We start from the raw sequence: 115343 nt of genomic DNA, 5'->3' as shown, positions 1-115343 counted from the left end.
CCGTCGGGGACGGCACTGGCCGGGTGTTTGGACCACGGGGTCACCGGGCGGTCGTGATGGCCGTCGAACGGGCCGTTGTACAGGCGTTTGGGCTCAAGGAAGATCACCGGGTCATCGTTTTCGATGGCGGCAATCAGCAGGCCCTTGGCATCGTAAGGGTTGGACGGCATGACGGTACGCAGGCCGCAGACCTGAGTAAACATGGCCTCCGGGCTCTGGCTGTGGGTCTGGCCGCCGTAGATCCCGCCGCCGCAAGGCATGCGTATGGTCATCGGGGCGATGAACTCACCGGCCGAACGATAACGCAGGCGCGCCGCCTCGGAGACGATCTGGTCGGAAGCCGGGTAGAAGTAGTCGGCAAACTGGATTTCGGCCACCGGGCGCAGGCCGTAAGCCCCCATGCCCACGGCAGCGCCGACGATTCCGCTTTCCGAGATCGGCGCGTCGAACACCCGCGAGCTGCCGTATTTGGCCTGCAGGCCTTCGGTGCAGCGGAACACGCCGCCGAAGTAGCCGACGTCCTGGCCAAATACCACCACGTTGTCGTCGCGCTCAAGCATTACATCCATGGCCGAGCGCAGGGCCTGGATCATCGTCATGGTGGTGGTGCTCACGGCGTTCTCCATCTGAATTTTATTATTGTCGTTCATCTGGTTATAACCCCAATTCCTGACGTTGCCGACGCAAATGCTCGGGCATTTCCTTGTACACGTCTTCAAACATCGACGCGGCGCTGGGTATCTGTCCGCCGGCCAGGGTGCCGAAACGCTCGGCTTCCTTTTGAGCGCCAATGATTTCGGCTTCGAGTTCGGCGCTGACGGCGGCGTGCTCTTCTTCCGACCAGTTGCCTGTGGCAATCAGGTGCTGCTTGAGACGAATAATCGGATCGCCAAGCGGGAAGTGGCTCCAGTCATCAGCAGGACGGTACTTGGACGGATCGTCGGAGGTGGAGTGCGGGCCTGCGCGATAGGTGACCCATTCAATCAGGGTCGGGCCCAGGTTGCGGCGGGCGCGCTCTGCGGCCCAGGCTGAGGCGGCGTACACCGCGATAAAGTCGTTACCGTCAACCCGCAGCGAAGCAATGCCGCAGCCTACGCCGCGCCCGGCGAAGGTGGTGGACTCACCGCCGGCAATGGCCTGGAACGTCGAAATCGCCCATTGGTTGTTCACCACATTGAGGATCACCGGGGCGCGGTAAACGTGGGCGAAGGTCAGGGCGGTGTGGAAGTCGGATTCGGCGGTGGCACCGTCGCCAATCCAGGCCGAGGCGATTTTGGTATCGCCCTTGATCGCCGAGGCCATGCCCCAGCCAACCGCTTGCATGAATTGGGTGGCGAGGTTGCCGGAAATACTGAAAAAGCCGTAATCGCGGACCGAATACATGATCGGTAATTGCCGACCCTTGAGCGGGTCACGTTCGTTGGACAGCAATTGGCAGATCAGGTCGACCAAAGGCACGTCCCGGGCCATCAGAATGCTCTGCTGGCGATAGGTCGGGAAGCACATGTCGTCGATGTTCAAGGCCAGGGCCTGGGCGCTGCCGATGGCTTCTTCGCCAAGGCTCTGCATATAGAACGACATTTTTTTCTGACGCTGGGCGACCACCATGCGGGTGTCGAAAATGCGGGTCTTGAGCATGGCGCGCATGCCGGTTCGCAGTACCTCGACCGATACGCCTTCGGCCCACGGCCCAAGGGCCTGGCCTTGGTCATCGAGCACGCGGATCAGGCCTTTGGCCAGGTCGGCCGTGTCGGCAGGTTCCACGTCGATGGGAGGTTTGCGCACCAGACCTGCATCGGTCAGGCGAAGGTAACTGAAGTCGGTCTTGCAGCCTGGGCGGCCAGAAGGTTCGGGAACGTGCAGGCGCAGCGGTGCATATTCATTCATGGCTTTCTCTACGCTCGATCTTGTCGTGTTTATTAGGCGCGGGAGCTAGGTATTACGTCGAAGATCGGTCTGATAAAAGATCGCGATCTTGTCCTACAACAATCATATTCCTGACAGTGAAGAATATTTATCTGTAGTTCGTTGTGCTTTGTGGCATTTAAGGATAAGAATTCTGCATAAACATAAAAAACAGGTGTTTTTATCTCATGCGCAAGCTAGATCGAACCGATATAGGGATTCTCAACAGCCTCCAGCAGAATGCGCGCATCACCAATGCGGACCTTGCGCGCTCGGTAAACCTGTCGCCGACGCCGTGTTTCAACCGGGTCAAGGCCATGGAAGAGCGTGGCCTGATCCGGGAGCAGGTAACCTTGCTCGACGCCGACATGTTGGGGCTGCACGTCAATGTTTTCATCCATGTCAGCCTGGAAAAACAGGTCGAGGAAGCCCTGCAGCATTTTGAAGCGGCGATTTCCGATCGCCATGAGGTCATGGAGTGCTACTTGATGGCAGGCGACCCGGATTACCTGATCCGGGTGCTGGTGCCGAGCATTCAGGCACTGGAGCGCTTCATGATGGACTTTTTGACCAAGGTGCCCGGCGTGGCCAACATCCGCTCCAGCTTCGCGCTCAAACAGGTGCGTTACAAAACTGCGCTGCCGCTGCCGCCTGGCGGGCTCACCCTGGAAGAGTGAGTCAAACCCGCAGCCGCCAGCGCTCATTGAAGCGCAGGTCAACCACCGACAGCGGCTCAACGTCAATCAGGTTGAACGAGGCCGTGCCCGCTGCCAGCGCATGCAGAATGGCGGCGCGGATGACGAAGGGGTGGGTCACCACGGCAAAATGGCCTTCTTCACGGAACTCGTCGAGCCAGGCGCTGACCCGCAGGCAGAGGTCTTGCACGGATTCACCACCATGGGGCGCTGAAAACGGGTTGTTGATCCAGTTTGCAAGCACCTGCGGCATGCTTTGTTGCAGGTCTGACAGGCGCTGCCCCTGCCAGTCGCCGACGTCGTAATCCCCCAGCGCAGGCACGATTTCGATATCGCCGCCCAGTGCATGAGCGGTTTGCAAGGCCCGGGTTTCGGGCGCGCAAAGTATGCGGACCGGCTTTTTCAGCCGCGCACTCAGTTCGGCTGCCAACAGCAACCCCTTGGGCTCTACCGATTCGTCCACTGCAAAGCGCCCCAGACGTTGGGCTTCAGTGCGGGCGTGACAAATAAAACTGAGGCGGATGGGCATGCTGAGTTCCTGGCGGGGGAGACATCGTGTTTAGTTCCGGGTTACTGCGTGCGCTCGCCCTACAGTCAGTTTAGGCGAGTATTATGACCGCGTATTTCACTCTCAAGGTACTTTGCAATGGCTGCTACTCTCTTGAAAAAAGTCCTCAATACTGCTGCGTTGCTGACGCTGATGGCCGGTGCCAGTGCGGCGTTTGCCCACGCCCATCTGGAACAGTCGACGCCGGCGGCCGACAGCACCGTCAACACGGCTGACCAACTGCGCCTGGTCTTTACCGAAGGCGTAGAGCAGGCGTTCACTAAGGTCGTTGTTACCCATGACCAGGCGCCTGTAGCGTTGAGCAGCATCAAGACCGAGCCTGCGAACAAGAAAGTCCTGATCGTTACGCCGGCCAAGCCCTTGCCAGTGGGAACCTATCACGTGAAGTGGAATGCCGTGTCGGTCGATACCCACAAGAGTGCAGGCGATTACAGTTTCACGGTGAGCAACTGAGTTGATTTTCAGCGAAATGGTCATCTGCCGTTTTGTGCATTTTTGCGCCGTACTGCTGATCTTCGGGTGCTGTGCATTCAGGCCCTTGCTGTTGGGTGCCTGGCCATCCGGCGGGATTGACCGGCCATTGCGTACGGTCAACCGCGGGTTGGCCTGGGTGGCGCTGGGCAGTGGCCTGGCCTGGTTAGTGTTGACCACCCATTCGATGGCCGGTAGCTGGCCCGAAACCCTGGACCCCGCCACCTTGTGGCTGGTGTTGGGCAGTACCTTTTTCGGGCAGGTCTGGGCCTTTCATTTGGTGTTCTGCGCTCTGTTGCTGATCACCCTGTATGCCCGCTGCCGTTTTTACGTCACAGGGTTGCTGAGCCTGTTGCTGCTGGCCACGTTGGCGCCGGTTGGGCACGGCGCGATGCTGGATGGCTGGCGCGGTCAATTGTTGATGCTCAATCAACTGATTCACTTGCTCTGTGTCGCCACCTGGCTCGGTGGTTTGATGGGGTTGCTGCTGATCCTTGGGCGTCCAGCCGGGCAGGCCGTGAGCGCGGTTTTGCAGCGCTTCAGCAATCTGGGGTTTGTGCTGGTTGCCGGGATCATTCTGACCGGGCTGATCAATACCCGGGTGCTGACCGGAACGCTCTGGCCCACCCCATTGTTTGAAGGGTTCGCACTGATTCTGTTGATCAAAGTGACGCTGGTGGGGGTGATGCTACTGCTGGCGCTGTTCAATCTGGTCATGAGCCGTTCGGGCCACATCGCACTGTTGCGCAGGAGTGTTGCACTTGAATGGCTGTTTGGACTGGCAGCAGTGGCAGCGGTTTCGTTGCTGGGTACCTTGCCGCCGCTGGTGGTGGGCTAACTGTTTTAAATGCCTGCAGATGCTCTGTTACCGGTGATTGCCCCTGTGGGAGCGAGCCTGCTCGCGAATCATCGCTCCCACAGAGAGAAGTCTAGATCAGTAAAAACACGCCCAGCAAACTGCCGAAAACCAGCCATTTTTCCAGGTAGTAACGTGCACGGTTGCGCTTTTTCAGCGCCTTGCCGCGCAGGCGAATCTTGTACAACCGTGTAAATGCGCGGTTCAGAGCACCGGTTTTATCACTGCTACCGTTGGGTGAGCTGGCGGATGCCATGACTGTACGGCTGAACCACTGGTTGAATGCAGTTGCCCAGCGGTATTGCATCGGGCGTTCTACATCGCAGAACAGGATGATGCGGTTTTTATCGGTGGTGTTTTGGGCGTAATGAATAAAAGTTTCGTCGAACATCACGGCTTCACCGTCACGCCACGCGTAGTTCTGCCCGTCGACGTTGATATAGCAGCCTGGGTCATTGGGTGTATCCAGGCCCAAATGAAAGCGCAGCGAGCCCGCATACGGGTCGCGATGGCGCACCAGTTTCGAGCCGGGGGGCAGCTCGGCAAACATGGCAGCCTTGATGGTGCCGATGCCGTTGAGCAACTCAATGGTCCGCGGGCACAGCTCGACAGCCGAAGGGTGATTGTCGCCATACCACTTCAGGTAAAAGCGCTTCCAGCCGCTCTTGAAGAACGAATTGAACCCTACATCGTTGGGCTGCTCGGAACGTTTGATTTCACCCGCCTGCATCAGGTTCCGCGCTTCTTCGCGGATCTCCTGCCAATGATCCTGCAAGGGCTGCAACTCGGGGAAGTCTGCCGGCTTGAGGTACGGCTGGTTGGGCACTTTGGAGAACAGGTACAAGAAACAGTTGATCGGTGCCAGAAAGGTCGAATGGTCGCTCAGCTGGCGCCCCGGCTTATGGCGAACCTTGCCCCGCAGGTGGACATAGGCAATGGAAAAAACATAGACAGCAATAATGATGAATTTCAAGAGAATCGTCACAAGTCAGGAGAAACGCAGACCGCATACGCGCACGTGCCCCGACAGCTATCGGGAGCTATCGGGTGCTGGTGTCACTTGATGAAAACCACGGTGTAATTAAAACAGCACTTCTGGCATTTTCCAGCTTTTGGTCTCGTTTTTGAACATGTTTTGTTACAGCCTTTGGTCGTGTTGCGCGTAGGGTTTTAGCCGATTCGTTGAACCACACCACTATTCCTGCGTGCCGACACTGCCTGATTTCGCCAGTAATGCATCGACTTCGCGGGCGCCGGGGGCAGTGGCCGGGCCTCGACGGGTAACGGCTATAGCCGCTGCGGCATTGGCCCGTGTCGCGGCCTGTGCGGCGTTATACCCACCGGCCAATGCGGCAATCATTACCCCTGCGTGAGCATCGCCGGCCCCGTTGCTGTCTACGGCGTGCACCTTGAACCCGGCGATATGTTGTTGGCCATGGCAATCACTGATCCAGCAACCCTGCGGGCCATCGCGCACAACCGTGAGGCAGTCGTAGGGCAGGCGCGCCGTCAGTGCGGGCAGGGCCTGGGCCAGCGAGGTGAGGCCGGTAAAGCCCTGTGCTTCCGTGCTATTGCTGGTCCACAGGTTCAGGCGCGGCAGCAGGGCGTTGAGCAGTTGCGGGTCGATATCGGCCAGTAACGGGCCGGGGTCGAAGGACAGGTGCACGCCGGGCGTCAGGCCCAGTATCCAGTCCAGCAGTGACTGGGCCTTGTCGGCATGGAGCAGGCTGTAACCGCTGACATACACATAGTCATCAGGCAGGACGGTGACCTGCGCCAGGTCTTGGGCAGACAACCCGCCTTCGGCCCCGATACAGGAAATGAACGTGCGTTCGGCGCTGGCTTCCGTCAGGGCTACGCACAGCCCGGTGTCTTTGTGCGGGTCGATGGGCAAGGTCATCTGTATGCCTTCTGCGCGCATGGCCTCACGGGCCAGTTCACCGAACTGGCCCTGGCCATGGCGGCCCAGGTACAGGGTCGTCAACCCGTTGCGCCGGGCCGCCGCCATCACATTGAAACCGCCACCGGCGTGAAAGCTGGCGCTATGGGCCAGTGCGTCTGCGCCGGAGCGCGGAAGGGTGTCGAGGGCCATGGCCAGGTCGACGATGACCTGCCCGGTGTGCAGCAGCCTAGACATGGGCGGCATCTACCGCAGGCTGACGACGGTCTTTGGCGCCGCCCATCAGGGCATACAAACCGCCTGCCACGACGAATGTCACCACCCAGCCCAGGCCGTTATGACCCAGCCAGGAATCTGCCAGCGGCCCGGCAAACCAGTTGGCGCCGGTGCTGCCCACGCGGGTGAAGCAAAAGCCCAACGCCAGCGCCACGGCCCAGGCGCTCAACGCCCGCCATTCGATTCCGCCCTTGTACCAGTAAGCACTGCTGGCGCTGACATCCAGCAAGTCTTTGGCGCTGTAGTACTGGCGATGGATAAGGTCGACGACAAAGATGGCCACCCACGCGGTAATCGGAATGGCCGTCAGCGAGATAAAGGTGATGAAGGGGCCATAAAAGCTGTCGGCGTACAGCATGAAGTAAATCGAGCCACAGAAGATCGCGACGATATCCACGACAACGGCTTGCACCCGCTTGATCTTCACGCCCAGGGTCAAGGTGGTCAGGCCGGCGGAGTAGACGGACAGGTGATTGGACAGCAGCAGGCCGCCAAAGGCGCTGAGCAGGTAGGGGACAGCCATCCAGGAAGGCAGCATGTTGCGGATCGCGGCAATCGGGTCGGTGGTTGAGGCCAGGTCGTGATTGCCAACGGCCAGCAAGCCGCCGAGCGTAATCAGCAGCACCAGCGGTATCCCTGCGCCCCAGGCGGCGGAGGCCACCAGTTGTGATGCGCTGACATTGCGCTTTTGATAGCGCGACATGTCAGCCCCGGCGTTGGCCCAACCGATGCCGGTGCCGGCGGCCATGATGCCAATCCCGATAATCATTGCGCTCACGGGCGCCGGTTCGGCACTGAACACGCCTTGCCAGTCGATCGTGGCGCACAGAAAACCGCCGACCAACAGATTGAGCGCGCCAAAAACGTAAGTGGCCCATTTCTGAATGATCAGCAGCGTCGCGTGCCCCAGGCCGGAAACCGAAAGGGTCAGCAGGGTGAAAATACCTATAAACACCAGCGTCAGGATTGGCGCGTTCTTGGCTTCGGTCGGGGTGCTGAAGAGGATTGAGCACAGCGCCAGCAGCACAAAAGCCGCGGTGGTGGTGTTAACGGTTTCCCAGCCCACTCGCGAGATCAGCGAAACCAACGTGGGGCCAATGTTGCCGCGCACTCCGAAAATGGCCCGTGACAGTGTCAGGCTTGGCGCCCGGCCCCGACGTCCGGCAATGGAAATGACGCCGACCACGGCGAACGAGCCTGCCGCACCGATCAGGGCGACGATGATGACTTGCCAGATGGCCAGTTGATGAAAGGCCACCAGGGTTGCACCCAGGGGCAAGCCGAGGATGCTGATATTGGCCGCAAACCAGACCCAGAACAGCTGCAGGGGATTGCCATTGCATTCGTTTTCGGGGACCGGCTCTATGCCCCGGGTTTCCAGTTGCCCGGCACTGTGCCCGGCGTTAGGGGTGCTCATGGGGGGTGGCTCCTGATGCTGTTGTTATCGTTGCAAGCAGCGCATGTGTGGCGCTGGTCTCAGGGGTGAGACCAGTCGCTTTGCTGTTTGTGGCAGGGGCTTCTATGTGTGGCGAAGGGTTAGCAGATCGCGTACCAGGGGTTCCAGTTGCAGGGAATTGACCTCGATTATTTGCTCGATCAGCGCAGCCGGCCATAGCTCCAGCCCGCCACAGGCACCCAGCATGGCGCCGAGAATGGCGGCAATGGTATCGGTGTCACCGCCCAGGCTGGCGGCCATGCACAGCGCATCGAAACTGCTGAGCTCGGCGCTTGCTACCCGTTGCGCCAGGGCGAAGGCCGTAACCACGGACTCCTGGGACGCGACCGATGTACCGATCACGTCATACAGCAGGTCGCCAAGGTTGTCGGGGTTGCACTCGCTGCTTGCCTGTCGGGCCCAGCGGATACGCGGGCCCATGCGGCCACCGGCGACCCAGTGGCCATGGTGCTCTGCGATAAAGGCCATTTCGGTGCCCGCATTGAGGGCGTGTTCAAGTTTTTTGCCATTGATCCCGCTGGATACCACCGCCGCAACGGCGGCTGCGCTGGCGATTCCCAGGCTGGTGTTGTGCGTGACCTGGCAGGCCTGAACGACGGTATTGATAAACCGTTCCGGTTGCGCGATGTCGATGGCGATGCCCACCGGGGTGATGCGCATGGCGGCGCCGTTGGTGGTGCCATAGCGCCCTGACTGTTCCGGGCTGTGGCCTGCAAGGATCATGTCGATCGCGCGCTTGGTGGATGGCCCGAGCAGGTCTTGAGAGCCTTTGGCCTGCATGCCGGACTCCCAGGTTATAAGGCGCCGCGCAAGCTGGTTCGGGTCAATGCTGGCGTTGCCTTCAACCAGCAGATGCCCGACCAGGATGGCTTGTTCGGTGTCGTCGGTGATTGAGCCCGCAACCATACCCGGCGCAATGGGTTGATCGGCCGGTGCGTTTTCAAGGGTGGTGATGTGCCCGAAGCGGGTCAGGATCTCCCCGCGGCTAAATGATTGGGTCGGCATGCCCAGCGCATCGCCCAGTGCCAGTCCATAAAATGCGCCAAGGGCCCGATCAGTCGGTGTCATGACGGCGTTCCAAACGAGTGGTACATGCGAAAGTGCAGAGGATCAAGCCAGCTTTCCACCAGCTCCATGAAACGGCCGTTCCGGTCGTAAGTGGTGCGCAGTGCTCGAAGAAAAACGGTTCCGGCGGGGCGGCCGAGCAAAAGTGCATCTTCTTCGTTGAGAGGTTCTGCGCCGATCCACTGATCGCCGCGATCACCGACAAAGCCATAGGCGGCGAGTGTGATGGTGAGTGAGTCGTCTATCAGGCCGACCCGTGGCAGGCCTTCGAGGCCGCCGGTGGCGGGCATGAGCGAGCGCTCAAGGGAGATGGCGGTGCCATCGTCACGGCGGCGTCGACGCTCCAGGGTAATAAACTGGCTTAACCCGAATTGATGGGCCAGATCCGGGCGCTCTATGGCCTGGAGACGAAGCAGTTCTGTGTGTATTCGGGCGCCGGTACTGGCCAGGGCCTGGGTCCAGCCGTTGTGCTGGTCGAGCGTTATGCCGTCATACGTAACGATGGCACCGCCTTCGGTTCGCTTGGCAATATATTTTCGCCTTTCCAGTTCGGCCAGTGCGGCGCGCAGCGTACTGTGGCCGACACCCAGTTCTTGAGCCAATTGGTCTTCACCCGGCAGTAGATGACCGTCTGCCAGGAGCCCGCTTTCGATACGGTGGACAAGCTCGTCGACCACCCGTTGTTTTATGTTGAATCGAACCTGTTTAATCATCCAATGAGTAATAGCTCAGCAATGGGGGTTCGGCAATAAATGAGCATCTGGAGGCGTCACAAATTGTCAGGTGCAGCAGAGGCTTAACGATCAGCAGAGGCGCCTTGAACCACTGTTTTCATCAGGGCTCAAGGCGGGTAAAGGCAGGGGGGTGGTATCAGCCGCAGGCCTTGAGGTTGACCGGGCCGACGAAGTCGTTGCCGCGCCCCATGACGCACGCGACCGCTTGATTGCGTTGCAGCTCCCAGGCCTGAACGGGATAGGTTTTGTCCCACGCCTCATAGAGCTGGCGGTCTTGCTTTGACAGACGCAAGTTGTAGCGCTGGCTCATGTAAAAGTAAGTGCGGGCGATCATGCCGCGGATGGAAGGGCGGGGCATGACCTTTTTCGATTTGAAATCGACCTGTGTCAGGCATGAGCCATATTGGCCCTTTTGCACGGGTAGCCAGCCAAAGCTGAAGTTGCTCCTGTCCCCGTTGACTTCACCGATGCTGGGTACCAGGTTGTGCAGATCGGCTTCGGCAACCTTGTACACAGGGTCGTTACGGGTGCAGTTTTTGCGTCCCCCACTTTGCCAGCATTGGCGCTGATGGCCAATTTGCCAGGCGGGAACGATGTGCTCCCATTCGATGCGCGCTGCGCGGTTGGCATTTTTGCGCGGGACGTAACCACAGGCTTTCAGGTCGACGCGGTTACCGGTGTATTTGCAACCGCAGTAGAACTCGGTGGACTGCGGTGCATAGAGTTTCCAGGCGACTTTTTTTGCTTCACTGAAGGTTTGCGGAGCTGAAGCTTGTGCGCTTAAAACAGTGAAAAGACTGACCAGTGCCAGTAAACGAACCCTCATCGACTCAGTCTTCCTCAACTACGGTCCAGAAAACATTCACGCCGCCATCATCGCGATAGGCAATTGTGACGTTGTCGTTTTCGGAGATTTCTTCCAGCAGGCGCTCCCAGAATTCCGGGTTGTCACCTTCCAGCCGTTCAAGCACCGCCATTTTGTCTTTTTGAGCTTTTGGCGAACTGATGATTTTTTGTATGCGCGTGCCGAAAATTTCGTAAGGGCTTGGTGGGGTTGGCTCTTTCGCCGCTTTTTTAGCCATGATGCGATCCTTGGTGGGCTGTATGCGCATACAGTATTTAACTGCGCCAGATTTGGCAACTGTTTGGTGTACTGGCGAGTGAATGCGGCGTTAGGTCCGCGCGAAACAAAAAGGCCGTCTCCTGGTGGGGAGACGGCCTTTTCAAGTCAATTGGCGCGTATTTGAAACGGGCGACTTAGTATTCCCAGAACATCCGCTGCAGCTCTTTGCTGTCCTGGGTTTTGGTCAGAGCGACCATGGCCAGAATGCGTGCTTTCTGTGGATTCAAGTCGTGGGCTACAACCCAGTCATTTTTGTCGTCAGGCTGTTCTGCGTTACGCAGTACGAAGCCGCCGTTATTTACGTGGGAAGAACGAATGATTTGCACGCCATCTTTACGCAGGGCTTGCAAGGTCGGAACCACACTCGATGCCACTGAGCCGTTGCCTGTACCAGCGTGGATGATGGCTTTGGCGCCGGACTGTGCCAATGCTTTGTAGGCAGTGTCGTCGACGTTGCCATACGAGTAGGCGATGCCTACGTTTGGCAGGCTTTTGATGTCTTTAATGTCGAATTCTGAATCCATGGTGTGACGCTTGGCCGGCAAGCGGAACCAGTAGGATTTGCCTTCAACGACCATGCCCAGCGGGCCCCATGGGCTTTTGAATGCTTCGGTCTTGATGTTGATCATTTTGCTGACATCACGGCCGGACTGGATCTCGTCGTTCATGGTGACCAGCACGCCTTTACCGCGAGCCTCTTTGCTGCCGGCAACGGCAACTGCGTTGTAGAGGTTCAGCATGCCGTCAGCCGACATGGCTGTGCCCGGGCGCATGGAGCCGACCACGACGATTGGCTTGTCGGTTTTTTCAACCAGCGTGAGGAAGTAAGCGGTTTCTTCCAGGGTGTCAGTGCCGTGGGTGATCACGATGCCATCGACATCCTTGCTGTCAGCCAGTTCAGCAACGCGGCGGCCCAATTGCAGCAGGTTTTCGTTGGTGATGCTCTCCGATGCAATTTGCATCACTTGCTCGCCACGCACGTTTGCCAGTTGGCTCAGTTCGGGAACGCCGGCGATCAGCTTGTCGATACCGACTTTGGCTGCGGTGTAGGTAGCGCTGTTGGCAGCACTTGCGCCTGCACCGGCGATGGTGCCGCCCGTGGCCAGAATGATGACATTCGGCTTGGTGGCAGCCTCTTGTGCGTGAGCCGTTGGCAGTGCCAGGAGGAGGGCCAGCGCGCCCGGAACAATTGTTTTCAGCACAGCATTTTTCATTATTTTTCTTCTCTTATTAGTGAGAGTGCCGATGTCTGCACACCAGCACGACGCGTGCCATCCTTTGGCCGCGAGCGGTGATAGGAGGCATTATTTATGCCAGTGCGTGAGGCCTTCTGAAAATTAGGTAACTAATTGATTTATATATGATTTTACGAGGCTGTTTATTTCGTTTTTTTGCGGGAGCCGGTTTTCCGAACAAAGAGTGATTTTGTTGTTCGGAGATTCGACCGCGCATTGACTTTTTTCACGTTGACAAACAAGAACCAGCTTTCCATAGTGAGGTTCAAGCAAACGTTTGCGCGGCGCTTTTTTGAGCAAGCCACGGCGCGAGCAGGACGTTGCTCACAATAATCATAAGATCGGAGTTACTTCCATGAAGCTGCCCTTTGCTGGACGCCTCCTTGCTGTCGCCATTCTGGCTGCGGCATCCCTTTCCCTCCCTGTCGCTTATGCAGATACGGCCCAAAAACCCAAAGTCGGCCTGGTGATGAAGTCGTTGGCCAACGAGTTCTTTGTCACCATGCAGAAGGGCGGCGAGGACTACCAGAAAGCCCACCCACAGAGTTTCGATCTGGTCTCCAACGGGATCAAGAATGAAACCGACACCGCAGGCCAGATCGACATCATCAACCAGATGATCATCGCCAAGGTCGATGCGCTGGTGATTGCCCCGGCAGACTCCAAGGCCCTGGTTTCGGCCATCAAAAAAGCCACGGACCGCGGCATTGTGGTGGTCAATATCGATAACCAGCTGGACCCCGAAGTGCTGAAAAGCAAGGGCATCGAAGTGCCGTTCGTGGGGCCCAACAATAGAAAGGGCGCGCGTGAAGTCGGTGAGTACCTGGCGACCAGGCTTCAACCCGGCGATGAAGTAGGGATCATTGAGGGCGTGTCGACCACCACCAATGCACAGATGCGCACGGCAGGCTTCAAGGATGCGATGACCGCCGCCGGGATGAAGATTGTGCCGGTACAGTCGGGCAACTGGGAGATTGACGGTGGCAACAAGGTCGCAGCCGGTATGCTCAGCGAATACCCGAACCTGAAGGCCATCCTGGCAGGTAATGACAGCATGGCGCTGGGCGCTGTATCGGCCATCCGTGCCGCTGGCAAGGTCGGGAAGGTTCAAGTCGTGGGCTATGACAATATCGATGCGATCAAGCCGATGCTCAAAGATGGCAGGGTGCTTGCCACGGCCGATCAGGCTGCAGCCAAACAGGCCGTTTTCGGCATTGAAACGGCGCTCAAGCTGGTCAAGAAAGAGCCGGTCGAGAACCTCAAGGACGGCATCATCGACACGCCTGTCGAGCTGGTCATCAACAAGTAATTCAATTCGTTGTCGCAGGCACCTGCCCGGAGGGCGGGTGCCCGGAGAAATCCTATGTCTGCTCCTGATGCCAGCGTGGTCCTTTCGGTTAGCGGGATTGGCAAAACCTATACACAACCGGTGCTGGCGGGCATTGATCTGTCGCTGTACCGCGGCGAAGTACTGGCCCTGACGGGTGAAAATGGGGCGGGCAAAAGCACGCTCTCAAAGATCATTGGCGGCCTGGAAGCTCCGACTCTCGGGCAGATGCAATTCAACGGTCAGGCCTACACACCGGGCAGCCGCTCCCAGGCTGAGCGCCAGGGTGTGCGCATGGTCATGCAGGAGCTGAACCTGCTGCCCACACTGACGGTGGCTGAAAATCTGTTTCTGGATAATCTTCCCGGTCGTATGGGCTGGATCAACCGCAAGCAATTGCGCAAGGCGGCGATTGAGGCCATGGCCCAGGTCGGCCTGGAGGCGATAGACCCCGACACCCTGGTCGGGGCGCTGGGTATCGGCCATCAGCAGATGGTGGAGATAGCCCGCAACCTGATTGGTGATTGCCACGTACTGATCCTGGATGAGCCCACCGCGATGCTCACGGCCCGTGAAGTCGAAATGCTGTTTGTGCAAATCGAGCGGTTGCAGGCGCGCGGTGTGGCGATTGTTTATATCTCCCACCGGCTTGAAGAGCTGGCGCGTGTGGCGCAGCGGATTGCCGTGCTGCGTGACGGTTGCCTGGTGTGCGTTGAGCCCATTGCGGATTACAGCAGCGAGCAACTGGTCAACCTGATGGTGGGGCGTGAGTTGGGCGACCAGCTGGACTTGGGCGTGCGCAGCCTGGGCGATACGGCGCTCAAGGTCTCGGGGATCTGTCGAGCGGACAAAGTTAAAAATGTCTCGTTTGAAGTCCGTAAGGGCGAAATATTCGGTATCTCGGGGCTGATCGGGGCAGGGCGTACAGAGCTTTTGCGCTTGATCTACGGCGCTGATCTGGCTGATAGCGGCACCGTTGCAGTGGGTTCTGCCTTGCAGGTGGTCAGCATCCGTTCGCCGGCAGATGCGGTTAAGCAGGGGATTGCCCTGATTACCGAAGACAGGAAGGGCGAAGGCTTGCTCTTGACCCAGTCGATCAGTGCCAACATCGGCCTGGGCAATATGCACCGTGTCTCCAGCGCGGGGGTGGTCAATAGCCAGCAGGAGGCAGCACTGGCCCGGCGCCAGATAGATGCAATGGGGATCCGCAGCAGCGGCCCCGAGCAGGTGGTGTCACAACTCTCCGGTGGCAATCAGCAGAAGGTGGTCATTGGCCGCTGGCTGGAACGCGACTGTACCGTGCTGCTGTTTGATGAGCCGACTCGCGGTATCGACATCGGTGCCAAGTTCGATATTTACCGGCTGCTGGGCGAGCTGACACGCCAGGGCAAGGCGCTGGTCGTGGTGTCGAGCGACCTTCGCGAGTTGATGTTGATCTGTGATCGCATTGGCGTGCTGTCTGCGGGGCGACTGATTGAAACGTTTGAACGTGACAGCTGGAGTCAGGAGCAGCTGCTGGCAGCCGCTTTTGCCGGTTATCAAAAACGAGATGCGCTGCTCACTGAAGCTGCGCCAAAGGAAGCCTCATGAAATCCACCCCCTCCGTGCGAAAAACTTCGCATAACTACTATGGTACGGGCACCTACCTGGGCTTGGCAGGCGCCTTGCTGGCCATGATTGTTCTGTTTTCCAGCCTGAGTGATCATTTTTTCTCTTATGACACGTTGAGCACCCTGGCCAACCAGATCCCGGATCTGATGGTGCTGTCTGTCGGCATGACCTTCGTATTGATTATCGGCGGTATCGATCTGTCGGTAGGGTCCGTACTGGCCCTGGCAGCCTCCGCAGTCAGCGTTGCAATACTGGGGTGGGGCTGGAGCATTCTGCCCGCCGCCTTGCTGGGCATGGGGTGTGCAGCCCTGGCAGGTACGATCACGGGCTCGATCACCGTGGCCTGGAAGATCCCGTCTTTCATCGTCTCCCTGGGTGTTCTGGAGATGGCCCGGGGTGCGGCCTATCAAATGACAGGTTCGCGCACGGCCTATATCGGCGACGCTTATGCCTGGCTGTCGAACCCGATTGCCTTTGGTATTTCGCCTTCTTTCATCATCGCTTTGCTGATTATTCTGGTTGCTCAAGCGGTGCTGACACGAACAGTCTTTGGCCGTTACCTGATCGGCATCGGCACCAACGAGGAAGCCGTCCGCCTGGCAGGCATCAATCCCAAGCCCTACAAAATATTGGTCTTCAGCATGATGGGATTGCTGGCCGGGGTGGCGGCGCTGTTCCAGATGTCGCGACTTGAGGCGGCGGACCCCAATGCCGGTTCGGGTCTTGAGTTGCAGGTTATTGCAGCGGTTGTGATTGGCGGCACGAGCTTGATGGGTGGGCGGGGTTCGGTGATCAGCACTTTTTTTGGTGTGCTGATTATTTCGGTGTTGGCTGCGGGGCTGGCACAAATCGGCGCGACCGAGCCGACGAAGCGTATTATTACCGGTGCTGTCATAGTGATAGCAGTGGTATTGGACACATACCGAAGTCAACGTGCACAGCGACGGAATTGAGTAATGGCAACCATTAAAGATGTCGCGGCAATGGCGGGTATTTCGTACACGACGGTTTCGCATGTGCTGAACAAAACCCGTCCAGTGAGCGAGCCGGTTCGATTGAAGGTGGAAGAAGCCATTGCGCGCCTCGACTATGTGCCCAGCGCAGTAGCGCGCTCCCTGAAAGCCAAGACCACGGCGACGATCGGCCTGTTGGTGGCTAATAGCCTGAACCCTTACTTTGCCGAGCTGGCGCGGGGTATCGAGGACTGCTGCGAGCGCAATAATTATTGCGTCATCCTGTGTAACTGCGACGACAACCCCGAAAAGCAACGTAATTACCTGCGGGTGCTGCTAGAAAAACGGGTGGACGGGCTGGTGGTTGCATCGGCCGGCGAAGACCTGGGGCTGGCGAGCGGGCTGCTCGGGGTTCGAACGCCGATGGTCATCGTCGACCGCAGCCTCGAAGGTATCGAGGCGGATCTGGTGCGAATCGATCATGAGCTGGGCGCTTATCTGGCCACGCGCCATCTGATCGACCTGGGGCATCGCGCTATTGCCTGTATCGGCGGCCCGGCAATCACGCGCGTTGCACAGTTGCGCACGGCCGGGTATCTGCGGGCGTTGGCCGAGGCGGGTATTTCGGCGCCCGAGCACTCGATGGTCGAAAGTGATTTCAGCAGCGTGGGGGGGTATCAGGCCGCAGTCGGCTTGCTGGCGAGCAACCCGCCTTCGGCTATTTTTGCCTGCAACGACATGATGGGCATCGGCGTATTGCGGGCAGCCGCCGAACGCAATATTCGTGTGCCGGAGCAGTTGTCGGTCATCGGCTTTGATGATGTGCAGATGAGCCGTTATGTCTACCCGTCGCTGACGACGGTCGGGCAATCGATTTTGCAATTGGGCGAAATGGCTGCGCAGTTACTGTTGCGGCGTATTGCATCGCCCGAACGAGCGGTAGAACAACGGATCGTGAGCCCCGGCATTGTGCTGCGGGAGTCCACGAGGGCCTATGCCGGGGCATCGATCAAGTACCCCCAAACAATCAATGGATGAGTGCCGATACATGCAAGCAAGTGTAGTAGTGGTTGGCAGTCTGAATATGGACCTGGTCACGCGCACCGAGAGGTTGCCGTACCCCGGAGAGACACTCTTCGGGCAGTCCTTCGGCACGGTACACGGAGGCAAGGGCGCGAACCAGGCGGTGGCAGCATCGCGTCTGGGCGCCCGGGTGGCGATGGTCGGGTGTGTCGGTGATGATGCGTACGGCCTGCAGCTGCGCGAAGGGCTGCTGGCTGAACACATCGACTGTCAGGCAGTGCGTACCGTGTCCGGTAGTGCGAGCGGTGTGGCGTTGATCATGGTCGATGCCGGTAGCCAGAACACCATAGTGGTCGTGGCAGGCGCCAATGGCTGCCTGGAGCCTCAGGACATCAAGTCATTTGATGAGGTTCTGCAGGGTGCCGAAGTGCTTGTGTGCCAGCTCGAAGTGCCGGTGGAGACCGTGGGTTACGTCCTGGGCCGTGGGCGCGAGCTGGACAAAATCGTGATTCTCAATCCAGCGCCTGTCAGTGGTCCGTTGCCAGCACACTGGTATGCCAATCTGGACTATTTGATTCCGAATGAAACTGAGGCTTGGGCGCTTAGCGGTGTGACCGTCGACTCGCTTGAGTCAGCTGAGCTGGCTGCCCGCCGGCTTTTAGCGTTCGGGGCGCGCAAGGTCATTGTGACGCTGGGCGCCCTCGGGGCGCTGTTTGTCAGTGCCCGGCGTGTTGTGCACTTTGCTGCGCCCAAGGTCGAGGCCGTTGATGCCACGGCGGCAGGCGATACATTTGTGGGGGCTTTTTCTGCGGCGCTGGCGTCGGGCAAGGATGAAGACGAAGCGATTCGCTTTGCTCAGGTAGCCGCTGCGCTGTCAGTCACCCGTGCCGGTGCTCAGCCCTCCATTCCACTGTTGCGTGATGTTCAGGATTTTGCCGCGCCATGAAAAAAACGCCCTTGCTTAATATTGCGCTGTCGCGACTGGTTGCATCGTTGGGGCATGGCGATATCGTGGTTATTGCCGATGCCGGTTTGCCGGTGCCCAAGGGTGTTGAGCTGATTGATCTGGCTTTGACCCGGGGCATTCCTGACGTTGCCAGCACGCTGCGTACGCTGCTCAGTGAGATGCAGGTGCAAAGCCACGTGCTGGCCCATGAGTTGCTGCAAGCGCCTTGCCCGGCACTGTCCTGTATTGAGGAGCATGCGGGCAGGGGGGAGCTGGGGACCCGATGCCTGCTCACCCATGACGCTTTCAAAGAGCTCTGCCTGCAAGCAAAAGTAATTGTTCGTACGGGAGAGTGTCGTCCGTATTGCAATATTGCCTTGGTTTCAGGTGTGTTTTTTTAGATTAATAGTACAAGGAGTTGGTTATGTTTCGTTTTGCGCAGGTTTTTCGCCAGTTAATCAGGAGTGTTTCGCTTTTGTCCGTCATCACGATCTCGAGTGTTCAGGCCGCAGACAAGATCGATTTGATTATCGATACCGACCCCGGTGCGGATGATGTTGTGGCGCTGTTGATGGCCCTGGCTTCGCCCGAGCAGCTGAATGTGCGGGCGATTACCACCGTGGCGGGGAATGTGCGGCTGGACAAGACTTCGCGCAATGCCCGTCTCGCCCGGGAGTGGGCCGGTCGTGAAGACGTCCCGGTCTATGCCGGTGCGCCCAAGCCCTTGGTGCGCTCCCCTATCTATGCTGAAAACATCCATGGCAAGGAGGGCCTCACAGGTGTGCCTATTCATGAGCCTGCAAAAGGGCTTGAATCGATTAATGCGGTTAACTACCTGATCGATACGTTGCGTGCGGCGAAGCCGGGCAGCGTGACCATTGCGATGCTTGGTCCGCAGACCAACCTGGCGCTGGCCCTGACGCAAGCGCCGGACATTACCCGGGGGATCAAGGAGGTCGTGGTGATGGGGGGCGCCCACTTCAACGGGGGCAATATCACCCCGGTAGCTGAATTCAACATCTACGCGGACCCGCATGCCGCAGACGTGGTGTTGAAAAGTGGCGTGAAGCTGACCTATGTACCGCTTGATGTCACGCACAAGATCCTGACCAGCGAAGCGCGCATGAAACAGATCGCGGCACTGGGCAATACGGCCGGGAAATTGGTTGGCGGTATTCTGAATGAATACGTGAAGGGTGACATGGAGCACTACGGTCTGCCCGGTGGGCCTGTGCACGATGCCAGTGTTATTGCCTACCTGCTCAACCCGGAGCTATTTACCGGGCGTGATGTAAACATGGTTGTGGATACCCGTGAAGGACCCACCTTCGGCCAGACAATTGTGGATTGGTACAACACTCTGAATCAGCCAAAAAATGTTTTTTGGATCGAGGGCGGGGACGCGCAGGGCTTTTTTGACTTGCTGACGTCGCGGTTGGGTCGGTTGAAGTAATTCGAAATCGCGCTGATTTATGTCAGTTTTGAGAGTTCGGTTTCTTTGTATTTCTCGAAAACCTGACTGACAAAAGCTCGGGCAGCCTCTTTCCCGAGCTCTTTGACCAATAGATCAATGCCGATGATGGCCAGCTCTTCAGGGCTGCCCGGGCTGTAAGAACACTGTCCTTGGGGCCATTTGGCCTTGATATCTGCGTCGATGCTGACTGTTGTCATGGGGTAGCTCGTGATGGGCGTGGGCGTGGAGAAGCGATTTTAGCAAAAAGCCATTCTTAAGCTATCAAGCGACCTGTGTTATTTGCATCAAGGGTGTCTTTGGGCCTCAACTTTTCCATCAAGCCCATGGTGCGTGCCACACTTGCACTTTTGAAAGCGGGGCAGTCCATGCAAATTGATTTAAATGATCCCGAGCACCTCACACTTGCTGCGGTGCGCCAATTGCTGGTGTCGGCCAGCGACGATGAGCATACCCAGTTGCGCGTGACCAAGGCGGGTATTGCCTTTATCTCCAGCGGTGTTGTTGGGGGTGCGGATATCGATGGGCTGCTGTTCAGGCTGGAAACCTGGGCGGCAGGTTCCGGGTATGTCGGTAAAGTCGCGGCGAGTGATGAGGTCTGGGTGATGCAAATTTACAATGCCCTTAAAGACAACTGGCCTAATCCGCCATTTGACTACATCGATGTGTACTAATTCTTACACATATTTGGCAATGATTAGGCGCGTACGGTATTTGCCTGCTCGGGCAATATTGCTCGCGCGTTAGTCAATCCGCGGGTGCCATCTTGCGCCATGCAACCTATTTGCGAAAAAGCTGTCGCAAAGGTTCAGACTTTTTATCTTAAGGAGGCTTCATGTCTTGGAAGCTAGTGTCATTGGGTTCGTTGTTGGCGGTCGTAGCACTGTCTGGGTGCAGCACACAAGATTCGGTTAAAGAGCCCGTCTCTGATACGGGGCATAGCCGTTGCGATGCCAAGTCGGCATCTTTCGTGATCGGCAAAAAAGCCTCACCAGAGCTTTTGGAGCAGGCCCGTGTCAAGGCAGGAGCACAGAATGCGCGTCTTTTGTCGCCGCATGATGTCATGACGCTCGAGTACCGCTCAGACCGTTTGAATCTGAACATGGATGACAACGCAATCATTACCCGCGTGAACTGCGGCTAAGCAGGCCTGGCCATATTACAGGCATAAAAAACCCCGTCACATGGACGGGGTTTTTTTGTTCGAGGGAGATTTACTCCGGACGAACCTGTGCAGCTTGCATACCCTTTTGGCCTTTCTCAGCCACGAAGGAAACGGTCTGGCCTTCTTTCAGGCTTTTGAAACCGTCGCTTTCGATAGCTTTGAAGTGTACGAACAGGTCGTCACCGCCACCTTGAGGAGTGATGAAGCCGAAGCCTTTTTCATCGTTGAACCATTTTACGGTGCCGGTTTGGCGATTAGACATGGTGTATCTCCAAGAAACTTATATTTTCAGTAGTACTGTGCTGCTCAGGCCAACTGGGCACACCGAGCTATCATAGTCGAAATGTGCGCTTTGGGAGCCCCCCTGAACTGCAGATTACTGCAATGTTAGCTTTCGTCTGTCGCCTGAAGCCTCCGAAACCCCCGGTTTATGGGGGGTTTAGGGCTAAAGGCGGCTCAAAAAAAAGCAGCTGCGGATGCATATTTTTTAAAGAAAAGAGCTTTTCAGGCCGTTTTTACTCTAAAAAAGGCTCGGGTTGACCGTGGAGTCGGGCGTTATTTGGTTGCCCGGCAGGCTTGAATGGCATCCAGGGCTTTGGTTCTCAGCTCGGCGCTCGGCTGAGTTGTCTTGCTCATCAGCTGTTTAATCTCGGCAGTCGAAAACTTCTCGGAGAGTTTCTCCGCGCCGCATGCGCAATGCTGCTCGGCTGTTTTTGCGTCCACGCTTTGGCTTGCCGCCGCTACGCAGTCCTTCATGTAGTCTTTTTTTGCACCGGCGGGCCAGTTATCGGCCTGAGCGGTCAGGGGAAGCAGTAGTGCCAAAGGTGCTGCGAAGATGAGGGCGTGGATCATGCGCATAAGTTGCTCCTTGTAAGCATTGAAACCGAGTGTGTATCACTTAGTATCTGAGAGGTTAGTGCAGCTCAAGTTCACCCTTTTGTAAAAAAGTGCCCTTTATTTTGGCTGCGACACCGGGTGCGTAACAGAGAGGGTACATCTGTGCTAGCATGCCGCCCTTGGCTATTTTCTGTTTTGCGTGCTCCCTGAGTCGCAATGCTGTGCCATTAACCTTATTGATTTGAACTCCAGTCACTCTGGTTCGGTTTTTGGTTGGCCGCAAGGCTCCTGCCACTGTGAGGCAGGCATACCACCGAATCGCGTACTGGCTCATCCCAACCCACGTGACCTTTGGTAGGGGTCACCACTAGGAGAGGAGGCGCCATGCCAACTATTACTCTTCCCGACGGCAGTCAACGTTCTTTCGATCATCCGGTATCTGTTGCTGAAGTTGCCGCTTCTATTGGCGCGGGCCTGGCTAAAGCCACCGTGGCCGGCAAGGTCAACGGCAAGTTGGTTGATGCCTGTGACCTGATTGAAAGTGACTCCACGTTACAAATCATCACGCCCAAGGATGAAGAGGGGCTGGAGATCATTCGCCACTCTTGTGCTCACTTGGTCGGTCATGCTGTCAAGCAGCTGTTCCCTACGGCCAAAATGGTCATTGGTCCAGTTATCGACGAAGGTTTTTATTACGATATCGCCTATGAGCGTCCGTTCACTCCGGATGACATGGCCGCTATCGAAAAACGCATGCAGCAGCTGATCGAAAAAGATTACGACGTCATCAAGAAAGTGACGCCGCGTGCCGAAGTAATCGATCTGTTTGCCGCTCGTGGCGAAGACTACAAGCTGCGCCTGATCGAAGACATGCCGAACGAACAGGCCATGGGGTTGTACTTCCATGAAGAGTACGTCGACATGTGCCGCGGGCCTCACGTCCCGAACACGCGCTTCCTGAAGTCGTTCAAGCTGACCAAGCTGTCGGGCGCCTACTGGCGTGGCGATGCCAAAAACGAGCAGTTGCAGCGTATTTACGGTACTGCCTGGGCTGACAAGAAGCAGCTGGCAGCCTACGTCCTGCGTATCGAAGAAGCTGAAAAGCGCGATCACCGTAAAATCGGCAAGCGTCTTGGCCTGTTCCATACCCAGGAAGAAGCGCCGGGTATGGTGTTCTGGCACCCGAATGGCTGGACGCTTTACCAGGTACTTGAGCAGTACATGCGTAAAGTACAGCGCGAAAACGGCTACCTGGAGATCAAGACTCCTCAGGTGGTTGATCGCAGCTTGTGGGAAAAGTCCGGGCATTGGGCCAACTATGCCGACAACATGTTTACCACCCAGTCGGAAAGCCGCGACTACGCAATCAAGCCGATGAACTGCCCTTGCCACGTGCAAGTGTTCAATCAGGGCCTGAAAAGCTACCGTGAGCTGCCACTGCGTCTGGCAGAGTTCGGCGCTTGTCATCGTAATGAGCCGTCGGGTGCCTTGCACGGCATCATGCGTGTTCGAGGCTTTACGCAGGACGATGCGCATATTTTCTGTACTGAAGAGCAGATGCAGGCCGAATCTGCAGCCTTTATCAAGCTGACGCTGGATGTCTACGCTGACTTCGGGTTCAAGGACATTGAGCTCAAGCTGTCGACGCGTCCTGAAAAGCGCGTGGGCTCTGATGAACTGTGGGATCGCGCCGAAAGTGCATTGGCTTCAGCCCTTGATAGTGCTGGCCTGCCTTACGATTTGCAGCCGGGCGAAGGTGCCTTTTACGGGCCCAAGATTGAATTTTCTCTGAAAGATTGTCTGGGTCGTGTCTGGCAATGTGGTACCCTGCAGCTCGATTTCAACCTGCCGATCCGTCTTGGCGCAGAATATGTGTCCGAAGACAACAGCCGCAAGCACCCGGTTATGTTGCACCGTGCGATCCTCGGATCGTTCGAACGTTTCATCGGAATTCTGATTGAACATTACGAAGGTGCGTTCCCTGCGTGGCTAGCGCCGACTCAGGCAGTGATCATGAATATCACTGATAAACAGGCAGATTTTGCTGCTGAAGTTGAAAAAACTCTCAATCAGAGCGGATTTCGTGCCAAGTCTGACTTGAGAAATGAAAAGATCGGCTTTAAAATCCGCGAGCATACTTTGCTCAAGGTTCCTTATCTCTTGGTTATCGGAGATCGGGAAGTCGAGATGCAGACTGTCGCTGTGCGTACACGTGAAGGTGCTGACCTGGGCTCGATGCCCGTCGCGCAATTCGCTGAATTCCTCGCACAAGCGGTTTCCCGGCGTGGTCGCCATGATTCGGAGTAATTATTATTAAGCGTGAAATGAGACAAGATAAACGAGCTGCACCGAAAGCCCCGATCAACGAGAATATCTCTGCACGCGAGGTTCGGTTAATTGGGGCTGAAGGCGAGCAGCTTGGGATTGTGTCAATTGAAGACGCGCTTCTTAAAGCTGAAGAGGCCAAACTGGATTTGGTGGAAATTTCCGCTGATGCAGTACCCCCAGTTTGTAAGCTGATGGACTACGGCAAATCTATCTTCGAAAAGAAGAAACAGGTTGCCGCTGCAAAGAAAAACCAGAAACAGATTCAGGTTAAAGAAATCAAGTTTCGTCCAGGGACGGAGGAAGGGGATTACCAGGTAAAACTGCGCAACCTGGTACGTTTCCTGAGTGATGGGGACAGGGCCAAGGTATCGTTACGATTCCGCGGCCGTGAGATGGCCCACCAGGAGCTGGGTATGGAACTGTTGAAGCGGGTTGAAGGTGACCTGCTTGAATACGGTACCGTCGAACAGCATCCTAAGATGGAAGGACGCCAGCTGATTATGGTCATCGCCCCGAAAAAGAAGAAGTAATCACTAGGGCACGGCAGGCCTTTTGATTATGTTTATCAACTGAATGCGGAGTACCGAACATGCCAAAGATGAAAACTAAAAGTGGTGCTGCTAAGCGGTTTCTGAAAACTGCTAACGGCATCAAGCACAAGCACGCTTTCAAGAGCCACATCCTGACCAAAATGTCGACCAAGCGTAAGCGTCAATTGCGCGGTAGCAGCTTGCTGCATCCGTCTGACGTGGCAAAAGTGAAGCGCATGCTGCGCCTTTGCTAATTTCGGTCAAGAATAGAGGAAGTAACTCATGGCTCGTGTAAAGCGTGGCGTTGTCGCCCGTAAACGTCACAAAAAAATTCTGAAACTGGCTAAAGGCTACTACGGCGCACGCTCACGCGTATTCCGTGTTGCCAAGCAAGCGGTAATCAAGGCAGGCCAATACGCCTACCGTGACCGTCGTCAGAAAAAACGTCAGTTCCGCGCTCTGTGGATCGCTCGTATCAACGCTGGTGCACGTATTAACGGTCTGTCCTACAGCCGTTTCATCGCCGGCCTGAAAAAAGCTTCCATCGAGATCGACCGTAAGGTTCTGTCTGATCTGGCAGTGAACGAAAAAGCGGCGTTTGCTGCAATTGTCGAGAAAGCTAAAGCCACCTTGGCTTAAGTACCCCCGACAGTTACTCGGGCTTACCTGTGTAGGCCTGGGTGCTAAACGTCTTAAATAGGGGAAGAGCCTTCAAGCTCTTCCCCTATTTTGTATCTGGAGTCTGTACATGGAAAACCTGGATGCGCTCGTCTCTCAAGCACTAGAGGCTGTGCAAAGCGCTGAAGATATCAATGCCCTGGAGCAAATCCGGGTTCAATACCTTGGCAAAAAGGGCGAATTGACTCAGGTGATGAAGACCTTGGGGAATTTGCCGGCAGAGGAGCGTCCGCAAGTAGGTGCTCTGATCAACGTTGCCAAGGAGCGTGTCACAGAGGTTCTCAATGCGCGCAAGGCACTGTTTGAAGAGGCTGACCTGGCCGCCAAACTGTCTGCCGAGTCCATTGATGTGACCCTGCCTGGCCGTGGCCAGACCTCCGGCGGTCTGCATCCGGTTACCCGGACTCTGGAACGTATCGAGCAGTTCTTTACCCACATTGGCTACGGCATTGCCGAAGGCCCTGAGGTTGAAGACGACTATCACAACTTTGAAGCGCTCAACATCCCAGGCCATCACCCGGCCCGGTCGATGCATGACACCTTCTATTTCAATGCAAACATGTTGTTGCGCACCCATACCTCGCCGGTACAGGTCCGCACCATGGAATCGCAACAGCCGCCGATCCGCATCGTCTGCCCAGGCCGTGTGTACCGTAGCGACTCCGATATCACCCACTCGCCGATGTTCCATCAGGTTGAAGGCCTGCTGGTAGATCGCGATATCAACTTCGCAGACCTGAAAGGGACCATCGAAGAGTTCCTGCGAGTGTTCTTCGAGAAAGAACTGGCCGTGCGTTTCCGTCCTTCGTACTTCCCGTTCACCGAGCCATCCGCTGAAGTCGATATGGAATGCGTGATGTGCAGCGGCAAAGGCTGCCGTGTCTGCAAGCAGACAGGCTGGCTGGAAGTTATGGGCTGCGGCATGGTTCATCCGAATGTGTTGCGCATGTCCGGGATCGATCCGGAAGAGTTCTCAGGCTTTGCCTTCGGTATGGGTGTAGAGCGTTTGGCCATGCTGCGGTACGGCGTAAACGATTTGCGTCTGTTCTTCGACAACGACTTGCGGTTCCTCGCGCAATTTCGCTAGTCGTAACGAATTCTTAGGAGAGCAGGATGAAATTCAGTGAACAATGGCTGCGTGGTTGGGTAAACCCGCAGGTAGGTCGTGACGAGCTGGTTGCTCGTCTGTCCATGGCCGGTCTTGAGGTCGATAGCGTTACGCCGGCCGCCGGTGTATTCAGTGGCGTGGTAGTGGGCGAGGTGCTGAGCACCGAGCAACATCCCGACGCTGACAAGCTTCGCGTTTGCCAGGTCAGTAATGGTTCGGAGACTTTTCAGGTAGTGTGCGGTGCGCCAAATGTGCGCCCTGGCCTGAAAATTCCGTTTGCCATGATCGGTGCTGAACTGCCGGGCGACTTCAAAATCAAGAAAGCCAAGCTGCGCGGCGTTGAGTCCAACGGCATGCTTTGCTCGCAAGCAGAGCTGCAGGTTGGCGAAGGCAATGACGGCTTGATGGAGCTGCCGGGCGATGCGCCGGTTGGTGAAGATATTCGAGCTTATCTGGACCTCGATGATGCCAGCATTGAAGTAGACCTGACGCCGAACCGTGGTGACTGCCTGTCTCTGGCAGGTTTGGCCCGTGAAGTCGGTGCGCTTTACGCTGCCCCCGTGAGCCGTCCTGCTGTGGCTGTTGTTCCGGCTGTGCATGAGGACGTACGTCCTGTCGAAGTGCTTGCTCCCGCAGCCTGCCCGCGTTACCTGGGCCGAGTCATCCGCAATGTTGATCTGTCCCGGCCGACACCGCTGTGGATGGTTGAGCGCCTGCGTCGTGCAGACGTGCGCAGCATCGATGCCGCTGTCGATATCACCAACTATGTGATGTTGGAGCTGGGCCAGCCGTTGCACGCTTTTGATCTTGCCCAGATCAATGGTGGCATCCGTGTGCGCATGGCTGAAGAAGGCGAAAAACTGGTGCTGCTCGATGGCCAGGAAGTCACCCTGCGTAGCGATACGCTGGTGATCGCTGACCATACTCGCGCGCTGGCGATAGCCGGTGTGATGGGCGGTGAGCACAGTGGCGTAACAGCCACGACCCGTGATGTGTTCCTTGAAAGCGCCTTCTTTGATCAGATTGCTGTCGCTGGCAAGGCCCGCTCTTACGGCCTGCACACTGACGCCTCACACCGCTATGAGCGTGGCGTGGACTGGAAGCTGGCACGTGAAGCCATGGAGCGTGCCACAGGCCTGCTGCTGGACATCACCGGTGGCGAAGCTGGCCCGATTATTGAGACTGTTAACGAACAGTACCTGCCATCGATCGCGGCGATCACCTTGCGTGCAGCGCGTATCAGCCAGATGCTGGGCATGGAAATGGACTCGGCAGAAATTGAGCGTCTGCTCAGCGCCTTGGGCTTGACCATTACCGCTGACGGGGAAGGGCAGTGGCACGTAGAAGTGCCTAGCCATCGTTTCGATATCAGTCTGGAAGTTGACCTGATCGAAGAGCTGGCGCGTCTGTACGGCTACAACCGCTTGCCGGTTCGTTACCCGCAGGCCCGACTTGCGCCACAAGCCAAGGCTGAGGCGCGCAGTGACCTGCCTGAACTGCGTCGTCTGCTGGTTGCTCGTGGTTATCAGGAAGCAATCACTTACAGCTTCATCGACCCGAAACAGTTCGAACTGTTCAGTCCGGGCGTTGAGCCCTTGCTGCTGGCTAACCCGATTTCCAATGACATGGCCGCGATGCGTGCGTCCTTGTGGCCGGGCCTGGTCAAGGCATTGCAACACAACCTCAATCGTCAGCAAGATCGTGTTCGCTTGTTTGAAAGTGGTCTGCGTTTTGTCGGTCAGCTGGAAGGTCTTAAACAAGAGCCGATGCTGGCGGGTGTCGTTTGTGGCAGTCGTCTTCCTGAGGGCTGGGCTCAAGGGCGCGATGTTGTTGACTTCTTCGACGTCAAGGCAGATGTAGAAGCAGTGCTGGGCTTTGCTGGCGCTCTGGATGCGTTCACCTTCGTACCAGGTAAGCATCCAGCGCTTCACCCGGGTCAGACCGCGCGTATCGAACGTGATGGCCGAGAAGTCGGTTTTGTCGGCGCGATCCACCCTGAGTTGTCGAAAAACCTCGGTCTTGACCGTCCAGTGTTCGTCTTTGAGCTGGTTCTGGCTGAAGTGGCACTCGGTAAAATGCCTAAATTCCATGAGTTATCGCGCTTTCCTGAAGTGCGTCGTGACCTGGCGCTGCTGGCCGATCGTGACGTTGCAGCCAGTGCTGTTCTGGATGTAATCCGTGAAAATGCAGGCGAGTGGCTCACAGACCTAAGGCTATTTGACGTTTACCAGGGTAAAGGTATTGATCCGCATAGAAAAAGCCTTGCAGTTGGCTTGACCTGGCAGCATCCATCGCGCACTCTTAATGACGATGAGGTGAACACCACGACGCAAAATATCCTCACCTCGCTCGAAAAAAGGTTGAACGCCACGTTAAGGAAGTGACGTATGGGGGCTCTGACGAAAGCTGAAATGGCGGAACGTCTTTATGAAGAGCTGGGCCTGAATAAACGCGAAGCCAAAGAATTGGTGGAGTTGTTTTTTGAAGAAATCAGGCACGCTCTTGAAGACAACGAACAGGTAAAATTGTCAGGTTTTGGCAATTTTGATCTGCGTGACAAGCGACAGCGGCCTGGCCGCAATCCGAAAACGGGAGAAGAAATCCCGATCACGGCTCGCCGTGTGGTCACCTTTCGTCCAGGGCAGAAGTTGAAGGCCCGAGTAGAGGCTTATGCTGGAACCAAGTCATAACGACGAGCTCCCGCCGATCCCAGGCAAACGCTACTTCGCCATTGGCGAAGTTAGCGAGCTGTGTGGGGTCAAACCGCATGTCCTGCGCTACTGGGAGCAAGAGTTTCCTCAACTCAACCCTGTGAAACGTCGCGGAAATCGCCGGTATTATCAGCGCCAAGATGTGCTGATGATCCGGCAAATCCGAGCGTTGCTCTATGATCAAGGTTTCACCATTGGCGGGGCGCGTTTGCGACTTTCAGGTGATGAAGCCAAAGATGACACCACTCAATACAAGCAGTTGATCCGCCAAACCATCTCCGAACTGGAAGATGTTCTGCAGGTTCTTAAGAAATAAGTAAGGCATTTAAAATACTTTCGTATTTCAAAAGCTTAGAGTATATTTCTCGAAACCTTCAGAGGTTGTGTTGTAGATATAACGCCTAGTCGGGGCGTAGCGCAGTCCGGTAGCGCACTAGCATGGGGTGCTAGGCGGCTAGGCGGCTAGGCGGCTAGGCGTATTGCTCTTTTGTGTTTAAGCCACTGGCCATGCCATGACACACCGACATTCTGGAGCGAATCCGTGCTTGTACTCCTCACTCAATATCGCCGCTAGCCTCTGATCTAGGTCAGTGATGGCTTTCGCCTGGAACCCCATACGGGAGTAAAATGGTGCATTCCATGGCACGTTTGTGAATGTCGTAAGTGTTACGAAACTAAGTCTGCTTGAGCGTGCATAATCCTTCGCTGCCTCAATCAGACGCCGTCCGGTGCCTTGTCCTTGCATCGATTGCATCACTGATAATTCATAGATGTGTAAATCACTGCCGTGGCGCTCAGCGCTGAGAAAGCCTTGTGGCCGATGTTCGGTATCAAGTGCAATCCAACATGTCGATAGCGCAATGAGATGATTATGACGTTCGATCGATATCGGAGGCGACTCAGCCAGCCAACTCAACTCATCGATCATACGAAATACTTGAGCAGCGGAGGTCTCAATGGCGGGCAGGAGTTGTGCATCTCCCGATACAGCAAGGCGGATAGTCGCAGGCATGTGTCGCCTTTGGTGATGTGAGTGAGATGACGGTCAAACTAGAAAAGCTAGCTTCAATAGTTGAAGATCTCATACGAGCAGCCTTAGTGGTGTTGATGACAATTGAGCTAAATGCAATCAGTGTAGCGCTACTGGTTTTGGAGTGGCTGCAATCAAAAGCTGGATGTGTGTGGGTGCCGAAGCTGCGCAAAACCTAGGCTGCAGGCCATGGTTTACCGTTTGCATATGCACGAATAGCAGTGCATTTTGCCATCGCCAATAATAGCATTTCACTTTTGTTTACAACAACTTACGATATTTTACGAGCGAACATGGGGTGCTAGGGGTCGAGTGTTCGAATCACTCCGTCCCGACCATATTTTTCAATGACTTAGCCCAACCTAATACGTTGGGCTTTTTCATGTGCGTGACTTTTGCATGACTTCTCCACATTTCATGCCTGCCTTCTCTTCAGAATCGTCAGCACCGGCCCACGCGAGTCAGTTGCTGACACCTGATTTGCAGCTTCTATCAGCTGCCCCAGCTCAGCGTCGGAGCAGTGACTGGCATGTACCTGGCGATCAGCCATCAGGCAGATGCACTCACCCAAGGCTATAGTGAATCTCCACACCTTTGATAGGCGAGAGCGTTATGAAACGATCAGTTCTGTTTGCTTTAGTAGGTTTGGTAGCGACTCCACTTTTTGCTGCCGATGATCTGTGCACTATAAATCTGCAGAAGTTGTCCGACTATAAGGCCACCGCTAGCACTCTTGGACAGCCACTACTTGGACAGATCCATAACGCGAGAGTTGAGGCACAAAAAGCACAGGCTGCCGGTGATACACAGAAGTGCATTAGTCTCACTAACAAAGCGCTGCAGGATGTTGTGAACTCACAAAAAGGCAAGTAACCGAGGGGGACGGCCATGCGACTTAGGTCGCTAGCCGTCCATGCTTTTCGGAAGGTTGGCGGGTCAATGAAGGCGCAGATGATCAGTGATTTGGCCATTGATGCGTGATTGATGGCGGTTTGGGAGGCGTAGAGCTTGCAAGGTGTCTAGAGAATCCGAGGCGATTCAGTTAGCGTTCAATAGCCTTACTCCGTCGGCAACGTTCGGAGCAGTAGCGCACTTCCTCCCAGCAGCGAGCCCACTTCTTGCGCCATGTGAAGAGAAGGCCACAGCTCGCGCAAGTTTTGACGGGGAGCTCACTTTTTTTCACAACGACTCACCGTTGTCTAATTGGTTGAGCAACGATTGGCCGCGCTGCCAAAGCGCCTGTTGTTTGGATTCGGTCATACGGTCGAGGTTTTTATAAATCATGCTCATGCGCTGATTGCCGCGCAGGCGGTCGCCGTGACGCATCAAGAAGTGCCAATAAAGCGAGTTGAAAGGGCAGGCGTCGTCTGTGGTGCTTTCGCTCACTTTGTAGGCGCAGCCGCGACAATAGTCGGACATGCGCTTAATGTATTGGCCGCTCGCGCAATAGGGTTTAGAGCCTAGGTAGCCGCCATCGGCGTGCATGACCATGCCCAGTGTATTGGGTAGTTCCACCCAGTCGAAGGCGTCCATGTAGATAGCCAGATACCACTCACATATTTCACTCGGTGCGATACCGGCGAGCAGTGCGAAATTGCCGGTCACCATCAGCCGTTGGATGTGGTGAGCGTAGGCGTGCTTGAGGCTCTGGCTTATGGCCTGGCGCATGCAATTCATCTGCGTTTCACCTGTCCAGTAGAACTCTGGAAGCGACCTCGTATTACCGAAGGCATTGCCCTGAGCATAATCAGGCATCTTCAGCCAGTAGACGCCTCGGACATACTCACGCCAGCCGATCAGTTGTCGAATAAAGCCTTCGGCGGCGTTGAGTGCAATGCTGCCGGACCAATACGCAGACTCCACATCGCTGCAAAGCTGGCGAAGATCCAGTAAGCCAATATTGAGCGCCGCGCTTATACGGGCATGGAACAGAAAGGGCTCATCGCTAGCCATGGCGTCCTGGTAGTCGCCGAAGGCTGCCAAGCCCCAGTCGAGGAAGTAATCCCATAGTGCCTGAGCTTCGGCGTGGGTTACCGGATAGTCGAACGTGTCGAGGGCGCCATAGTGACCGGAGAAGTTTTTTGCTACTAACGCAAGCACATCCTGGGTGATTGCATCTGGCGAAAAACGGGCTGGCGAAGGAGGCCGTACGCCCTTGGGCAAGGTTTTGCGGTTTTCTGCATCAAAGTTCCAGGCGCCTCCGACCGGGCTGCCGTCACCATTGAGTAACAACCCGCTCCTGCGGCGCATCTCTCGATAAAAAAACTCCATGCGGAGCTGTTTCTTACCTTGCGCCCAGTTAGAGAAGTCGGCTCGTGTGCAAAGAAAGCGACTATCGGAATGCCACTGGATAGCCAGGCCACAGTCCCTGAGTGAATGCTCCAGACGCCAGTCACCGCACTCCGTCATGTGGAGTTCATCCGGCTGTAGGTGTGCCTGCCAGCGGTGCAACTCACTCGGCACTGATCCAGTATTTTCCGGATCATCGAGCGTCACGTACTGCACCCTGATTCCCCTCTGCTGCAGAGCTTCGGCGAAGTGACGCATCGCGCTGAAAATAAGGGTGATTTTTTGCGGATGATGGGGGACGTGGCTGGCTTCTTCCATCACCTCGACCAAGAGCACCGTATCGCTCTCTTTATCAAGCACCTGCAGAGAGGCGAGGTCGAAGGATAATTGGTCGCCCAAGACGAGGCATAATCGGCGAGTCGTATTCATCAAGCAGGCTCCAGTTGATGGTGAGCGCAAAGGCCCGATGACTTCGTAGATTTAATCCACACAGCGTTTTTTATGAGGGGAGGGCGCTAATTCTTGTACAAGAATAATTAAATGTACAATTTTATTGTAGGGTTTCGGCTGAAAAACGTCATTATTTTTTCTGATTGGGTGTGCACGCTGCCCGCAGAGTGACGGATCAGGAAGGTGCCGAAGCTCCTCTCAGTTCTTGAGGGCTCTTTAGCCGCCCAAAGCCTCGGCTCCTTGCGTTTTTACCCTCATGCCAGCAAGGACTACATCGATTCACTGTGCTAACTGCACGCCAGTCCGTTGCGGCTCATCGCGCAGTAAACAACCTTTGGCCATCCACGGGCATTCTCTAGCCCAGTGATAGCCAGCTTCCAGGTCACCTCGATCATCGTAATAAGCTAACCGTAGCCGGTGGGCATCCAGGTCGAGTTTGGCAAATCCGGCTCGCGACGTGGTGAACGTACTATCAAGCGCAGGCATATTGAGGGCATAAAGGGTCTGGCCTCCAGCACCGGAAATGACCCATGCAGGCTCCCCTGTGCGCAACAGCAATTGCTGATTGTGATCATGTCCTGATAGAAGCATATCAACGTTGTTACGTTCTAACGCAGGCAAAAGCCTGGCAACCAGATCCGGGTCTTCACCATGCTGGCCTTGATTGCGTATTGGGTGATGGGACGCAACGATTCGCCATACAGGGGGCTCTCCCTCCGCCTGAAACGCTTGATCAATCAAGTCAATTTGCTGTTGAAAGGTTTCGCGCGGCGCCGATGTATCAAGGAACACCATTCGCACCAATGGCCGCCCATTCACATCACCGAAATCCTTGACGTAAGAGCTCGCAGGCATCTGCCAGCGGCCTGAGCCCTTATGCTGTTGCCCGTACTCGATCTCATACTTTTGCGACACGGGGTAATCATGGTTACCCAACACTGCGTAGAACGGCACATGGCTGAGCCAGTGGCCCCAATAGACCCGCTCGAACTTGGTTTGCCAACTAAGGTCATGGGTACTGGTTAACGAGTTGCCGTAAAAGTTGTCCCCTAGAAACACCACCATGTTCAGCCGCCCCTCATTGGATGCAACTTTCTCCATGGCTTGGCCTACTCGCCATTGCTGCAGCTTGCCGCTGCCTTGATCGCCCACAGCGATCATGGACACCGACGCGGAGTCCAGAGTGCTCAGAGGCACATAAGGTGAGGGAGGTGTGCATATCCAGTAACCACCAGCAATCAGCAGAAGCGCGAAGGTGACACCTGAGCAAAGCGCGACCCTCTTAAACGTTAAACGTTTTGAAATAACCAAGGGGGAAACTGTGCGCTTCAATTTTTGCACTCACTGAGTGTTGCCAAGAAAGCAGAAAAGTTCAGCTCTACCTGGCGCTCAATAAATCACATCAGTTGTTCAATCCTTGTCAAAAGCCGAAATATCGCCCTTGTTTTTTCTGACCACGCCCACTGTTCTGACATCGTTGAGCATTTTCTGAAATTTCGAGCATTCGATATGACGCGGAGCCGGGCAGGCCGCAGCACGTCGCAGTTCGTCTCGTACGGCGCTGAGGCGTTCGATGGTGCGGTCCAGTTCGTCTGCCTTGTCTGTGAGACGCTGGTGATCGATGGCGGGCTGACCGTCCGCGTCCAGCATGGTGGCGATGTCGTCCAATGAAAACGCCGCAGCTTGCCCTAGGGCAATCAAGGACAGCTGCTGGAGTACGTCCGCCCGAAATACACGGGTGAGCCCGCGACGACCTATTGAGCGGATCAGACCTTTTTCTTCGTAGTAGCGCAGGGTTGAAGCCGGCAGGCCGGAACGTTTTGCGACTTCACCGATGTTCATCTCTTTCATGCTTGACCTCAAGTCGACTTGAACTTGCAGACTGCCGGGATCAAACCGCCAGATCAGGCTTAAGGCTATGGGAAATATCATGGAAGCAGGTGAGACGCTATTGCGCATTCTGTTTGTTGGAATGGCAGCCACACTGATCATGGACGTATCAGCGTTGATTCGAGCGCGAGTATTTGGCTCGGCGTCGATCGACTATGGGCTCGTCGGTCGCTGGTTGGGGCACATGCTGCATGGGCAGTTTCGACACGCCTCTATTGTGGCGGCGCCCCGTGTCAGGCATGAACGCCTGGTTGGCTGGGTGTTTCATTACATCACTGGCTGCGTCTTCGCGATGGCGCTTTTGGGGGGCCAAGGGCTGGGCTGGCTATGCAATCCGTCCCTGATGCCCGCGCTGTTGACTGGCTTGATCAGTGTCATTGCCCCCTTTTTTATCATGCAGCCCGCGTTCGGCCTCGGCATTGCAGCGTCGAGAACTGCGGTGCCAAGCGCAGCAAGGCGCAGAAGCCTTATTGCGCATCTGACGTTCGGACTTGGGCTCTATGCAGCCGGCTGGCTGCTGATGTTGCTCTTTCCTGCGCCGCAATGCCTGGGGTGAGCCTCTCCAGAGGAGGGCAGCACATCACAATATGTGCGACGGTTCAGCGTCGGATGCGGTTTTTTTGCCAGCTGATATCGCTGTGAAATATGCCCGTATCACCTCGCATCACGTACAGCGTCGCCCTGTAAGCCGCAGTCATTCGCGAGCATTGCAAGCCGCGAATCTTGCGGTAAGCCCAGACCCAGCCGTGGTTTGTTTTAGTACTCATCCTTCTTCCTGCTTATTCATCATTTGCATCCCGGGTTCCTGCGCATGAACGATATGAGCTTGATTGGACAGGCTCTAGCACGGTAGTTCCCTGCCGGCTGCCCAAGCCACCTGCGGCGCAAGCGCTATCGCACCACCATTCAAGGCGATGCTCCTTACGGATTGGCTGCGAAGCGCCGCGATTGACCTGTTTGAAAACCCTCGAATCAGCGCGGGCGCTGTACAAGAGTCCGTTACAAACAATAAGATGCGAAGAATTATCATTAACATCAAGCGAATTTCACATGTCTCACGACAGGATCGTCTCGCCCGTCGAACAGCTGTATGCGAATCATCATGGTTGGCTGCAGGGTTGGCTGCATCGGCGACTGGGGCACCGCGCCGATGCAGAGGACCTGGCTCACGACACGTTTATCCGCGTGTTGCGCTCAGAGCACGATGCAAGGGAGTTGCGCCAGCCCATGGCGTTTCTTGCGACGATTGCCAATGGCCTGCTGATCAACCGCTGGCGTCGCCAGGCGATCGAACGGGCTTATCTTGAAGCGCTGGCTGCGCGGCCAGTGGCCCAGGAGCCTTCGCCCGAAGACCGCTGCCTGACGATCGAAACCCTGTTGCAACTCGACTCGCTGCTGATTGGGCTATCAACCAAAGTGCGGCATATTTTCTTTTTGTCCCAGCTTGATGGCCTGACCTACCCGCAAATCGCCGCACAATTGAGTTTAAGCGTGGCCCAGGTGCAGCGGGCAATGGGCAAGGCGTTCAGTGTCTGCTACGCGAGCCGTTTCGAATGAGCCGCGTTTCAGTTAACCCCCGTGTCCGGGATATGGCCATCGACTGGATGGTGCGCATGCAGTCCGGGCTTATGAGTGCGGCTGACCACCTGGCCTTGCAGCAATGGCGCCAGGCAAGCACCGACCACGAATACGCCTGGCAGCGTGTCAGCAGCCTGCCGCTGTTGTTGCAGCCCGGAGCGAGTCTCTTGTCCGACCCTGCGGCGCGCAGGGCTCTGGAGTCTGCCGGTGTAGACCCGCAGCGCCGCAGGCAGGTACTCAAGTGCCTGTTGGCAATCAGTTTGCTGGGCGGGGTTTGCTGGCAGGGCGCGGAGTCCACGCTCGTGCGTTCAGCGCTGGCCAGCTATCGCACCGCCACCGGCGAGCGCCGTCAGTGGCGGCTGGCCGATGGCACTTTGTTATGGTTGAACACTGCCAGTGCGGCCAACGTGGATGGGCGCACAGACCATAGCCAAGTGCAGTTGATCGAAGGCGAACTGGCGCTGAATGCGGGGGCCGAATCAGGCTCATTGCAACTGGTCACGCCCGATGCCGTGTTGCACGCCCGTGGCGCCAATCTGCTGGTGCGCCATGATCGGCAGGGTACTCAGGTGACAGTATTGCGCGGTCTGGTGCAGGTCAGCTCGCGTCATAACCGGGGGCCATTGTTGCTGGAGGCCGGCTGGCGAACGCGGGTGGATGCTCAGGGTATCCACCCTGCAAGTCTCACCGACGGGTTTCTGGCTCAGGCCTGGCTGCGCAGTATTTTACCGGCTGAGCGCATGCGTCTGGATGCTCTGCTGGCCGAGCTTTCACGGTACCGCCCAGGTGTTTTGCGCTGCAGCCAGCAGGTCGCGGCCTTGCGCGTGACGGGCAGCTTTGAGCTGGATGACACCGATGCGGCGCTGGCGTTGGTCGCCCATGCGTTGCCCGTGCGCATCGAGCGACGGACCCGCTTTTGGGTCACCGTGGTGCCGGTCTGAAATTATTTTTTGTTCTGCACGACAGTTTTTTGAATCTGGCGGGGCCTTTAGGAATAACCCACCGAAACAGGTGGGTCTTCACCTCCAGGAGCCCTGCATGATTTCCCCCGCAAGTGTTTTATGCGCCCGCACCTTTGGCCTGCTTTTGCTTGGCCTGCAACCGCTTTGCAGCGCAGTCGTTTTTGCGGCTGATGAGCGTCAGCACTTCAACATCGATGCCGGCCCGCTGGATCAGGCGCTCTCGCGTTTCGGCGTGCAGGCGCGAATCAGCATGGCCGGCAGTTCGACGCTGACGGCGGGCAAGAGCAGCAAGGGTCTGCAGGGTGACTTCAGCACCGAGGCGGGGCTGACACGGCTGTTGGCGGGGACCGGTCTGAGCTATCAGCGCCGGGTGGACGGCAGCGTCGAGTTGTTTCAGGGGGGAGGGGGCGTGGTACTGCCCGCGCAGAAAGTCACGGGCGAAGACCCTGCCATCGAGCAGGTTTACTCGGCGCCCCGGTCGACTGTGTATATCTCCAGCGAAGACATGCAACGCTTTGGCGTGGTTTCGGTGGGCGATGTGCTTAAAGGCCAGCCGGGCGTGCAGGTGGGGGACAGCCGCAATGGCGGTGGCCTGGATGTGAACATCCGCGGCATTCAAGGGCAAAGCCGGGTGGCGGTGACGGTCGACGGTTCGCAGCAGGCGCTGGATGTCTATCGAGGTTATGCCGGTACTCAGCAGCGCAGCTACATCGACCCTGACCTGATCAGTGATATCACCATCGACAAGGGGCCGAGCCTCACATCGAGCGCTATCGGCGGCACAGTCAAAATGCGCACCCTCGGCGTGGACGACATTTTGCGCGATGGCAAAACGGTCGGCCTGCGCTTGAAGGGCGATGTGTGGAACAACGGTGTGGCTCCCGCCTCTCGCGACGGCCACTCCGCCACCGAAAGACTGTACTCGGAGCCACACAGGGACCGTGGTGGCCTGTTCGGTTCCGAAGCGCAGTCCGGCAGCGCCGCGTTCGCCTATACCCATGACTACTTCGATGTGGTGGCGGCGTATGCGCATCGCAATCAGGGCAACTATTTCGCCGGCAAAAAAGGCCAGGACCGCTACCGCACTTATGACCGCTATGGCCGTGAAGACATGACCGTCGCCACCACCTACAACCCCGGTGAAGAAGTGCTCAACTCATCGGCAGAGACCGACTCGTACCTGATCAAAACCACCATACGCCCGGCAGACGACCATACGCTGGATCTGGGCTACCGCCGATACGACGGCCATATTGGCGAAATCATGCCATCGGACATTTTCCGTTTCGGCACCGGGGGCATCTACCAGTACCCGCTGGGCCACACCAAAATCGATACCTACACGGCCCGCTACAACTACCTGCCAAGCGGCAACCCGTTAGTGGACCTGACAGCCAACCTGTGGATGACGGATGCCCAAACCAGCAATTTGACCTCGGTGCTGGCGCCGGTTTCGCAGGCCTATCGCTCGGACCGCAACTGGACCCGCCAGGCCGACCGGCGCATTGGCGGCGACCTGGCCAATACCTCACGGTTCGAGACGGACCACGGCGATCTGAAGCTGGATGTGGGCGGGTCGTTCCAGGTCGAGGAGTTGCGCCCGCAAAAAGGTGTGGTCACCAACCAGGATGACATCAACGCCAACCGCAGCCTGCGCGATGGTTCCAGGCAGGAATTCAGCCTGCACGGCAAGCTGGAGTTCCAGCCCCTCGACCGCCTCACGCTGTGGGGTGGCGGTCGTTATACCTACTACCGTACCAAGGATCACGTTGCTCACTCGACGGCGTTGAGAGAGGAGCGCGAGTTGAGGTACCTGAGGGTCTTCAGCCCGCAAACCTACGGCAACATGATGTGGTTCCCGGATCAGAACGGTCAGTACACCGATGCCACGGACCCTCGGCTGAATAACGGTATCGTCTTCAACAACACCAATTTCCCTTTCGAGGGCACGCGCTACAGCGACTTTGGTGCCACCGAGTCGACGGTGTATCCGTCTCAGACAGGCGAGGTGGTCAGCGGTTATGAGTATTCCGGCAAACAAAGCGACAGCGGTGGTGCATTTGCTCCTGCCATCGGTTTCAACGTTGAGCTGGCGCCGGACACGTTCTTTTATGCGTCTTACACCCAGGGCCTGCGCATGCCCTCACTGTTCGAAACCAGCCAGGGCGTCTTGCAGACCATGCCCGGCAAGGGTCTGAAACCGGAGCGCTCAAGCAACTGGGAGATCGGTGCCAGCACCCTGCAAAAAAGCCTGCTGGTGGACAACGACTCGGCGGCCATCAAGGTTGCCTACTTCAACAACACCATCAAGAACTACATCACCCGCTATTACGATCCCAGCCCGGGGCTGATGGGCCTGATGCAGTTCAGCAATACCGACAGCTTCAAAACCAGCGGTCTGGAGTTGCAGTCACGCTATGACGCGGGCCGCGTGTTCGCTGATTTCTCATCCACTTACTACCTCAAGACCGAGACCTGCGATGCGACCTTCGCCGCGCGTTTGCGTGCCAGCTCCAACCCCTATCAGGATTTGAGCAAAACACCGAACTGTACGCCGGGCAGTTTTATGGGCTCTTACTCCAACACGCAAAACCCGCCACGCTTCGCGGCGAACCTGACCACGGGCCTGCGCTTTTTTGATCAGACGCTGACAGTCGGAGGGCGAGCAACCTATACCTCGGGTCCAACCGTCAAGGCCGACAATGAATGGCAAACCGGCGCCACTACGCCGCAATTGGTCTATCACCAGGTAGCGCTTTTTGATCTGTTCCTCAACTACAAGTTGAAGGATCACACCACCCTGAACGTGTCCTTGCAGAACCTGACCGACCGTTATTACCTGGACCCGCTGGCACAGAGTTTTATGCCCGCTCCGGGGCGCACGCTGCGCATGGGGTTGCAGACCAAATTCTAGCCGGCGTGGTAGAGGCCCCTGGCGGTCATCATGTTCCCTCAGATGGCTCCGGCAGCAACTCGCTCATCAAGCTGAACACCGTACTTTTCACTGCGCTGTTCAAATCCGTCCACGCCAGGCCTGTGGTTGCGCGGTAGTCCCCCAGCTCCAGCGGCCTGGAGATGACGTTGGCGGGCAGCGCGCGCCCCGCATTGGCCGGTAGCAAGCCCACGCCTAAACCGGCCGAAACCAGTGCGAGCATGGTGGTGAACTCGCCCAGCTCGGAGGCAATTTCCAGCTGTACGCCCTGGCGCGTAAGTGCCTGCATCAGTTCATCGTAAAAGCCGGGTGCATAGCGCCTGGCCAGGATGAATACCGGCAGTTGGGCGAGTGCTGTCGGGTGCAGGGTGTCACATGCGCCCAGCGGGTGGTCGCCGGGCAGGGCAATGATGAAGGTTTCCCGCAGCACCTCGCGGGTCTGGATGCCCGGGATGGTGGCCGGCAAGCGCATCAGCCCGAAGTCGAGCTGGCCGCTCTTGAGGGCCGCGGCCTGGTCCGGGCCCGGCATGTCCTTGAGCTCCAGTTCTATGCGCGGGAATCGCTCATGCAGCGCGCGGATCAGCGTGGGCAGCAGGTGCGGCAGTACCGAGGACACAAAGCCCAGGCGCACACGGCCGATTTCCCCGCGCCCGCAAGCCTTGGCCACGTCCGCCGCATGGGCCGCCTGGTTCAGGGTTGCGCGTGCCTGTGGCAAGAAGACGGTGCCCACTTCGGTCAATGTGACCGAGTGCCGGTTACGCTCGAAAAGGCGCACCCCCAGCTCCTCTTCCAGCATCTTTATTTGCATGCTCAGGGCCGGTTGTACGATGGACAACCGTTGCGCCGCACGGCCGAAGTGCAGCTCCTCGGCCAGGGTCACAAATGATCGCAGGTGTTTTATTTCCATTGGGTGCTCCCGGTATGCACGGCGCCATTGCGCTGATCACGGTAAATGATCACAAGATCATGAATGACGATTGGACGCTATCCATCACCTGAGGTGAAGTGGCTGCAAGGCCTTCAAAATAATAAATGGCCGTTTGTGGAGAGCAGCATGTCATTCAATATCAACAGCTTCCAGCTTAATGGCCGCAGGGCCCTGATCACAGGTTCAGGCAAGGGCATCGGGCTTGAACTGGCCCGAGGTTTGGGAGCCGCTGGCGCCATCGTGGTGATCAATGATCGCAATAGGGAAAAAGCCCAGGCCGTTGCCGCGCAATTGCGTGAGGAGGGCATCAGCGCTGAAACCGCGGTCTTTGACGTCACCGACCGCGCACAGCTGTTTGCGGCGATCAATACCTTTGAGGCCAGCAGCGGGCCCATCGAGATCCTGGTCAATAACGCCGGCATCCAGCGTCGCGCACCCCTGGAGGATTACGAGGCCAACGACTGGCACGAGCTGATGCGGGTCAATCTGGACGGTGTGTTCCATGTGTCCCAGGCTGTGGCGCGGCACATGATTGCCCGTGGTCGCGGCAAAATCATCAATATCTGCTCGGTGCAGAGTGAGCTGGCCCGCCCCTCGATCGCCCCTTATGCGGCGTCCAAGGGCGCGGTAAAGATGCTCACCAAGGGCATGTGCGCCGAATGGGCGTGCCACGGGATCCAGGCCAACGGCCTGGCCCCGGGTTATTTTGCAACCGAGATGAATCGAGCCCTGGTAGACGATCAGGCGTTTTCCCAATGGCTGTGCAAGCGTACGCCCGCAGGGCGCTGGGGGAAGGTGGAAGAGCTGTGTGGCGCAGCGGTGTTCCTTGCTTCGCCCGCGTCGGACTTTATCAACGGGCAAACGATCTTTGTGGACGGGGGGCTGACCAGCGTGGTTTGACCCCTGCCACCGGCCAGGTCATCAGAACGTCTTGCTGGCGCTGGCCACCAGGGTTGCACCGCACAGGTCGTCGTAGCCGGTAAAGCTCGTGCACTCGTCCTTCGAGAGGTCGGTATCGATATAGCTCAGCGCCCACTTGATACCGATCAGCTCACGGCTGAGCTTGATCTCCCAGTCGTAGTAGTCGGCGCGGCCCTTGCCGCTCTCGGTGAAGAATACGTCGTCCTTGTAATCGACATATTCATAGCGCATTTCCAGCCCGATCTCGGCGGGCAGCACGGTGTGGTAACCCATAAAAATCGAGGACAAATCCTCGTCTTTTTTGCCTTCGTGGAACTCGCCGTTTTCATCCTCGTAGTCCGGGCCTTTCATGTTGCTGACATATTTGGCCCCAAGTAAAACGCCGTATGCATCAAGGGTGGTCTGGATGTCGCTTTGGTTGTACCCGCTTTCACGCGGAAATTCGTAGCGGGTGTAGAAGGTGTCCAGGCTGATGTTGTCGTTGATTTGCCAGAAGTAGCCGGCGAAGTACTCGATCTCCTGACGTGTTTTTGAGTCATGCCCAAAGTCGACATTCGAGGTCCAGAGGCCGGCATACAAACCGCTGGCGTGGTTGAGGGTAATTGCCAGCTGTGCGGCCGGGTCGCCCAGGGTTTGCGAGATGCCGCTGGCCCGGTAGTCACTGACCAGCGTGGGGGTAATCACCAGCTCGAATTCGTCGTTGAGCGGGAGTGCCTGGGCGCTGAGCAGGGGTGTCAGGGCAAGGCCGGTGAGCATGAAAACAGACAATGCGTTCATATCAAGTCTCTTGTTTTTATAAGGCGCTATGAGCAATGCGTTTTGACGGGCCCCCTGCGGGTGAGGGGGCCGGGTGGAATCAGGCGTCGGGGCCGTAGACCTGCTTGCCGGCGAAGAAGGTCTTCAGGACTTTGGTGTCCGACAAGGCCTCCTCATCCACGTTGAACACGTCCCGGTCGAGGATGATCAGGTCGGCCTGCTTGCCGGGTGCCAGAGAGCCGATCTGTGCGTCCAGCCCGATGGTTTTCGCGGCATTGCTGGTGTAGGCATAGAGCATGGTCTGGCGATCAACGCTTTCCTTGGCATTGAGCACGCCCAGCGGCCCTTTGCGGGTGGCTGCCTGGGCGATGGCATTCCACGGGTTGGGGCTCGACACCGGCCAGTCGCTGGCGCCTGCGATCATGGCGCCGGCGTCTTGCAGCGATTTGGCCGGGTACTGGTAGCCATAGGCAAATGCACTGATATAAGGCTTCACCAGATCGACGGTGTAGCTTTCTTCAGTGGCCCACAGCAGCTGCATGGAGGCGATGACCCCCAGTTGCGCAAAGCGCGGGAATTCCTTGGGGTTGACCAGTTGCAGGTGGCTGATGCTGTGGGTGACTGGCGCGGGGCTGAGCTTGCGTGCGTATTCAAAACCGTTGAGGGACTCGCGCACCGCGCGGTCGCCGACGGCGTGCATGTGCACGATCCAGCCGCGCTTTTCGGCCGCGACCACCAGCTCGCCAAAGTGCTCGGGGTCGATCAGCAATTCGCCGTTTTTATTGTTGTTCTTGTACGGCACGATGACCGCAGCCGTTTGCCCCGGGTATTCCAGAATGCCGTCGGCAAACACTTTGATTCCGGGGAAGGTCAGGTTGGGCACGCCCTCGAACTGCTTCATCACCTTGGCCAGGACTTCGAGGTCGGCAGGCTTGCTTTTGGAGTTGGTGAGCATCAGTGCCGCGACGTGGGCCGACAGTTCGCCATTTTCTGCCAGCTGGCGATACAGCGGCAGTACGCCAACGCTTTGCTCGGTGGCCGTGAAGTCAAACAGCGAATCGCCACCGCCCGCGTTCGAGGCTGCGTCCATCCATGCGGTCACGCCGTACTGGTTATTGACCCTGACGGCTTCACGCGCGGCCTTGAGCATCACCTGAGGGCTGGGCGCCGGAATCTGGCCGCGTACCTGGTCCCAGCGTGACTCAGCAAAAAAGCCGGTAGGGGTGAAGTCAGCCTCGTGGCCTACATAACTGAGCTCATTGGCCGGCAGGCTTTTAACCAGGGCGGCATCAATCTTTGCGCGCTTGAGCATCGCGTTGTTAGCCCAGCCGGTATGCCCGTCGATCCCGCTCAAAACCAGCGGCTGATCGGCCCAGCGGCCCTGATTGAAGATTTTGCCCAGCGCCTGTGCCTGCTCCCAGTAGGCCGAGCTGACGCCTGCAATATTGATCACGTCACCCGCCCGTGCCTTGCCCGCTTTGTCCTGTTCGATAATCCACTGCTCAAGTTCGGGTAACGGTTTTTCTTCATCCAGAAGATTCGCGCCAAGGCTGTCCAGCCCGGCGATCACGGGGTGGCTGTGGGTGTCAATCATGCCGGGCATGAGCACCTTGCCCTCCAGGTCAATACGCCGGGTTTTGGCATCGGCCAGTGCATTGACCTCGGCATCGCTGCCGACCTTGATGATCTTGCCGTTTTCGACTGCCACAGCGTTGACCAGCGCCTGCCCGGGTACGCCGGTAAACACCTTGCCATTGGTCAGTACCAGATCGGCAGCGGCCATGGCCTGCAACGAGGGCAGGGCAAACAATGCTGCCAAGACACACGGGGTAAAGCGCTTCATGTGAACGTCCTTTTTGAGTTTTTGTTGTTGGCACAATTCAAGGTGTGGGAGGGCTGATGTCAGTGACCGGCGATTTCCTTGAGTCGATACCAGAGCATGCCCAGCGCCAGTAAAGGCGAGCGCAGATGCTTGCCACCCGGGAATGTCAGGTGAGGCACACGGGAGAACAGGTCGAAGCCCTGGCTCTGCTCAAGGCTGATGGCTTGCGCAACCAGTCGTGCCGCCATATGGGTGGTGTTGATGCCATGCCCGGCGTAGGCCTGGGCATAAAACACGTTGGGGTGAGCCGGCAGGCGGCCTATCTGGGGCAGCCTGTTGGCGCCGATGCCGATCATGCCGCTCCACTGAAAGTCGATGCGCTTGCCCGCCAGCTGCGGGAATACATCGAGCATTTTGGGGCGCATATAGCCGGCGATATCCTTGGGCGTGCGCCCGGAGTAGTGACACGCGCCGCCAAACAGCAAGCGCCGGTCGGCCGACAAACGATAGTAATCAAGGCCGACACGTTGATCGCACAGCGCCCGGTTTCCGGGGATCAGGCTGTGTGCCAGGTCCTCGCTCAAGGGCTCGGTGGCAATCACGTAGCTACCCGCGGCCAGCACCTTGCCGCTGAGGGCCGGTTCCAGATCACCGAGGTGGGCGTTACCGGCGAGCACCAGGGTCTTGGCATGCACCACGCCATTGGCCGTGTGTACGCGAACCTGGCTGCCATAGTCGATCCGTAGCGCCGCGCTGTTCTCGTAGATCCGAACCCCCAGTTGCTGAGCGACTTTGGCTTCGCCCAGGGCCAGGTTGAGCGGGTGCAAATGCCCCGAACCTTCATCGATCAGCCCGCCGAGGTAGCGATCCGAAGCGACAACACGATGCATGTCAGCGCGCTCAACCAGTTCGACCTTGTGCCGATACCCCAGTTTTTGCAGAGACGCCTGCTCGGCAATCAGGTTTTCAACGTGGCGCGGGGTGTTGGCCAGTTCGCAGAAGCCCCAGCGCAAATCGCAGGCAATGCCGTGCTTTTCTACGCGCTGGCGCACCAGGTCCACCGCGTCCAGGCCCAATCGTTCGAGGACCTTGACGCCTTCGTGGCCGATGGTTTTTTCGTGGGCATCGAGGTCGTGACCAACCCCGCGAATCAGTTGTCCGCCGTTGCGGCCTGTAGCGCCCCAGGCGATTTGCTGCGCCTCCAGCACAACCACCGAATGCCCGCGTTCAGCCAGCTCGATGGCGGTGTTCAAACCGGTAAAGCCCGCGCCGACGATGCAGACGTCCGCCTGCACCTGGCCTTCAAGGGGCGGGCAGTGGAGCTGCTGATTGCGCGTAGCGCTGTAATAGGTGTGCGGTACAGACATCATGGACGTCATAAAAAACTGCCTACTGAGTTGCCGGGCACCCATTCATGCCCGGCACAGGATTAACGACCGGACTTGAACTTGTTCCACGAGCGAGTCATCCAGCGCATCAGGTCAGGCGGCAACTCCGATGACACATAGAGCTTGGCCTGTACCGACTCGGGCGGATAAATCGACGGGTTTTGGGTGATGTCATCCTTCATCAAGGCCGTGGCCTGGGTGTTGGCGTTGGCGTAACCCACGTACTCGCTGATGTCGGCGATCACGTCAGGCTTGAGCAGATAGTTGATAAAGGCATGGGCCTGTTCCGGGTTCTTGGCGTCGGCCGGAATGGTCAGCATGTCGAACCACAGGTTGCCGCCTTCCTTGGGCACCACGTAGGCCACGTTGACGCCGTTGCCGGCCTCTTGCGCACGGTGGATCGCCTGGTACACGTCGCCGGAGTAGCCGAAGGCGATGCAGATGTCGCCGTTGGCCAGGTCCGTCACGTACTTGGAGGAGTGGAAGTAGCTGATGTAAGGGCGCAGCGGTTCCAGTTTTTTCTCGGCGACCTTGTAGTCCTTGAGCTCCAGGCTGCGGGGGTTAAGCCCGAGGTAGTTGAGCATCGAGGGCATGATTTCGTCTGCCGAGTCCATGAAGGCCACGCCGCAGCTTTTCAGCTTCTTGAGGTTTTCAGGCTCGAACAGCACGCTCCAGGAGTCGATTTTGTCGATACCCAGCACCTGTTTGACCTTGTCGACGTTGTAGCCAATGCCATTGGTGCCCCACAGGTAGGGCACCGCGTACTCATTGCCCGGGTCGTTGGCTTGCAGGCGGGCCAACAGGGTCGGGTCCAGGTTCTTCCAGTTGGGGATCTGGGACTTGTCGAGCTTCTGAAACACCCCGGCCTTGATCTGCCGTCCCAGAAAGTGGTTGCTGGGCACCACCACGTCATACCCGGTACGCCCGGCGAGCAGCTTGCCCTCAAGGGTTTCGTTGGAGTCGAACACGTCATACACCGGCTTGATGCCGGTGTCGCGCTGGAAGTTCACCAAGGTGTCTTCAGCGATGTAGTCCGTCCAGTTATAGATATTGACGGTCTCTTGCGCCGAGGCTTGGCCAGCCAGGGCGAAGAGGGTCGTGAACATCATTTTTTGCGCAATACGCTTCATCCGCATGTCCCTTCTGTGAGTCCATTTTGGAGTGTGTTCAGCCCTAGACGCTGAACAGCAGGAATTCGCGCTCCCAGGAGCTGATGACTTGCTTGTAGTTTTCGTGTTCGACCCGCTTGACTGCCACAAACCCTTTGGTGAAGCGCTCACCCAGGTATTTTTTGGCCATGTCCGACTGTTCCATGCATTCCAGCGCAGCCTCCAGCGTCAGCGGCAAGCGCAGGTTGCGGCGCTCATAGCCACGGCCAACCACCGCCGCGCTCGGCTCAATGCCTTCGACCATGCCGGCGTAACCGCACAGCAGGCTGGCGGCGAGGGCCAGATACGGGTTGGCATCGGCCCCGGCCAGGCGGTTTTCGACGCGGCGGTTTTGTGGGTCCGAGTCCGGTACGCGCAGGCCAACGGTGCGGTTTTCTTCGCCCCACTCGACGTTTACCGGCGCGGAGGTGTCGGGCAGGAAGCGCCGGAACGAGTTCACGTTGGGGGCGAACAGCGGCAGGGTTTCGGGAATGTACTTTTGCAGGCCGCCGATGTGGTGCATGAACAGTTCGCTCATGCTGCCATCGGGGTTGGAAAACACCGACTCGCCGGTTTCCAGGTCCACCACGCTCTGGTGTACATGCATCGCGCTGCCCGGCTCGCCGGTCATGGGCTTGGCCATGAAGGTCGCGCTGACGTCATGCTTGAGCGCCGCTTCGCGCATCGTGCGCTTGAAAATAATGATCTGGTCGGCCAGGGACAGCGCCGCGCCGTGACGGAAGTTGATCTCCATCTGCGCCGTGCCTTCTTCGTGGATCAAGGTGTCCAGATCCAGCCCCTGGGCTTCGCTCCAGTCGTACATGTCTTCAAACAGCGGGTCGAATTCGTTGGTCGCTTCGATGGAGTAAGACTGGCGCCCGGTTTCCTGACGGCCGGAACGGCCCACCGGCGGTTTCAACGGGTAGTCAGGATCAGGGCTGCGCTGGGTCAGGTAGAACTCCATTTCCGGCGCGACGATCGGCTTCCAGCCGCGTGCGGTGTACAGGCTCAAGACCTTCTTGAGCAGGTTGCGTGGCGACAACTCAATGGCATTGCCCTGCTTGTCGTAGGTGTCGTGAATCACTTGCGCGGTTGGCTCCGTGGCCCATGGCACGATAAACACGGCGTCCTGATCCGGGCGGCAGTGCATGTCGATATCCGCCGCGTCCAGCAGCTCGTAGTAGATATCGTCTTCGACGTAGTCACCGGTGACGGTCTGCAACAAGACACTCTCGGGCAGGCGCATGCCTTGCTCGTTGAGGAATTTGTTGGTGGGAGAGATTTTGCCCCGGGCGATGCCGCTCAGATCAGAGATCAGGCACTCGACTTCAGTGATTTTGTTTTCTTTGAGCCAGTGGCTCAGTCGATCCAGATTGCCTTTCATAACGCCTCTTGCAGGGAAATGCCCGAGCGCCCCCTGGCTGCCCGGTTCCGTGTTGCAAGGTCATAGTGCAATCCTGAGGTGGCGGGCTTCTATCCGATTTGCGCTTTAATGCGCGCCCTGTTTTGGTGCGCTAGCGGGGGCGCAACAAGGTGCTGCTGGGCAGTTCGCCGAACAGTGCGCGGTAGGTTTCCGAGAACCTGCCCAGGTGCCAGAACGACCAGCGCATGGCGATTTCTGCCACGGTGGTTTCGGCGGCAGACATGCGCAACAAGTCGCGGCGGGCGAAGTTCAGACGGCGCAAACGTTGCCATTGGCTGGGCGAGACGCCGGTAAAGGACGTGAAGCTGTGTTGCAACTGGCGCACGGACACCCCGGCGGCATTGGCCAGTTGCAGTACGTTGAAGTGTTCTTGCGGGGCGGTCATGACCAGATCGAATACGCGCTGGATCAGGCGGCGGTCATGGGCCAGGTGTTTTTGCTGGCTGTGATCGAGGGTCTGGCGCGGGCAGTCGAGGATATACAGGCAGTCGTCGACCAGTTGCTGGGCCAGATTTTCGTCGGGCAGTGGCGAGTCATCGACGGCCAGTTGCTGCAGGGTGCTGCTGAGCCAGCGGCCAAAAATCCGGCTTTGCTGGGACACCAGCGGCGTGAGGAACAGACCGTCGAGGTTGCTCAGGTTTTCCAGTTGCTTGAGGTAGCGGGGGCCGATGACGACCGAGACTTCCTTGTAGTTTTCCGGGGTGATCCAGGTGTTCTGGGTTTCTTCGTTGAGCAGGTAGAGCGAACCGTTTTGCGTGTCAAAACTGAACACCAGCGAGGCAGCGGGCGCATGGAAATGCTGCTCGATGCGGGTGTTCATCTGCTCCTCAAACACCTCTAGGCCATTGAGTTGCAGGTGCACCACCTTGCCCTGGAAATACCCTGCCGACATTTGCTGGTAGTGTTCCTGCCAGCCTGCAATCACCAGTTGCTGATCCACGTCCGCAGTGTTGTGGGATTGAATCTGCATGGTTTGCTTCCTTTTGCAGGGTGTTTTTTATAATTATTGTTTCAGCGCACCCTAGCAGCGTGAAAAAAACCGCGCAAGGCACGCGCTGAGATTGGAGAATGTGTTTTTTACTTCAACCAAGAGACTCACATGAGCAATCACGACATAACGTTTGTTCCGGATCCTGATGCTGAATCCATCTCGTCGGATGTGGCTGGTTTCGGCGGCATATTGGTCTCCACGCAGATCCCGACCCGTGCTGACGGCAGCCTTGAGCTGGGCGGGATTGTCGAGCAGAGCGAATGCACCCTACAGGCGCTCAAGGTAGCGCTGGAGAAGGCGGGCAGCTCGATGGACCGGGTGTTGCATCTGACTATTTATCTGACTGACATGGCCGATCGTGCGGCGTTTAACGAGGTGTACAAGCGGTTTTTCGCCAAGCCGTGGCCGGTGCGTGCGGCGGTGGGTGTGGCCTCGTTGGCGGTTGAAGGGATGCGGGTAGAAGTGACCGCGATGGCTGCGAAGGGTTGATAACCGGCATATTGATTTCGCACTTGCAGCGATAAAGCGGTTTCGACTTTCGGGCGGCAATCACTGCCCGTAGCCGCTGACGAGCCATGCGCAGCAGTCGTAAAGTCAGCTTCCACAGTTAATCAGGCAAACCGCGTGTACTGGTTTTGCGACCGCTACGCGATCGAACGCAGCCTCGTTCTACTCGTCAGCGGCTACAGAGCGGATTACGACGCGAGACAGGCGACGAATCTGTAGCCGCTGACGAGCTCCGCGAGGCTGCGTCCGGCTGCGTAGCAGTCGTAAAGTCGGCTTCCACAGTTAATCAGGCGAACCGCGTGTACCGGTTTTGCGACCGCTACGCGATCGAACGCAGCCTCGTTCTACTCGTCAGCGGCTACAGAGCGGATTACGACGCGAGACAGGCGACGAATCTGTAGCCGCTGACGAGCTCCGCGAGGCTGCGTCCGGCTGCGCAGCAGTCGTAAAGTCGGCTTCCACAGTTAATCAGGCAAACCGCGAGTACCGGTTTTGCGACCGCTACGCGATCGAACGCAGCCTCGTTCTACTCGTCAGCGGCTACAGAGCGGATTACGACGCGAGACAGGCGACGAATTTGTAGCCGCTGACGAGCTCCGCGAGGCTGCGTCCGGCTGCGCAGCAGTCGTAAAGTCAGCTTCCACAGTTAATCAGGCAAACCGCGTGTACCGGTTTTGCGACCGCTACGCGATCGAACGCAGCCTCGTTCTACTCGTCAGCGGCTACAGAGCGGATTACGACGCGAGACAGGCGACGAATCTGTAGCCGCTGACGAGCTCCGCGAGGCTGCGATCGGCTGCGCAGCAGTCGTAAAGTCAGCTTCCACGGTTAATCAGGCAAACCGCGTGTACCGGTTTTGCGACCGCTTCGTCGCAGTGGCGCACCATCGCGATCGCAGCCTCGCTCTACTCGTCAGCGGCTACAGAGCGGAGTAGACGTCAACCCCGATTCAGTGCTGGGTTGGAAGGAGTCGCATGCAAGGTGTTCAGCAAAGTAAAGATAAGGCCGGGTTATCTGAAAACTATCCCCGATAACGCTGTCATCCCCCCTCAGAAAAACTCACGTCCAGCTCAATCTACACCCCTTACTTGAAGATATTGGACTCGAGACAATAGGTGATCAAATCCTGGTCGCTGACCACTCCTAATCCGTGCAGGTGAGTGAGAATCAATGGGCTGGAATCATGGTCAACACCAGAATGCGCGTAACGCCGCTGAGCTTCTTCATAACCCCACTCGCTTTTTTCAACCTGGTCTACGACCGATAATTTAAAGGCTAACGTGTAGTCGCGCTGACTGCGCCTTGTACCCGAATCCATTGAATCCTCCTGAGGAAAGGTCAGAAGGTGTAAACCTTATTCAGGGCGAGACAGTAGAGTTAAAAAAGCCCCGTAGAAACTGCAAGGTTCCAAGGAAATTACAGGTACACCAGTTCTATGGTTGTCAGACCGTCCAATGCCACCGGTTTACTCAGGTCCAACTCGGAAGTTTTGTTGATGTAGGCCTGCACTGCCAACTTACCCGACAAGGTTTCGAAAGCGATCGGCAGCGTGGTTCCCTTTTTACTCCATGAGTTCATCAGGTTATCCCAAAGGTTCTTCCCCAGAATCCCCGATGGGCTGGGTCCCCAACCTGCGCCGTTGGTGCTGCTGCGAATACTGTCGACATCCACACCATCAGCCTGCACAGTGCCTGGTTTGATGGCCACAGCATAACCGCCGATCTTGTGCGTACCGTCAAACCCCAAGCCTCCAGCCACCGCAGCGTCGTCATTGAGCAGCCGGACCCCAGGGGTACCAAAGCCGCCGGGACCTTCGGGTGCTCCAGCCAGAGACCCTGGGCGGCCATTGACCGCTTTCAGGGCAATTTTTGCCGGTGCATTACAGGTGATGGCGAAATCCAACTGTTTCTCGGTCAGTATTGTGTATGCATCAGTGCTCAGGGTATTTGGCTTTATCGCACCATAATCTACGGAGCCTCCACCTGACAGCATCGGAGTGCAAGCCACTGGAACTTGAGTACTGATAATGCGCACATTAATGCTTTCTGCCTGGATAGGCATAGAGCAGGTAGCCAGCACGGCCAGCAGACACAAGGTTTTTTGAACATCGCCCAACATTGGCATCTTTCCTTTTTCACGGCCTCAGGCGCTATTTCCGCCAGAGCGTTGTTATCTTTGTTTGGCTGGCGCTCACCACAAAACGGTATGCCCTGGCCGGGAAATTTAATCCATCAAATCCAGATCCAGGCTGGACTCAGTGATCTGACGGGCTGAAATCCGAGCGTCGCTTTCTGGCATAACCGGCTCAAGCTGAATGCGGGCGGTGAAGGTTTTTCCTTTGGCCGGTTGGCCGTTATGCATGGCGACAATGCCGTTGCCTGGCTGCAGCGACATGCTGGTTTCAGCAGCACCGCTCACCCTGCCATCCGCCGTGGTGGTCGCTACAGGAATGTTCTGGCCATCCAATTGCGCATCCAACAGCCGCATTGTCACGTTGCCCCGGTCGCCATAACGCAGATTGCCGTTGCTGGCCCTGTCGCCACGCAACATCACGCGCATCGTTTGGCTGTAGGGGCACACCACGCTCACCATCAGCATACGTTTGCCAGGGCTGACCTGTTGACCACCGCCGACATCCTGTAGCTGCCAGCGTGAGTGGCTGCCATAGTCAATTACTGCTGCGCTTGCCGACAGGTGGCAGCGCATGTCGGACGGTAATATCGTTCCGATATTTGGCCCCATGTCATTCCCAACAGCTATTGCCTGCGCCATTGGACTAAATGCCAGCATCATTGCCAGCGCGGTGAAGAAGGATTTCAAGGTGTTCTCCTGTCAGCGGCAGACTGCGCTGGCTGTTTCATAAAGGCCGCTCATGTCTGTTTTTACCGGCAGAGAGAGTGAGAATGAGCAAATCGTGGCGCCAGAGGTTTGTACTTCCAGCGTGTCGCTGGTGCTGGCGTCTGGAATAAATACGCTACCCTGATTACCAACTACGGTGACAAAGTTGCCAGCCGCATCGAATACGCTGGCACCGTGCGGTAACGGTTTATCCTGCGCATCTCTCACGTCAACCAACACTCGCCGCGTGCGTACCACGTCAAAATTGACGTAGCTCACTGAACCGCGTGCCGCCTCAGTCTCTTGCCAGGCATTACCGATATCGACGTTTTTGGCCAGACTGCGGGTATCAACCTGGATCGCCGAACGCCTGTAACCATTTAATGAAGGCAAGACGGCATAACCTTTCCCATCGGTCCAGGTGGGGCCTGCCGGGGTCTCCACGCGAACGCCCACTTCGTCACCGACTTTAGCCACCCCAAAGGTATCGCCGACGCGATAGGGTGAGAGGGTCACGCCGCCATCATGAGCCACGATGCCACCAGAGGCCCGCGCCGACCAGCTGGAGTTGCTGTCTGAGTCATGGCTCAGGCTGGCGTTAAGCTGGCTGAACGGCGTGGTCATATCCACCGTTCCCGTGTTGGCGGTACGGCGATTCTGGATGTCCCGGTCACTCGACAGACTCCAGCCGCGATCCTGGCTGGTGCGATCGCTGTAACGCACACCCCCACGGCTGCCTTTGCTTGCGCTGTTAAGGTAGCTGCTGACACTGCTGCCATTGCCGAAGGGAATATTGACCGTCAGGTAAAAGCGATTATCGGCCTCGCTATCGCGGGTGCCGGTGTCATGTTCCAGGCTGGCACCGACGTAGGCACGGCCAAACTGTTTGCTCCAGCCGCCACGCAGATAGTTGGTTGCGTCGCCTTCAAAAGTCATACTGCGCGCAGCGGACAACGAGAAGCTACCCAGGCTTTCGTCAGACCAACTGGCGCCGCCGCCGTACTGACTGCGAATGCGGCTAGTCTCGTCGATCTGCTCTTCTTGCAATGCATCGCTCAGCTCGCGGTAGCCAGAAGTTTGCTGTCTGGCATTAACGTTCAACCCAATACGCTCGGTGGCCTGATGGTTCAAGGTGGTGACGACCGAAACCCCGTTGTTGCCGTGTTTGTCGTCCTGGGCCGCCGTGGTCTGCAGTGATAGCAACGTGGAATCAAACAGCTGGCTATCCGCACCGACCGCTGCGGCGCGATAAGGTGTTGAACCCAGCAAACCGGCATTGAGCGTCGTGTATGGATTTAGTGCCCAGCCGTTGGCGATTGTGCCTAATACCGGGGATTCGCTACTCCCTTGCTGATCCAGCTTACCGACGCCGAAAGACAAGCCCGGAGCAACGGCGGAGCCATTGAGCAAGAATGCTGAAGCCGGAACGCGAAACTGACGACGCTCCCCATCACTACCGGTGAGCGTGACATCCAGATCGGAGCGGGTGTTGAGCAAGGATAACCCTTGCAAACGGAATGGCCCGGCAGGGACTGTGGTGCTGTAAACCAACACCCCAGACTGGCGAACTTCCACCACCGACTGACTGTCGGCAATGCCTTCAACCAATCCGGCACCGCCGCGGTTACCCGTCAGCGCCGCCTCAGGGAGTAGTTGCATACCTAGAACCTGGCCAGTGCCGAACATCGAGTTAGACAAGCTGATTTGCCCGGCCTGTAGCACCTTTTTAAGGGCGGTAAAGCTGCGCTGCGCATAGGCTGCTTGATGCTGCATCGACGTATCACCGTCAAACCGCGTATAGGTCTGGCGACTACGCACAATCCAGTCGCTAAGGTTGAACCCGGCTTCACTACCCAGTTGTGTAAAATTCAGACCTGTGCTGCCGTCCGAATCCATATATTGCGCATCGTAGTTGAGCATGCTGGCAAAGCCGCCATGGTTCCAGTTACCGCTTTCGGTACCGTATAAGGCGACCGCCTGCTGTGGTACCACCAGATCGATCCGTTCTTGGCCCGGATTGAGGTTCAGTTCGGCTTGCGGCCAGGCACTTTTCAGGTCAAAGCAGGCCGCATCTTCCCTAAAGCCGGGCGGTGACAACAACCCAGCCTGCCGTTGAAAGTCTTTGTCCGCGCACAGTTGACCATCATGATCAAAGCGAACTTTGGCCCTGCCTCGGGCACTACCGTTCACCGTTAATGCCACTGTCGACTCACCCGGCATAAAACGCGGTGCCTGGCGAAACCATTCCGCAACTTTTGTATCGACACCGCGCGCCTGCATGGCCTGGATATCGAACTCGACATCGCCAGCGGCTGCCAGAGCTGATAATGGTTGTGTGCTCAAGGCGGTCAATAGCGCCAAAGAAAGCACTGAGCGTGCTGGTCTAGTGTTGACGGCCGAGTGGGATTGATTTGGCACCGTCATCCTCACGTCAGTGGCTCAGTGGCGCGTCATAGGTGTTGACGGTGTAACCCCAGGTAGTCGCTGGAGAAATGCGTACCTGTTGGGCCTCCCCCGGATTTGTATTGTCATCCGGCTTGATGGTCAGCGTTTGGCCCGGTAATACGTAGGTATTCGGCAGAGTCCAGTTGGTGTTGTCTGGCAGCGTTTGTATACCCTGCCCAAGACGTACCACGTAAGGTGACGGATTGCTGACGGTGATGCTGCCGCCGATCTGCTTCCAGGCTAGGCGTTTCCAGGGTGACAAGTCTTTTTCCAATCCAGCAGGGCGGATAATCACCGGGAGGTTTTGGCGCATGGTGACGCGCACTTCATTTTTACCTTTTTGCTGCGGCGGCACGCCCTCAAAGGTGACACGTTTGAGACGTTCGGTTTTCAGCGGTTCTTTGTTAGTTATGATAAAGCGAACACGTTGAGAATTGCCGGGTTCGACGCGCGCAGTCGGTGGCGTAATAGTCAGCAGGTTTTCACCGTCGTCTTCGATATTTTCAAGAGTGGTTAATAACAATACCGGGAATGCATCGGTATTTTTGACATTGATAGCCCCTTCACCGTCCTCTTGCTCGACGATTACCACGGAGGTTTCCGGCACCATGCCGGTGGCCTCGGAATGGGTAGAGAACAGCAAGAGCGCGATCGCGCCTGTGTTAAATAAAGATGATAATTTCATACTGTTTTATACCAGTGCGGTGTAGGAGATACAGTGTCGTTGCTAATTATGACCAACAAGGAAAAGGGCCCCATAGGGATATGGGGCCACTATTAAATCTAGCGATCTGTTTCAGAGAGCGTTACAGATAAACCAACTCGATAGTTGTCAGGCCATCCAGTGCTACAGGCTTGGTCAGGTCCAACTCTGAAGTTTTGTTGATATAGGCTTGTACCGACAACTTGCCTGACAACGTTTCGAAAGCGACCGGCACGGTAGTGCCTGTCTTGCTCCAGGTGTTCCACAAGTTAGCCCAGGCGTTGCCGCCCAGAATACCCGCTGGGCTGGCTTCCCAGGTTGTGCCGTTGTTGCTGCTACGAATACTGTTAACATCTACGCCATCCGCCTGCACGGTGCCTGGTTTCATGGCAACGGCATAACCGCCAATTTTGTGCTGGCCGTCGAGTCCCAGACCGCCTGCTACCGCATTCGCGTCTGTTAACAGATTAACTTTGGGGACACCAAAGCCGCCTGGGCCTTCAACTGCGCCCGCCAAAGAGCCTGGACGGCCATTGATTGCTTTCAGCGCGATTTTAGCCGGTGCATCACAAACGATACCGAAGTCCAACTGCTTTTCAGCCAGTACGGTGAATGCATCTTCACTCAGGGCGTCAGGCTTGATTGCGCCGTAATCTACAGTGCCACCGCCGGTCAACATTGGTGTACAGGCTGCGGGAGAAATAGTCCCTACAACGCGCACGTCAATGCTTTCTGCCAGGACTGGCATTGATGTAGTCGCCAGAACGGCCAAGGCGCATAGGGATTTTTGAACAGTGAACATTTTAACTTTCCTATTTTACAAGTTGAATGCTATTTACTTAATAGCGTTTCAGATATGCCTGGCGATGCGTTCTTTTTATTCCCATTTTGGGTGAAAATAAAAATAGTATTCAACAGGCTGTGCAGATGAATGCAAGCACTCGGCTAGGAGTTTTGGTGTGCAGAAAAAACCGCAAATGTATCTTGAGTTAGCGGAGGCTAAAGTCGGTTGTTCCGGTAGTAGGGAATACATGTAAATATTGCTTTTGGCAATTGGCGCAACCTACCTCAATAACTATGGCGTCTTTCAATAACGGTCATCATATTTGGGCTGGCGGGAAAAGAATATAAGACGTTCCTTATTCTTATAAGGGCGACCGCAAAAGCTGGGTACAACACCTCATCCTTAGGTAAGGTGAAACCATGGCCTATACAGAAATCAGCATTGAACAACACGGGACTACTCAAGTCGGGCTACACATGGGCAGGGGCCGTTTGCGGCGGTTGTGCACGTACGTATCGCGGGGCAGGTAGCTGCCATCTCTACCGCGACCATTGAGACCCCTGCTAAATCCTATTTAAAGATATTGGTCTCCAGGCAATAGGTGATCAAATCCTGGTCGCTGGTCACTTCCAGTTTACGCATGGCAGAAATTTTCTGAGCACTGATGGTCTTAGAGCTTCTGTTTTGCCCTCTTGCGATGTCACTGACACTTTGCCCTGAGACAAAAAGACGAAGTATTTCGTGCTCTTTGGGTGACAGAGTGGCGAAGCGCTCATTCAAGGTCAGCAGGTTATCAGTCAACGATTTAGCCGTTGCGTCAGCATTCTGGTATTCCATGCCCTGGATAACAGCGTTGAGCGCGACTTCGATTTCGTTGTGCAAATGCCTTTTTTGAATGATCCCGGCCACTCCCAGTTCGTGCAGGCGAGTGAGAATCAAGGGGCTGGATATCATGGTCAACACCAGAATGCGCACACTGGGGTAGTGACGCTTCAAATACTCCACCAGTTTCAGGCCGTCACCATAAGGTGATTTTGCCGGCATGCTGAAATCCGTGACGATAAGGTCTACAGCCTGCTTCTCCAGCAGCTGCACCAGCCCTTCAGAGCCTACCGCCTGGCCGACAACATGGAAGCGTCCGTCGCGCTCAATCAATTCAAGCAAGCCCAACAGCACAATGGGGTGATCGTCGGCGATTACAACATTAAGTTTGCGCATGGCACGTTATCCGTGAAACGTCACGAGTAGATCGAATGGCTTCATAAGTCAGGAGCCTCCAGTTTTTTTAGCAATGCAGCAATTCGTTCCAGCCAGTCGCTGACATCCTGTGCCAGTTGAGGTGTAACGCCACGTTCTCTTAGCTGGAGTTCAAGTTCACTGCAGGTATCGGCCAGGGCGTAAGACTGTACTGAGCCCAAGGCTCCGCCCATGCTGTGCAACTGATGTGCCAGTGCCATGGCATCGTTACTGTCCAGCGCAACTTGAATCATGTGCACATCTTCGTACATCGTGCTGAAGAACAGCTCGCGCATTCGGGGCGAGAGCTGGACTTGATCGATGCCGCTTGTGGGGGCCGGGGGCTGGTCAGTCGTCATGCCAGGATCAATCAGTACGCCCTTGCAGTGCTTGAGCAGTTGGGCATGCAGGGTATGCATGCTCAAGGGCTTGACCATCCAGGCGTTCATGCCGGCAGCGGCGCAGCGTTTGCCTTCTTCGCGCATGGCATTGGCAGTAATGCCGATAATGGGCAGTTCCGAGTCTTGTGCCCGCAGGGCCCTGGCCAACTCATAACCGTTGAGCACCGGCATGTTGACGTCGGTCAGTACCAGGTCGAACACGCCGGGCATCCAGAATTCAAGTGCCTGTTCACCATTGATGGCCACCACTACGAAGCATCCCAGCGCCTCCAGTTGTTCCTTGATGATTTCTCGATTGATCGGGTTGTCTTCGGCAACCAGCACGCGCAGTTGCAGCTGTTGGTTTTGTCTGGGGAGTGAGTCACTGACGGGCGTGGCGATTCCTTGCTGTGCAAAGCTCACGGCCCAGGCAATCCCCCGAATGGAATTGGCATCTGCTTCCCAGCCATTGGCACTGAACTCAGGTGGGTTGCGCCCGTCTGGCCTGGCAATAATGCGCGGGCCCGGCCAGTCGTGATGAGTGTCCGATGCCAGGATGTCTACCAGCAGTGCTGAGCGGTCAACCGACTGCATATCGTTCAGCAGCCGAGCGTGTACCCCCATTCGACTTAGCCATGCACAGATATGTTGTGCCAGCTCAGGGGCCGGTGCCCGTACATAAACGGGTACTGTCTGAGGCCCGAACTCAGGGCAGTCGGCCAGCTCTCCAGGCTCGCGTTTGAGCCTCAGTTGCAAGGAAAAACTGCTGCCCAGACCGGGTTCGCTTATCACCTCAAGTGAACCACCCATCAACTCGCACAGCCGTCGGCAAATGGACAGCCCCAGGCCTGCGCCTCCTTCACTGAAGGTAGTGCGCACTTGATAAAAAGGCTCGAACAGTTGCACTTGTTGTGCAGGGGAAATACCGATGCCCGAGTCGCTGACTTGCCATTCCAGAGTGCTGTATTCCTCGTTTTGCTCCAGTGTGCGGACCCACAAAACTACCTGGCCGCTGTCGGTGAACTTGATGGCATTGCTGAGCAGATTATTGAGAATCTGACGGATGCGCACCGGGTCACCCCGTACCCTGGCGGGTATCTGGGCATCAATGCAGGCATAGAGTTGCAAGCCTTTGTTCAGGGCAAAGGCACTGTAGGTGCTCATCGTTTCTTCGGTTATATCCAGGGGGCAAAAGTCCTGGCTGTCGATGGTCATCTGTCCCGCTTCAATCTTGGAGACATCCAGAACATCGCTGATTAGCTGGAACAAGGTCGACGATGAGCGCTGGATGGTGTGCAGATACTCCTGCTGACGCGGTTGCAGAGCCGTGAGTTCCAGCAGTTCCAGCGTGCCCAATACGCCATAGAGGGGGGTGCGGATTTCATGACTCATGGTTGCCAGAAAACGACTTTTGGCTTTGTTGGCCGAGTCTGCAGCCTGGCGCGCGTGCTCAAGGATGGTCGCATCTTCAATATGGTTAGTCACATCGTGGAAGGCACAAAGCCAGGCGTCCTCACCGTGGTAGCGGGTAAAAACAACACCCACCTGTAAATGGCGACCGTCAATCTCCAGCTCGGTTTTACCGTGAGCAGACAGCTCATGGTGCTTCTCGAGAGCAGCAACAAGCTTTGCCGAGCTGCGCGATTGCTGGGCGAGCTGGTTTTCAAGCAATACCTTGTGATCGCTGCACCTCACCACACATAGACCGGTAGGTGCACTTTCAATAACTGTCTGACTGAAAGCCTCACGCTCGGCAATATCGTCGTGAGCTTGTCGCGCGGGCACGATGACCCGTTTTTTGTACCACCGGCTGAACGCCCAGCCGCAACCCAGTCCCGCCAGCAACAGCGCGAGCAGGCCCAGTAAAGCCCACAAGGCATAGTCCAGAAAGGTTGTAAAACTGATGATGTAAATGCCGGTCCAGGGCTTTGGCTCAGCACTGCTGATCTGAAATACGAGGCCCTCGCTATTAAGGTTCAGCCCGTCATGCAGCGCCAGTTCCGGCTTGGGCGCGCCAATCACTGTCTCGCCAGTGGGAGCGATCAGGATGAAATGGTCATAGATCGACCGCTGCGTGATTCGCTCGACATTGTTGACCTGAGCCAGATTCAGCAACGAAGCAACCACGACCCTTGGACTGGCACCGGAAATATGCAGTTGCGTGGAGGGCAGATCAATATCGACATAGCTCAGCATGTTTGGGGCGCTGCCACTACCGGGCCTGCCGATATAGGGCAGCCAATGCACAGAGTTGGCTTCTCCCTGCGCAGTGTTTGCGGTTCTGGACGCCAGAATCTGCTGTATGACAAAGGCTGACTCACCTACCTGCGTATGGGCCACACCGCGCAGCCGTCCGTGGGCCGGGACGCTGAGCTCAAAATTGTCCGGGACATTGAACACGTAAATTTGCGGTGACTGATAGTGCGAGGCGGACCAATACGCGCTGTAATAGTTGGCCAGATGGGCGCCCAATTCAGTGATTTTGCTGTTCTGCAGGGCAGGGATGGTGGTCGGGTTGATTCTTACACTGAACGGCAGAGAGAACGAATACTCTCGCCCCACATAGACGTTGTCACCCTGCGCAGGTGCCGGGTCGTGCAGGTTTATCGGTGCATGCAGTTTTTCCAGCAGCCTGCCCTTGGTGCTTTCCCTGGATACGGTGTTGAGAAAAGACTCGTGCTCACGAATGCTTTCCATCAGCCGGGCAAAGTGAAAACCCACATTCTCGCGTTGCTCGTCAAGCATGCGCTGCACGCCCCAATAGCTGACTCCAATCAACAGCAATGCGAGTGCGAGTAGAACGGTAAGCCCTTTGTTAAGGCGCAGTGAGCTCTTGGTCAACTTATCAAGGAGGGTGTTACGCGCAGTCATCTTGAAGCCCTGAACAAAGCGATTCGTACAAAAGAGTTAACCTTCAAAAAACCCTCAAGCGCCTAAAATGCGCTTGCCGGGCCATCATGAGTCAACAACTGCGCAAACAAGTCGCTAGAGACAGCGTGGGAGATCAAAAAGCCCTGGACCTGAGTGCAGTCGATCTTGTGCAAAAAGGCAAGTTCTTGCGCTGTTTCTACACCTTCCGCGACAACGGTCAGGCCCAGTTGCCGTCCAAGCCCGACGATGCTGGTCAAGGCTTGCGCCAGCTCTTCATTTTCACTGCAGCCGCGCACCAGCGCCCGGTCGATCTTGAGCTCGGTAAAAGGGGTCGAGACCAGGTTGATGTAGGAGCTGTAACCTTTGCCGAAGTCGTCTTGTGACAGCCCGAACCCCTTGATCCGTAACCGGCAAGCACCCGCATAAAAGCTACTCATTTGTTGAGGGGTTGAGCACTCCATCAACTCAAAGAACACTTTTTCCGGCACACCGTTGTGGCGCAGAACGAACGCGTGAATACGATCGGGAAGGTCATCGCTGTTAAGCAGGTGGGTAGGCAGGTTGATCGACACAGGTATGTCATAGCCTTGCCTGGCCCATTGCGCCTGGGCCTCGATACCTTGTTCAAGCATCAGCCATAACAGGCGTTCCTCCAGATTAAAGGTGCTCAGTGCGGGCAGAAACACCCCGGGTAACAGCACCCCGTGTTCGGGATGTATCCAGCGCACCAGTGCTTCGGCAGCCACGATGCGGCCATTGGCCAATGCTTTTTTGGGCTGAAACCAGGCCTCAAACTCTGCGTTGTCCAGTGCGTCAATCAGTGACTGGCGGTCAATATCGGCAAGGGGTGCCGGTGGCGTTTTATCTCGCAGCCTCATGAGCTGGTCGATCAGATCCCGCAGGGCGCTGGCCCGCACCGGCTTTGAAATCAGCCCGATGACGTTGACCTCCAGATTGCGGGCAACCAGGCTTGCGGCCATCAGCATGCGTCGTGAGGACGAGCTCATGATTGCCAGGGCAGGTCGTGAGCGCAGGGCTGCCAGCTTCTGGATGAACTGCACACCATCCATGCCAGGCATCAGCAGATCGGTGAGGACTAAATCGTAATTATGCCGTTGCAGGCAGGCCAGGGCGTGTGCGCCGTCTTGTGCACACTCCAGATAAAAGTCTCCCAACTCGCTGAACAGGTTCTGTAAATACATCCGCTGAAAAGGATGATCCTCAACAATCAAAATGCTAAAGGGTTTCATGGGCTGCTCCTTCGTAAGGCGCAAGGCAGTTAAACAAGGCCTGCAAGTTGAAAGGTTTGACCAGACAGTGGTTCATTCCGGCCCCAAGACAGAGTTCTTCTTCGCCAAGCATGGCGTTGGCGGTGGCGCCGATGATCGGTGACAGGCAACCTTGGCTGCGGAGCAGGCGGGTCAGTTCATAACCGTTGACTTTGGGCATATTGACGTCGGTGATCAGCAAATCGAACTTTCCTTTGTGCCAAATGGACAGTGCTTCTTCGCCATTGGAGGCCAGCTCGACGCAGCAGCCGAGTTTTTCCAGCTGTGCGCTCATAATCAATTGATTAATCACGTTGTCTTCGGCTACCAGGATCTTCAGGTTGAGCCTTTTCAATTCATTTATTTCATTGGGCTTGTTGGGTTTGAGCACCTGCACACCCTGTGCCTCGCCGACGGCTTGATGGATGGCTTTTAAATGATTGAGGTTGACCTTCCATGTGCCGTCAATGATCTGTGGTTCGTGGTTGCCGTCTCCAGTGGCCAGCACTACCGGGCCATCCCAGTCAGGTTCCAGCCGTTGCTCAAGGGAGCCTGGGTGTAACTCAAGCAAAACAGCGGCTGTATCACCCTGGTGGTGCGCAGGGTGGCCGATTTGTGGGCGCGCGCCCCACTTGCGCAGCCAACCGCTGACGGTCTCGGCCAGTTCACGCACAGGTGAAACCACATGGATGGTTTCCGGCAGCAGCTCGGGCAGGGCCGCTGACAAGCCGCTGGTGGCTGGCACCTCCAAAGGCAGGCTGAGGGAAAAACTGCTGCCCAGGCCCACTTCACTGACCATGCGGATGCTGCCATTCATTAACTGGATTAAACGCAGGCAGATCGGCAGGCCAAGGCCGGTGCCAGCCACCCCATGGGTGCTGCCTTCGCTCTGGTAGAACGGCTCGAAAATAAAAGGCTGCGCGGCCTGTGGAATGCCTCTGCCCGTGTCTGAAACTTGCCACAACAGACTGGCCCGTTCACCTTCACGACTCTGCAGGCTCAAGCGCAGAACCACTCGGCCGGAGTCGGTGAATTTCACGGCGTTACTCAACAGGTTGTTGAGCACCTGGCGAATGCGCGCCACATCACCTATAACCCGGTCCGGCAACTTGGGGTCATAGCAGGCGTAGAGTTTCAACCCCTTGCGCTGTGCAGCGGCGGCATAGGCTTGAACAACCTCCTGAGCCAGTTCCAGCACAGAGAACTCGCTCAGTTCCAGCGCCAGTTGCCCTGCTTCGATCTTTGATACATCCAGTACGTCACAAATCAGCTGTAACAACGTGGCGGAGGAGCTTTCGATAGCATGCAGATAATCCTTTTGCTGGGGGTCCAGTTGAGTGCGCCCCAGCAGTTCCAGCGTGCCCAGCACCCCATGTAACGGTGTGCGAATCTCATGGCTCATGGTGGCCAGGAACAGGGTTTTGGCTTCGTTGGCAGCTTCTGCTATTTGCCGTGCCTGTTGCAGCGTTGTTTCAATCTGGGTGCGAGTACTGATGTCGCTGAAGGCGCACAGCAGCACGTCCTCGCTTCTATAGCGGGTCGGTGCACAGCTTAAATACAAGTGGCGGCCGTCGGCCGTTTCAAAGTAGTCGGTAAGCTCTGGCTCGGCACTGCCGAAGGCGCGCTGTATCCAGGTGGCGCTCAACGCTTCGCGTTCACCGCCCTGGCCCATCCATTGTTGGGCCAGGGTGTTTTCCAGCACCACCTGGCCATCGCTGCGACGCAGCACACACAGCGCCACAGGTGCGGTCTGAATCACGTCGCGGCTGAACAGCTCGCTTTCGACCAGCGCCTGGATGCGATGAATCGTGGGGGCGATAAAGCGCTGCTCCAGGCGCCGCATCAACAGCCACACCAACGTCAGGCTGATCAGGCAAAACAGCAGTGCCCCCAGCAACTGCGGCCATAACGACAGCATGACTGAACGCAAGTCGATGAAGTACACCAACTGCCAGTCAGACGACTTGAGTTGTTTGCGGATAACCACATGATCCGGCCACCACCGGCTACCGACCAGGCCGAAGAAGTTCTGGTCTTGCAGCGGCAACAGCCTGTCACCCAATGCATGCACAAGGCTGTTGGTGAACAGCAAAGAGCCCTGCGAGTTGAGCATCATAAATTGCCCGGCGCTCTGATCACTCAGGGCCGTCGAGACTTCGCCGGAATCCATTTCCAGCCCCAGCCAGCCGGATTGAGGGTCGCGCTCATCCAGGCGGATAAAAATATACAGCCGGGCATGGGGGCTGTTCTGCTCGGATAACCACAGCTCATCGAGCAGTGCACTGTCATCGTGTTTCAGGGATTCAAGCTGGCGCAGGATGGTTTCGGAAAAACCGCTCACGGCATCGGTGGCGTTATAAAGGCGGGATACTTTGGCGTTGGCACCTGTGCTGACGTAAACCAGGTTGACCTGTTTCTCTTTCATATAATCACGCAAGCGCTCAGTCAGCCAGAGGCTCCATTGCTGTTGCGGTGAGGGCCCCAGGAGTAAATGAATTTCTTCAGCGGAGACCGATACAAACTCACCTTGCGGCTGACGCGTCGCCGAAAGGCTGATGCTTTCCAGCAGCGCCTGGCGGGTGGTGAAAAAGGTATGGGCTTCGGCAATGGCACTGCTCATATACCCGCGACGTTGGGATAACTCGGTATTGAACGTAAAGAGCAAAAAGTTATAGACCCCGGCCAGCAGCCCTGCCAACAGTATGGTAGCCACTGCCCATAATAAGCGTCTTGCCGAATGAGGCGATGAAAGAAGAGGGTTTATGGCGTGCAAGTACATTTTCAGTTTCATTCCGATACTGTATGTTTGGCACACGCTGTTGCATATAAGACAATCCTTAAAGTCAGGTAATAATTTGCATATTGGCCTGTCGTGAGCAGGGGGGCGTTTAATATTATGAAGGTCCTGTCATTTTGTTGAAGGTGGGGGCTCATTAAGATTCGTCTTATGGTTGAATGGGGGCGGTCATGTCATTATTTTGTCAGGCAGTAGGAACTGCCTTTAATGAACAACTGCCAACCATATCTAATGCTTGATGCATGATCTGTTTGGCGACATTTTCCCTACCTTGGATATATAAGATGAACTTTAAAGTTGCTTTGATTGCTCTTGGCCTGAGCGGCGCATTGGTTGGTATGGCGCAGGCTGCAGATAACACTGTGTCCAAGAAGATCACCCTGACTGCACAGATTAACGACACGCTGTTCGTTTCCAAGGCAGACGGTTCAACCTGGTACGGCACCGAAGAGTTGGCTGCAAACAACCACACTCAAACTTCGTTCTCGAAAACACTGCCTGTGCGTGTTTGGAGCTCTGCTGACGACTTTAACGTCACGTTGGCCCAGCCACTGAAAATGTCCAACGGCGCTTATGAGATGACCAACGCTGCTGTGAGCTTGAACGCAAAACCTCTGACTTACGGTAGTGCGCTGACCGTTGATCAAACCGTTGCCGGTGTTGGCGGCTATGACCAGATTCACCAACTGGCTGTCAGTGTAAACGCACCTACCAAGGTAGGCACCGTAAGCACCAATGGTAGCTACAGCGGTGACCTGGTCATGCTGTTCGAGCCAACTCCAGCTCCGTAACGCCGGCATTAGTTCCCATCAAATGCCCAGGGCCCCGTAAGGGGCTCTTCTTTTCCAGTGACGGAAGATCAGGATGTTCACCCATAAGATTCCCTTTCAGTTGCATATATTGGCGGCTTGTATTGTTACGGCTTTTTCTTCACATACCTTGGCTGAAGTAAAGATATCTTATGGGGTGCCTGAAGGTTTCAGTACGGTTGAGATGGATAATACGGCGAAGTATGTCGCTACTTACAATGGTAAGACATTGCCTGGTTTTATCAGTTATTCAGTGTCTGGAAATGCCCTTGTATTTGATGCGCGTCAGTATGCGGATAATGGTATTGACGCTGAAGATCGGCGCGTTATCGAAGAGGTGCTGTCAAAAATTGACTATAAGCAATGCAAGGAGGGTTGTGATCTGAAGGTGGCTGATCATTACGTCACCCTGGACAAGGCACGTCGCACGCTAAAGATTCTCTCCACGCGCGAAGATTTTCTTGCGCCTGATACTACGTGGGGGCTGATCAATAATCAGTCTCTGGATATGCGGGGTTCATCTGAAAGCTACAGTGCTTTCAACTTGAACGGCACCACCTGGCTTGGCTTGCCGGGTCGCAGTTTTGGCTATATGAACTGGTACGCTAACCGAAGCCAAAACCGTGGTCAAAGCAGCCGTGACCAGGGCGTTTCGTCCTATTACCTGCAGAAGAACTTTGCCGACACCTATGTGCGTGCCGGTAAGCAAAACAGTATCGACTATGGCTCGGGTTCAGTCAGTACGGTGCTGTCGCCCAGTTTCGACCAGTTTATTACCCTGGGCAGCCAGGATTATATGCGCAGCGACCGGGACGTGGGCTCGCTGGTGCTGTTTTCTACGGCCGAAGGTAACTACGAGTTTTACCGCAATGGTCGCCTGATTCTTAAACGCCCGGCCATTCTGGGGCGTAACGAAGTCAGCTTTATGGACTTGCCCGGGGGCTACTACCCTGTCGAGATTCGCCTGGTCGATCGCAACGGTAATTTGATCAGCGAGCAGACCCAGGACATCAACAACCTGAACTTCGGCGGTGCAAACTCTTGGCGCGTCACGGCGGGGCAGGATATGGACGAGGGCGGGCAACTGCTAGAAGCCGCCATCAGCCGCAATATGAGCCAGTTCTATTTAAACGCCGCGGCTGTTTCCGGTGAAGACTCTGATTGGGCCTCTGAAGTCAACGTCACCCGACCTTCCTCTTTTGGCACGCTGAGTGTTGACCCAACAGTGGGTGTGTTGAGCGGCGAGAATGGCACGGGCGGTTACTTCAACCTGAGCATGAACGACCCGGTACTGGGCAACTTGATGCTCAGCAGGTATCAGAACACCGACGTCTCGCGTTTTTATTACGGCACCCCCAGCTCCAGCCTTTCTTACAGCAGAAACATTGCCGGCGTCACGCTGGGCTACAACTACCGGGACTATGGTCGTGGGGAGACCCAGCAACTTGAAGCACGCTGGAACTACAAACCCAACGGTTTATGGTCGACCTTCGCCCTGGGCGTGCAAAAAGCCAACGCCATGCCCGGTGACAGCGACTACACCGTTTACTTGAACATGACCTGGATGCTCGATAAGTCGCAAGCCAGCGTGCGTGCGGCCCAGTACGGCGGTAAAACCCAGTTGAGTGGCGACTATCGCAAGGACTATGACGACAACTTTGGCACCACTTCGACCGGTGTCACGGTCAGCCGCGTAGACAGCACCAACAGCTTCAACGCTTATGGCAGCCGTGCAGGTACCCGTGGCGATGCGTCCCTTAACCTGGGGCACAGTGATTCGGCCAGTAACGTCGACTTCAACTACCGCGGCATGTTTGCTGCGAACGCAGATGGCATTGCCCTGGGGCGTTACAGCAACGGCAGCGCCATGCTTCTGCAAACACCTGCGCTGGGTGAAACGCCTTACGGCTTCAAAGTGGAAGGTCAGCCGGTTGCGGGCGACGGTACCTATGCCGTGCCAGTTAACCAGTACAGCGATGTGCCCTTTGCTCGTGTCAGCAGTGACAGCGAAAACATGGACATGAACATCGAAGTACCGGCGAACATTATCCGCGCTCATCCAGGCCAGGTTTACAACGCCAAGGCCAAGGTGGATATCAACATGGTTTACAGCGGCATATTGGTGGACGCGGCTGGCAAGCCGGTGGGCGGCACCATTCACGAGACCGGGGACACGGCCTATGCCAATGGCCTGTTCTCGATCAGCAGCAAAGCAGTGCTGGCGAATATTTCGGTCGAAGGGGCGGGGGGGCGTTACACCTGTGATCTGTCCAAGCCGGTGCAGCCTAGCCATTACTTGTGCAAGTAAGCGCACAACCTGACAGGAAACTTTTATGAAGTTACGTACGATAGTGCTGAGCCTGATGTGCCTTGGCTCAAGCCTGGCCCAGGCCGAAGGCGAGTTGATGGTCATGCCGGCCACCCTCAAGGTTTACAACAATCACGAGCACTCGGTGAACGTTAAAAACCTCGGTGACGAGCCGCTGTATTTGTCCATCAGCTTGCAAAAGGTGATGAACCCCGGAGTGTCGCCGGAAATAAAACAGCCGCTGAGTGCCCTGACGCATCCGGGCATGCTAGCCAGCCCTGACAAACTCACATTGGGGGCGGGGCAGAGCCGCGCTATCAGCCTCAAGTCGCTGGTCGAGCCCGAGGCCGAGACCTTGTACCGCCTGTATATCGTGCCGGTACGGGCCATGCAGGTAGAGCAGGCGCCTAAAGACAAAATCACCGCGCCCATGTCCGTTGCCATTGGCTACGGGGTATTGGTTCGGCATATGCCGCCCCCAGCCAAACAACAGGCGAGCTGGACCTATCACTGCAAAGACGGCGGTGTGACGCTGGAAAATACGGGCAATATAAGTGTGCAGGTATCGGGACTTGAGAGTGCAGGTATCAAACTACCCAAAGCCAAAATTGCCTTGTTTCCGGGGACGCCACAACACTTCGCCACAAAGAGTCTCAAGTTTATGGTTGATGAAAAATCGCAGGTGCTACAATGTCAATAAATAGAATTCTGTTGAATAGAATGGTTGTGTCTGGTAACTCTCCCCATATTAAATTATTGCGCAAGCGTTCGATAAATCCTTTAGGTTCTTTCCTTGCTTTTGTAGGGCTGATTTTTTCGGGAGAGGCATTAGCGCATATTGTTTCGTACAGTGATGTTGTTGCGAGTTATAGTGACTGTACTTTTCAGATTACTGGCTTTAATTACGTTTATGGAATTACTTTAAATTTTAATGCGGCGACACAGGCTCGCATCGATTACAGTACGTTTCAATCTCGCGGTTATTTGCTTATGGCTTATAATGCTAACGGTACTCCAATTAATAGTGAGGATATAGCAGATTCTGCATTAGATGGTAAGTCCAATGACCAACTTTATGGAGACGATAATTATGTTTTATATTTTTCTCAAGGTGGGCAGGGGGGGGTGAATTGGTCAAAAGCGAATGCATTTTCCGCGAGGCTTGTAATGAAAATACCAATTGCCAGGATTAGCACGTGGCCTGCGATTGGTGTGCGCGCAGCTAACGTGCTGACTACTCGCGGCGGCCTCTCTGTCGCAGATGAGAAAGGTTGGATTTATATAGGGCCCAGTACGAAGGGAGGCAATTGTCCACATTATAGCAACCCAACGGACCCTCCTCCTGCCGTATTTCCCAAAGTCACCATGACCGCACCGGACTGGAATCTGGGTGAGTTGCCAGCGGGTGAAGAAACTGTCTTGGCGTTACCAGCGACCAAAGACCAGTTGTGTTTCAACTATGAGGGGGTAACGGCGCTCACCAGTCAGAGATATTTAATTAATGCGACGAATAGCAATGGCTTGTCGGCGAACGGTCGTTATCTGCTAAAGAGCCTGGAAGACAGTTCGCAAACGGTTCCTTATACATTAACTCTCAAAAGTAGCACCGATGCCGTATTTTTGCCCAATACTCTAAATCGTTTGTTTTCGTTGGATGCAGGGGGGCGAACGTGCTTCACACCTACCTTCAATGCTCAACCTGACAAAACGGTAAAAGCGGGTGCTTACAGCGATATATTGACCTTCACTGTTGTCGCGAAACCTTAAGTGGGCAGGTATATAAAATTTCCCGTGGCCTTGCTGTTGGGCTGGTTATGTATCAGCCCGTTAAATGGCATGGCGGCGGGAGTATTGAAACTTTCGCCCCCTGAATTACGCTTTGTGCCCGAGCAACTTCAAGGCGCGCTCTACGCCCAGAACACCGGGGACTCCCCCCTGTATCTGGATGTAGAGCAAGCCCTGGTTCTCAACCCCGGTGAGAAACCGGAGCAGTTGCTGGCGATCAGTCAGGTGCCCAAACCCGGTTTGCTGGTGACGCCTACCCGATTGGTGCTGGCGCCGGGGCAAAAGTACCGGATGAACATCAAAACCCTGGGTACACCTGACAGCAATCAGGTGTGGCGCGTGACCTTCAGGCCCAGAGAGCACGTGACCGTACAAGTGCAAGGTCCAGACGGCGTGTTGGCGCCCCTGTCGGTCAGCGTCGGATACGGCATGGTGATTTACCAGAACTTGGCAACTTCAAGGATTAATCCTCAATCGGAGTAACACATGAACAACGTAGCATTGGCTAGCCTGCTGGCCGTCCTGGGCACTCTGCCGGCCGTGGCCTTTGCGGTGGATATCGATCTGCAAGGTAAAGTCACCAGCACAATTACCGCCACGGTCAGTAAACAAAACAACTTTTTCGTGACCAGCGATACGGGCGGATGGTTTGACCAGGGGTTGAAAATGTCACAGTCGGGTGGATTGGACTCCGCCTATGCGGTGCAAGCCCGATTGAAAGTTGTCTCCACCAACAGGGATTTTCAGGTGCGCCTGGATCAGCCCTTGGTGATACGCAACGCCAGTAATGCCTCGAAAGTCTTCCTGCAACCCATCGTGGAGCTGAACGCAGAAGGCCAGGCGCCAAAAACCCTGGCAGTCGCAACACCGACAGTCTTTAAAAATCCCGTGCAGGGCGTGGCGGGTGTGGATTCCATCGGCTATTACGGCCTCTCCATCTCGGCTTATCCACCGGCTGGTACGTTCAGGGAAACCGTCGGCACCTACACGGGTGTGTTATCCCTGACCTTCGAGCCGGTAATTTCTAACCTTTAAGGTTCGCCTGCTGTTAACAGGCATGCCCAGGCCACAAGGGTATGCTTCAGTTATTACGAGAAACCTATGAAACCATTTACTAACGGCCTTTTTTTTGTTCTGTGCGGGCTTGTTCTAGCATCGCCAGCGTCGGCCGTGATCAACGTCACGCCGGCGGTCACTGAGGTATCGGATAAGCCTGTAACGCTCGACATTTCCAACGACGGCGAGCGCCCCGAGTTTGTCTCCATCTCGCTGTCGCGCCTGTTCAATCCAGGGGTCGAGTTTGAGGATGAACGGCTGGAATCTATCGTCCAGGTGACGCAACCCAAGCTCTATGCCACACCTTTCAAGATGATGCTGGCCCCAGGACAGAGCAAGAAAATCACCATCAAGCCTCTGGTTTCTATCGAAGAGGAACAGGTTTACCGCCTGGAAGTAAAACCGGTGGTCAACCTCATCGACCCCAAGCAAACCAGCGTGGCGGGCAATGTGGTGGTCAACCTTGCCTTTAGCTCACTGATTCGGCATATGCCGCAGAAAGAAACGTCAACGTTAACGGTTAAATGTGAAGCGGATGGCGCGCGTTTTTACGCTTCGGGTACGACGCGTTTTGCGGTGAAAGACGTGACTGTTGATGGTAAAGCCAGTGAGTCATTCAACGTGTATCCCGGTGTGCCGTTATTGGTTAAAGGCACAAAGATTAAAGTTCCTCAGCAGGTGGGGTGTTAGGCCTCTATTGCCATGCTTACTGTTCAGAGCGGCTAACTGAGTAATTTCCGGTTTTGCGACCGCTTCGTCGCAGTTGCGCACCATCTCGATCGCAGCCTCGTTCTACTCGTCAGCGGCTACAGAGTTGATTACGACGCTAGACAGGCGACGAATCTGTAGCCGCTGACGAGCTCCGCGAGGCTGCGTCCGGCTGCGCAGCAGTCGTAAAGTCGGCTTCCACAGTTAATCAGGCATACCGCGTGTACCGGTTTTACGACCGCTACGCGCTCGATCGCAGCCTCGTTCTACTCGTCAGCGGCTACAGAGCGGATTACGACGTGAGACTGGCGACGAATCTGTAGCCGCTGACGAGCTCCGCGAGGCTGCGATCGGCTGCGCAGCAGTCGTAAAGTCGGCTTCCACAGTTAATCAGGTAAACCGCGTGTACCGGTTTTGCGACCGCTTCGCGATCGATCGCAGCCTCGTTCTACTCGTCAGCGGCTACAGAGCGGATTACGACGCGAGACAGGCGACGAATCTGTAGCCGCTGACGAGCTCCGCGAGGCTGCGATCGGTTTGGTGCGCCACTGCGACGCAGCAGTCGTAAAGTCGGCTTCCACAGTTAATCAGGTAAACGGCGTGTACCGGTTTTGCGACCGCTACGCGATCGAACGCAGCCTCGTTCTACTCGTCAGCGGCTACAGAGCGGATTACGACGCGAGCCAGGCGACGAATCTGTAGCCGCTGACTCGCTCCGCGAGGCTGCGATCGGCTGCGCAGCAGTCGTAAAGTCGGCTTCTACAGTTAATCAGGTAAACCGCGTGTACCGGTTTTGCGACCGCTTCGCGATCGATCGCAGCCTCGTTCTACTCGTCAGCGGCTACAGAGCGGTCAGGTGGTGACCGCTGACGAGATCTTTCTGTTAACCGCCCGACAACGGCGGCGTACGCGGCGGAATTACTCGCTTGGAGCCCGTAGCCTCAAACGCCGAAGCAAAGCGCAGCAACGTCGAATCATCATAGGCGCGCCCGGCAAAGGTCAGCCCCACCGGCATGCCGATGTCCGCCATCAGGCCCATCGGCACGGTGACCGTAGGCACACCCAAATGCCGAATGGCCAGGTTGCCGTTGGCCACCCACACACCATTGCTCCAGGCGATGTCCGCAGACACCGGATTGACATCCGCATCCGCCGGCCCTACATCGGCCACGGTCGGGAACAACACGGCATCGAGCCCCAGGCGGTCCATCCAGTCTTCAAGGTCGATCCGGCGCGTCTGTTCAAGCCCGCGCAAGCCGTCTTGCAGCGTAGGGATCTGGTCCCACGGGGTAATCCCGCGCTTGGCCATGCGCACATACTCGTCCATGCCGGCACCAAGATCATCTTCGCGGTTTGGCAGGGTGCCAGGGTCGTGCGGGAAGATCAGGTCGCCATTGACGTCGGCCAGGCGGTTGAGTTTGGGATCACCGTTGGCCTGCAGGAAGTCATCGAACGCCCAGGCTGAAAGGTCCCACAACTCGTGATGCATGAACTCCTTGGACACCAGGCCCCGGGTAAATACCGTCGGTGCCCCCGGGCGATCACCCTCGCAGTTGGACACCAGCGGGAAATCCACTTCGATCACCTGCGCGCCAGCCGCTTCAAGGGCCTTGCGCGCCTGTTCCCACAAGTCGATCACCGAGGCCCGGGTGATAATGCGTTGCCCTGTCGGCCCGCCAATACCCGGCGATTCAGAGGTGCCCGCATCCGGGTCTGCATTGATGTACATACGCGGTACACCCAGACGCTTGCCGACCAGGCTGTCGGCATTGGCAATCAGTGCCAGATAAGACTCGGGGCGAACCGCGCTGGCGTCGGGGATCGGCACCCAGGGTTGCAGCCGCCACAGGTCGCCGCGGGTGTCAGGGTCGTCCGCGACCACCACATCAAGCACTTCAAACAGGTCGGCCATGGTTCGGGCAAACGGCACCACCACGTCCATGGTCGGCGTCAGCGGCCAGTTGCCGCGCACCGAAATCACACCGCGTGAAGGCGTGTAGGCACACAAGCCATTGTTGGAGGCCGGGCCGCGTCCGCTCGACCAGGTTTCTTCCGCCAGGCCGAATGCCGAGAAGCTCGCCGCCGTGGCAGTGCCTGCGCCGTTGGACGAACCCGAAGCAAAGGGGGCCGTGAGGTAGTCGGCGTTGTACGGGCTTTCGGCACGGCCATAAACACCGCGCTGCATCCCGCCGTTGGCCATGGGTGGCATGTTGGTTTTGCCCAGGCAGATCGCACCGCCACCGCGCAGCCGTTCGATGGTGAACGCATCGCGGCAGGCAAGCAGGTCCTTGAAGGCCGGGCTGCCCGACGCTGCGGTCAGGCCCTTGACCAGGTAACTGTCCTTGGCCGTGTAGGGGATACCATCCAGCGGGCTCAGGGTTTGCCCTTTGGCCCGGCGGGCGTCGGATGCCTGAGCCTCGATCAGCACCTGCGAGTTGCGCACCACCACCGCATTGAGCGCGGTAGGGGTGTGCGGGGTGTCGTAGGCGTCGATCCGTGCGAGATAGGCCTGCACCAGCTCGACCGCCGTGGTTTGGCCGGATTCGAGCGCGGCGCGCAGTTGGGCTATGGAAACCTCGGTGACTTCAATCATGCGCTTACCGCTGGTTGCTGATGGGGGTGGCAGAGCTTATCTAAAGTCCTGCCTGCTCAGCCAGCCCATGTCGCAATTGTTGTCGTAAATCGTCACCACAGCTTCCAGGTGTAATCGATATTGACCCGCAGTTCGTTGTCATCCCGGTGGCTGGCCTGTGCCGTGAAATCGTTGCGGTACCAGGCGTTGCGCAACCGCAGCGAGAGGTCCTTGAGCGGTCCGCTCTGCAGCACGTACGAGACCTCGATGTCCTTTTCACTCTCGCTCAGGTTCGAGCCGCCGAATCGGGCCAGCTCGATATTGTCACCGCTCACGTAGCGCAGCATCCCGTTGAGGCCCGGCGCGCCCATCCCGGCAAAGCTGTAGTCATAGCGCACCTGCCAGCTGCGCTCCTTGGGGTTCAGGAACTCGGAACTCAGGGTGCCTTCGGTGATCACCAGCGGTTCGGTGCCAAACAGATACGGCATGCCGGTCTTGCCGGTCAGTTGCATGTAACCGGCGCCGAATTTATGGGCGCCCAGGCTGTAGGTCAGCATCAGCGCCGCATTGCGGTTGTCCACCGTTCCGGCTTTGGCTGCGCCGTCTTCGCCAGTGACAAAAAGGCGGAAATCGCTTTTCAGGCTGCCGGGGCCCATCGGTCGATTATCGACAAGGCCGTAAAAATCCTTGCGGTACAGTTGCGCCAGTTCAGCGTGGTAGTACTTGAGGGTCAGGTGCGGTGACCAGGCGTAGTCACCGCCGATAAACATGAAGCGGTTCGACTGGGCCGCCCCATTGAAGCGGCCATTGGGCGAGCCGACCGACATTTTCTGGTAGTCGGTAGAGTCGCGCAGGTTGATGCGGTCCAGCCAGCCGACGTGCAGCGTCAGTTGGTCAATGTCCTGAGACTTCAGATACGCGCCGCGAAACGTTTGCGGCAGCAGGCGGGTAGGGCTGGCGAATGCGATCGGCAAAAAGGTGCTGATGGTGCCCAGTTGCAGCTCGCTTTTCGAGGCGCGGGCCTTGGCTGTCAGCCCCAGCTCCGAGTACTCATCGGCAGGTTCGCGGGTGGTGGCGTTGTAGGGCAGCAGGCCGGTGCCGGTGCGTGCGCGCGAGGAGTCCAGGCGCACGCCGAGCAAACCCTGGGCGTCCAGGCCAAACCCGACCGGACCTTCGGTATAGCCCGAGCGCAGGTTGAGGATAAACCCCTGTGCCCATTCCCGGGCAGCAGCCTGGGGCGTTGCATTGACGTAGTTGCGATCGAAGTAATAGTTGCGCATCACCAGATCAGCGTGGCTGTCATCGATAAAACCACTGGCCAGGGCGGGGCCCATGGATAAAACGCAGGTGCAGGCGCTGAGCGCCCGAAGAACAGTCTTGAGCATGGCGGGTTCACTTTTATTGTTATTGGGGGTGGAGCACTGCGCGCCTTTCGACGCGCAGGTTGTCAGTCCGGCGCTGCTGCGTTGCGCCGCACCGACAGGTAAAACATGGCCACGGCCGCGATCACGATGCCCGGCGCCGCCGCCAGCATCACCCCGGCGGTGCCGGTGCCCAGCGCGAGCATCTTGCCGGCCACCAATGGGCCGCTCATGGCACCGAGGCGACCGATGGCCACCGCGCTGCCCACGCCCGTAGCGCGTATGGAGGGACGATAGAAATGGGGCGCCAGGGCGTAGAGCACGCATTGGCCACCGGTGGCAAAGAAACCGGCGATAAAGCCCGCTGCCAGCATGCCCGGCAAATGACTGGCCAACCCGAGGGCAGTCAGTGACACGAGGATGCCTATATAGATAAGCGCCGACAGGGCCCAGGCGGGCAGGCGGTCCATGATCCAGCCCAGAAACAGGGTGCCGGCCGCTGCGCCAATTTGCAGGGCGAGCATCACCCAGCTGGCCTGGCGCCCGGTGAAACCTTGGCCGATCACCAGGCTGGGCAGCCAGTTGATCAGGATGTAGACCACCATCAGGGTGAAGAAATAGCTGACCCAGATCAGCGCAGTCGGCAGTGCCGCGCCATCGCGAAACAGGCCCTGAACCACACCGATGGGCGCCTCGCCCTGAACGTTGCGAAACTGCTGCGACTCGGGAAGGTAGAGCCCCAGCAGCGGCACGATCAGCAGCGGCACCACACCGCCGACGTAGAACACCACCTGCCAGCCACCGGCCAGGTCGGCGATGCCGATCATGGCGGCCAGCGCGGCGCCCAAAGGTACGCCGCAATACATCAGGCTTACCGCCGTACCGCGCAAGCGCGGGCCAGCCACTTCGCTGGTGAGAGCGATCAGGTTGGGCAGGGCGGCGCCAAGGCCCACGCCGGTGAGGCAACGTGCGACCAGCAGGCTGTTAAAGTCCCAGGCCAATGCGGTGGCAAGGGAGAACACCCCGAACAGCCCCACCGAGGCCATCAGCACCCGTTTGCGGCCAATGCGGTCAGCCAGCCATCCACCCGCGAACGCACCGGGCAACAGGCCGAAAATGCCGGCGCTGAACACCCAGCTCATGTGTAATTTATCCAGTTCGAACGCGGCAGCCATGCCTTGAGCCGCGATCCCTGCGGCCTGTAGATCGAGGCCTTCCATGAGGGCGACGAGAAAACACAGGCCGATGGTGCGGGCCATTTGCAGATTGAGTGAAGTCATGGGCTGTACCCGTTTTATTGTTGTTATGAATAGGTGCGTCTGATGCGCACGACCTGTAGCCGCTGCCGCAGGCTGCGATAAGGTCCGAGGGACCTTCGCTCCAGGACAAGCGCGACCCTTTCGGGCTCGATCGCAGCCTGCGGCAGCGGCTACAGGAGGCTTTAGCGTTTGAGCAGGTCCAGCGCCACGTCGACGATCATGTCTTCCTGACCGCCCACCATCCGCCGTTTGCCCAGCTCGACCAGGATGTCCAGGGTCTTGAGCCCGTACTTGGCCGCAGCGATTTCGGCGTGGCGCAAGAAGCTCGAATACACGCCGGCATAACCCAGCGCCAAGGTCTCGCGGTCGACCCGCACCGGGCGATCCTGCAACGGTCGAACAATGTCATCCGCCGCATCCATCAGCGTGTAAAGGTCCGTACCGTGGTTCCAGCCCAGGCGCTCGGCGGCGGCGATAAACACTTCCAGCGGGGCATTACCGGCCCCGGCGCCCATGCCCGCGAGGCTGGCGTCGATCCGGTCGCAGCCTTCTTCAACCGCTGTAATCGAGTTGGCCACGCCCAGCGACAGGTTGTGATGAGCATGCATGCCGGTTTCGGTTTCAGGCTTGAGCACGGCCTTGAAAGCACGGAAGCGATCGCGAATGTCCTGCATATTCATCGCTCCGCCCGAGTCGGCCATGTACACGCAGGTCGCGCCGTAGCTCTCCATCAGCTTGGCCTGGGCCGCCAGCTGCTCGGCCGGGATCATGTGGCTCATCATCAGGAAGCCCACGGTGTCCATGCCCAGTTCGCGGGCATATTCGATGTGCTGCTTCGATACGTCGGCTTCGGTGCAATGGGTGGCGATGCGCACCACCCGGGCCCCGGCGTTGTATGCGGCCTTGAGGTCGTGAACCGTACCGATGCCGGGCAACAGCAGGGTGGTGATTTTTGCGTGGCTGATCACGTCCGCCGCCGCTTCGATCCACTCCAGATCGGTATGGGAGGCAAAACCGTAGTTAAAGCTCGAACCCTGAAGGCCGTCACCGTGGGCCACTTCGATGGCGTCGACGCGGGCCTTGTCCAGGGCGCGGGCGATGTCTTGCACGTTCTGCAACGAATACTGGTGGCGCACCGCGTGGCTGCCGTCGCGCAGGGTGACGTCGCTGATGTAGATCTTTTTACCGTTCATGGTTTTCCCCTCAGGCGTTGAGCATCGACAGCGCCATGCGCTCGGCGGTGGCCAAGGCTGCGGAGGTCATGATGTCGAGATTTCCGGCGTAGGCCGGCAAGTAGTGGGCGGCGCCTTCGACTTCAAGAAACACCGACGTCTTGAGGCCGGAAAACCTGCCCAGTCCGGGAATGTTGAGCGGTGCGTCTTCAGGGATCACATCGAATTGCACGCTCTGCTTGAGGCGATAGCCCGGCACATAGGCGTTCACAGCGGCGGCCATTTCGACGATGGAGGCTTCGACCAGCGCCTGGTCGGCCGCTTCGCTGAGCACAAAAACGGTGTCGCGCATCATCAGCGGCGGCTCGGCCGGGTTCATCACGATGATCGCCTTGCCCTTGGTTGCACCGCCAATCACTTCGATGGCCTTGGAGGTGGTTTCGGTGAACTCGTCAATATTGGCGCGGGTGCCCGGACCGGCAGATTTGCTGGCAATCGACGCGACGATTTCGGCGTAATGCACCTTGGCCACACGGGACACGGCGGCGACCATCGGAATGGTCGCCTGCCCGCCGCAGGTCACCATATTGACGTTGAGCTGGTCGAGGTTCTGCTCCAGATTGACCACCGGCACACAGTACGGGCCGATGGCAGCCGGGGTGAGGTCAATCAGGCGGATGCCGGGTTTAATGGCGCGCAGAAAGGCGTCGTTCTTGACATGGGCACCGGCGGAGGTGGCATCGAACACGAAGTCGATGTCCTTGAACACGTCCATGCGCGTCAGGCCTTCAACCCCTTCGTGGGTGATTGCAACACCCATGCGGGCAGCACGGGCCAGACCGTCGGAGGCGGGGTCGATACCGACCATGGCGCCCATTTCCAGGTGCCGGGCATTGCGCAGGATTTTGATCATCAGGTCGGTGCCGATATTGCCGGAGCCGATGATGGCGACCTTGAGTTTCTTGTTCATTATTGTTGCCTCATTTGCACGCAAGTCGCCGATTACTCGGCGCTGCTGTGTTGCGAGAAGTCCACACCGACACTGCCGATGCCTTCGATATGCGCGTCGAAACGATCACCGGCGGCCACGGCCACCATCGGCCCCAGTGCGCCTGTCAGGATGATGTCGCCCGCTTGCAGCGGATTGCCCAGGCGCGCCATGGTGCAAGCCAGCCACACGGCCGCATTGAGCGGATGGCCCAGGCATTGCGCGCCGCTGCCACTGGAAACCTCTTCACCATTGCGGGTCATGCGCATGCCCGCATTGCGCAAGTCCAGCCCCTCGATGCGGCGGGCCGGGCCGCCGAGTACGTAGCAGCCGCTGGAGGCGTTGTCGGCCACCGTGTCGACAAAGCGGATGTTCCACTGCTGCACACGGCTGCCGACGATTTCCAGGGCCGGGACCACCCAGCCGGTGGCGGCCATGACTTCGTCGAAGGTGGTGTCGGAGTGGGGCAGGTCATGTTTGAGGATCAAGGCGATTTCCGCCTCGATCTTGGGTTGCAACACGCGATCGATGGGCACGGTCTGGTTGTCGCCGTAGCACATGTCGGCGAACAGGGTGCCGAAGTCCGGTTGGTCCACGCCCAGCTGCGCCTGCACCTTGGGGTTGGTCAGGCCGATTTTTCGGCCCACTACCCGGCGCCCGTTGGCGACGCCGTGGGCGACATTGAGCTGCTGGATGGTGTAGGCGGCTGTCGCGTTGTCTTCACCGATCAGCTCGCGCAGCGGTGCGATGGCGTTGCCGTGAGTTTCGGCGTGACGCAGGTCGGCGGCCAGTTGGGCCAGTGTTTCGGGAGTCGGATTCATGGCGGTCTCGGTCATCAGTGGGTCAGGAAGTCCAGCACCATGCGGTTGAAGGTGTCGGCGTGTTCCCACTGCGCCCAGTGGCCGCAGCGGTTGAACACGTGCAACTGCGCTTTAGGCAGGCCAGCCAGCAAGCGCAGGCCGGTGTCCATCGGCACAAAGCGGTCTTCGCGCCCCCAGACCAGCAGGGTTTCGGCGCTGATTTCGTGCAGGCGATGGCTGAAGTCGGGGAACTGCTTGGGATTGAGGGTGCTGCTTTTGACGAAGTTTTCCAGATGGTCGCGGCGCGCCAGGAGGTTATCCAGACGGGTCTGGAACAGTTCTTCGGTCAGGCTGCTGGCGTCGAAAACGAAGACGCTCATCATTTTTTTCAGGTTCTCGATGGTCGGCTCGCGGTACAGCGCACCGATCAGCTTGATGCCTTCGGTGGGCTGGGGCACAAACGCGCTCGGGCCGCCGGTGCCGCCGCCCATGAGGATCAGTTTGCCGATGCGCTCGGGGTTTTCCAGAGCGAAGGCTACGGTGCTGTGGGCACCCATCGAGTTGCCGATGATGTGTACCCGGTCAAGGTCCAGCACATCGAGCAGGCCTTTGAGCGCCGAAGCATTGAGGTTCGAGCGTGAGCCTTCGCTCACCACCGGGTCACTTTTGCCCCAGCCCGGGCAATCGAGCAGGATCACCCGGTAACCGGCCGTCACCAACGGTTCGATGTTGCGGTTGAAGTTGGCCCAGCCGCTGGCGCCGGGCCCGGAGCCGTGGAGCATGACCACGGTCTCGGCACCCTGGCCGACGTCGTTGTAGTGCAATTGCAGGTCCAGGTCGCCTTCCTTGATACGGGCAAAGCGGCTGGTCGAGGCTTCAGTAAATACGCTGGCAGTGGCAGTCATGGCAGTGTTCCTTGAATTCAAAGGGGGGTGTTCAGCGGCTGTGCGCCAAGGGCGCCGAAGCCTGCGATCCATTCGGGAATCGGGCGGTAGTAGCGGCCTTCGGTTTGGTAAGGGCCAAAGGCGGACAGTGCTGCGAACGCGGCGACCCAGGTTTTCACCTCGTGGGTTGACTTGCCGGCCAGCGCCGACAGCGCGTCATTGCCCAGCGCATCGAGGTCGCTCAAGCGACCCTGCTCCAGCGTGTCGAGAAACTGTTGGTCCCAGACCGGATTGAGCGGATGCAGGGAGTTCTGGTCTTCGACGAAGTGCCGGGCGGCCTCGATGACCCGCTGCTGGCGTGCGGCGCGTTCATCGGCGGGCAACTGGCGGCCGCTGCCCATCAAGCGGTCGGCCATGCGCGCATCGACCTTGGCCAGTTCGGGCACTGGAGGCTGATGGGACAGGCCTCCGGACGCCAGAAACAGCACGCGCAGGTCCAGTGACTTGGCCCATTGGCCGATGGCCTCACCCAGCAAGCGCGCACGCTTGAAACCGGGCAGGGGCACAGCCACCGAATTGATGAAGACCGGAATCACCGGGCAGGTGCGCAACCCGCCCAGCAGCAGCTCCAGCGGTTGGGCAAAGGCGTGATCCACTTGCATTCGATAGGACACGGCGGTGTCTATCCCGGCATCCATGACCGCTTGTGCGCAGGCTTCGGCCAGCGCTTTGGGCACGTCGAGGGGGCCGGCTGCCGTGTCGAAATCACCGATGGCATCGGCAGCCATGCCAATGCAAAAAGGCGGCATGACGTCGTAGAAGAAGCCGTTGTAGTGATCGGGCCCCAGGAGCACGATCAGTTGCGGGTCGAAGCGGGCGATGCGTTCGCGGGCTTCGCGGATCATGCTGTCCACTTCGGCCAGCACTTCAGGTGCCGGGTCGACGTAGCCCACCAGCGGCGTGTGTGACAAACAGTGCAAGTAGGCGTTCATCTCAAGCCACCTTGCTGACGGCTGGCGCCACCGTGATGTGTGGTTGCGCGTTAAGCGCCAGGGCCAGTTCATTGCAGGCCTTGTCGAGGGTTTGTGGTGTGGCCAGCCCGGCGAGGAAGCGATCAGGGCGCAGCAGGGCAATGGACGATGAGCCGCGAGCGAACCACTCGCGCAGGCGGCCACTGCTGTCGCCGACGCGAATCACGTCGTTGCCGGCGTCGCTCGGGGCCCTGAGCTGGACATCCGGCAGCACTTGAATAAACCGCGTACCCAGGGTTTTCCATTGCGCAATCTGCGCCGCCGTAAGGCCCCAGGTCGGGTCGCAGCCCCAAGCGATAATCGCGAAATTCTCGCCGATCACTTCATCGAGGAGCACGGTTGCACCGGCGTCGGTCAGCACCTTGGGCTGAATGAACATCTTGCCCACCGGCGAGCCTTTTTCGCTCGGCACGATCAGGGCGCCACGGGTGTATTGCGGCATGGGCTTGAAGCGCATTTCGACGAAGTAGCGTTTGACCGGCGGCACATAGTTGAGCAACCACGACACGCCATCGCGCAGGGTGCCCTGCCAGCGCTTGGGTGGCGCCAGCACGTGGCCTGCCAGAACCGAGAGGTCGATCATGGCCTTGGCGTGATCCCGGCGCTCCAGCTCATAGCTGTCGAGCAGGCGGTCACTGGCCAGGCCCTTGATCACCAGTGACAGTTTCCAGGCCAGGTTGGAGGCATCGCGCATGCCGCTGTTGTAACCCTGGCCCTGCCAGACCGGCATGATATGCGCGGCATCCCCGGCCAGCAGTACCCGGCCCTGGCGGAAGCTGCCTGCGAGGCGGGCGTTGTGGGTATAGACGCGGCTGCGAATCAGCTCGATGCGGTCAGGGTCCGGCAGCACCTTGGCCAGCAGCTTGCGCATGTTTTCGGGCTTGCTCAGCTCGGCTTCGGTCTCGCCGGGCATCACCATAAACTCAAAGCGGCGCACGCCGTGGGGCAGGGCAGCAGACACGTACGGGCGCACCGGGTCGCAGCACAGGTACACATGGGGCGTGCTGAGCGGGTCGTTGGCGATATCCACCACGATCCACTGATTGGGCGCGGTTTTACCTTCAAAACTGATGTCCAGGCTGCGGCGCACCAGGCTGTTGCCGCCATCGCAGCCAATCAGGTATTTGGCCTGCAAGCGCTCGCTGCGGCCCTCGGCGTTTTTAAGTGTGAGTTGCACGCCGCTGTCGCTTTGCTCGAAGCCTTCGAGTTCGCGGCCGAACAGCACCTTGACGTTGTCAAAGCGTTGCAGGCCTTCGAACAGCACGCGGTCTGCCAAGGGCTGGATAAAGGCGTTGCGGCGGGACCAGCCGAACTCATCGGTCTTGGGCTGGATATCTGCAAAGCAGCGACCTTTGGGCGTCATGAAACGCATCGCATGCCAGGGCGTGGTGTGCGGCAGCACGTTATCGGCAAGGCCGACGGCCTGGAATGTGCGCAGGCTTTCGTCGTCCAGGCCAATGGCGCGCGGGTAGTCGATCAGGCTGTCGAGCTTTTCCACCAAGGTGACGTTTACACCACATTGGCCCAGGTAATTGGCGATCATCAGCCCTACAGGGCCAGCCCCGACAATGGCGATATCGGTGCTCAGGTCCAAGGGGGAAGCAGTGGGTGCAGAACTCATGGGTATCTCCGTACAGCGCTTTTTTTGGATTTCTTGTTGGGCGCAGTATGGAAATCGCGAAGCTGGTGAACAACGACAACCCTTGCTAGGGTGCACTCAGTGCACATCGTTGATTTACCGATAAAAATAATGGGAAACACATGAGCGAAACCGAATACAAGGCCGTGCGGGGCCTGATGCGCGGGCTGTTACTGATCAACGGTCTCAACCGTTTTGACGGGGGCGCCAGTACGGCTCAACTGGCTGAGCAGAGTGGCCTGCACCGCACGACCGTGCGTCGTTTGCTGGAGACATTGCAGGCCGAAGGCTACGTGCGCCGCAGTGAATCCGATGACAGTTACCGGTTGACCCTGAAGGTGCGTGAGCTGAGCGAAGGCTTTCGCGATGAGCAGTGGATTTCTTCGATTGCTGCGCCCTTGCTCGGCCAGTTGCTCCAGCAAGTGGCGTGGCCCACCGACCTGTGCACCCTGGATGGCGACGCCATGGTGATTCGCGAAACCACTCACCGTTTCAGTCGCCTGTCGTTTCACCGTTCGATGGTGGGGCGCCGTTTGCCCTTGCTGATGACCGCAACCGGGCGGGCATACTTCGCGTTTTGCCCGCCTGCCGAGCGAGAAGAATTGATCGAGTTGATGATCAGTCGGGACGACTCGCAATCGCCGCTGGCGGCGGATCGACGATTCGTCGAGCGACTGGTGGAGCACACCCGCAGCAAGGGGTATGGCGAAAACAACGCGCACTGGGGCGAGGAGCGCAAGATCGCGGCGATTGCGATCCCGGTGATGCACGAGGAGCGGGTCATGGGTTGCCTGAACCTGGTCTATATCGCCAAGGCCATGCCGGTGGAAGAAGCTGCCCGCCGTTTTCTGCCTGCGATGCAGGAGGTGGTGGAAAAAATTCAGGCAGGGTTGGGCGCAGACAAACTGTAGCCGCTGAGGAGCGCAGCGAGGCTGCGATGGGCAGCCCTCGGATTATCAGACAGACCGGGTGTGCAGGGTTTGCGAGCGCTGCGCGCCCGGACGCAGCCTCGTTCTACTCGTCAGGGGCTTGTATGTTGGCGCTAAAACGTTTTGCGCAAGGTTCTGTGGCGTCTGCGATGGATTTTGCTTTTGCTTTTGCTTTTGCTGGAACCACACGTATGTCCAGACGACGCGAATGCCCATGACAGTGCCGAAGTGAGGGAACCACCGAGCCTGGGCGAGGCGGCCGTATGGTAGGGCAAGCCTTTTTGGTTACTTTTTCGGCGTCTGGAAAAAGTGACCCGCCGTAAGGGCGGAACCCGTAGAAAGTCGTGACACATCGAATGGATATGTACTCGGCGTAGGTGCGGGCGCATCGCAAAACAACTGGCACACGGGGTACATATCCGGCATCCGCAGTTAACTGAAATTATGGTTTCGCTCTTACAGCGAGTCCCTTTTTGAAGGACCAAAAAGGAACCAAAAAGTCCTCGCCCCAGCGTACGGCCTTCGCTGCGCTCAGGTGTCCCTCGCGCAGGTACGCTCCGTGGGCCCGCCGTGACGGGCCATCCATGGCCCAACACGGCTCTCCCGGCATCGATGCCGGTCGACCCACTAAGCAGAACCTCCTCTCGGCCTCCCGAAGGGGCGGGCAGATCAAAAGCGCTGCACGCCGAGGCGGCCGACCGGCCGGCCTGATTGGTGGGGTGCATTCACGATCTGTAGTCGCTGACGAGCCGTGCGAGGCTGCGTTCGGCTTGGTGCGCCACTGCGACGTAGCAGTCGCAAAGTCAGCTTCCTCGGTTAATCAGGCATACCGCGTGTACCGGTTTTGCGACCGCTGCGCGCTCGAACGCAGCCTCGTACTCCTCGTCAGCGGCTACAGGAGGAGGGCGTGAGTCTTTGGAAAATGCTGTAGCCGCTGCGCAGCGGCCCCCGGGATTTTTACATGCCCTTTGTCTATAACCGCTGCCAGAGCGCATCGGCCTGCGGGTTACGGTTGTCCCGCCAGCGCACCAGAATCACTTCCAGATGGTCGGATTCCATGTCCGGATACAAGCGCACCAGTTCCCCGCGCTCGATCAGCGGCGCAACCATGCTGTGGGGCATGCACGCCACGCCCTGGCCGCTGGCGACCATCGGTTTGAGGGCTTCGGACACGGTGGCCTCAAACACCTGAAGCAGGCGATGAGGCTGGGGGTGGCGGTTGATCTGGGTGCGGGACAATTCGTGCAGTTGCGCACTGCGCGAATAACTGAGCAGCGGGATCGGTTCATCGGTCTGCGCGCAATGCATCGCCAGTGCCGGGGTGGCGACCCAGTACAGCTCGTCATGGCCCAGGGACTTGACCTCGAACTCACTTTGCCGGGAGTAGGGCGCGGTCTTGGTATCACGGTAGAACAGGATGAAGTCGCAGCGCCCGGACATCAGCGCCATGTAGTAGTCATCGGTGCTGCGATAGCCGGTATCGATACGGGTGAACAGGGGCGTTTGCGGGCTGTTCAACTGGCTGATCCAGTCCGGGAAGAAGTTGCACGCCAGCGTGTGCAATGAGGCAAAGGTCAGCGGCCGATTCAGCACTTTTACGCTCTGTTCGCAGTCGCGGGCCATGCGCACCAGTTCCACGGCATTGGGCAGCAAGGCTTCACCGGCGGCCGTCAGTCGCACAGGGTTGCGTTCGCGGTCGATCAGGGTTGCCCCCAGATGCGCTTCCAGCAATTGGATTCGCCGGCTCAGCGCCGATTGCGAAGAGCCGCGCATGCTGGCCGCTGCCGTGAACTTGCCGGTATCGGCCAGGGCGAGAAAGTCTTCATACCAGTCGATGTTCATAGAGTTATTCCAATATTCGATAGCCCGTCCAGATTAGTGGATCAATAGTCGCTATCCGGCCCATGCCTCTGTCTTTATTGTGCGACTGAACCGCCACCTGCCGTTGAACTGTGGTTGACAGGCATAACAAGAAGAATTTTGAAGGGGCAATGATATGCACAAATTGGATAGGGCGAAGCTTTTACTTGGGGCGCCACTGCTGGCGCTGCTGGTGACCAGTGCTCAAGTCGCCCAGGCAGGTGTGCTGGAAAAGGTCAAGGCACATGGCAGCGTGCGCTGCGGCGTGGCCGGTGACAAACCGGGGTTTTCCCTGATCGACGATAAAGGCCGCTGGACCGGCATGGACGTGGATTTGTGCCGTGCCGTTGCGGCCGCGGTGTTGGGCGATGCGGACAAGGTCGAGTACCTGACCACCACCGCCAAAAATCGCTTTACCGCCCTGGCTTCCGGGGAGATCGACATTCTTTCGCGGGCCGCATCCTGGACCGCCGAACGGGTGGCCAACCTGGGTGTGGACTTCACCACGGTCTGGTTCTACGACGGCCAGGGCTTTATGACCCACGCAGCGGATGGCATCAAAAAGCTGACGGATCTGGACGGTGCAACCTTTTGCCTGTCGCCGGGCACCACCTCCGAGCAGAACCTTGAAGACTATTTCGGTCGGCGCGGCCTGACTTACAAAACCGTGGTCATCGAAAAGAGCCCCGAACTCTACGCCGCCTTCCAGCGCGGGCGTTGCAATGCAATCTCCAACGATTCCTCGGGCCTGGCGGCCCGGCTGGCGCTGATGAACAACCCCCAGGACTACGTGCTGTTGCCGGAAGTGATCTCCAAGGAGCCACTGGGTGCTTTCGTCGCTCAGGGCGACACCACCTGGCGCAATATCGTGACCTGGACCGCCTACGCGCTGATGACGGGCGAAGAGCTGGGTGTGACTTCAGAGAACGTCGACCAACTGCGCGGCGATAAAACCGCGTCGACCGATATCGCCCGCTTGCTGGGCACTGAAGGCAAGATCGGTCCGTCCTTCGGCCTGGACAGTGACTGGGCGTATCGCGCCCTCAAACAAGTCGGCAACTACGCGCAAATCTACGACCGTAACCTCGGCCAGCAGACGGCACTGAATATCCCGCGCGGGCTGAACCGCAGCTGGAAAGACAGTGGCTTGATGTATGCACCGCCGATTCGTTAAGGGGATTACTGTCATGTCGACCCATCGTTCGCACAACCTGCGTCTTTCGAGTGTCTTGCAGCAAGGGCTGGTACTGGCCCTGGTTGCGGCAGTCTTCTACCTGCTTTCCAGTAACGCCGCGCTGAACCTGAAGCATCTGAATATCGCCTCTGGATTCGGATTTCTCTCTCAGCGTGCTGGCTACGACATCAGTTTCTCGCTGATTGATTACACCCCGGACGCGACCTATGCCCGGGCGTATCTGGTGGGTTTGCTCAACACCTTGCTGGTGTCGGTGCTGAGCATTGTGCTGGCGACTCTGCTGGGTGGCGCGCTGGGCATGGCCCGCGTCTCGGAGAACTGGCTGATCAAGCGCCTGAGCGGGACCTGCATCGAGTTTCTGCGCAACGTGCCGCTGGTGGTGCATCTGGTCTGGTGGTACGGCCTGGTACTGGCGTTGCCCGGGGTCAAGCACTCGGCCTCGTTGTTTGGCGTCGTGTTTTTGAACAACAACGGTCTGAACCTGCCCTGGCTTGCGCAAGGCGGTCAGGTTGGCTGGGGCCTGGCCCTGATGGTGTTGGGCACGTTGCTGGGCTATCTGATTTGTCGCTACAAGGAAGCCCGTACGCCGTGGCGCGGCTTTGCCTCCAGACGCTGGCCCGCGCTTCTGGCCGGGGCCGTGTTGCTGCCATTGCTGGTGTACGCCTTGAGCGGTGCCCATGTGCAATGGGAGGTGCCGGTGCCCCACGGTTTCGGGTTCAAGGGCGGGATTACCCTGGTCCCGGAAATGCTTGCACTGGTCCTGGCCCTGTCGTTTTACAGCGCCAGCTACATCGCAGAAATCGTGCGGGGTGCCATCGAGTCGGTGCATCGTGGTCAGTATGAAGCGGCCAAAGCGCTCGGCTTTAAATCCGGGTCAACCATGCGCCAACTGATCGTGCCGCAAGCGATCTACCCGATGATTCCGCAGATCACCAACACGTACCTGAACATCGTCAAGAACTCCTCGCTGGGTGTGGTCATCGGCTTTATGGAGCTGGTGTCGTCTACCGGCGGTACCACCCTTAACCAGACGGGTCAGGCCATTGAGTGCATCGCACTGGTCATGGGCACTTACTGTGCGATCAGCCTGGTGATCTCCCTGGGGATGAACTTCTACAACCACCGTATCGGCCAGAGGGGGCACTGAACATGACCGCCATGAATCAATCACTGGCTATCGCGCTGGCACCTCCAAAATTGCCCTGGGTACAGCGGGCCGTGGCCTGGAGCCGTAGCCAGCTGTTTCCCAGTGTGGGCCACAGCCTGCTGACGCTCAGCGTCATTGCACTGTTGTGCTGGTGCGTTCCTGCGGTACTCAACTGGCTGGTGTTCGACGCGACGTTCGTGGGCGACAGCGCCAAGGACTGCAACCCCAACGGCGCCTGCTGGCTGCCAATTACCCAACGCTGGAACCTGTTTGTGTATGGCTTCTACCCGCAAGCCGAGCAGTGGCGGGTAACCCTGTCGATGGTGCTGGCGGGTACGGCGTTTGCGCTGCTGTTTTTCAAGCGTCTGGACCGCCGCGTGCTGCTGGCCTATCTGGCCTTGCTGCCGATCGTGATGTGGTGGTTGCTCAAGGGCGGCGCCGGGTTGCCTGAAGTGTCTTCGACCAAGTTCGCGGGGATGCTGGTGACAGTGTTTCTGGGCACTGCGGGGATGATATTCGCCTTGCCGCTGGGGATTTTGCTGGCCCTGGGTCGACGTTCAAAGTTGCCGGTTATCCGCATGCTGTGCGTGCTCTATATCGAGCTGGTGCGCTCGGTGCCGGTGATCTCGCTGCTGTTTATGGCGTCGTTGATGATCCAGCTGTTCCTGCCGCCGGGCTCGGTGTTCGACATCCTGCTGCGGGTGCAACTGGTGCTGATCCTGTTCACGGCCGCCTATATGGCCGAGACCCTGCGCGGCGGTTTGCAGAACCTGCCCAAGGGCCAATACGAAGCCGCCATGGCATTGGGTTTTGGCTACTGGAAAACCATGGGCCAGATCATCCTGCCGCAAGTGCTCAAGCAATCCATTGCGCCCTTGCTCACGCAATTTATCGGCCTGTTCAAGGAAACCACCCTGGTGATGATTGTCGGCGTGCTGGACATCGTCGGTATCGCCATGAGCACTGCCGTAGCGCCAGAGTGGGTTGAGTACGGCCACGAAATTTACGTCTTCCTGGCGATCTATTTCTTTGTCATCTGTTTTGCACTGTCGCGCTATGCCCGACATCTTGAACTTCGTATGGAGCAAAGCCGCTCATGATCCTGAAACCCAAGGCAGATGCCGCCGCGATGGTGCGTATCGAACAATTGAACAAGTGGTTCGGCAATGCCCACGTGTTGAAAAACATCTCGCTGAATGTGCAAGCCGGAGAAAAAGTGGTGATCTGCGGGCCGTCCGGCTCGGGTAAATCGACCTTGATCCGCTGCATTAATCAGCTTGAGCAACACCAGCAGGGCCTGGTCGAAGTGCTGGGCGAGGAGCTCAATGGCAGCGTCAAGGGCCTGGAGCGTATTCGCCGGCAGGTGGGCATGTGCTTCCAGCACTTCAACCTGTTCCCGCACCTCACGGTACTGAAAAACTGCACGTTGCCGCAGACGTCCAATCTGGGCGTACCCGAGGCTGAAGCCATCGAGCGCGCGCTGGCCTTGCTGGACAAGGTCAAGATGCGCGACCACGCCAACAAGTTTCCTTCGCAGTTGTCCGGTGGTCAGCAGCAGCGTATCGCGATTGCCCGGGCTCTGTGCATGCAGCCAAAGGTCATGCTGTTCGACGAACCGACCTCGGCACTGGACCCGGAAATGATTGCCGAGGTGCTGGACGTGATGACCAGCCTGGCGCAGGAAGGCATGACCATGATCTGTGTGACCCATGAAATGGGTTTTGCTCGCAAGGTTGCTGACCGTATTGTGTTTATGGACCAGGGCGAAATCGTCGAGGAAGCGCGGCCCGAGCGGTTTTTCTCGGCCCCGGAATCACCTCGTACCCAACGCTTTTTGAGCCAGATAATTAATCACGGAGTGCATGCGCAATGACTCAATCCATAGCGATGGCCTTGCATGGCGGTGCCGGTGTACTGATGCCCGGCGTGCTGACGCCAGATGACGAACAGGCGATCCACGCAGCACTGTTGCAGGCGCTCAAGGCCGGTGTTGATGTACTGGAACAGGGCGGCAGCAGCCTGGACGCCGTGCAGGCAAGCGTGGTCGAACTCGAAGAGTGCCCATGGTTCAACGCAGGTAAAGGTGCGGTGTTTACCCACAAGGGAGACCACGAACTGGACGCGGCGATCATGAACGGCGCCAACCTCGAAGCCGGGGCGGTGGCTGGCGTACACCACGTGCGTAACCCGATTTGCGGTGCGCGGGCAGTACTGGAACACAGCGAGCATGTGCTGCTGGCAGGTGAGGGCGCGGATCTGTTCCTGTCCGAGCAACCCGACCTTGAGCACGTCAGCAACGACTGGTACGACACCCCCTTGCGTCGTCGCCAGTGGGCTGCGCAGCAACAACAACCGGAGACGGTCTTGCTGGAGCCGGGTGGCGTGGAGAAAAAATTCGGCACCGTGGGCGCCGTGGCGCTGGATCGGCAGGGGCATGTCGCGGCGGCCACCTCCACGGGCGGCATTACCAACAAACGCTATGGCCGCGTGGGCGACTCGCCGCTGATCGGTCTCGGCACCTGGGCCGATGACCGCAGTGCCGCGATTTCAGCGACCGGTCACGGCGAATTCTTCATGCGTACCGTGGTGGCACATAATATTGCATCGCGTATCCGGCTGGTGGGATCGAGCCTGGCAGACGCCTGCGAACAGGTGGTGCAGGGCGAACTCAAGGACCTGGGCGGAAACGGCGGCGTGGTCGCCGTGACACCGTCCGGCGAGACGGTACTGAGCTTCAACACCCCGGGCATGTACCGCGCCTGGCGGGATGCCGAGGGCGGCCTGCACACTGCGATCTACGCCGAGGATGATCGCCTGCACGCGGTGTGAGCGTGTTGACCCGTGAGGCGGCTGGAGACTAGTCTCGGTCTCTTTTCGCCTCATGGAATGAACCGATGATCACGTGCTACCTGCGTTATGTGATTGACCCGTATCAACTGGCCGAATTCGAAGCTTATGCGAAAGTGTGGATACCGCTGGTAGCGAAGTTCGGCGGCCAGCACCACGGCTACTTCCTGCCTTCAGAAGGCGCCAACAACATCGCCCTCGCAATGTTTACCTTCCCCAGCCTCGCGGTCTATGAAGACTACCGGGAGCGCTCCAGAACCGATGCCGAGTGCATTGCCGCCTTCAAGCTGGCAGAAGACAACCGCTGCATTCTGAGCTACGAGCGAAGCTTCTTCAGGCCACTGTTCGAGTAACCGGGCGCGGCGCAATGTTGTGTGGACGCCGGGTTGCCCTCCGGCGGCCCAGGGATCTGCAGTCGCTGTCGAGGTTGTGTTCGCAGCAGACAATCGGGCGCCTTTCGCGCAGCATGTTGTCGCCCTTCACACCGTACATCCGGACCGTCGAAAGCAGGGCGGTCAAACCCCATCTCTTCAAACAGGTACATTTCACATGGCAACTGCATCCGCGTTTATCGATATTCCCGCTTCGGCCGATCAGGTGTGGCAATTGATCGGCGGTTTCAACTCACTGCCGGACTGGCTGCCGTTTGTTGTTAAAAGCGAACCCGGCGAAGGCGGGCGCTTGCGCACGTTGCGTACCGAAGATGGCACGGTGATCGTCGAGCGGCTTGAAAAGTTCGACAACGCGAGCAAAACCTACAGTTACTCCATCACCAAGGCGCCGTTCCCGGTGACCGATTATCTGGCGACCTTGCGCGTCGAAGCCCACGGCGACGCCTCGCGGGTGACCTGGTCGGGGCGTTTCACGCCTCTGAGTGTCAGCGATGAAGAGGCACAAGAACTGTTTGCCGGGATCTATCAGGGCGGCTTGATGGCGCTGCGAGCTAACTACGCAGGCTGAAGAGCGGCCAGAGTGCTTGATTTGCAACGCAATTCAGGCACCGGCGCGGTGAGCGCAGACGGGTTTCAAGGTGGGTAATAAATACTCAAATCAAGCCCCGTAATGGCTTTTTATAATCACGTTGGATCCAAAAAAATAATAAAAAACGTGGCGATTTAATGACTTAGGTCAGTATTGATTTGAAATAAATTGTGCAGAATCACTTGTTACCGATTGTTACGATAGGGTAAGATCGCCCTGCGTTCACCTACCACGGTTTATGCATTTTTAAGCCCCAAGTTTCCATCAGCTACTTGGGCTTTTTTTTGCCTGCGATTCAGTATTGGATCCATTTTTCAGGCATGAAAAAGGCGCCCGTTGCAGGCGCCTTCAGTCAAATCTCACGCCATTGATCAATGGCGAACTCAGCGTACAAGGCAGGGCTTTTTGTTGTCATATTTCCAGCCGGGAATCATGTACTGCATCGCCACACTGTCGTCTCGCGCACCCAGGCCCATACCTTTGTACAGCTCATGCGCCTTGGCCACGGCGTCCATGTCGATGTCTACGCCCAGCCCCGGTCTGGCGGGCACCTTGATGTGGCCGTCGACAATTTTCAGCGGCTCGCGAGTGAGGCGCTGGCCGTCCTGCCAGATCCAGTGGGTATCAATGGCGGTGATTTCGCCAGGGGCCGCGGCTGCAACCTGAGTGAACATGGCCAGGGATATATCAAAGTGGTTGTTGGAGTGCGAACCCCAGGTCAGGCCCCACTCGTGGCACATCTGCGCGACCCGTACCGAACCCTGCAGGGTCCAAAAGTGCGGATCGGCCAAGGGGATGTCCACGGCCTGGGACTGAATGGCATGACCCATTTCGCGCCAGTCGGTGGCGATCATGTTGGTGGCGGTGGGCAGCCCGGTTGCACGGCGAAATTCTGCCATCACTTCGCGTCCCGAATAGCCGTTTTCCGCACCGCAGGGGTCTTCGGCATAGGCCAGCACTGTGTGCTGGTCGCGGCACAGTGCGATGGCCTCCTTGAGTGACCAGGCGCCATTGGGGTCCAGGGTGATGCGGGCAGCGGGGAAGCGTTCGGCCAGTGCGGTCACCGCTTCGATCTCTTCGGCGCCGCGCAGTACGCCACCCTTGAGCTTGAAATCGTTGAAGCCATATTTGGCTTGTGCCGCCTCGGCCAGGCGGACCACGGCCTGGGGGGTCAGTGCTTTCTCATGGCGCAAACGGAACCAGTCATCGGCATCGGCTTCACTGCGGTAGGCCAGGTCGGTCTGCTGGCGGTCGCCGATATAGAACAGGTAGCCGAGCATTTTCACGGCGTCGCGCTGCTGGCCTTCGCCGAGCAAGGCTGCCACCGGCACTTCAAGGAACTGACCGAGCAGGTCGAGCAGGGCGGCTTCCATGGCGGTGACGGCATGGATGGTGATGCGCAGGTCAAAGGTCTGCAGGCCACGGCCCGCCGAGTCGCGGGCGGCGAAGGTGGTGCGCATGGCGTTGAGGATGCTCTGGTAGTTGCCGATGGGTTGGCCCACCACCAGGCTGCGCGCGTCTTCAAGGGTTTCGCGGATACGCTCACCGCCCGGCACTTCGCCGACGCCGATATTGCCGCTGCTGTCCTTGAGGATGACGATGTTGCGGGTAAAGAAGGGGCCGTGGGCGCCGCTCAAATTGAGCAGCATGCTGTCATGGCCTGCCACCGGGATCACCTGCAAGCTGGTGACGATCGGGGCTTTTGTGCTGTGGTGCTGATGTTCGGCGTTCATGGTCTGTTCCTTGTCAGGCAGGTTGCAGGGCGGCGGGGGGCACAGCCGTTGGCGTGGGTTTGGTCTTGGCAAAGAACACGATGATGGCCGCAATGATCGACGTACCGGCTAGGCCATAGAGTCCGCCCTGAATCGAGCCTGTGGTTTGTTCCAGAAAGCCGAAGGTGGTGGGGGCGACGAATCCGCCGAGGTTGCCGATGGAGTTGATCAGCGCGATCACTGCCGCCGCGATGCGTGCATCCAGGTAACCCTGGGGGATGGGCCAGAACAGCGCAGACGCCGACTTGAAGCCGATCGCGGCAAAGCAGATGGCGATAAACGCAAAGATCGGGCCGCCGGTGGTGGAGAGGAACATGCCCAGCGCGGCAATCAGCAGGGCCGTGGCGATCCAGGCTTGTTGATACTTGAAACGGCTGGCCAGCGAAGCAAAGGCGTACATGGCGATGATTGAAATCAACCACGGGATCGAGTTGAAAAAACCCACCTGCATGTCGCTCAGGTCACCCATTTTCTTGATGATGCTCGGCAGCCAGAAGGTCGCCGCGTAAATGGTCAGCTGGATGCAGAAGTAGATCGCGCAAAACAGCATGATCTGGCGGTCCTTGAGTAGCGTAAGCATGCTGGGTTTGACGGTGTTTACCGCATCGCGCTCGCGCTGTTCGCGGTCAATTTCGTTGACCAGCGCATCTTGCTCTTCACGGCTGAGCCACTTCGCGTCATGGGGTTTGGAATCCAGCCAGTACCAGACAAAACCGCACAGAAACACTGAGGCCATGCCTTCGATGATGTACATCCACTGCCAGCCATGCAGGCCCATGCCGGTGATTTGCAGCAACAGACCGCTCAGTGGCCCCGAGATCAGGGAGGCCAGCGCCGACCCGCTGAGGAAGATGGCAATCGCCTTGCCGCGCTCGGCGCCGGGCAGCCAGCGGGTGAAGTAATAGATCACGCCCGGGAAGAATCCGGCTTCGGCCACGCCGAGTAAAAAACGCAGAATATAGAAGTGGGTTTCGTTCTGGATAAAGGCCATCAGGGTAGCGGTGATGCCCCAGGTGAACATGATCCGGGTCAGCCAGATGCGGGCGCCGACTTTTTGTAGCAGCATGTTGGACGGTACTTCGAACAGCGCGTAGCCGATGAAGAACAGCCCGGCACCGAAGCCATAAGCGGCGGCGCCAATGCCCAGGTCGTGCTCCATGTGGGTACGCACAAAGCCGATGTTTACGCGGTCAATGTAGTTGACGATGAACATGATGACGAAGAGCGGCAGTACATGCCTCTTCACCTTTTGGATCGCACGCGCCAGGACAGGGTCGTTGGCGTGCGCAGCAGACGGGTTACTGGAAGTGTTCACAATTCAAAGCCCCACTGATTATTTTTATGCGGGTGATGTGTGCTGCAAGTCGGGCTTGCAGTTGACGGACATCATACGAGTTGACTTTTGCCCTCGCAATGCCCTGAAACAAACCAATAAGTTATAAAAAATCCCTCTATGAATGCTTTTAGTCGATTTTATAGCGCTTTATGCCGATTTTCTCGGGGTTGATGGCGGTTTTTAAATGCTCGTCTGGCGGCTTGAAGTCTTTATACACGGTGGGCTGTCTGCATATTAACTTGGTTGTCATACATGTTGGGGGCGGTTGTAGTGCTAGTATCAGGAGGTCTTGTTCGAAAGGAATTGCCCCATGCACGACCCGCAGAACGCAATGGTTCGCAAGCGTTCCCCCGGCCTGGCCCACGATATCGTGGCCGAGCTGACACAACGGATCTTGTTGGGCCAGCTGGTTCCCGGCGAGAAGCTGCCCTCCGAGTCGGCCATCGTGCGTGAGCAGGGTGTGAGCCGCACGGTGGTGCGTGAGGCGATTTCAAAATTGCAGGCATCGGGGCTGGTCGAAACCCGGCACGGGATAGGTACCTTCGTGTTGGAGCGCGATCAGCGCCATGGCATTCAGTTGAGCCGCGATACCGCGGCCAGCGTGCGCGGCATCCTTGAGTTGCGCATGGGGCTGGAGACCCAGGCTGCGGCGCTGGCTGCCAAACGTCGCACGGCAGAACAACTGCTGCAGATGCGCCAGGCGCTGGATGACCATCAGGACTCACTGGCCAATAACGACAGCAGTGTCGAGCCGGACTTGCGTTTCCATCGGCTGATTGCCCAGGCCACGGGCAACACCTATTTCACCGATATCATTGCGCAGCTGGGGCGTTCGGCGATCCCGCGTACCCGGATCAATAGCGAGGAGCGCGGTGATGCCGACCTGAAGCAGTTGGGGCAAATGGCAGTGCTGGAACATGAGGCAATCTTGCGTGCCATTCGCCGGCAAGACCCCGACGCCGCCCGCGCGGCCATGCTGCTGCATCTAAGCAACAGCCTGGAGCGGATGGCGGGGGAGTGACCGTGGCCTCGCCGTAAGGGCGCCCCCCTCAAAACAGCCCCTGCGCTCGGTCTTCTGTGAGGGGCGCTAGTGTCGTTTGGACCATCGCGTGGCTATACAGCAAAAGCCAAGGCAATGATCAGACTTGAAACAGCCCCCTTTTTTGTGGGAGCGAGCCTGCTCGCGAAGCAGGCGACGCGCTCTGTCTGGCCAACCGCAGTGATGCCTTCGCGAGCAGGCTCGCTCCCACCGCGGATTGGAGGCGTCACAGATCCCGCCACCAAACAGGCCACCCCCATAACAGCCCCTGCGCTCGGCCTTCTGTGAGGGGCACTCGTGCCGTTTGGACAATCGCGTGGCTATACAGCAAAAGCCAAGGCAATAATCAGACTTGAAACAGCACCCTTTTTATGTGGGAGCGAGCCTGCTCGCGAAGCAGGCGACGCGCTCTATCTGGCCAACCGCAGTGATGCCTTCGCGAGCAGGCTCGCTCCCACAGCGGATTGGAGGCGTCACAGATCCTGCCACCAAACAGGCCACCCCCATAACAGCCCCTGCGCTCGGCCTTCTGTGAGGGGCACTCGTGCCGTTTGGACAATCGCGTGGCTATACAGCAAAAGCCAAGGCAATAATCAGACTTGAAACAGCACCCTTTTTTTGTGGGAGCGAGCCTGCTTGCGAAGCAGGCGACGCGCTCTGTCTGGCCAACCGCAGTGATGCCTTCGCGAGCAGGCTCGCTCCCACAGCGGATTGGAGGAGTCACAGATCCCGCCACCAAACAGGCCACCCCCATAACAGCCTCTGCGCTCGGCCTTCTTTGAGGGGCGCTCGTGTCGTTTGGACCATCGCGTGGCTATACAGCAAAAGCCAAGGCAATGATCAGACTTGAAACAGCACCCTTTTTATGTGGGAGCGAGCCTGCTCGCGAAGCAGGCGACGCGCTCTGTCTGGCCAACCGCAGTGATGCCTTCGCGAGCAGGCTCGCTCCCACAGCGGATTGGAGGCGTCCCAGATCCCGCCACCAAACAGGCCACCCCCATAACAGCCCCTGGGTTCGGTCTTCTTTGAGGGGCGCTCGTGTCGTTTGGACAATCGCGTGGCTATACAGCAAAAGCCAAGGCAATAATCAGCCTTGAAACAGCACCCTTTTTTTGTGGGAGCGAGCCTGCTCGCGAAGCAGGCGACGCGCTCTGTCTGGCCAACCGCAGTGATGCCTTCGCGAGCAGGCTCGCTCCCACAGCGGATTGGAGGCGTCACAGATCCCGCCACCAAACAGGCAACCCCCATAACAGCCCCTGGGTTCGGTCTTCTTTGAGGGGCGCTCGTGTCGTTTGGACAATCGCGTGGCTATACAGCAAAAGCCAAGGCAATGATCAGACCTGAAACAGCCCCCTTTTTATGTGGGAACGAGCCTGCTCGCGAAGCAGGCGACGCGCTCTGTCTGGCCAACCGCAGTGATGCCTTCGCGAGCAGGCTCGCTCCCACAGCGGGGTGAATAACTGCAATATTGAGTGGCAGCGGCTACACGTTTTACGTACCCCGCCGCTTAGCACCCATCACTTCAACGCCACATCGTGCGGGTTGATCTTTTTCCAGGCCTGCAGCACCGCCTGCGCCTTGGGTTCCTGGCCGCTGTCGAGGTAGAACTGGATCAACGACAGCCGCGCATCACGGTTTGAAGGCTGGCGTTTGAGCAGGTCTTCAAGTTGCGCGCAGGCTTTATCCACCTCACCACTTTCGTGCAGTGCCACCGCCAGCACATAGCGGTATTGCGCACTCTCGGGTTCCAGTTTCACCGCCTTTTGCAACGCGGCCATGGCCTGTGCCGGCTGGCCTGCGCGGATCAGCGCCAAGCCCTGGGTGTGTTGCAGCAGCGCCGCGTCAGGGTGTTCCTTGATCCCGTCGCCGAGCAGGGTTTTGGCCTCGACGCTGCGACCACTGGCCTCCAGCCATTGGGCCAGGGTCACCAGTGCCGGGAAGAAGTCCGGATCTCTGAGCAGGGCGGCCCGCAGCTTGGGCTCGACCTCGGCATTGCGGCCGCTGGCCTGATACAGCATGGCCAGGTTGAGATTGGATTCGGCCCGCTCGGCCAGGCTCAGTTGCACCGCCTCGTACTCGCCGATGGCCTTCTCCCAAGCGCCTTGCGCCGCACCCAGACCATTGCGTGACGCCCCCAGCAGGTTGCGCGCAGCGATGATGCGCACCGCACGCACGCTGTCATTGAGCAGCGGTGTCAGCAGCGGCTGACGCTCGGCCGGTGGCAGGAATGCACTCACGGCCCGCACGGCACTTTCACGGACTTGCGGCGCCGGGTCGTTGAGGTCTTTGCTGGCCAGCTTCAAGGCCGATTCACTGGGGTAGCCCGCCAGTTCGGCCAATAACGTCGCCCGTTGAATCGCCGGCAGATTGCTGCGTTGCAACTGCTCGTACAACGCCTGCGCTGCGCCGGGTTGGCCGCCGCGGATCAGCCACAGGCTTTCGTCGTAGCGGGCGGCCTGGGGCGCGTCATGGGCGGTCCAGAGTTTGAATTGCTCGGTCACCTTGTCTCCCGCCTTGCCCTGGTGGCAGGTCAGGCAGGCATCCGGGGTACCGAGGGTCTTGGCCCGTACCGGGTTGGGCAGGCTGAAACTGTGGTCATGGCGAAAGTCATTGCCCATGTACAGCTTGCCGGGCATATGGCAATCCACGCACTGGGAACCGGGCTTGCCCTCGGTGTGCCGATGGTGCTCCACCGAGTCGTAGTTTTTGGCCTGTAGTCCCTTGTCATCGATGCCGGGGATCGCGGCCTTGCCTGCGGGGTTGTGGCATTGCAGGCAGACGCCATTGCCCGGTGCCTTGAGCTCGTTGCTGTGGGGGTTGTGGCAGTTGCTGCAGCGCACGCCCTTGTCGAACATTTTGCTTTGGGCAAAGGAGCCATGTTCGAACACCTCATCCTTGATTTTGCCGTCCAGGGCATACAGTTCGCGGGTGAGTACGCTGGGCAGGTAGTCGTCCATCAAGCGCTTGCCAACGGTAAAACCATCGCCCAGGGGCGCGCGGCGGGCATGGCAGCGGGCGCAGGTTTCGATCTCTGCGGTGGCGTCCTTGCTGTTGAGGTCGACGTCGAAACCGGCATGGGGCAGATCGCTTTTACCGGCCACTGCCTGCAGGTGATTGGAGGCCGGGCCGTGGCACGCCTGGCAACCGACGCCAAGGCTGTTCCATTGGCTGTTGAAGCTGTTGGTCGCGGCATCGAAGTTGCGCTTGTAGCCGGTGGTGTGGCATTCGACGCACATAAAGTTGGCGTTCTGGCTGGGCTTGCTCCAGTGCAGCGGGTTCTTGAAGTTCACTCCCTGGCCCGGGTACAGGTGGAACCAGCCTTTTTTCTCGGTATCCCATGCGATGCCCAGCGCCTGCAATTTGCCGTCGCCGACGTCGATCAAGTACTGCTGCAACGGGGCGATGCCGAAGGTGTAGGCCACCTTAAAGTCAGCAGGCTTGCCGTCTGCGCCCGGGGTGTTGACCCAGAACTCGTTGTTCTGGCGATAGAAGCGGGTGCGTTCACCCTCGCTTTTGAACTGGACGTTATCGAAGTTGGCCAGCACGGTTTGCGGGTCGGCCTGCTGCATGGCGAGCTGGTGATGCGAGCCTTGCCAGTCCTTGACTTGAGCGCTGTGGCAACCCTGGCATTGCTGCTCATCGACCATGTTCGCGGGCGCCGCTTTGGGTATCACGGGGGCTGCCACTACGGCCACCGCCGGCTCATGGGCCAGCGGTGCCGCGGGTTGCGGGCGATTGAGGAAAAACCACAACCCCGCGACCACCACCAGCAACGCGGCGATGATCACGGGGAACAGGTAACGGCTCATCAGGGTAGGGCGCAAATCAGGTTGGTCAGGTGAGGCTTTATTTTTAGTATTGGGCATTACGACTTCCGTATCTGATTAACTATCTTTCGCCGACAAACCATCGGTAATACGGGTTGGCGCCATCACCGCGGATGACTTCACGGATGTCGCGGCCCCAGGCTTCGCGATCGCCATCATAGGCGTGCAGGCTGGAGCGGTAAAACTGCATCAGACGCTGTTGGTGAATATTCATCCGCTCGACAAAAGCCGGGTCGGCATTGATCAGCGGCAACGGTTGGCGCAGGTCAAGCAGCGCCGGGAGCACCCGGCTGATTTCCTTGGCGCGCACCCAGGGTGCGTACTCGATATGGGGTTGGTCGTCGGTCACGGCAGGGGCGTCGGCGGCAAAGCGTTCCAGGCCCTGGCGATCGGTCACCCAGGTGGCCAGCATCGCCGCCGCCGAGGCTACGCCGACATCCTGCAAGGCATCGCGCACGCCGGGTTGTTCGAAGCGGGCGCTGATGCGGGCAGCGTCCAGCTCAATCGGCTCCAGGGAGCCCACCAGCAGCATTTCGTGAAACTCGCTGGTCCACAGCGTGGCGTAGGGGAACACGTCGAGAAAACTGCGCACCAGCGAGCGCGAGTCGTCGATGTTTTGCGTCGGCAATGGCAGCCATTGCGCGACCAGGCCTTTGGGTTGCAGGCGTTCTGCGGCCAGTTGGTAGAAGTCCCGCGAGTACAGGTTGACCACGCCGGCAGCGGAGGGCGGTGGTGGTTCGAGAGTGATCAGGTCATAGCGTTGTTGGCTGCGCAGCAGTTCCTGACGGCCATCGCGCAAGCGCACCTGCAGGCCCGGGTCGTTTGCGGCGTTGAAGTTGCCCTTGAACAGCGAAGCGGCGCTGACCACCGAGGGCAACAGCTCCGCCACCACCCGCTGTTCCAGTTGCGGATAGCGCAGCAGTGCGCCCGCCGTGATGCCTGTGCCGAAACCGATCACCAGTGCCGAGCGGGGCTCGCCGTTGTGGATCAGCAGCGGCAGCAAGGCCTGGATGCGCATGTAGCGCAGCGAAGGCATGGCGTCGCCGGTGTTGGACACGCCCTGAATGTACAAACGGTGAAAGGCGCGTTCGCCCTTGCCCTGGGTCACGACGGCGACAGTGCCACCGCGGCCTTCTTCATAGAACGCCAGCTCGGCGTTGCGCGCCCCTGGCAGCAGGCTGGCAAGACGGTCAACGGGTGTCAGCCAGGCCACCAGCAGCGCCGCCAGACCGACCGCGATCACCGCCTGGCGGCGACCTTTTTTCACCCCGTGCCCCTGGCGCACCGCCACATAACCTACGGTGGCGGCGATGATCGCCAGCAGCCCCAGGGTGCGCACCAGTCCCAGCAGCGGAATCAACACAAAGCCGCACAGTGCAACCCCGACAATCCCGCCCAGGGTGTTGAACGCCACCACCGCACCGACATCGCGCCCCACCCGGTGCGGGCCCACGCACAGCCGCACGGCCAGCGGGAAGGCGGCGCCCAGCAGCACAGTAGGGACAAATACGATGCTCAGCGCGGCCACTGCGAAACGGCTGCTCATACCCAGCAGCACACTGCCGCCCATCGCCAGGGTGAGGGCTTCGGCCTGGGTTTGCAGAACGATTAGCCAGCGCCCGAGCAGGGCGATCTCCAGCAAGGCCACCAGGCCCGCGCCTGCGATTAGCAAGCCGAACAGGCCCCAGGGATCGCGGATGCGATCAACCCGGCGGGCCATCAGGCTGCTGCCGATAAACAACCCGGTCAGATAAGTCGCCAGCACCACGGCAAAGGCGTAGGTACGGGTACTCATGAATTGCACGATGGACTGCGACCACACCACTTCGTAACCCAGCGCCACGCCGCCGGCAATGGCATACAGCACCATGGCCAAACGTGCCGGGGTATGGGGTGTGGCCGGGGTTTTGGCCGGGGCGGCGGGGGTGGCACGATTGCGTTGCAGCAGGAGCGCACCCAGAGCGGCGACCAGGTTGAGCACGGCGGCGGCCATGGCGCTGCCACGCACGCCGAGGGTGGCGATCAGCACAAAGGCGGTGAGCAAGGTGCCGACAATGGCCCCGGCAGTGTTGGCGGCATACAGACGGCCACCGGCCCGGCCCAGGTGCTGCGGGTCAGCCGCCAGTGCGCGCATCAGTACCGGCAAGGTGCCGCCCATCAACAGCGCGGGCAGACCCACCAACAGCAAGGGTAAAAACCAGGCCAGCAGACCGATCTGCCGGTCGAGCCAGGCGAACGGCGCGGCGGCCATGCTCAGCCCCAGAGTGGCACCAACCCCCAGCAGTGCCACGCCGATCTCAAGACCTGCGTACAGCAGCAGGGGTTTGCCCAGACGGTCGGCAAAACGGCCAAACAGCAGCCCGCCCAGTGCCAGACCTGCAAAGAAAGCACTGATGCCGGTGGTGATGGCGTACACCTCGACGCCGATCACCAGGGACAGTTGCTTGATCCAGATAACTTGATAAATCAGCGCTGCGGCGCCGGAGATGAAGAGCAACAAGGCAGGCATTAATACCGTTGTGCGAGGGGCAGTCTGAGACGCGGAGAGGGCTAACGGCATTGCGCAGGGCCTTGTGCAGAAAGAATTCGGATGGAGCGCATAACGATAAGAAGTCCCTCACCCTAACCCTCTCCAGGGAGGAGAGGGAACCGAAGGCAGAAGCTGATGTGCGCAACATCACACATCAGCGCTCTTTCCCTGCGGGAGAGGGGTGAGGGTTGGTTTTACACGGCTTACTGCGCCGGCTGGTTCTTCATTTTTTCAGCGATCTTGGCGTCTACGGCAGCACGCACCTGGTCGACACTGAAGCTGGCCGGTTTTTGGCTCGGCGGGTAGTCGACGAAAGTTTCGAGGAACTTGGCCGCTTTCATTGTAGCCACGCCGGTCAGGTAAACGTTTTTGGTGGCCCAGTCGTAATACTGGTCAGACACGATGTCCGCACGTTCGAACGGGTCCATGCGCAGGTTGAAGATTTTCGGTACCCGCAGGCACACGAAAGGCTCGCTCCACACTTTGAAGCCGCCCGGTTCACGTTGTTCGCAGAACACGGCTTTCCAGTTGTCAAAGCGCATCGACACCAGCATGCCGTCATCGTTGAAGTAGTAGAACTCGTGACGCTCACCTTTAGGCTGTTGACCGGTCAGGTACGGCAGTTGGTTGTAACCGTCCAGATGCACCTTGAAGTTGGTGCCGCCGGCTACCGGGGCCCAGCCCTTGAGCAGCTTGCCTTTGACGTCTGTGTCGCCTGCCACGGCGAGCAGGGTCGGGAACCAGTCCATGCCCGAGAACATCTCGTTGCTGACTTCGCCCGGCTTGATCTTGCCCGGCCAGCGAACCATCGCCGGTACGCGGTAAGCGCCTTCCCAGTTGGAGTTTTTCTCGTTACGGAACGGCGTGGTGGCCGCGTCCGGCCAGGAGAACTGGTTCGGCCCGTTATCGGTGGTGTAGACCACGATGGTGTTGTCGGTCAGTTTCAGGTCGTCGAGGGTTTTGAGCAGCTTGCCGACATCGCCGTCATGCTCAAGCATGCCATCGGCGTAGTCGTTGCCGGGCATACCACTCTGGCCCTTCATGGAATCGCGCACGTGGGTAAACAAGTGCATGCGCGTAGTGTTCATCCAGACGAAAAAAGGCTTGTCGGCTTTGGCCTGCTTTTCGATGAACGCTTGTGCGGCTGCCGTCGTTTCGTCGTCGATGGTTTCCATGCGCTTGGCAGTCAGGGCGCCGGTGTCTTCAATCTTGCCGTCGGCAAAACTGTGGATCACGCCACGGGGCGAAGCTGTTTTGACGAAATCAGGGTCGTCTTTTGGCCAGTAAGGGCGCTCGGGTTCTTCCTCGGCATTGAGGTGGTACAGGTTGCCGAAGAACTCGTCAAAACCATGGTTGGTCGGCAGGTATTCGTCGCGGTCCCCCAGGTGGTTTTTACCGAATTGCGCGGTGGCATAGCCTTGGGACTTGAGCGCCTGGGCAATGGTGATATCACGTTTTTGCAGGCCCACCGGCGCGCCCGGTACGCCCACCTTGGACAAGCCGGTGCGCAGCGGTGTCTGCCCGGTGATGAACGAGGAGCGGCCAGCGGTGCAGCTGTTCTCCGCGTAGTAGTCGGTGAACATCATGCCTTCTTTGGCAATCCGGTCGATGTTGGGGGTTTTGTAGCCCACCACACCCATGGAATAGGCGCTGATATTGGACTGGCCAATGTCATCGCCAAAGATCACCAGGATGTTGGGTTTTTCGGCGGCAACAGCGGTGGCGGTTAAGGCCATCACCGAAGCCGCCACCAGGGCGATTTGGGGTAACCACGTGGGAATTCGAGCCATGCAACGTACTCCTTGTTAGCTTGAGTCGCTTAGCGCGACCAACGTTTAGTGCAATCCTGACTGCCGTTTTTTTTATTGCGGGTGCTGTGTGCCGGTGGACTCAAATGGGTAAATCTGCCGCCATTCGGTTGCCATATCGACAATAGTCCAGTCTTGCTTTTTTGCTTCATCGAGGGCCTTGTCCAGGCGCCCTATTTTGGAGTCCTTGTCATACGCCCACTCGCGCTTGGCGTCGGTGTGGTGCACCAGCCCCATAAAGTGCGGGCCAGCGCCTGCCGCGGTCCATTGCAACATTTGCAGGTCGCCGTCTGAGTTGCCGAAGGCCAGGATCGGCCGGCGGCCAATCACGCTGTCGATGCTCACCGGTTTGCCGGGACCGTCATCGTTGTGGGCGATTTTGGCGGTGCGCAGAATGGATGGCTTGCCGTCCTTGAGCTGGTACTCGGTGACAAACGTGGACCCGATCACGTGTTCCGGCGGGATGCCGTACACCTCTTCGGCAAACACGCGCATAAACCCGGTGTCGCCACCCGAAACCATGTACGGGGTGAAGCCCTGGCCGCGCAGGTAGTCGAGCACTTCCAGCATTGGCTTGTAGACCATCTCGGTGTAGGGCTTGCCGGTGGTGGGGTGGCGGGCCGTGCTCAGCCAGCGCTGGACGTTGTCGCGAAACTCATCAGTGGTGAGCCCGGCGTGGGTGGCCATGAAAATTTTCAGCAGGCCTTCCATGCCGCCTTCTGCCAGGGCTTTGTGGTCATTCTCGATCACCGCCTTGAATGGTTGCTGGTCTTTCCACTCCGGGTGCTGGGCGGCCATGCGCTTGATTTCGTCGAAGGCGAAAAGCTCTTCGAAGTAACCCGGTTGCTCGCTCCACAACGTGCCGTCGTTGTCGAATACGGCAATCCGCGCTTCGGGTTGTACAAAGCCTTTGTTGTTCGGAGCAGTGACCGTCTGCACAAACTCGATGATGCTTTTTTTCGCCGGGCCGTCGTTCCAGGACGGCAGCGGATCTGCCGCTTGCGCGAACAGGGGCAGGGCAAACAGCAAGGCCGTCAGCGCTTTTGTAAATGCTCTGTTGCCGGTCAAGGGCCTCTTGTAGCAGCCCCGTAGGGAGCGAGCCTGCTCGCCAAGGTCGTTCGCGAGCAGGCTCGCTCCCATGGCTACTGGTTTTGATGTATTCATTCTTGGAAGTCCTTTTCATGACCAGGATTAAGTGGGCGCAAACCATAGGTTTTGCGTGGAGGTCGCGTGCGTAGCCAGTGGTTGACCTCGCTCAAACCGTGCTGCAACCGGCGGCGGGTCATATAGCCGATGCCTGCCAGCAGCAGGATTGAGCCCAGGAACAACAGCGATCCGGGGATGTGCAGCCGGGTCGGTTGCCCCAGCTGTTCAAGGTCGCGGGTGATGGAAAACACCGGGCTGTCGCCGCTGTTGGCTGTGGCCTTGAAGCTGAACCCGGGTACCTGGCTGACCTGCACCTTGCGGTTCACGCTGTCCCACCATTTGACGCTGATCGCCGGCAGGGTGAAGTCGCCTTCGCGCTCGATGCGATAACTCACGCGGTCGATGCGTTGCCCGCCGATAAAGCTGCCACGGCCGTCGTCCAGATTGCGCACTTGCGGGGTTTTCGGGTAAGCACTGAGCCCTTGGAGGGTGCCCAGCGCAGGCGTTGGCAAGGACAGGCCGGGGGTGTTGTCCGCTTGTAGCGTCAGTGTGCGACTGAGGCTGTCACCGACCTTGAACGGGCCGGCATTGGGGCTGATGGTTTGGCTAAAGCGCAGTGCGCTGGCCACCAGCACCGGCTCGCCGGGGCTGAAGCCGCTCGGCAGGCTGGCGCGGAACTGCATCGCCGGTGTTTGCGCCGACAGCTCATGGCTGGCCTGGGCCGGGGTTGCCCGCACGGTGAAAGGGGGGATGGCAAAGCCCTGCGCCAGGTTCGCGGTGATGCGGTAGGTGTAGCGCAGACCGGTCAAGGTCTGGCCGTGCAGGGTTTGTGTGAGGTGCTGGGCTTCGGCATTGGGCGGCAAGATATCGGTGCCGCGGATCGACAGCTCCGGCAGCGTCGCGGCGCTGGTGAACCAGGTGTTGGTCAGCACATCGACTTGCAGCTGCAAGGGTTCGCCGACCACCACTGCGTCACCCGGCACGAGGCGGGTTTGCACCAGCAACTGCGGCTCATCAGCCCAGGCCAGGGCGCTGAACAGCAGCAAGGTCAAGCCCAGGCGCTTCATGGCGCCACCTTCGGTTGCTGTGCGGTCTGGTCCTGCAGGCTGAATTTCTGGCGCAGGAAGTTGGCCGGGGACGTGGTGAGGTTTTGCAGCCATTGCTCGTCGCTGGCCGCTTGCAGGGTTTGCAGCGGCTTGCTTTGGCCCTTGCCCGGTTGCTTGTCGAACTTGATCGCGTCGGGTTTGACCTCGGGGGTGTTTTGCTCGGCGCTGTCGGTGTCTTTCAACAGGGCCAGTGCCAGGGCCAGGTTGGCGCTGGCTTCGGGGAACTGCGGTTGCAAGGTCAGCGCCTGGCGGTAGGCGGCAATCGCTTGCTCGAACTTGAAGCGGCGCACGTAGATATTGCCCAGATAGAAGTACGCCTGGGGGGTGTCCAGTTGCGCAAAGCTGGCCAGTGCCAGGTCGAAATCGGCGGCGTTGTAGGCGGCGATGCCTTTCCAGTAAGGGTCGACGAACAGCTCGGCCGCTGCCGGGTAATGCTGATGTTCAAAGGCCCAGCGCCCTTGCTGGTCACGGGTGAAAAAGGCATCGGTCAGGGCATCGGTCAGGGCGTTGGCCTCAGCGGGTGCCGGCTGCAGGGCCAGGCCTGCGCCCAGCACCAGCACGGCGTTCCAGTTCAGGCTCCAGCCACGGCGCACCGAGAAAAACGCGATCAACAGCAGTGGCCCGCACAGCCAGTAGCCTGCGTCTTTCCATTGCAGTTCGCGCTGTTCATCGCTGGCAGCCTGAAAGTGCTGCCGGGCGTGGCCCTCGATCCAGTCCAGATCGTCATCATTGATGGTCAGGCTGCCCAGCGGCGCATCGGTGGCGGCGGCCAGTTGCTTGAGTGCGGCGCTGTCGAAGCTGCCCAGCTCCGGGCGGCCATTGCTGTCGGTGCGCGGCTGGCCGCTGGCATCGCGGATGATCCCGCCATTGGCGCTGCCCACGGCCAGTACCAGCACTTGCAGGGCGCTGCCTTGCAGCAGTGGTTTGAGGCTGTCCAGCTGAGCGGTGTCGGCGCCGTCGGTGATCAGCAGCAAAGTGCCGGGGGCTTTCTCGGCTTGCAGCAGACGCTTGGCCTGTTCGATCACTGCCGCCACATTTTTGCCGGGGAGGGCGATCAGGTCAGTGCCCAGGGCCTGGATGAAACTGTCCAGCAACGCCGGGTCGTCGGTGGCGGGCAATACCAGGTGCGCGCTGCCTGCATAGGCAATCAAGGCCGTGCGTGCGCCGCTGCGCCGGGCGATCAGGTCGTGGAGTTTGTGTTTGGCGGCTTCCAGGCGCGTCGGTTGCACATCGCTGGCGTCCATCGACGGTGACAAATCCAGGGCGATGATCAGCGGGGCACGGTTTTGCAGGAACGCCGGGCGATCCTGTTCCCAGGTGGGCCCGGCCGCCGCGATGGCGCCAAGGATCAGCAAGGCGGCCGTCAAGTGTACCGGGCGCAGGCGGTGAGGGTCTTGCGGGGTGATCAGCAAGTGGGGCAGCAGATGCGGGGCAATTATCGCCCGCAAGCGGCGCTGCTGGTCATGGCTGCGGCGCCACAGCAACGGCAGCAGGGCGCCGAACACAGCCAGCAGCAGCCAGTACGGGCGCAGAAAGTGGAAGTCGCTGAGGTTGATCTCCATTTCAGACCTCCTGCCGGGTCGGGCGTTGATGCAGCCGCGAGGCCAGCAGCGCGCCCAGGTGATACAGCGCCAACAGGCTGATGGCCGCCGCCAGCGGCAACCAGAACAGGTCCCGCTTGGGTTGATGGCTCAGGGTTTTGACCTGGTGCGGGGTGATGCGGTCGAGGGTGGCGTATACCTGGTTCAGGCTGTCACGGTCTTCGGCGCGAAAGTACTGGCCGCCGGTGCTTTTGGCGATGCTTTGCAGGGCGGAGAGGTTGACCTTGGCTTCGCCTTCGGCATTCGGGTCGCCAATGCCGATGGTGTGAATCACCACGCCTTTGGCCGCTGCCATTGCGGCGGCACGGGTCGGGGGGATGGCGCTGTGGGTATCGTTGCCATCGGTGAGCAGGATCAGCACCTTTTCCGGCTCGTGGGCCTGGTCGAGCAGTTTGAGGCTCAGGCCAATGGCATCGCCGATGGCGGTGTTGGGCCCGGCCATGCCGATCCCGGTGTCTTCGAGCAGCAACGACAGGCTGGCGTGGTCAAGGGTCAGCGGCGCCTGGGGGTAGGCGCCGCTGCCGAACACGATCAGGCCGATGCGGTCGTCCTTGCGGCGCTGGATAAAGTCCTGCACCACCTGTTTGACGGCGGCCAGGCGGTTGATCTTTTGCCCGTTGGCGTCCGTAAAATCCGTGGTTTCCATCGATTGCGAGATGTCGATGGCCAGCATCAGATCGCGCACCGGCTGCTGGCGTTCGATGGGCTTTTCGACCCACACCGGTCTGGCTGCGGCCACCACCAGCAACGCCCACACCAACAGATTGAGCAGCAGTTGCCAGAGGTTATGCCGCGTGCCGGCGGCCTGTGGCGCCTGGTCAATGGCGCGGCTCATGGCGTTGAAAAACGGCACTCGCACTGCGCTGCGGGCCTCGCGGTACGCAGGCAGCCAGCGGTAGCCGAACCACGGCAAAGGCAGCAAAAGCAGCAACCAGGGGTAATCAAACTGCAACATGGTGTTGCTCCACCCAGCGTGTGCAGGTCTCGAACAGGTACTGGCGCTGGGTGTCCGGCAATGCCAGCAACTGGTCATCCGGGGCATAGGCCAGGAACGCCAGTTGCTCGCTGAAATCGTCTGGCAGCGGTTGCGGGCTGTGGCTGCGCAAAAAGCCTTGCCAGGCTGCCCCCTGCAACGGGCCAACAGCCTGTGGGGCCGGCATGGACAGGGCCACGCGCTTGAGCAGCGTGGGCAGCTCGCGCAGGGTGGCGATCGGGTCGTTGGCCGCGCGCAGCTGGGCCAAACGCTGCAAGGCCTCGCGCCGGTAGCGGTTACGCCGCCAAAGCCAGTAAGTGCGTGCGGCCCAGACCGCCAGCCCGGCCAGCACAACCCCCAGCAACGCCCACCAGCCCCAGGTCTGCGGCATGTAACTGACGGGCGCAGGCAAGGCCAGGTTTTGCAGTTGATCGATGCTGGGGATGGGAGTGCTCATCGACGCGGCCCGCCCAGTTTGCCCAGTTCAGTGCGCAGTTGGCTGTGGGCATCCAGCGCGGTGCTGAACATCATCAACGGCACCTGGCTGCGGCGCAGCAGGCTGGCGATGTCCTTGAAACGGCCGCTGAGAAAGTCTCCCAGGGGTTGGCGGATGTGCGGGTGCTGCACCGCCAGCTCCACTTGCAGTTGGCCCTGGGTCACCAGCAAGCGGCCGTTTTTGGGCAGGTCCAGCGCCAAGGGATCGTAGACCTGCATCGCGATCACATCGTTGTGCACCGCCAGTTGGCGCATCAGCTGCAGGGTGCGCGGGCCTGCACCGGCGAAATCGCTGATCAGGCAAATCAGGTGGTCATGACCGGCTACGGCAAGGCAGTGTTGCAGCACCTTGTCCAGCTGGTCGGCGTCTTCGCAGTCGGGTTGCGTGGCATTGAGCTGCTGGTTTTGCTGCACGATTTTGCTGCACAGCGCTTCGACCCGTTTGCGGCTGCGCAACGGGGCGATGCTGTCGATGCGCTGGTCGTTGAACACCAGCCCGCCGACCCGGTCGCCGGCGTTGAAAACCATCCACGCGGCCAATGCGCCCAGCTCGGCGGCGGTGGCGGATTTGAAGCTGTGGCTGGAGCCAAAAAACATCGACATGCGCTGATCGACCAGGATCAGCGCCGGGCGGTCGCGCTCTTCGGTAAAGGTGCGCACCACCGGTTTACCGGTGCGCAACGAGGCCCGCCAGTCGAGGTGGCGCAGGTCGTCACCGGGCTGGTAGCGGCGCAGCTCGTCGAAATTCAATCCACGGCCGCGCAAGCGCGAAGCATGGTTGCCCGAAAGGATGCTGCCCTGGGGTTGGCGGGCGACAAAACTCAACGCACGCGCCTTGAATTCCAGCGCCATCAATTGCGCCAGAGACACATACACCAATCCATCGGCGGCTTGCTGTGGAGCGTACATCGGCAAGCTCCTCAGGCCGGTATTGCGACTTTTTCGAGCAGTCGGTCGAGTACTTGATCGGCGCTGACGCCATCGGCCACTGCGTCGTAACTCAGTTGCAGGCGATGACGCAGCACTGGATGCACCACCGCGCGCACGTTATCGGGCGAAACGAATGCCTGACCGCGCAGCCAGGCGTCGGCCCGGGCGCAACGGTCCAGACCGATGCCGCCCCGGGGGCTGGCGCCGATGGCGATCCAGCGCGCCAGGTCAGGGTCGTAGTCGGCGGGGTGGCGGGTGGCGTTGATCAGGTCGATCAGGTAGCGGTCGATGGCGGGCGAAACGGCCACCGCACTGACTTCACGGCGGGCGGCGAAAATGGCCTCCTGGCCCAGGGCGAACCCCGGGGCAGTATCGGCCGTGGCGCCTTGCGCCTGTTCCTCGGCCCGCAGCATGCGCAACACTTGCGACTCGTGCGCAGGGTTGGGGTAGTCGAGCAATACCTTCATCAGAAAGCGGTCCATCTGCGCCTCGGGCAGCGGGTAGGTGCCTTCTTGCTCGATAGGGTTTTGGGTGGCCAGCACAATAAACAGCTCGGGCAATTGATGGCTGTTGCCGGCCACGGTGATTTGGCGTTCTTCCATGGCTTCCAGCAAGGCGGCCTGCACCTTGGCCGGGGCGCGGTTGATTTCGTCCGCCAGGATCAGGTTGCCGAACAGTGGGCCGGGCTGGAACATGATCTGGTTCTGTCCGTCGACCTGATGCAGCACCTCGGCACCGGTGATGTCCGAAGGCAACAGGTCGGGGGTGAACTGGATGCGGCTCATCTTGGCGTCCAGGTGTTTGGCCAGCGCCTTGACGGTACGGGTCTTGGCCAGCCCCGGCAGGCTTTCCAGCAACAGATGCCCGTTGGCCAGCAGGCCGACAATGATCTGGCGGATAACCTCATCCTGCCCCAGCACCGCTTCGGCGATGCTGGCTTGCAGGGCGTTTAGATCGTTGAGCGCTGTCATAAAGCATTCCTTGCTTGAGCACGATTACCAGGGGGCGGGGACCACCACAAACTGCACATTGCCGCCCACGTAACGCGGTTGGTACCAGGTGGGGCCACAGTGCTGATACGCCACATTGCTGGCCACCACCGACACGCAACCCGGCGGCACACTGGCCACTTGCGTACCGATGGCCAGCACCGTCGCCGTGGTTGCACCGATCACTGCGGCTGCGGCCCATGGGTGATACCAGTTATCCGGTGGCGGCGGTGGAGGGGGCGGCGGCGGTGGCATGGGCGGTGGCGGGTGAGGCCCGGGACCAGGGTAGGGGTGTGGCCCCGGCTGTGGTTGCGGATAAGGATGCGGCCCTGGCTGTGGATAGGGATGCGGCCCGGGTTGCGGATGCGGTTGTGGCTGCGGCATGGGGTGCGGGGCCGGCGGTGGATGGCCGCCGTTGTGGGGCACGACAAAGGTACGTGCGCCGCCCCCATTGCGCATTTGCCAGGCCTGGGCGATGGAGGTATGCAGCAGGCTGGCACTGAGCACGCCACACAGCAGCCAATGCATGCGCTTCATGGCTGTGCCTCCAGGCTGTACTTGTTGGGCGCCCACTGCAGGGGCACTTCTTGAGCGCCTGCGGGCGGTACGAACTCAAAGCTGCCGGCGTTGATCGGTGCGTTGAGTTGCCAGGTGTAGTCCACGCTGTGGCGGGGCTTTTCGGGGATGTCACGGCGGCTGATGGTCAGGCGGCAGGGCAGAGGTTGCTCCCCCTGGCGCAGCCACAACTGCCAGTCGATATCGTCCTGGCGCAAGGCGTAATGGTCGCAGCGCTGGCCGTCCAGGGTGTCGCTGCCAATCAGCACGGCGGACTTGAGCCCCACCTGCCGGGCGGTGCCGGCATTCCAGCGGAACAGGTCCGCCAGCGGCAATTCAATGCCGTAGCGCACGTCGAGCACGTCGATCAGCGCGTCAATGCTGGCAGGCGCCGGGGTGCGGGCGTAGTAGGTGCTGGGGCTCTGGTAGAGGGTGAAGGTCTTGCCGTTGTAATAGAGGCTGCGCCGCATGCCCTGGTCGTCAACCGAAACCATCAGCTTGTCAGGCTGTTGGGCCAGCAGTCGGGTGGCATGGTGAAATTCGATGGTCTGACCGTTTTCCAGCACCTGATCGGTCTGGCTGCGGGCCTCGACGCCGAACTGCTTGAGGCTGCGCAAATAGCTGCCCATCCGCTCCAGTGCCTGCAAGGCCCCGGGTTCAATGGCAACTGCATCGCCAGCCTGCGCCTGACCGGTAATTGCCAGGAGCAGGCCCAGCAAGGCGTGACGGAAGGGGGGCATGGGGGCGGCCTCTACCAGACGTACTGCATGCGAACCGTCCAGGTGGCGACATCGGGTGAGCCCGTGCGCTCCGCCACTGTGTCGGTGTATGCCAGCATGCCGCCGAACTGGGGCGACAGCATGAACCCCATACTGGCGCCTACCAGGGTGTTTTCCTGTTTGTTGTCCTGCCAGTCACCGTCGATTTTGGTTTCGCCGCCGCGGCTGTAAGTGGCATCCAGCGACGCCCACAACGCACGGTTGATGGTGTAGCTGTAGTGGCCTTCGACGGCATACAGCGGTTTTTGTTCGAGCTTTCTGTCGCCCTGGTAATCGTCGTTGTCACCGAACAGTGAAACCCAGGTATTGACCTCCAGCCACGTCGGGCCAAACGGTGTGCCGAAGCCCAGCTCCGGTTTGAACACCCAGCGGTTGGCACCGATATTGATCACCCGATTCTTGTCGTAATCTCCGGTTGGCGTGGTGACCCACACCGCACCCGTCAGGAAGGTTTCGGGCGTTGCCTTGGCAAACTCTTCCTTGGACAGGGCCGGGCCGCCAAAGATGTTGTGCACCAGTACCACCTGGGTGTCGCCCATGCCGCCGTTGTGCTTGGTGCCGCTGAAGTACCGCGCGTTGTCGAACGACGCCGAAAGGTCTGCATAGGGTTGCAGGATCTGGATTGCGCTGTTGCGGCCATCGACTGCGAATGAACGGGCAAGTCGCAGGATGTAAACGTCAGCATTGAGTGACAGGCCGTCTATGGGCAGCGAGGTATCAATAGGGGTGTTGGTGTCGACCCGGCTGTAGTAGCCAAACAGCATGTTCAAATCGGTTGGCAGGTTTTGCCAGTCTCGAGCGTTATCAGCCCAACCCATCAGCGGCACCATGGCCAGCGTAAGTGCGGTGTAACTGGCCTTTCGGGCGGTGGTCAACCCCATTGCATTGCTCCTTCAATCGCGTTTTGGCGTTTTTTGTCAAGTGGGGCAAAGGTGCTGACCCTATGTATCGTGTGGGAACTGTCTGATAACGCTAGCAGCAAACCGATGCTTCGCCAGGCGTGTAGCGAAGTGCTAGTAGGTTCTGTGCAGCACGTCACTGTTTGGCGACCAGCGGTAACTTGTGTGCGAAGGGAGGGCGGTGAAAATGAAACCGCGCTATCAGCGTGCTATCGTGCTCAACTTTTTCAGGGGACATCCAATGCGAATGCTGATCGGCGCTGTGAGCCTGGCCTTGTTGGCCGGCTGTATTTCACCGGCGATGAATGAGGCGCGCAGCAAAAGCCCGACACGGGTGCTGAGCTCGGCCAAACCGATGCCGCTGGTTGCCGAGTGCGTCAAGTTCTCGTGGCAGGACGAAGGCGTGTTCGGGGTCGATGCCAGTGCCTATATCAATACCGACAAGCCGGGCCAGCAGACGGTTTACACCCGCAGCGCCGAGTCCTTTGCCGATCTGGTGTCGCAAGGCACGGGAACGGCGGTGAGCTATTACGCAAAACAGCCCGACGACAGCGCAGCGATGCGCCGCCTGGCCATGCTGGCGACATGCCTGTAACCCGTCAGGCCGATCTGTGAGGCTGCAGCGGTGGACTTGAAACAGGGTTTTGTCCTGACCCGGCACTGGCGCGACACGCCAGCGGGCATCGAGGTCGAGTTCTGGCTGGCCACCGATGAGGGCCCCCGGCACGTGCGCGTGCCTTATCAGGCATCAACCGCGTTTATCCCGGCAGCGCAGCGCGCCCAGGCGCAGACGCTGCTGCAGGATGAGCGCGGTATCGAGTTTCGTGAACTGGCGCTGTGTGACTTTCAATCGCGCCCGGTGATCGGCCTTTACTGCCGGCAACATGCCCAGTTGATGGACATTGCCCAGCGCCTGCG

At 58.4% G+C, this 115343-nt stretch carries 104 protein-coding genes and 1 pseudogene (2 of these 105 cut by a window edge); 44 read left to right on the top strand and 61 right to left on the bottom strand.

From position 1 onward, the window contains the following. Positions 1-650 carry the 5' portion of an alpha-ketoacid dehydrogenase subunit beta gene (locus tag BLW11_RS19105; protein ID WP_048360878.1) on the bottom strand. The gene continues 406 nt to the left of window position 1, outside the view, so the window shows 650 of its 1056 coding nt (coding positions 1-650); the start codon lies at positions 648-650; its stop codon lies off the left edge, out of view. 4 nt (positions 651-654) lie between these two features. Further along, a complete protein-coding gene (locus tag BLW11_RS19100; protein WP_048360879.1) occupies positions 655-1887 on the bottom strand; it encodes a 3-methyl-2-oxobutanoate dehydrogenase (2-methylpropanoyl-transferring) subunit alpha in 1233 nt (410 codons plus the stop codon). A gap of 206 nt (positions 1888-2093) precedes the next feature. Between BLW11_RS19100 and bkdR the strand changes: the two genes are divergently transcribed. After that, entirely contained in the window at positions 2094-2582 is a 489-nt protein-coding gene (gene bkdR, locus BLW11_RS19095) for a Bkd operon transcriptional regulator BkdR (protein ID WP_016781430.1), read from the top strand. A 1-nt stretch (position 2583) separates the two neighbouring features. Here bkdR and BLW11_RS19090 read toward each other — a convergent pair whose 3' ends face one another. After that, positions 2584-3129, bottom strand: coding sequence for a histidine phosphatase family protein (locus BLW11_RS19090; RefSeq protein ID WP_048360880.1), 546 nt, complete (start codon positions 3127-3129; stop codon positions 2584-2586). 117 nt (positions 3130-3246) lie between these two features. On the opposite strand from BLW11_RS19090, the gene copC reads away from it, so the two are divergent. Both copC and copD read left to right on the top strand, forming a co-directional pair. Then, positions 3247-3621, top strand: a complete 375-nt coding sequence (gene copC, locus BLW11_RS19085) for a copper homeostasis periplasmic binding protein CopC (RefSeq protein WP_048360881.1) — start codon at positions 3247-3249, stop codon at positions 3619-3621. A gap of 4 nt (positions 3622-3625) precedes the next feature. After that, complete coding sequence (copD, locus tag BLW11_RS19080; RefSeq protein WP_048361069.1) at positions 3626-4477, top strand: copper homeostasis membrane protein CopD; 852 nt, start codon at positions 3626-3628, stop codon at positions 4475-4477. A 91-nt stretch (positions 4478-4568) separates the two neighbouring features. Here copD and lpxO read toward each other — a convergent pair whose 3' ends face one another. The 8 genes from lpxO to BLW11_RS19040 all read right to left on the bottom strand — a co-directional run bounded on the left by lpxO (position 4569) and on the right by BLW11_RS19040 (position 12263). Further along, the gene (lpxO, locus tag BLW11_RS19075) at positions 4569-5468 is read right to left on the bottom strand and encodes a lipid A hydroxylase LpxO (RefSeq protein ID WP_048360882.1); all 900 of its coding nucleotides are present in this window, start codon (positions 5466-5468) and stop codon (positions 4569-4571) included. Between the two features lie 222 nt (positions 5469-5690). Further along, the gene (locus BLW11_RS19070; RefSeq protein WP_048360883.1) at positions 5691-6632 is read right to left on the bottom strand and encodes a PfkB family carbohydrate kinase; all 942 of its coding nucleotides are present in this window, start codon (positions 6630-6632) and stop codon (positions 5691-5693) included. Continuing rightward, on the bottom strand, positions 6625-8088 hold the full coding sequence (locus BLW11_RS19065; RefSeq protein WP_048360884.1) for a purine-cytosine permease family protein: 1464 nt from the start codon (positions 8086-8088) through the stop codon (positions 6625-6627). The genes BLW11_RS19070 and BLW11_RS19065 overlap by 8 nt, the downstream gene beginning before the upstream one ends. A 102-nt stretch (positions 8089-8190) precedes the next feature. Next, on the bottom strand, positions 8191-9195 hold the full coding sequence (locus BLW11_RS19060; protein WP_048360885.1) for an ADP-ribosylglycohydrolase family protein: 1005 nt from the start codon (positions 9193-9195) through the stop codon (positions 8191-8193). After that, entirely contained in the window at positions 9192-9905 is a 714-nt protein-coding gene (locus tag BLW11_RS19055; protein WP_048360886.1) for a GntR family transcriptional regulator, read from the bottom strand. Before BLW11_RS19055 ends, BLW11_RS19060 begins: the two co-directional genes overlap by 4 nt. Before the next feature lie 157 nt (positions 9906-10062). Further along, entirely contained in the window at positions 10063-10752 is a 690-nt protein-coding gene (locus BLW11_RS19050; RefSeq protein WP_048360887.1) for an endonuclease, read from the bottom strand. 4 nt (positions 10753-10756) lie between these two features. Beyond that, entirely contained in the window at positions 10757-11008 is a 252-nt protein-coding gene (locus BLW11_RS19045) for a DUF1654 domain-containing protein (protein ID WP_048360888.1), read from the bottom strand. Positions 11009-11183: 175 nt separating this feature from the next. Beyond that, positions 11184-12263, bottom strand: a complete 1080-nt coding sequence (locus BLW11_RS19040) for an asparaginase (protein ID WP_048360889.1) — start codon at positions 12261-12263, stop codon at positions 11184-11186. A gap of 376 nt (positions 12264-12639) precedes the next feature. Here BLW11_RS19040 and BLW11_RS19035 point away from each other — a divergent pair, with 376 nt between their 5' ends. The 7 genes from BLW11_RS19035 to BLW11_RS19005 are packed head-to-tail and all read left to right on the top strand — an operon-like array spanning position 12640 to position 19597. Continuing rightward, entirely contained in the window at positions 12640-13593 is a 954-nt protein-coding gene (locus BLW11_RS19035; protein ID WP_048360890.1) for a sugar ABC transporter substrate-binding protein, read from the top strand. A 54-nt stretch (positions 13594-13647) separates the two neighbouring features. After that, positions 13648-15201, top strand: a complete 1554-nt coding sequence (locus BLW11_RS19030) for a sugar ABC transporter ATP-binding protein (RefSeq protein ID WP_048360891.1) — start codon at positions 13648-13650, stop codon at positions 15199-15201. Further along, a complete protein-coding gene (locus BLW11_RS19025; protein WP_048360892.1) occupies positions 15198-16175 on the top strand; it encodes an ABC transporter permease in 978 nt (325 codons plus the stop codon). Before BLW11_RS19030 ends, BLW11_RS19025 begins: the two co-directional genes overlap by 4 nt. Positions 16176-16178: 3 nt before the next feature. Then, positions 16179-17213 (top strand): LacI family DNA-binding transcriptional regulator, encoded by a 1035-nt coding sequence (locus BLW11_RS19020; RefSeq protein WP_048360893.1) that lies wholly within the window; start codon positions 16179-16181, stop codon positions 17211-17213. A 10-nt stretch (positions 17214-17223) separates the two neighbouring features. Beyond that, positions 17224-18144 (top strand): ribokinase, encoded by a 921-nt coding sequence (rbsK, locus tag BLW11_RS19015; RefSeq protein WP_048360894.1) that lies wholly within the window; start codon positions 17224-17226, stop codon positions 18142-18144. After that, on the top strand, positions 18141-18545 hold the full coding sequence (gene rbsD, locus BLW11_RS19010) for a D-ribose pyranase (RefSeq protein ID WP_048360895.1): 405 nt from the start codon (positions 18141-18143) through the stop codon (positions 18543-18545). Before rbsK ends, rbsD begins: the two co-directional genes overlap by 4 nt. Before the next feature lie 23 nt (positions 18546-18568). Continuing rightward, the gene (locus BLW11_RS19005; protein WP_048360896.1) at positions 18569-19597 is read left to right on the top strand and encodes a nucleoside hydrolase; all 1029 of its coding nucleotides are present in this window, start codon (positions 18569-18571) and stop codon (positions 19595-19597) included. Positions 19598-19614: 17 nt separating this feature from the next. On the opposite strand, the gene BLW11_RS19000 is transcribed toward BLW11_RS19005, so the two are convergent. After that, a complete protein-coding gene (locus BLW11_RS19000) occupies positions 19615-19815 on the bottom strand; it encodes a hypothetical protein (protein ID WP_048360897.1) in 201 nt (66 codons plus the stop codon). Between the two features lie 168 nt (positions 19816-19983). Here BLW11_RS19000 and BLW11_RS18995 point away from each other — a divergent pair, with 168 nt between their 5' ends. Together BLW11_RS18995 and BLW11_RS18990 are read left to right on the top strand one after the other, a co-directional pair. Next, the gene (locus BLW11_RS18995; protein ID WP_048361070.1) at positions 19984-20289 is read left to right on the top strand and encodes a hypothetical protein; all 306 of its coding nucleotides are present in this window, start codon (positions 19984-19986) and stop codon (positions 20287-20289) included. Between the two features lie 161 nt (positions 20290-20450). Further along, the gene (locus BLW11_RS18990; protein ID WP_048360898.1) at positions 20451-20759 is read left to right on the top strand and encodes an I78 family peptidase inhibitor; all 309 of its coding nucleotides are present in this window, start codon (positions 20451-20453) and stop codon (positions 20757-20759) included. A 70-nt stretch (positions 20760-20829) separates the two neighbouring features. On the opposite strand, the gene BLW11_RS18985 is transcribed toward BLW11_RS18990, so the two are convergent. Next, positions 20830-21042 (bottom strand): cold-shock protein, encoded by a 213-nt coding sequence (locus tag BLW11_RS18985; RefSeq protein WP_003179963.1) that lies wholly within the window; start codon positions 21040-21042, stop codon positions 20830-20832. Between the two features lie 293 nt (positions 21043-21335). After that, complete coding sequence (locus tag BLW11_RS18980) at positions 21336-21638, bottom strand: hypothetical protein (protein WP_048360899.1); 303 nt, start codon at positions 21636-21638, stop codon at positions 21336-21338. A 363-nt stretch (positions 21639-22001) separates the two neighbouring features. Here BLW11_RS18980 and thrS point away from each other — a divergent pair, with 363 nt between their 5' ends. The 8 genes from thrS (at position 22002) to BLW11_RS18935 (ending at position 29288) form a co-directional block, all read left to right on the top strand. After that, positions 22002-23924 carry a threonine--tRNA ligase gene (gene thrS / locus BLW11_RS18970; RefSeq protein WP_048360901.1) on the top strand — a complete coding sequence of 641 codons (1923 nt, stop codon included), beginning with the start codon at positions 22002-22004 and terminating at the stop codon, positions 23922-23924. Continuing rightward, a complete protein-coding gene (infC, locus tag BLW11_RS18965; RefSeq protein WP_171970586.1) occupies positions 23924-24475 on the top strand; it encodes a translation initiation factor IF-3 in 552 nt (183 codons plus the stop codon). The genes thrS and infC overlap by 1 nt, the downstream gene beginning before the upstream one ends. A gap of 59 nt (positions 24476-24534) precedes the next feature. After that, complete coding sequence (gene rpmI, locus BLW11_RS18960; RefSeq protein ID WP_003442181.1) at positions 24535-24729, top strand: 50S ribosomal protein L35; 195 nt, start codon at positions 24535-24537, stop codon at positions 24727-24729. 28 nt (positions 24730-24757) lie between these two features. Further along, positions 24758-25114 (top strand): 50S ribosomal protein L20, encoded by a 357-nt coding sequence (rplT, locus tag BLW11_RS18955; protein WP_003442184.1) that lies wholly within the window; start codon positions 24758-24760, stop codon positions 25112-25114. 109 nt (positions 25115-25223) lie between these two features. Further along, positions 25224-26240, top strand: a complete 1017-nt coding sequence (gene pheS / locus BLW11_RS18950) for a phenylalanine--tRNA ligase subunit alpha (protein WP_019829200.1) — start codon at positions 25224-25226, stop codon at positions 26238-26240. Positions 26241-26266: 26 nt separating this feature from the next. Continuing rightward, positions 26267-28645 (top strand): phenylalanine--tRNA ligase subunit beta, encoded by a 2379-nt coding sequence (gene pheT / locus BLW11_RS18945; RefSeq protein WP_048360902.1) that lies wholly within the window; start codon positions 26267-26269, stop codon positions 28643-28645. 3 nt (positions 28646-28648) lie between these two features. Then, a complete protein-coding gene (gene ihfA, locus BLW11_RS18940) occupies positions 28649-28951 on the top strand; it encodes an integration host factor subunit alpha (RefSeq protein WP_002553164.1) in 303 nt (100 codons plus the stop codon). After that, on the top strand, positions 28932-29288 hold the full coding sequence (locus tag BLW11_RS18935) for a MerR family transcriptional regulator (protein ID WP_016781403.1): 357 nt from the start codon (positions 28932-28934) through the stop codon (positions 29286-29288). The genes ihfA and BLW11_RS18935 overlap by 20 nt, the downstream gene beginning before the upstream one ends. Before the next feature lie 177 nt (positions 29289-29465). On the opposite strand, the gene BLW11_RS18930 is transcribed toward BLW11_RS18935, so the two are convergent. The 5 genes from BLW11_RS18930 to BLW11_RS18900 all read right to left on the bottom strand — a co-directional run bounded on the left by BLW11_RS18930 (position 29466) and on the right by BLW11_RS18900 (position 34592). After that, complete coding sequence (locus tag BLW11_RS18930) at positions 29466-29984, bottom strand: GNAT family N-acetyltransferase (RefSeq protein WP_048360903.1); 519 nt, start codon at positions 29982-29984, stop codon at positions 29466-29468. Between the two features lie 1060 nt (positions 29985-31044). Continuing rightward, positions 31045-31185, bottom strand: coding sequence for a DUF2256 domain-containing protein (locus tag BLW11_RS18915; RefSeq protein ID WP_074836871.1), 141 nt, complete (start codon positions 31183-31185; stop codon positions 31045-31047). Further along, the gene (locus tag BLW11_RS18910; protein WP_048360905.1) at positions 31182-32720 is read right to left on the bottom strand and encodes a cryptochrome/photolyase family protein; all 1539 of its coding nucleotides are present in this window, start codon (positions 32718-32720) and stop codon (positions 31182-31184) included. Before BLW11_RS18910 ends, BLW11_RS18915 begins: the two co-directional genes overlap by 4 nt. A 300-nt stretch (positions 32721-33020) precedes the next feature. Continuing rightward, on the bottom strand, positions 33021-34073 hold the full coding sequence (locus BLW11_RS18905) for a metallophosphoesterase (RefSeq protein ID WP_244156422.1): 1053 nt from the start codon (positions 34071-34073) through the stop codon (positions 33021-33023). Between the two features lie 78 nt (positions 34074-34151). After that, positions 34152-34592 (bottom strand): helix-turn-helix domain-containing protein, encoded by a 441-nt coding sequence (locus tag BLW11_RS18900; protein ID WP_048360907.1) that lies wholly within the window; start codon positions 34590-34592, stop codon positions 34152-34154. Between the two features lie 67 nt (positions 34593-34659). Between BLW11_RS18900 and BLW11_RS18895 the strand changes: the two genes are divergently transcribed. From BLW11_RS18895 to BLW11_RS18880, 4 genes are all read left to right on the top strand, one after another. Further along, on the top strand, positions 34660-35187 hold the full coding sequence (locus BLW11_RS18895) for a DUF2938 domain-containing protein (protein WP_241486149.1): 528 nt from the start codon (positions 34660-34662) through the stop codon (positions 35185-35187). Between the two features lie 494 nt (positions 35188-35681). After that, on the top strand, positions 35682-36188 hold the full coding sequence (locus BLW11_RS18890; protein ID WP_048360908.1) for a sigma-70 family RNA polymerase sigma factor: 507 nt from the start codon (positions 35682-35684) through the stop codon (positions 36186-36188). Beyond that, positions 36185-37150, top strand: coding sequence for a FecR domain-containing protein (locus BLW11_RS18885; RefSeq protein WP_048360909.1), 966 nt, complete (start codon positions 36185-36187; stop codon positions 37148-37150). The genes BLW11_RS18890 and BLW11_RS18885 overlap by 4 nt, the downstream gene beginning before the upstream one ends. Positions 37151-37247: 97 nt before the next feature. After that, positions 37248-40085 carry a TonB-dependent receptor gene (locus BLW11_RS18880; protein WP_048360910.1) on the top strand — a complete coding sequence of 946 codons (2838 nt, stop codon included), beginning with the start codon at positions 37248-37250 and terminating at the stop codon, positions 40083-40085. Between the two features lie 28 nt (positions 40086-40113). On the opposite strand, the gene BLW11_RS18875 is transcribed toward BLW11_RS18880, so the two are convergent. Beyond that, positions 40114-41010: a LysR family transcriptional regulator gene (locus BLW11_RS18875; protein ID WP_048360911.1), complete on the bottom strand. Its 897-nt coding sequence runs from the start codon at positions 41008-41010 to the stop codon at positions 40114-40116. Between the two features lie 147 nt (positions 41011-41157). Here BLW11_RS18875 and BLW11_RS18870 point away from each other — a divergent pair, with 147 nt between their 5' ends. Continuing rightward, a complete protein-coding gene (locus BLW11_RS18870) occupies positions 41158-41931 on the top strand; it encodes an SDR family NAD(P)-dependent oxidoreductase (RefSeq protein WP_048361072.1) in 774 nt (257 codons plus the stop codon). A gap of 21 nt (positions 41932-41952) precedes the next feature. On the opposite strand, the gene BLW11_RS18865 is transcribed toward BLW11_RS18870, so the two are convergent. The 6 genes from BLW11_RS18865 to BLW11_RS18840 form a co-directional block, all read right to left on the bottom strand. Then, on the bottom strand, positions 41953-42729 hold the full coding sequence (locus BLW11_RS18865; RefSeq protein WP_048360912.1) for a TorF family putative porin: 777 nt from the start codon (positions 42727-42729) through the stop codon (positions 41953-41955). A gap of 79 nt (positions 42730-42808) precedes the next feature. After that, on the bottom strand, positions 42809-44551 hold the full coding sequence (locus tag BLW11_RS18860) for an amidohydrolase (RefSeq protein WP_048360913.1): 1743 nt from the start codon (positions 44549-44551) through the stop codon (positions 42809-42811). 59 nt (positions 44552-44610) lie between these two features. Further along, positions 44611-45909: an NAD(P)/FAD-dependent oxidoreductase gene (locus BLW11_RS18855; protein WP_048360914.1), complete on the bottom strand. Its 1299-nt coding sequence runs from the start codon at positions 45907-45909 to the stop codon at positions 44611-44613. Positions 45910-45959: 50 nt separating this feature from the next. Next, on the bottom strand, positions 45960-47027 hold the full coding sequence (locus BLW11_RS18850) for a polyamine ABC transporter substrate-binding protein (protein ID WP_048361073.1): 1068 nt from the start codon (positions 47025-47027) through the stop codon (positions 45960-45962). A 64-nt stretch (positions 47028-47091) separates the two neighbouring features. Continuing rightward, positions 47092-48450, bottom strand: a complete 1359-nt coding sequence (locus BLW11_RS18845; RefSeq protein WP_048360915.1) for a glutamine synthetase family protein — start codon at positions 48448-48450, stop codon at positions 47092-47094. Positions 48451-48580: 130 nt separating this feature from the next. Beyond that, positions 48581-49459 carry a helix-turn-helix domain-containing protein gene (locus tag BLW11_RS18840; RefSeq protein WP_048360916.1) on the bottom strand — a complete coding sequence of 293 codons (879 nt, stop codon included), beginning with the start codon at positions 49457-49459 and terminating at the stop codon, positions 48581-48583. Positions 49460-49588: 129 nt separating this feature from the next. On the opposite strand from BLW11_RS18840, the gene BLW11_RS18835 reads away from it, so the two are divergent. Continuing rightward, positions 49589-49969, top strand: coding sequence for a RidA family protein (locus BLW11_RS18835; RefSeq protein WP_048360917.1), 381 nt, complete (start codon positions 49589-49591; stop codon positions 49967-49969). 1165 nt (positions 49970-51134) lie between these two features. On the opposite strand, the pseudogene BLW11_RS18830 reads toward BLW11_RS18835, so the two are convergent. The 10 genes and pseudogenes from BLW11_RS18830 to BLW11_RS18785 all read right to left on the bottom strand — a co-directional run. Continuing rightward, positions 51135-51305, bottom strand: a pseudogene (locus BLW11_RS18830) (IS3 family transposase); the annotation flags it as partial. A gap of 98 nt (positions 51306-51403) precedes the next feature. After that, complete coding sequence (locus BLW11_RS18825) at positions 51404-52105, bottom strand: DUF1120 domain-containing protein (RefSeq protein WP_048360918.1); 702 nt, start codon at positions 52103-52105, stop codon at positions 51404-51406. A 105-nt stretch (positions 52106-52210) separates the two neighbouring features. Further along, positions 52211-52807, bottom strand: a complete 597-nt coding sequence (locus tag BLW11_RS18820; protein WP_139272574.1) for a DUF1120 domain-containing protein — start codon at positions 52805-52807, stop codon at positions 52211-52213. Positions 52808-52819: 12 nt separating this feature from the next. Continuing rightward, complete coding sequence (locus BLW11_RS18815; RefSeq protein WP_053069566.1) at positions 52820-55249, bottom strand: fimbria/pilus outer membrane usher protein; 2430 nt, start codon at positions 55247-55249, stop codon at positions 52820-52822. A 7-nt stretch (positions 55250-55256) separates the two neighbouring features. Beyond that, positions 55257-55955 (bottom strand): fimbria/pilus chaperone family protein, encoded by a 699-nt coding sequence (locus tag BLW11_RS18810; protein ID WP_048360920.1) that lies wholly within the window; start codon positions 55953-55955, stop codon positions 55257-55259. A gap of 121 nt (positions 55956-56076) precedes the next feature. Then, positions 56077-56775 (bottom strand): DUF1120 domain-containing protein, encoded by a 699-nt coding sequence (locus BLW11_RS18805; protein ID WP_048360921.1) that lies wholly within the window; start codon positions 56773-56775, stop codon positions 56077-56079. Between the two features lie 552 nt (positions 56776-57327). Continuing rightward, complete coding sequence (locus BLW11_RS18800; protein WP_048360922.1) at positions 57328-57975, bottom strand: response regulator; 648 nt, start codon at positions 57973-57975, stop codon at positions 57328-57330. Between the two features lie 41 nt (positions 57976-58016). Continuing rightward, positions 58017-61244, bottom strand: coding sequence for a hybrid sensor histidine kinase/response regulator (locus BLW11_RS18795; protein WP_048360923.1), 3228 nt, complete (start codon positions 61242-61244; stop codon positions 58017-58019). 62 nt (positions 61245-61306) lie between these two features. After that, positions 61307-62494: a response regulator cyclic di-GMP phosphodiesterase PvrR gene (gene pvrR, locus BLW11_RS18790; RefSeq protein ID WP_048351615.1), complete on the bottom strand. Its 1188-nt coding sequence runs from the start codon at positions 62492-62494 to the stop codon at positions 61307-61309. Further along, positions 62481-65303 carry an ATP-binding protein gene (locus BLW11_RS18785; RefSeq protein ID WP_048360924.1) on the bottom strand — a complete coding sequence of 941 codons (2823 nt, stop codon included), beginning with the start codon at positions 65301-65303 and terminating at the stop codon, positions 62481-62483. Before BLW11_RS18785 ends, pvrR begins: the two co-directional genes overlap by 14 nt. Positions 65304-65593: 290 nt before the next feature. On the opposite strand from BLW11_RS18785, the gene BLW11_RS18780 reads away from it, so the two are divergent. The 7 genes from BLW11_RS18780 to BLW11_RS18755 all read left to right on the top strand — a co-directional run bounded on the left by BLW11_RS18780 (position 65594) and on the right by BLW11_RS18755 (position 71957). Further along, positions 65594-66100, top strand: coding sequence for a CS1 type fimbrial major subunit (locus BLW11_RS18780; RefSeq protein WP_048360925.1), 507 nt, complete (start codon positions 65594-65596; stop codon positions 66098-66100). Positions 66101-66506: 406 nt separating this feature from the next. Then, a complete protein-coding gene (locus tag BLW11_RS18775) occupies positions 66507-68426 on the top strand; it encodes a TcfC E-set like domain-containing protein (protein WP_206540734.1) in 1920 nt (639 codons plus the stop codon). 25 nt (positions 68427-68451) lie between these two features. Continuing rightward, positions 68452-69126, top strand: a complete 675-nt coding sequence (locus BLW11_RS18770; protein WP_048360926.1) for a pilus assembly protein — start codon at positions 68452-68454, stop codon at positions 69124-69126. A gap of 26 nt (positions 69127-69152) precedes the next feature. After that, positions 69153-70193: a hypothetical protein gene (locus BLW11_RS23925; protein ID WP_139272572.1), complete on the top strand. Its 1041-nt coding sequence runs from the start codon at positions 69153-69155 to the stop codon at positions 70191-70193. An 84-nt stretch (positions 70194-70277) separates the two neighbouring features. After that, complete coding sequence (locus BLW11_RS18765; protein ID WP_206540735.1) at positions 70278-70694, top strand: hypothetical protein; 417 nt, start codon at positions 70278-70280, stop codon at positions 70692-70694. A 3-nt stretch (positions 70695-70697) separates the two neighbouring features. Next, complete coding sequence (locus BLW11_RS18760) at positions 70698-71246, top strand: hypothetical protein (RefSeq protein WP_048360927.1); 549 nt, start codon at positions 70698-70700, stop codon at positions 71244-71246. A gap of 66 nt (positions 71247-71312) precedes the next feature. Then, positions 71313-71957 (top strand): hypothetical protein, encoded by a 645-nt coding sequence (locus tag BLW11_RS18755; protein WP_048360928.1) that lies wholly within the window; start codon positions 71313-71315, stop codon positions 71955-71957. A gap of 901 nt (positions 71958-72858) precedes the next feature. Here the strand turns inward: BLW11_RS18755 and BLW11_RS18750 are convergent. The 9 genes from BLW11_RS18750 to BLW11_RS18710 all read right to left on the bottom strand — a co-directional run bounded on the left by BLW11_RS18750 (position 72859) and on the right by BLW11_RS18710 (position 83663). Next, entirely contained in the window at positions 72859-74568 is a 1710-nt protein-coding gene (locus BLW11_RS18750; protein WP_048360929.1) for an amidase, read from the bottom strand. Positions 74569-74660: 92 nt separating this feature from the next. Beyond that, positions 74661-75932: an OprD family porin gene (locus BLW11_RS18745; RefSeq protein ID WP_082136268.1), complete on the bottom strand. Its 1272-nt coding sequence runs from the start codon at positions 75930-75932 to the stop codon at positions 74661-74663. A gap of 62 nt (positions 75933-75994) precedes the next feature. Further along, positions 75995-77188 carry a 3-(3-hydroxy-phenyl)propionate transporter MhpT gene (mhpT, locus tag BLW11_RS18740; protein WP_048360931.1) on the bottom strand — a complete coding sequence of 398 codons (1194 nt, stop codon included), beginning with the start codon at positions 77186-77188 and terminating at the stop codon, positions 75995-75997. Between the two features lie 161 nt (positions 77189-77349). Beyond that, positions 77350-78360 carry a 4-hydroxy-2-oxovalerate aldolase gene (gene dmpG / locus BLW11_RS18735; protein ID WP_046808984.1) on the bottom strand — a complete coding sequence of 337 codons (1011 nt, stop codon included), beginning with the start codon at positions 78358-78360 and terminating at the stop codon, positions 77350-77352. Positions 78361-78370: 10 nt separating this feature from the next. Continuing rightward, positions 78371-79309: an acetaldehyde dehydrogenase (acetylating) gene (locus BLW11_RS18730; protein WP_048360932.1), complete on the bottom strand. Its 939-nt coding sequence runs from the start codon at positions 79307-79309 to the stop codon at positions 78371-78373. 32 nt (positions 79310-79341) lie between these two features. Beyond that, positions 79342-80148, bottom strand: a complete 807-nt coding sequence (gene mhpD / locus BLW11_RS18725; RefSeq protein WP_048361078.1) for a 2-keto-4-pentenoate hydratase — start codon at positions 80146-80148, stop codon at positions 79342-79344. 14 nt (positions 80149-80162) lie between these two features. Beyond that, positions 80163-81032 carry an alpha/beta fold hydrolase gene (locus BLW11_RS18720; RefSeq protein ID WP_048360933.1) on the bottom strand — a complete coding sequence of 290 codons (870 nt, stop codon included), beginning with the start codon at positions 81030-81032 and terminating at the stop codon, positions 80163-80165. A gap of 17 nt (positions 81033-81049) precedes the next feature. After that, positions 81050-82003, bottom strand: coding sequence for a 3-carboxyethylcatechol 2,3-dioxygenase (mhpB, locus tag BLW11_RS18715; RefSeq protein ID WP_048360934.1), 954 nt, complete (start codon positions 82001-82003; stop codon positions 81050-81052). 1 nt (position 82004) lies between these two features. Further along, a complete protein-coding gene (locus BLW11_RS18710) occupies positions 82005-83663 on the bottom strand; it encodes a bifunctional 3-(3-hydroxy-phenyl)propionate/3-hydroxycinnamic acid hydroxylase (RefSeq protein WP_048360935.1) in 1659 nt (552 codons plus the stop codon). A 140-nt stretch (positions 83664-83803) separates the two neighbouring features. On the opposite strand from BLW11_RS18710, the gene BLW11_RS18705 reads away from it, so the two are divergent. Beyond that, positions 83804-84592 (top strand): DNA-binding transcriptional regulator, encoded by a 789-nt coding sequence (locus BLW11_RS18705; RefSeq protein WP_048360936.1) that lies wholly within the window; start codon positions 83804-83806, stop codon positions 84590-84592. Between the two features lie 990 nt (positions 84593-85582). On the opposite strand, the gene BLW11_RS18695 is transcribed toward BLW11_RS18705, so the two are convergent. Next, a complete protein-coding gene (locus tag BLW11_RS18695) occupies positions 85583-86452 on the bottom strand; it encodes a LysR family transcriptional regulator (RefSeq protein ID WP_048360937.1) in 870 nt (289 codons plus the stop codon). A 154-nt stretch (positions 86453-86606) separates the two neighbouring features. Here BLW11_RS18695 and BLW11_RS18690 point away from each other — a divergent pair, with 154 nt between their 5' ends. The 7 genes from BLW11_RS18690 (at position 86607) to BLW11_RS18660 (ending at position 92619) form a co-directional block, all read left to right on the top strand. Continuing rightward, on the top strand, positions 86607-87644 hold the full coding sequence (locus tag BLW11_RS18690) for an amino acid ABC transporter substrate-binding protein (RefSeq protein WP_048360938.1): 1038 nt from the start codon (positions 86607-86609) through the stop codon (positions 87642-87644). Positions 87645-87657: 13 nt separating this feature from the next. Next, the gene (locus BLW11_RS18685) at positions 87658-88812 is read left to right on the top strand and encodes an amino acid ABC transporter permease (protein ID WP_048360939.1); all 1155 of its coding nucleotides are present in this window, start codon (positions 87658-87660) and stop codon (positions 88810-88812) included. Positions 88813-88814: 2 nt separating this feature from the next. Then, positions 88815-89912: an amino acid ABC transporter permease gene (locus BLW11_RS18680; protein WP_048360940.1), complete on the top strand. Its 1098-nt coding sequence runs from the start codon at positions 88815-88817 to the stop codon at positions 89910-89912. Continuing rightward, a complete protein-coding gene (locus tag BLW11_RS18675) occupies positions 89909-90685 on the top strand; it encodes an amino acid ABC transporter ATP-binding protein (protein WP_048360941.1) in 777 nt (258 codons plus the stop codon). The genes BLW11_RS18680 and BLW11_RS18675 overlap by 4 nt, the downstream gene beginning before the upstream one ends. Continuing rightward, positions 90682-91641, top strand: a complete 960-nt coding sequence (locus BLW11_RS18670) for an isoaspartyl peptidase/L-asparaginase family protein (protein WP_048360942.1) — start codon at positions 90682-90684, stop codon at positions 91639-91641. The genes BLW11_RS18675 and BLW11_RS18670 overlap by 4 nt, the downstream gene beginning before the upstream one ends. Before the next feature lie 65 nt (positions 91642-91706). Next, positions 91707-92012, top strand: coding sequence for an NIPSNAP family protein (locus tag BLW11_RS18665; RefSeq protein ID WP_048360943.1), 306 nt, complete (start codon positions 91707-91709; stop codon positions 92010-92012). A 196-nt stretch (positions 92013-92208) separates the two neighbouring features. Further along, on the top strand, positions 92209-92619 hold the full coding sequence (locus BLW11_RS18660) for an SRPBCC family protein (protein ID WP_048360944.1): 411 nt from the start codon (positions 92209-92211) through the stop codon (positions 92617-92619). Between the two features lie 404 nt (positions 92620-93023). On the opposite strand, the gene gudD is transcribed toward BLW11_RS18660, so the two are convergent. Continuing rightward, positions 93024-94373, bottom strand: coding sequence for a glucarate dehydratase (gene gudD / locus BLW11_RS18655; RefSeq protein ID WP_048360945.1), 1350 nt, complete (start codon positions 94371-94373; stop codon positions 93024-93026). A 13-nt stretch (positions 94374-94386) separates the two neighbouring features. Beyond that, the gene (locus tag BLW11_RS18650) at positions 94387-95727 is read right to left on the bottom strand and encodes an MFS transporter (RefSeq protein WP_048360946.1); all 1341 of its coding nucleotides are present in this window, start codon (positions 95725-95727) and stop codon (positions 94387-94389) included. 331 nt (positions 95728-96058) lie between these two features. On the opposite strand from BLW11_RS18650, the gene BLW11_RS18645 reads away from it, so the two are divergent. After that, positions 96059-96769: a FadR/GntR family transcriptional regulator gene (locus BLW11_RS18645; protein ID WP_048360947.1), complete on the top strand. Its 711-nt coding sequence runs from the start codon at positions 96059-96061 to the stop codon at positions 96767-96769. A 1535-nt stretch (positions 96770-98304) separates the two neighbouring features. Here BLW11_RS18645 and BLW11_RS18640 read toward each other — a convergent pair. From BLW11_RS18640 to BLW11_RS18580, 13 genes are all read right to left on the bottom strand, one after another. Further along, positions 98305-100653, bottom strand: a complete 2349-nt coding sequence (locus tag BLW11_RS18640; protein ID WP_048360948.1) for a tetratricopeptide repeat protein — start codon at positions 100651-100653, stop codon at positions 98305-98307. 22 nt (positions 100654-100675) lie between these two features. Further along, the gene (locus BLW11_RS18635) at positions 100676-103174 is read right to left on the bottom strand and encodes a spermidine synthase (RefSeq protein ID WP_048360949.1); all 2499 of its coding nucleotides are present in this window, start codon (positions 103172-103174) and stop codon (positions 100676-100678) included. Positions 103175-103347: 173 nt separating this feature from the next. Beyond that, positions 103348-104934, bottom strand: coding sequence for an arylsulfatase (locus BLW11_RS18630; RefSeq protein WP_048360950.1), 1587 nt, complete (start codon positions 104932-104934; stop codon positions 103348-103350). Positions 104935-105006: 72 nt separating this feature from the next. Beyond that, positions 105007-106020 carry an HAD family hydrolase gene (locus BLW11_RS18625; protein ID WP_048360951.1) on the bottom strand — a complete coding sequence of 338 codons (1014 nt, stop codon included), beginning with the start codon at positions 106018-106020 and terminating at the stop codon, positions 105007-105009. A gap of 92 nt (positions 106021-106112) precedes the next feature. Next, positions 106113-107165 (bottom strand): BatD family protein, encoded by a 1053-nt coding sequence (locus BLW11_RS18620; protein ID WP_053069568.1) that lies wholly within the window; start codon positions 107163-107165, stop codon positions 106113-106115. Beyond that, complete coding sequence (locus tag BLW11_RS18615; RefSeq protein WP_048360952.1) at positions 107162-108766, bottom strand: VWA domain-containing protein; 1605 nt, start codon at positions 108764-108766, stop codon at positions 107162-107164. Before BLW11_RS18615 ends, BLW11_RS18620 begins: the two co-directional genes overlap by 4 nt. A 1-nt stretch (position 108767) precedes the next feature. Then, positions 108768-109760 (bottom strand): vWA domain-containing protein, encoded by a 993-nt coding sequence (locus BLW11_RS18610; protein WP_048360953.1) that lies wholly within the window; start codon positions 109758-109760, stop codon positions 108768-108770. Then, on the bottom strand, positions 109747-110235 hold the full coding sequence (locus BLW11_RS18605) for a DUF4381 domain-containing protein (protein WP_048360954.1): 489 nt from the start codon (positions 110233-110235) through the stop codon (positions 109747-109749). Before BLW11_RS18605 ends, BLW11_RS18610 begins: the two co-directional genes overlap by 14 nt. Continuing rightward, positions 110232-111182 (bottom strand): DUF58 domain-containing protein, encoded by a 951-nt coding sequence (locus BLW11_RS18600; protein ID WP_048360955.1) that lies wholly within the window; start codon positions 111180-111182, stop codon positions 110232-110234. Before BLW11_RS18600 ends, BLW11_RS18605 begins: the two co-directional genes overlap by 4 nt. An 11-nt stretch (positions 111183-111193) precedes the next feature. Then, positions 111194-112174, bottom strand: a complete 981-nt coding sequence (locus BLW11_RS18595; RefSeq protein WP_048360956.1) for an AAA family ATPase — start codon at positions 112172-112174, stop codon at positions 111194-111196. A gap of 24 nt (positions 112175-112198) precedes the next feature. After that, positions 112199-112729, bottom strand: coding sequence for a hypothetical protein (locus tag BLW11_RS24130; RefSeq protein WP_048360957.1), 531 nt, complete (start codon positions 112727-112729; stop codon positions 112199-112201). After that, positions 112726-113487: a DUF2092 domain-containing protein gene (locus BLW11_RS18585; protein WP_048360958.1), complete on the bottom strand. Its 762-nt coding sequence runs from the start codon at positions 113485-113487 to the stop codon at positions 112726-112728. The genes BLW11_RS24130 and BLW11_RS18585 overlap by 4 nt, the downstream gene beginning before the upstream one ends. A gap of 11 nt (positions 113488-113498) precedes the next feature. Then, a complete protein-coding gene (locus tag BLW11_RS18580; protein ID WP_048360959.1) occupies positions 113499-114407 on the bottom strand; it encodes a transporter in 909 nt (302 codons plus the stop codon). A 259-nt stretch (positions 114408-114666) separates the two neighbouring features. On the opposite strand from BLW11_RS18580, the gene BLW11_RS18575 reads away from it, so the two are divergent. After that, positions 114667-115020: a hypothetical protein gene (locus BLW11_RS18575; protein WP_048360960.1), complete on the top strand. Its 354-nt coding sequence runs from the start codon at positions 114667-114669 to the stop codon at positions 115018-115020. Between the two features lie 30 nt (positions 115021-115050). Beyond that, positions 115051-115343, top strand: partial view of a DNA polymerase II gene (locus tag BLW11_RS18570; protein ID WP_048360961.1) — the beginning only. Its footprint extends 2071 nt past the window's final position; the window shows 293 of its 2364 coding nt (coding positions 1-293); the start codon lies at positions 115051-115053; its stop codon lies beyond the right edge, outside the window.

It is taken from the genome of Pseudomonas deceptionensis (assembly GCF_900106095.1).
In the GTDB taxonomy this organism is placed as follows: Bacteria; Pseudomonadota; Gammaproteobacteria; order Pseudomonadales; family Pseudomonadaceae; genus Aquipseudomonas; species Aquipseudomonas deceptionensis.
This window is presented reverse-complemented; position numbering and strand designations above follow the sequence as displayed.

Coding starts and splice junctions, on each gene's coding strand:
- BLW11_RS18610 (WP_048360953.1), bottom strand. CDS start 109,760: ATGTTGCAGTTTGATTACCCCTGGTTGCTGCTTTTGCTGCCTTTGCCG.
- BLW11_RS18815 (WP_053069566.1), bottom strand. CDS start 55,249: ATGACGGTGCCAAATCAATCCCACTCGGCCGTCAACACTAGACCAGCA.
- BLW11_RS19065 (WP_048360884.1), bottom strand. CDS start 8,088: ATGAGCACCCCTAACGCCGGGCACAGTGCCGGGCAACTGGAAACCCGG.
- BLW11_RS19030 (WP_048360891.1), top strand. CDS start 13,648: ATGTCTGCTCCTGATGCCAGCGTGGTCCTTTCGGTTAGCGGGATTGGC.
- BLW11_RS18800 (WP_048360922.1), bottom strand. CDS start 57,975: ATGCGCAAACTTAATGTTGTAATCGCCGACGATCACCCCATTGTGCTG.
- BLW11_RS19035 (WP_048360890.1), top strand. CDS start 12,640: ATGAAGCTGCCCTTTGCTGGACGCCTCCTTGCTGTCGCCATTCTGGCT.
- BLW11_RS18780 (WP_048360925.1), top strand. CDS start 65,594: ATGAACTTTAAAGTTGCTTTGATTGCTCTTGGCCTGAGCGGCGCATTG.
- BLW11_RS24130 (WP_048360957.1), bottom strand. CDS start 112,729: ATGAAGCGCATGCATTGGCTGCTGTGTGGCGTGCTCAGTGCCAGCCTG.
- gudD (WP_048360945.1), bottom strand. CDS start 94,373: ATGAACGCCGAACATCAGCACCACAGCACAAAAGCCCCGATCGTCACC.
- BLW11_RS19090 (WP_048360880.1), bottom strand. CDS start 3,129: ATGCCCATCCGCCTCAGTTTTATTTGTCACGCCCGCACTGAAGCCCAA.
- BLW11_RS18755 (WP_048360928.1), top strand. CDS start 71,313: ATGAAACCATTTACTAACGGCCTTTTTTTTGTTCTGTGCGGGCTTGTT.
- BLW11_RS19005 (WP_048360896.1), top strand. CDS start 18,569: ATGTTTCGTTTTGCGCAGGTTTTTCGCCAGTTAATCAGGAGTGTTTCG.
- BLW11_RS18675 (WP_048360941.1), top strand. CDS start 89,909: ATGATCCTGAAACCCAAGGCAGATGCCGCCGCGATGGTGCGTATCGAA.
- BLW11_RS18605 (WP_048360954.1), bottom strand. CDS start 110,235: ATGAGCACTCCCATCCCCAGCATCGATCAACTGCAAAACCTGGCCTTG.
- BLW11_RS18860 (WP_048360913.1), bottom strand. CDS start 44,551: ATGAAGCGCTTTACCCCGTGTGTCTTGGCAGCATTGTTTGCCCTGCCC.
- BLW11_RS18585 (WP_048360958.1), bottom strand. CDS start 113,487: ATGCCCCCCTTCCGTCACGCCTTGCTGGGCCTGCTCCTGGCAATTACC.
- BLW11_RS18635 (WP_048360949.1), bottom strand. CDS start 103,174: ATGCCGTTAGCCCTCTCCGCGTCTCAGACTGCCCCTCGCACAACGGTA.
- thrS (WP_048360901.1), top strand. CDS start 22,002: ATGCCAACTATTACTCTTCCCGACGGCAGTCAACGTTCTTTCGATCAT.
- bkdR (WP_016781430.1), top strand. CDS start 2,094: ATGCGCAAGCTAGATCGAACCGATATAGGGATTCTCAACAGCCTCCAG.
- rplT (WP_003442184.1), top strand. CDS start 24,758: ATGGCTCGTGTAAAGCGTGGCGTTGTCGCCCGTAAACGTCACAAAAAA.
- BLW11_RS18845 (WP_048360915.1), bottom strand. CDS start 48,450: ATGAAAGGCAATCTGGATCGACTGAGCCACTGGCTCAAAGAAAACAAA.
- BLW11_RS18720 (WP_048360933.1), bottom strand. CDS start 81,032: ATGACTGCCACTGCCAGCGTATTTACTGAAGCCTCGACCAGCCGCTTT.
- BLW11_RS18850 (WP_048361073.1), bottom strand. CDS start 47,027: ATGATGTTCACGACCCTCTTCGCCCTGGCTGGCCAAGCCTCGGCGCAA.
- BLW11_RS18990 (WP_048360898.1), top strand. CDS start 20,451: ATGTCTTGGAAGCTAGTGTCATTGGGTTCGTTGTTGGCGGTCGTAGCA.
- BLW11_RS18865 (WP_048360912.1), bottom strand. CDS start 42,729: ATGAACGCATTGTCTGTTTTCATGCTCACCGGCCTTGCCCTGACACCC.
- BLW11_RS18890 (WP_048360908.1), top strand. CDS start 35,682: ATGTCTCACGACAGGATCGTCTCGCCCGTCGAACAGCTGTATGCGAAT.
- BLW11_RS19040 (WP_048360889.1), bottom strand. CDS start 12,263: ATGAAAAATGCTGTGCTGAAAACAATTGTTCCGGGCGCGCTGGCCCTC.
- BLW11_RS18660 (WP_048360944.1), top strand. CDS start 92,209: ATGGCAACTGCATCCGCGTTTATCGATATTCCCGCTTCGGCCGATCAG.
- BLW11_RS18710 (WP_048360935.1), bottom strand. CDS start 83,663: ATGAGTTCTGCACCCACTGCTTCCCCCTTGGACCTGAGCACCGATATC.
- BLW11_RS18730 (WP_048360932.1), bottom strand. CDS start 79,309: ATGAACAAGAAACTCAAGGTCGCCATCATCGGCTCCGGCAATATCGGC.
- BLW11_RS18795 (WP_048360923.1), bottom strand. CDS start 61,244: ATGACTGCGCGTAACACCCTCCTTGATAAGTTGACCAAGAGCTCACTG.
- BLW11_RS18870 (WP_048361072.1), top strand. CDS start 41,158: ATGTCATTCAATATCAACAGCTTCCAGCTTAATGGCCGCAGGGCCCTG.
- BLW11_RS18840 (WP_048360916.1), bottom strand. CDS start 49,459: ATGCAGATTCAATCCCACAACACTGCGGACGTGGATCAGCAACTGGTG.
- BLW11_RS18825 (WP_048360918.1), bottom strand. CDS start 52,105: ATGTTGGGCGATGTTCAAAAAACCTTGTGTCTGCTGGCCGTGCTGGCT.
- BLW11_RS19055 (WP_048360886.1), bottom strand. CDS start 9,905: ATGATTAAACAGGTTCGATTCAACATAAAACAACGGGTGGTCGACGAG.
- BLW11_RS18630 (WP_048360950.1), bottom strand. CDS start 104,934: ATGGCTCGAATTCCCACGTGGTTACCCCAAATCGCCCTGGTGGCGGCT.
- BLW11_RS18705 (WP_048360936.1), top strand. CDS start 83,804: ATGAGCGAAACCGAATACAAGGCCGTGCGGGGCCTGATGCGCGGGCTG.
- rbsD (WP_048360895.1), top strand. CDS start 18,141: ATGAAAAAAACGCCCTTGCTTAATATTGCGCTGTCGCGACTGGTTGCA.
- pheT (WP_048360902.1), top strand. CDS start 26,267: ATGAAATTCAGTGAACAATGGCTGCGTGGTTGGGTAAACCCGCAGGTA.
- BLW11_RS18785 (WP_048360924.1), bottom strand. CDS start 65,303: ATGAAACTGAAAATGTACTTGCACGCCATAAACCCTCTTCTTTCATCG.
- BLW11_RS18600 (WP_048360955.1), bottom strand. CDS start 111,182: ATGTACGCTCCACAGCAAGCCGCCGATGGATTGGTGTATGTGTCTCTG.
- mhpD (WP_048361078.1), bottom strand. CDS start 80,148: ATGAATCCGACTCCCGAAACACTGGCCCAACTGGCCGCCGACCTGCGT.
- BLW11_RS18985 (WP_003179963.1), bottom strand. CDS start 21,042: ATGTCTAATCGCCAAACCGGCACCGTAAAATGGTTCAACGATGAAAAA.
- BLW11_RS18835 (WP_048360917.1), top strand. CDS start 49,589: ATGAGCAATCACGACATAACGTTTGTTCCGGATCCTGATGCTGAATCC.
- mhpB (WP_048360934.1), bottom strand. CDS start 82,003: ATGAACGCCTACTTGCACTGTTTGTCACACACGCCGCTGGTGGGCTAC.
- BLW11_RS18855 (WP_048360914.1), bottom strand. CDS start 45,909: ATGACGTCCATGATGTCTGTACCGCACACCTATTACAGCGCTACGCGC.
- BLW11_RS19070 (WP_048360883.1), bottom strand. CDS start 6,632: ATGTCTAGGCTGCTGCACACCGGGCAGGTCATCGTCGACCTGGCCATG.
- BLW11_RS18875 (WP_048360911.1), bottom strand. CDS start 41,010: ATGGAAATAAAACACCTGCGATCATTTGTGACCCTGGCCGAGGAGCTG.
- BLW11_RS19050 (WP_048360887.1), bottom strand. CDS start 10,752: ATGAGGGTTCGTTTACTGGCACTGGTCAGTCTTTTCACTGTTTTAAGC.
- BLW11_RS18910 (WP_048360905.1), bottom strand. CDS start 32,720: ATGAATACGACTCGCCGATTATGCCTCGTCTTGGGCGACCAATTATCC.
- BLW11_RS18885 (WP_048360909.1), top strand. CDS start 36,185: ATGAGCCGCGTTTCAGTTAACCCCCGTGTCCGGGATATGGCCATCGAC.
- BLW11_RS18770 (WP_048360926.1), top strand. CDS start 68,452: ATGAAGTTACGTACGATAGTGCTGAGCCTGATGTGCCTTGGCTCAAGC.
- BLW11_RS18575 (WP_048360960.1), top strand. CDS start 114,667: ATGCGAATGCTGATCGGCGCTGTGAGCCTGGCCTTGTTGGCCGGCTGT.
- BLW11_RS18695 (WP_048360937.1), bottom strand. CDS start 86,452: ATGAACATCGACTGGTATGAAGACTTTCTCGCCCTGGCCGATACCGGC.
- BLW11_RS18645 (WP_048360947.1), top strand. CDS start 96,059: ATGCACGACCCGCAGAACGCAATGGTTCGCAAGCGTTCCCCCGGCCTG.
- BLW11_RS18880 (WP_048360910.1), top strand. CDS start 37,248: ATGATTTCCCCCGCAAGTGTTTTATGCGCCCGCACCTTTGGCCTGCTT.
- BLW11_RS18895 (WP_241486149.1), top strand. CDS start 34,660: ATGGGAAATATCATGGAAGCAGGTGAGACGCTATTGCGCATTCTGTTT.
- BLW11_RS18935 (WP_016781403.1), top strand. CDS start 28,932: ATGCTGGAACCAAGTCATAACGACGAGCTCCCGCCGATCCCAGGCAAA.
- BLW11_RS18930 (WP_048360903.1), bottom strand. CDS start 29,984: ATGCCTGCGACTATCCGCCTTGCTGTATCGGGAGATGCACAACTCCTG.
- BLW11_RS18760 (WP_048360927.1), top strand. CDS start 70,698: ATGAACAACGTAGCATTGGCTAGCCTGCTGGCCGTCCTGGGCACTCTG.
- BLW11_RS19100 (WP_048360879.1), bottom strand. CDS start 1,887: ATGAATGAATATGCACCGCTGCGCCTGCACGTTCCCGAACCTTCTGGC.
- BLW11_RS18595 (WP_048360956.1), bottom strand. CDS start 112,174: ATGACAGCGCTCAACGATCTAAACGCCCTGCAAGCCAGCATCGCCGAA.
- BLW11_RS19000 (WP_048360897.1), bottom strand. CDS start 19,815: ATGACAACAGTCAGCATCGACGCAGATATCAAGGCCAAATGGCCCCAA.
- BLW11_RS18620 (WP_053069568.1), bottom strand. CDS start 107,165: ATGAAGCGCCTGGGCTTGACCTTGCTGCTGTTCAGCGCCCTGGCCTGG.
- ihfA (WP_002553164.1), top strand. CDS start 28,649: ATGGGGGCTCTGACGAAAGCTGAAATGGCGGAACGTCTTTATGAAGAG.
- BLW11_RS18670 (WP_048360942.1), top strand. CDS start 90,682: ATGACTCAATCCATAGCGATGGCCTTGCATGGCGGTGCCGGTGTACTG.
- BLW11_RS18980 (WP_048360899.1), bottom strand. CDS start 21,638: ATGCGCATGATCCACGCCCTCATCTTCGCAGCACCTTTGGCACTACTG.
- BLW11_RS19045 (WP_048360888.1), bottom strand. CDS start 11,008: ATGGCTAAAAAAGCGGCGAAAGAGCCAACCCCACCAAGCCCTTACGAA.
- BLW11_RS18750 (WP_048360929.1), bottom strand. CDS start 74,568: ATGATTGAAGTCACCGAGGTTTCCATAGCCCAACTGCGCGCCGCGCTC.
- BLW11_RS18685 (WP_048360939.1), top strand. CDS start 87,658: ATGTCGACCCATCGTTCGCACAACCTGCGTCTTTCGAGTGTCTTGCAG.
- BLW11_RS19020 (WP_048360893.1), top strand. CDS start 16,179: ATGGCAACCATTAAAGATGTCGCGGCAATGGCGGGTATTTCGTACACG.
- BLW11_RS18995 (WP_048361070.1), top strand. CDS start 19,984: ATGCAAATTGATTTAAATGATCCCGAGCACCTCACACTTGCTGCGGTG.
- BLW11_RS18680 (WP_048360940.1), top strand. CDS start 88,815: ATGACCGCCATGAATCAATCACTGGCTATCGCGCTGGCACCTCCAAAA.
- BLW11_RS18745 (WP_082136268.1), bottom strand. CDS start 75,932: ATGCTCAAGACTGTTCTTCGGGCGCTCAGCGCCTGCACCTGCGTTTTA.
- BLW11_RS18810 (WP_048360920.1), bottom strand. CDS start 55,955: ATGAAATTATCATCTTTATTTAACACAGGCGCGATCGCGCTCTTGCTG.
- BLW11_RS18690 (WP_048360938.1), top strand. CDS start 86,607: ATGCACAAATTGGATAGGGCGAAGCTTTTACTTGGGGCGCCACTGCTG.
- BLW11_RS18805 (WP_048360921.1), bottom strand. CDS start 56,775: ATGTTCACTGTTCAAAAATCCCTATGCGCCTTGGCCGTTCTGGCGACT.
- BLW11_RS18900 (WP_048360907.1), bottom strand. CDS start 34,592: ATGAAAGAGATGAACATCGGTGAAGTCGCAAAACGTTCCGGCCTGCCG.
- BLW11_RS18640 (WP_048360948.1), bottom strand. CDS start 100,653: ATGCCCAATACTAAAAATAAAGCCTCACCTGACCAACCTGATTTGCGC.
- pvrR (WP_048351615.1), bottom strand. CDS start 62,494: ATGAAACCCTTTAGCATTTTGATTGTTGAGGATCATCCTTTTCAGCGG.
- copC (WP_048360881.1), top strand. CDS start 3,247: ATGGCTGCTACTCTCTTGAAAAAAGTCCTCAATACTGCTGCGTTGCTG.
- rpmI (WP_003442181.1), top strand. CDS start 24,535: ATGCCAAAGATGAAAACTAAAAGTGGTGCTGCTAAGCGGTTTCTGAAA.
- BLW11_RS18615 (WP_048360952.1), bottom strand. CDS start 108,766: ATGGAGATCAACCTCAGCGACTTCCACTTTCTGCGCCCGTACTGGCTG.
- BLW11_RS19025 (WP_048360892.1), top strand. CDS start 15,198: ATGAAATCCACCCCCTCCGTGCGAAAAACTTCGCATAACTACTATGGT.
- rbsK (WP_048360894.1), top strand. CDS start 17,224: ATGCAAGCAAGTGTAGTAGTGGTTGGCAGTCTGAATATGGACCTGGTC.
- BLW11_RS18665 (WP_048360943.1), top strand. CDS start 91,707: ATGATCACGTGCTACCTGCGTTATGTGATTGACCCGTATCAACTGGCC.
- BLW11_RS19060 (WP_048360885.1), bottom strand. CDS start 9,195: ATGACACCGACTGATCGGGCCCTTGGCGCATTTTATGGACTGGCACTG.
- BLW11_RS18580 (WP_048360959.1), bottom strand. CDS start 114,407: ATGGGGTTGACCACCGCCCGAAAGGCCAGTTACACCGCACTTACGCTG.
- dmpG (WP_046808984.1), bottom strand. CDS start 78,360: ATGAACGGTAAAAAGATCTACATCAGCGACGTCACCCTGCGCGACGGC.
- pheS (WP_019829200.1), top strand. CDS start 25,224: ATGGAAAACCTGGATGCGCTCGTCTCTCAAGCACTAGAGGCTGTGCAA.
- mhpT (WP_048360931.1), bottom strand. CDS start 77,188: ATGACTTCACTCAATCTGCAAATGGCCCGCACCATCGGCCTGTGTTTT.